Below are 115097 nucleotides of genomic sequence, written 5' to 3' on the forward strand. Positions count from 1 at the left end.
CGACGGCATCGTCCTGCACCAGATTCTGCAATGGCATCATCTTCTCTCGGGCCTCGCCGACCCGGCGGGTTCCGACCTGCGCTTCCAGATCATGGCCGACGGCCTCTTCCACTTGTTCATGTACGTGTTCGCCGTTGCCGGCACGGTGCTGCTGGTGGCGGCGAGGGCAGCAGGCAGGCGGGCCGTAACGACGACCGAGATCCTTCGGCTGGCCTTCATCGGGTTCGGCGTCTGGCATCTGGTGGACGCCATTGTGTTCCATTGGCTGCTCGGCCTGCATCGGATCAAGATGAACAGCGACATGCCGCTCGCCTGGGATATTTGGTGGCTGGTCATCTTCGGAATCGTGCCGCTGCTGTTGGTGCTGGTGCTGCCCAACCGCGGTGGACCGGCAGGTGCCTCGGCGGCTCTGACCAGCATCGTCCTGCTTGCAGGACTGGCTGCGGGTGCTGGCCCGCTCTTCAACGGTGCCGCCACTTCCGTCATCGTCTTTCGAGCTGGGATGTCAGTCGTCCCATCCAGCAACGAGGCATTCCTTCAAGCTTATGACCTGCGGAACCGGACTGGGGAGTAGCAATCATGCAACGCGCCATCCAACGGAACATCGAGGGTAGCCACAGCAGAAGTATGATACCCCGCATCGTGGTGGTCGGCGGAGGGTTTGCCGGTCTGGAGGTAGCCAAGGCGCTCGGCGGGGCGGAGATCGGGGTCACGATCATCGACCGCCACAATCACCACCTGTTCCAGCCCCTGCTATATCAGGTTGCAACAGCCGCCTTGTCGGCGCCTGACATCGCCGAGCCAATCCGCAAGATACTGGGCCGCTATCCCTCTGTTCAGGTCCTCTTCGGCAATGTCGCCAAGATCGACACCGAGGCCAGGATACTGGTTCTGGCCGATGGGACCACGGTTCCCTATGACCTGCTGGTCTTGGCAACGGGCTCGCAGCCATTCTACTTCAGCCAGGAGAGCTGGGCTCGGGTTTGTCCGGGCTTGAAGAGCATCGAGGACGCCCGCACGATACGGTCACGGCTGCTGCTGTCGTTTGAGCATGCGGAACGGACAACCGATCCAGTCGAGCAATCACGGCTGATGACGATCGCCATCATCGGCGGCGGCCCGACCGGCGTGGAACTGGCGGGCTCCATCGCAGAACTCAGCCGGCACACGCTGGCACGCGACTTCCGCAACATCCGGCCAGAGAAGACAAAGATCATACTTGTCGAAGCCGGCAACCGTCTGCTCGCCGGCTTCGCTCCGGAGCTTTCCGAATATGCACGTCTGCGCCTCGAAAGCCTGGGCGTCGACGTCGCGCTCGACAGTCGCGTCGAGGCCATCGAAGCACAGAAGATCACCGTCGGCGGCAAGGTCATCCCGGTAGCCTTGACGCTCTGGGCCGCCGGAGTGGCGGCTTCGCCGCTGGCGGCCCAGCTTGGTGTCGGGCTAGACCGCGGCGGCCGGGTGAAGGTCGGATCCGACCTGCAGGTAATGGGCCGTTCCGACATCTTCGCGCTTGGCGATGTCGCGCTGTTCCTCGACGAGAACGGCCAGCCACTGCCGGGTCTTGCCCAGGTGGCCAAGCAGCAGGGCGAGCACCTCGGCAAGGCCCTGGCACGCCGGACAGATACTGGCGAGGATCTCCCGGCTTTTGTCTTCAGAAATCGAGGCAACACGGCGATCGTCGGCCGCCATGCTGCCGTGTTCGAGTCCGGCAGGCTGAAATTGAAAGGCTGGTTCGCCTGGTCCGCTTGGGCGATCATCCATGTTTACCTGCTCGTCGGTTTTCAACACCGAGTCCAGGTCTCGATCCAATGGCTGTGGCGCTATCTCACCTATGAACGCGGCGCCCGGCTGATCGCCGAGGAACGGGCCGAACCGGGTCCACCACCGTCGCCTGCAGCAGAACAGCCAGCCCCGAGAGAGGCCTTGCCACCGGACGCAGACGCCCTCCCCGGCATTGCCCGGGCGCGCTGAGATTGAGCGAGTCCATTCAGGGCTCACCAGACTGCGCTCAGGGGCTGGAAATCAGCCATCAGCGACGCCGGTGTAACAGGTCGGTGATTACCGCCTGGAGACCCAGCACTGCTCCGTTCGCAATTCCGATTCCACTCCCGCAGGACCATCATCTCGTTCATCAAGTTCAGAACTGGCGCTCATTCAGGGGCGCTAGTCGTGAACGCCGCCAGTTTCTGCCAATCGAAGACAACGCCCACGCCAGGTCCGTCGGGTGCAAGCGCCAAACCATTCTGAAGTCTAAGCGGCTCAGCGGTGTATTGGTCAATATCGAAACTATGCGCCTCTACCCAGCCGGCATTTGTCTGGCCTGCAACGAGGCTGACATGAAGTTCCTGCATTCCGTGACTGCAGACCGGAATGCCAGCCCTGCGTGAGAGCGCTGCCACGCGCAGCCAGCCTGTGACACCGCCGCAGTTGGAGGCGTCAGGTTGGATGTAGCCGAGCTTCGACCATGCAAAGGCATGCTCGAACTCCTCGATGACATGCAGGTTTTCTCCCATGGCCAGGGGCATCCCAGTTGCCTTGGCAATGCTGGCGTAACCTTCATAATCGTCGGGTATGATGGGCTCCTCGAACCACAGCAGATCGTAGGGCGCGAATGCTCTCGCTGCCTCGATCGCTCGCGGGACGGTCAGCGCATAGTTGGCGTCAACCATAAAGATGGTATCGGGCCCAATGCGCTCGCGGACTGCCTTCACCCGGGCCACATCCTCCGCAAGGTCGTCCTTGCCGACTTTGATCTTCACCGCCGTGAAGCCGGCCTTTATATAAGAATCGATGCTGGCCAGGAGCTGATCGAGGGTTAAGTTTAGGTCGATGCCGCCCCGATAGGCCTTGGCGGTCTTCCCTGCCGCACCAGCCATCTGCCACAGCGGCAGGCCACTGCGCCGACCCTTGATATCCCACAACGCAATGTCGACCGCCGATATCGCGAAGGATGCGACGCCACCTCGTCCGACATAGTGGATGTGCCAGAGCATGCCGTCATAGAGCGTCTCGATCCCGGTCGCGTCGCGTCCCCGCAGGAAGGGCGCCAGGTCGTGCTCGATCATTGCCTTGATAGCATAGCCGCCCTTGCCGCCGGTGTAGGTGTATCCGGTGCCCTCGCTGCCATCGGCAAGCCTCAACGTGACGGTCACCAGCTCGAAATGTGTGTGCGCGCCGTGCTTGGCATCGGTCATCACCTCACGCAGCGGGACCCGGAATAGCCGGGTCTCGACCTCCTTGATCTCGGTGCCGTTCATGCTGCTTCCATCGAGCTTTTCGTCGGACCATAATTGCACCAAGCTTGCCAACTGGCAACCACTCTGCTCATTTCATCCACATAAGCTGCGGCTTTCCAGAGAACTGGTGGACCATGGCCTCCGATTTGGTCCGACAAAACAGTCAACGCGCTTGTGCTTTGGTCCGATTTACTTTTTAATGGGTCACCGCTGGGAGGATGAAAGCTTGCTGGAATTGGGAGACCGTCCTGAGATGCCCGCGGCAATTCTCGCCGCCCGGGCGGCCGACGCGATGGTGGCTGGAATCGAGGCCGACATCACGTCCGGACGGATTGGCGACGGCAGCTACCTGCCGGCCGAGCGCGAACTTATGATCGCGTATGGCGTGGGCCGGGGCGTTGTGCGTGAGGCGATTGCGCGCCTGGCCAGCCGCGGCTTGGTGGAAGCCCGTCCACGCTTCAGGCCAGTTGCGCGCAGGCCGGGCCTGGATGCCGCGCTCGGCGCGCTTGAGGGCATTGTCGGCCATCTGCTGAGCGACCAGGCAGGCGTGAAGAACCTCTATGACGTGCGCGTCTTCCTCGAGGCGTCCCTGGCACGCAACGCGGCCATCCATGCCCGCAAGGAAGACATCGCAGCACTCGGGGCCGCCCTGGCCATGAACGAGGCGGCTATTCCGGACTCGCAGAATTTCTACGCAACCGACGTGGCTTTTCATGCCGCGCTTTACGATATCGCCCGAAACCCGGTGCTGCCTGTGGTGCACAAGGCATTCACCGCGTGGCTTTCGCCGCAGTGGATGCGCATGCCCCGATCGCCCGAACGGAACCGCGTGAATTTCCTCAGCCACCGGGAAATCTGCATGGCCATCATCGAGCGCGATCCCGATGGCGCCGAGCGGGCGCTGCTCAACCACCTTTCGGCGGCCTGGGAGTATGTGCGCGGTACATTCGAAAGCCGTGAGGCGCCTGAGGCATGACGCAGTCCTTTGACCATATCGTGGTGGGCGGCGGGGCAGCCGGATGCGTCGCGGCGGCAAGGCTGGTCAAAGCAGGGAGGCGAACCCTGTTGCTGGAGGCCGGCCATTCCCACCATCACCCCCTGCTCGACATGCCTCCCGGCATCTTCAAGATGATCAACGGCTCGAAATTCATGCGCTATCACCGCACAGAGCCGCAAGCCCACCTAGACGGCCGCGTCCATGAAATCTCGCAAGGCAACGTGCTGGGTGGCGGCACCTCGGTCAACGCCCAGGTCTATATGAGAGGCCGCTCGGCTGATTACGACGAGTGGGACGAGATGCTGCGCGGCAACAATGCCGGCGTACGCTGGAACTGGCAGGCGGTGCTGCCGCACTTCACCGGGATGGAGGGAAACAATCGGCTCGGCGGCGAACTGCATGGCAGCGAAGGTCCGCTGCTGGTCTCGGATCCCGGCCACATCGATGATGTTTCGCGATGGTTCGTCCAGGCGGTCCAAGGACTGGGACTCCCGTACAACCATGATTTCAACGGCCCGTCGCAGCGCGGCGTCGGCTTCTACCAGTTCATGAACCGGCGCGGAAAGCGAAGCAGCGCCGCCTACGCTTTCATCGAGCCTCTGACGAATGATCCTAAGCTGACGCTGAAACTCAATTGCACTGTCAGTCGGCTGCTGATCGAAAACGGGCGGGTCACGGGCGTCGTTTACTCCGACGCATCGGGCGCCGAGCGTACCAGTTATGCGGATGCCGACGTGATTGTCTCGTCCGGCGCCCTCATCTCGCCGAAACTGCTCATGCTGTCGGGCATCGGCCCTGCCGACGCGCTTGCCAGGTATGGCATTGCTTGCGCCGCCGACCTGCCAGGGGTCGGCGAAAATCTGGTCGACCATCCGGAGGTCCCGATCATCGCCACGGCAAACGGCCCTTACGGTTATTTCAGGCAAGGCCAAGGCTGGCGGATGATCAGGAATGGCCTCCATTTCAAGCTCTTCGGCACCGGCACGATCCTCTCGGCCGGAGTCGAGGCCGGCGCCTTCGTCAACCCGGCCGATCCGCACGGTGAACCAACGATCCAGGCCTTCTGCGTTCCGCACGTCTATCTGGATCGCGATATCCTCACCCTCGTCGAGAACACCTATGGGCTTACCGTCACGACGGTTGTGGTGAAGCCTAAGTCGCGTGGTTTTGTGAGGCTGCGGTCGGCGGACCCGAAGGACATGCCGGTCGTTTCGCCCAATCTGCTCAAGCATCCAGACGACATGCGGGAGATGATCTCGGGTCAGCGTTATTTCCTGCAGGCGTTCCAGACCAAGCCGCTCGGCGATCGGGTCAAGGCCATTGCCGTGCCAAGTCAGGATGATCTCAGCGATGAGGCGCTGGCAAAACATTGCAAACGCTTCGTCAAGACCAACTACCATCCGGCCGGCACGTGCCGAATGGGCTCGGACAGCGACCGGATGGCGGTGCTGGACGCGGCGATGCGCGTGCGCGGGGTGGACAATCTGCGGGTTGCCGACATGTCGGCCTGTCCGAACATCAATGCCGGCAACACGGCCGCGCCGGCGATGATGCTGGGCGATCGATGCGCCGATTTCATCCTGGAGGCGGCATAGCGCCCCATCCAATTGCAAACAGCGGCGTCGCCGCAGCCTTCAGGGCCGAATGATGAGGAAGTCCATGGTCGCAGAAAGCGACAATCAAGGAGGAAAGAGCATGATCATTACCCGTCGAAAACTACTGGTAGGCTCCGCCGCCGGCGCGGTCGCGCTGATGCTCGGCTCACGCGCCTTTGCGGCGCTGCCGCCACTCGCCAAGAAGGACAAGTACAAGGTCGGTTTCGCCCAGACGGAAAGCAACAATCCGTGGCGCCTTGCCGAGACCAAGAGCATGCGGGACGAAGCCGCCAAGCTCGGCCATCAACTGGTTTACACGGATGCCGCCGGATCGTCGGCCAAGCAGGCTTCCGATGTGAACTCGATGATCGCGCAGGGCGTCGACGCCATCTTCCTGCCGCCGCGCGAGGACAAGCCCCTGGTGCCGGTTATCCTGGCGGCGCGCGATGCCGGCATACCGGTGTTCCTGGTCGACCGCGACGTTGACCACACGATGGCCAAACCGGGCGAGGATTACGTCTGCTTCATCGGGTCGGATTTCATCGAGGAGGCGACCCGTATCGGCGAATGGCTGGTCAAGAACGCCAATGGCAAGTCGAAGATCATCGAACTGGAAGGCACGACCGGCGCCTCGGCGGCCACCGATCGCAAGAAGGGCTTCGACGATTTCATCGCCAAGCATTCGGAGTTCACTATCCTGGCGTCTCAGTCCGGCGACTTCGCCCGCGACAAGGGCCGGCAGGTTGCCGAGACGCTGCTTCAGGCGCACCCCGATGCGGATATCATCTACGCGCACAATGACGAGATGGCGCTGGGTGCAATCGCCGCTTTGGAAGCCGCCGGCAAGACCCCAGGCAAGGATGTGCTGATCTTGTCGATCGACGGCGAGAAGGAAGGCGTACAGGCGATCATCGACGGCAAGATCGGCGCCATCTGCGCCTGCAGCCCGCTGTTCGGGCCGAAGGCCTTCGCCACGATGGCCGATTATGCCGCCGGCAAAAAGATCCCGCCCTTTATTAAGAACGAGGATGCCTTCTTCGACCCGACGAATGCGAAGAAGGACTTCGATATTGCATTCTGATATCCACCCTGTTTCCAGCTGCCCTACCCGCTCCGGCGGGTAGGGTTTGGAGTTTGCCGATGATCACTCAGCCGGATCAAGCAGCGCTGCTCCTGGACATGCGTGACATCCAGAAGCGTTTTGCCGGTATCCCTGCCTTGGCCGGTGCCACACTCCAGGTCCTTCCGGGCGAGGTCCACGCACTCATCGGCCAGAATGGTGCGGGCAAGTCGACCCTTATCAAGGTGCTCACCGGTTACCACCGTCGGGATGGGGGTCAGGTGCTGTTCGAGCAGAGGCCGTTCGAGGTCGGGTCTCCGCATGAGGCGCAGGTCAGCGGCATCAGTACCATCTACCAGGAAATCAATCTCGTCCCGCTCCGCTCTGTAACCGAGAACATCTGCCTCGGACGCGAGAAACGCCGTCGGGGACTGCTCGACTGGAGCGCGATGCATGCTGAAGCCGAGCGCCTGCTCAGCCGGTTCTCGATCCGCATTGATGTGCGCCGCCCGCTCGGCGACTTCAATACCGCCACGCAGCAGATGGTGGCGATTGCCCGCGCCATCGGCTTTTCCGCCCGCCTCGTGATCATGGATGAGCCGACCTCCTCGCTGGACGAGCGTGAAGTCTCAGTTTTGTTCAGCGTCGTCCGGCAGCTCAAGGCCGAAGGCGTCTCGGTTCTATTCGTCAGCCACAAGCTCGACGAGCTCTACGAGGTATGCGACCGGGTCACGATCATGCGCGATGGCCACACGGTGCGCAGCGCTGCGATGAGCGACATCGGCAAACTGGAACTGGTCGCGGCCATGCTTGGCCGCGATGTCGCGGTGGTCGACGGCCACGCGACTGCGTTCGGCGCGCGCGATCGTTCGAGGATAGGCGATGTGCTGTTTACCGCGCAAGGGCTGTCGGCCGGCCAGTCGGTTCGCAATGTGACCTTCGATGTGCGCCGCGGGGAGATTGCCAGCTTTGCCGGCTTGCTCGGCGCCGGCCGCACCGAAACAGCTCGCCTTGTATTCGGCGCCGACCGCCTGAAGGCCGGCGAGATGACGATGGAAAGGGCATCCTACCATCCTGAGCGAGCCGCCGACGCAATCGCCGCCGGAATGGGGTTCTGCACAGAAGACCGCAAAGCCGAAGGCATCGTGCCGGAGATGACGGTGGCGGAAAACATAACGCTGGCACTGCTGCCGAAGATCAGTCGCAACGGCATCCTGAACGAAGACCGGCAGCGCGAGATCGTCGCGCGCTTCATTCGCGACCTCGGCATCAAATGCTCCGGTCCCAACCAGAAGGTCCGCGAACTCTCAGGCGGCAACCAGCAAAAGGTGCTGCTGGCCCGGTGGCTGGCGATGAACCCGAAGCTGCTCATCCTCGACGAGCCGACACGCGGCATCGATGTCGGGGCTAAAGGCGAGATCCAGCGCCTCATTCTGAAGCTTGCCGACGATGGGCTCGGCGTCCTGATGATCTCCTCGGAAATCGAGGAGGTAATGGAAGGGGCGGATCGCATATTCGTGCTGCGCGAAGGGGTGAGCGTGGCCGAACTGGAAGGCCAGGCGGCCAACGTGGAGGACGTACTCGCGGCGATGGCGCATGGCGGTTCGCCGGTGGAGGCGGCAGCTTGAGCGATCTGGCCACACCATCCCCTGCCAACGACGCCGGCGCCCGCGGTTTCAATCTGTTCGGCTTTCTGGCGCGCTACGGAACGGTGATCGCGCTGATGCTGCTGATCGCCTTCAATCTCGGCTATACTCGCAATTTTGCGACGCTGCAGACGCTCAACGTCAATCTGACCCAGGTCTGCACCATTGTGATCGTCGCGGTGGGAATGACGCTGGTGATCGCCACCGGCGGCATCGACCTGTCGGTTGGTTCGCTGATGGCTATCTCCGGCGCACTGGCGCCAATGATCTTCATGGGCAAGATCTTCCCGGTCGGGAACACCTACCTGGCGGTCGTCGTGGCGATGGTCGTCTCGATCTTCGTTGCCGGCCTGTTGGGACTGTTCAACGGGTGGCTCGTCTCCCGCTTCCGCATCCAGCCGATCGTCGCAACGCTTGTGCTGTTCATCGCGGGGCGCGGGATCGCGCAGGTCATGACCAACGGCAATCTGCAGACCTTCCGCGTGCCGCAATTCCAATGGATCGGCCTGGCCCGCCCACTCGGCATTCCGGCACAGGTCATCATCATGGCCGTGCTGGTTGCAGCGGCGGCGTGGGCTCTTCACCGCACGGTATTCGGGCGAAGCATCCTGGCCGTCGGGGGCAACGAAAAGGCCTCGGAACTCGCTGGCATCGCCGTAGCGAGGATCAAGCTCGCGGTCTATGCGATCAGCGGCCTTTGCGCGGGGCTGGCCGGTCTCGTCGTCATCGCGATCAACTCCTCCAGTGACGCAAATCTTGTCGGGCTGGGCATGGAACTGGACGCCATCGCGGCTGTCGCAGTGGGCGGTACGCTGCTCAGCGGCGGCAAGGCGACGATTATCGGCACCCTGCTCGGCGCGCTGACCATTCAGTTGGTCCGTTACACGCTGCTCGCCAATGGTGTGCCCGATGCCGCTGCGCTCGTGGTCAAGGCCGCTATCATCGCATTCGCCGTCTGGCTGCAGCAGCAACACAGAGTGTAGTTATGAACAGCGCCCGACTGATTGGCATAGTCGGCACCTACGGTGTCGTTGTCGCGCTTGCAGCCTTGGTGCTGTTCGGATTCTTGCGCTACGAACGTTTCCTGGGCTTCTTCAATGTGATGAGCGTTCTGCGCTACAACTCGATGTTCGCGCTCGTCGCGCTCGGCATGTGCTTCGTGATCATGACCGGGGGCATCGACCTGTCGGTCGGCTCCGTCGCCGCCTTGGGCAGCGTCGCTTCCGCGCTGGCGAGCCCCCACGGCATAGCAGCTGGTGTTGCAGCTGGCGTGGGCGCCGGCTTGGCAGCCGGGCTGATCAACGCGCTCTTGGTTACGCGCGCAAACCTGATGCCATTCATCGCCACGCTTGCCACCATGCTGGCCGCAAGCGGCTCGGCGTTGCTTCTGGCTGGCAACCAGTCCGTTTCGGTGTCCTATGATTCAGGTTTCACCGCCATCGGCCAAGGAAACTTCTGGATCTTCCCGATCCCGGCGGTCATCGCCCTGGTTGCGTATGTGGTCGGATCGGTCGTCCTGAATTACACCAGCACGGGACGGACGGTGCTGGCCATCGGGGGCGGCGAAGATGCATCGCGGCTGATGGGGCTGCGCACGGACCGCATCAAATTTCTCGTCTATGTCGCAAGCGGTTGCCTGGCCGGGCTCGCGGGCGTCGTTCTCGCTTCGCAGTTCGGCGCAGGCCAGCCAATCGAGGGCGTCGGCTGGGAGTTGTCTGCCATCGCTGCCGTGGTCGTGGGCGGGACGCTGCTTACCGGCGGCTCGGGCTCAGTCATGACCACGCTGGCCGGTGTGCTCCTGCTCGGCATCCTTTTCAACATCCTGAACTTTGAAAACGGGTTGGGTTGGATCTCCCTCTCGGCCTACTGGCAGTCCGTCATCCGGGGGCTCTTCCTGCTGGTCGTGGTGCTGCTCCAGGCGCGGCTGACCGGACGGCGCGGAAGCTGGCCCGCGACGACAAGTGGCCCATGAGCGCCGCTAAAGTGCAACGCTAATTGCCGTCGTTGCATCTGTCCGTTTGCCGAAGAAACCTCGCGGATAATCCCCAAAATGCAAGTCCCAGAGGCATGGTGAGGAGCCCACATGCGAGGGTCCGAAAATGCGCATTTATAGCCATTGCAGTCCGCGATACGCGCCACCCACTTAGCAGCCTTGTGCCTTCAGGGACCGGACCATGCGAACAACTCACTCAAAACCTGCCATTGAAAAGCTGACGAAGCGCGAAGCTTCCGGACCGAAGCATCTGTTGCTGGTCCTTGCGTCCCACTTCGCTCATTGGAAGCCGTTTTTGGACCGTCGGCTTCGAACTCGGCCGCCTTGTTCGGACCCGAAACCGTGTTGGCGAAATACCGCATCCGATCGGGCGCGCCCGATCTTCGTTGCTCAGTCCAGCGCCCTTGCGTGAGCGGCTTCTGTCAAACCGATTGGCCGAGCCTTTGTTCCGGTGGTGGACTGTCTGCGATCCGGGTGGCGAACGAGGATCAAGGAAGGAACAAGGGGGCCGTGCCCAAGTTCGGGGCGATGTTCCACCGCCGCCGATGAACTCGAGCGGCTGCGCAGCAACAACCGAGGCACGGGATCATGACCGTTCAGATTCGACTTTCCGAGATCGACCACGCCAGGCGCGAAGATCATGGCGACGGTGCCTGGAGCATCGCACCGGACCTGGGTTATTTGCGGCTGGCAATCGTCAATGTCGTGTTCTTCGGCGCACCGCGCAGCGGAGATCGGAACTGGGTGCTAATAGATACGGGGTTGCCGACGTCGAGAAGCAGTATTCTTGCGGTCGCGGAAAAGCGGTTTGGCACCAACGCACGGCCTGCCGCGGTTATCCTGACACACGGCCATTTTGACCATGTGGGAACGGTTCTGGACCTCGCGAATAGGTGGGAGGTGCCCGTCTTCGCGCATCGACTCGAGTGGCCCTATTTGGACGGAACTGAATCTTATCCGCCACCGGATCCCTGGGTCGGGGGCGGACTGATGGCGCTGCTTTCGCCGCTCTTTCCGCGCGGGCCGATCGATCTTGGCAACCGATTGGAACTCTTGCCCGCCGACGGATCGGTCCCCGGAATGCCCGGATGGCAATGGCTGCACACACCCGGGCACGCCCCTGGTCACATTTCGCTCTGGCGCGAGGAAGACCGCTCGCTGATCGTAGGGGACGCTTTCATCACCACCGGTCAGGAGTCCGTCTATGAGGTCGCCGTCCAGGATCTCGAGATGCACGGTCCGCCGCGCTACTTCACGCCGGACTGGGATGCGGCGGAAAGATCTGTGAAGCGTCTGGCTGCCCTGAACCCTCAGATGGTCATCACTGGACACGGTGCGGCTGCTGCTGGAGTGGGCATGCGTAAAGCTCTTGACAGTCTGGCTGAGCGCTTCACGGTGTTCGCCGTCCCGCCGAAATCAAAATTCGTACGCGAGCCAGCGACGGCTGCAAATAGCTGAGGTAACCGAGCCGCCGTCGTTGTGAATATGGTCACGTTGGACAACTCCATCTCTCGAGCAGGTAGAGTTCCCCCCCTCGGGTCGCGCCCATGTCGCCCAAACACTGACAAGCGGAACAATCCCGGGAGGCGCCAGTTAGGCGTCGCACGCTTGGGCGACTTGCGGCCAGCCCCGAAAAAATCCCGCGTCAGGAGCAGACGTCAGATGGAAAACGAGCACCCCGAAGGACGTGTCCTCTCCGCCGGCGCGGCGATCGGCAAGAAGTTCGGGCCCCCACCGGTCGTCACGAGCCATGACTGGCGTCGATTCGCTCATGGGCCAAAACCGTGGAGCGGTCCCGGCTCCACCAGCTTGATGGGGTGATCGACTTAGCTGTGCTCCATCGCCGTGCCGCCGAATTGGAGTTTGTGCACGAGCCAGCGAGGAGGAACAAACCTGGGAAGCGCCAGTTAGGTCCTTCGTCCGGCGGAGGGCGGCACCCCGGCCACGCGCCTTGAAGTTGGTTCAGAGGAAGGCTTCAGATGAGAAGTGCCAAGAGCGCGTGCCCCAAGAACGCGTCCTCTCCAGGATTGGTGGCCGAGCAAGTGTTGTTGCGATCCAGCTCCAAGCCGGGGCGGCGACTGCTCTGGATCCCGGCAATCGCATTCTTGCCCGGTTGCGCGGGGGGTGTGCTCGACCCGCAAGGACCCATTGGCTCGGGCAACCGCACGATCCTCTTGAACTCACTGGCGGTGATGCTGGTGATCGTTGTTCCGACGCTTGTTGCGCTCTTGGCCTTCGCATGGAAATTCCGCGCCTCGAACAGCGACGCGCGCTATGACCCGGAGTTCACCTATTCGGGGCGCATCGAGTTGATCGTCTGGTCGATCCCCACGCTCACCATCCTTTTCCTGGGCGGGCTGATCTATTACGGATCGCACCAGCTCGATCCGCGCAAACCGATCCCTTCCGCGCAGCCGCCGCTCGACATCCAGGTGGTGGCGCTCGACTGGAAATGGCTGTTCCTCTATCCCGAGCAGGGCGTGGGCGCTGTCAATCAATTGGTTATCCCCGCCGGCGTTCCAGTTCATTTCAAGCTGACCTCGGCCAGCGTGATGAACACGTTCTTCGTGCCCCAGCTTGGCAGCATGGTCTACGTCATGAACGGCATGCAGACCGAGTTGCAGCTGCAGGCCGACCGCGAGGGCAGCTTTTTCGGCCAGTCGGCGCACTTCAGCGGCGACGGCTTCTCGGACATGAACTTCAGCGTGAGCGCGGTTTCAGCCGATGCCTTCACCCGCTGGACGTCGTCGCTGCGTGGCGGCGGCGGCGTGCTCAACGCGAATGCCTACCGCGAGCTCGCCCGGCAAAGCACCAACGTGCCGCCGTCCACGTTCGGTCATGTTCAGCCCGGGCTGTTCGATGCCGTCGCTCAGCAGATATTGCCCCCGGGTCCGGGGCCGGCCGAAAGTGCCGCCGGCGGCGAGCCACAGGTGAGCCCAAAGGCATTGCCCGCGGCGGCGCCGCCGACGGGGCATCATCCACAGGCAGAAGGGGCGGAATGACGATGCTGGGCAAGCTCGACTCGTCGGCCATTCCCTTCGATCAACCCATCCCGCTCGTCGCGGCTCTCGGCGTCTTTCTGGCAGGGGTCGCCGTGCTTGGATGGATAACGGTGAAGGGCTACTGGCCCTATCTGTGGAACGAGTGGATAAGCTCAGTCGACCACAAGCGCATCGGCGTGATGTACATTGTGCTGGCGATGCTCATGCTTCTGCGTGGCTTCATCGATGCCATCATGATGCGCACGCAACAGGTGCTGGCGATCCACGGGCCGGGCTACCTGCCGCCGGAGCATTACGACCAGATCTTTTCCGCGCACGGCACGATTATGATCTTCTTCGCGGCGATGCCTTTCATGATCGGCCTGATGAATTTCGCCGTACCGCTGCAGCTTGGCATACGCGATGTAGCCTTTCCGACACTCAATTCCGTCAGCTTCTGGCTGACGGCTTCCGGAGCCCTGCTGGTCAACATCTCGCTTGTCATCGGTGAGTTCGCGCGCACCGGCTGGCTGCCCTATGCCCCCTTGTCGGAGACCACCTACTCGCCGGGCGTCGGTGTCGATTACTATCTGTGGTCGATCCAGATCTCCGGCGTCGGCACGCTGCTTACCGGCGTCAACCTGGTGACGACCATCCTAAAGATGCGTGCGCCTGGTATGGGCTACCTGCGAATGCCGATGTTCTGCTGGACCTCGCTCGCGTCCAACCTGCTCATCGTCGCAGCCTTCCCGATCCTCACCGCCACGCTGGCGATGCTGACGCTGGACCGCTATCTCGGCTTCCATTTCTTCACCAACGAAGCCGGCGGAAATCAGATGATGTTCGTCAACCTGATCTGGGCCTGGGGCCATCCCGAGGTCTACATTCTGGTGCTTCCCGCCTTCGGCATCTTCTCCGAGGTCTTCTCGACATTCTCGTCAAAGCCGCTGTTCGGATACCGTTCGATGGTCGCGGCCACGATGTTCATCTGCATCGTCTCGTTCATGGTCTGGCTGCATCATTTCTTCACCATGGGCGCCGGAGCAGACGTCAACGCCGCCTTCGGCATCGCCACGTCGGTCATCGCCGTCGGCACCGGGGTGAAGATCTACAACTGGCTCTTCACCATGTATGGCGGGCGCATCCGCTTCGACACGCCGATGCTTTGGGCGCTGGGCTTCGTGACCACCTTCACCGTCGGCGGCATGACCGGCGTTCTGCTTGCCGTTCCACCGGCCGACTTCGTGCTGCACAACTCCCTTTTCCTCGTCGCGCATTTCCACAACGTCATCATTTCGGGCGTGCTGTTCGGCGCGTTCGCCGGCTTCACCTACTGGTTTCCCAAGGCGTTCGGATTCCGCTTGCACGAAGGCTGGGGCAAGGCCGCATTCTGGGTCACCTTGGCCGGCTACATGCTGGTCTTCGTGCCGCTCTATATCGTCGGTCTGCTCGGCATGACGCGGCGCCTGCAGCATATCGACATGGATCTTTGGGCGCCATGGCTGGTGGTGGCCGTGTTCGGCGTGCTGGTGATGATCGCCGGCGCCGCACTGCAGATCATGCAACTCGCCGTTTCGATCCGACATCGCGACAAGCTTCGCGATGAGACAGGCGACCCATGGGACGGGCGTTCACTGGAATGGTCGACGTCTTCCCCTCCCCCCGTTTTCAACTACGCGCGGCTGCCTTACGTCGAGGATGAAGAGCCCTACTGGCGCATCAAGCAACGGGCAAGGGAGGAGAAGAGGCCCGGTGCGGAGGAAGGATACGAGCCTATCGAGATGCCGCGCAACAGCCCGACAGGCTTCGTCACCGCCTTCTTCAGCACGCTGATCGGGTTCGCGCTGATCTGGCACATATGGTGGCTGGCGATCGTCGGCTTCATCGGCGCCTACGCGACCTTCGTCGTCTTCGCCTGGCGCGATCATGGGGATTATGAGATTCCCGCCGAAGAGGTCGCGCGCATCGACGATGACCACAAGGCCGCACAGTCAGCCCGGCTGCGGCGCTGGGAGCGGCCGGCATGAGCGATCACGCGCTACCCGGCGACTTCAGCGCGGGCACCCAGGCCCGAGACCCCTATCGGCTTGGTCAGGGCGGCCGACACGGCGTGCGCTCCGCGACCGGCCACGGTGAAGGCGGCCCGGCCTCGAAATTCGTCACCGTGGCATATGGCTTCTGGATCTTTCTGCTGTCCGACATCATCATATTCTCGGCCTTCTTCGCGGCGTATGCCGTGCTTGCCAAGGCGACCGCCGGCGGACCGACCGGCAAGGATTTGTTCGAGCCCACCCGCGTTGCGGTGCAGACGGGCCTTCTGCTCACGTCGAGCTTCACCGGTGGCCTGGCGACACTCGCGACCCGTCGCAGATCGATGGCTGCCACGCAGGCCTGGCTGCTCGTCACCGGATTGCTCGGGGCAGCCTTCCTGTTTCTGGAGGTACAGGAATTCGCGGCGATGATCGGCGAGCAGGCGGGGCCTTCGCGCAGCGCATTTCTATCAGCCTTCTTTGCGCTCGTTGGCTGCCACGGCACCCATGTCGGGCTGGGGCTGCTCTGGCTGGGCACAATGATGGCGCAGCTATGGGTCAAGGGTTTTCGGTCGGATATTTTGCGGCGGGTCCACTGCTTCGGGCTTTTCTGGCACGCACTCGACATCATCTGGGTCGCCATCTTCACCCTGGTCTATCTGTTGGGAGCATCGCCATGACTGACACCGAGAGCAGGCCCGGCGAGATGCAGGACCGCCGCGATTCCGCACCGGGCGAGGAACGTATAACCGAGCACGAAGTGGCTGGAGGGCTGTTGGGCTATGTGATCGGCTACGGCCTGGCCATCCTGCTCACGATCGCGTCATTCCTGGCGGCTCAAACCGATCTGATTTACCAGCCGGCGGTGATTTCGGCCCTGGTGGTGCTCGCTGTTGCGCAGATGGGTGTGCATCTAGTCTTTTTTCTGCACCTGACCACCGGGCCGGACAACACCAACAACATCCTGGCCTTGGCCTTCGGCGTGCTGATCGTTGCGCTGGTGGTCCTGGGCTCGGTTTGGATCATGGCCCACCTGAACGAGAACATGGCCGCCATGACGGCCCATCAAGCCGGAACGATGCCTTAAACCTCGCCCTGCTAGTCTTGGCTGAGGTGATATGAAGCTGGTACATTGTACCGCCGGGGTGGAGATAAAAGGCTCGTCAGACCTCGTGCTTTGGCTGAACTGCACGTATGGCATCTAGCGCCAAGCGAACGGCATCGATGCCTGAGACGCGGGGCTCGATCCGCCTGAAAATCACGCGGCCGTTTCGGTACTCCAGGCCCAACACCTTCCTGTCCCGCCAGCGTGACGCCAGAGGCTTGTTGCGCAAGGTGATCGCGACGGCTTCGGGCCCAACATCAACTTTGCCGACACCCAGTTCCGACGCTGCTATCCGCAACCTGGTAAGTTCCAGCAGAACGGTCACTTCGCCAGGCATGTCACCAAAGCGGTCCTCGAGCTCCTCGCTGAATGCATCAAGGTCCAAGTCAGAACGAATACGAGAGAGCCGCGCATAGAGGCCAACACGGACAGTAGGCTCGTTTACATAGCTTTCGGGAAAAGCCCCTTTTGCAGGCACGTTGATGTTGGCAAGTTGCCTGTTGGGGTCGGCCCCTTCTCCAGCCGCCGAGACCGCCCGCTCCAGCAAGTGCTCGTAGAGGCCCACTCCGATCAGTTTCATATGCCCAGCCTGATCTTCGCCGAAGAGATCGCCGGCGCCGCGCAGGTCGAGGTCCCTTTGACTGATTGCCAGGCCGGAGCCAAGCCGATCGAGCGCAAGCATTGTCGAAAGCCGGGCCCTGGTGCCGTCGGCCAGCTCAACACCAGGTTCCGTCAGAAGAAACGCAGCCGCTTGCATCGCTCCTCTACCGACCCGACCCCGTAGCTGGTGCAACTGCGCCAGACCGAACCGGTCCGGGCGCCAGACAATGATGGTGTTGGCTCGAGGCACATCGAGCCCACTCTCGATGATGTCGGTGCTCAACAAAATGTCGCCATCACCGTCAGCGAATCCGACCATGACTTCGTCCAGCTGCCTCCCTTTCATTTCACCGTGCGCCGTCATGACGCCGAGTTCCGGCACCAGCCTGTTCAGCTGGTCAGAGACCGGGCCAATGTCCTCGATGCGAGGAACCACGAAGAAACTCTGTCCACCCCTGTGAAATTCACGCAAGAGGGCCGCGCGCACCGATGCTGGATCGAACGCTGCCAGGATCGTGCGGACGGGACGTCTTTTGGCGGGCGGAGAGTTTAGAACGCTGACATCCTGGATGCCCGACAGCGCCGATTGCAGCGTCCGCGGTATCGGGGTGGCGCTCATGCTCAGCGTGTGAAGGCAGGGCGCCATGTTCCGCAGGGCCAGCTTCAACTTGACGCCGAACCGGTGCTCCTCGTCAATCACCAGCAGTCCAAGATTGGCGAAAGTGACGCTCCTGGACGCCAAGGCCTGAGTACCCACGACGATCGTAACCTGGCCGCTCCGCAGGCCCTCCTTTGCCGCTTTTGCCTTTGCTGCCCCGACCATCCTTGACAGGTGGGCGACCTGCAGGCCCGTTCCTGCGAAACGGCGGCTGAACGTCTCATAGTGCTGTCGTGCCAACACGGTTGTCGGCGCTATGACCGCAACCTGTTTCCCGCAGAGGGCGGCGGCGGCGCAAGCACGCAAAGCCACCTCTGTCTTGCCGAAGCCAACATCACCGCAGACGAGCCGGTTCATTGTTCTCCCCGAGGAAAGGTCGTCGAGCACAGCGCGGATGGCGGCGGCCTGGTCAGGAGTCTCGGTATAGGGAAATTTCGCCGCAAAACGGGCCAAGTCCGCGCGGGAGGGCTTGATGATCTCGGCGGGCTGGCTGGACCTCATCTCGGCAAGGCCCACCAGGCGCTTGGCCAGCCTGTCGATCTCGCGCAACGCAGCCTCGCGTCGCTTGGGCCAGCCCTCGCCGTTGAGGCGATCGAGCGACACTGCCTCCGGTTCCGAGCCGTAGCGCCATATTTTCCCAAAGTCGTCGACCGGAACCAGCAAGGAAGCCCCGCCATGATATTCCAGCCTGACAACATCCTGGTGCTGACCAGCCAAGTCGACCTGTTCGACCGCCGCGAGCACGCCCAGGCCATGGTCTTCATGGACGACGACGTCGCCGATGCGCAACTCGGGTTCGAGTATGCTTGCGGCCATGCCGGCATCCGCCTTCAACGCAGGGCCAAACAGGTCGGCTGCGGCGACCATCGCGATACCGGATTGCGCGTCGACAAACCCTTCATCGAGGACGAAGCCAGCCTTGAGAAGAGAGCCTCTCGCGGCGGAAAGTATTTGCGGTAAGTCGACCGCTTCCTCAGCCCGCCGGCCTAGCTTTCTATTGAGCAGGCGATCTGCTCGCTGCAGTTCAGAGGCATCGCCGGTCAACACCACCCTGGCCCCGGCGCTTGTCTGCCTTGTCACGAATTCAGCGATTTCGTACCCGGGCCGGGCCTGGCGAAAGAATTTGGGAACTCGCTCGGCAGAAACGGCAAGTCTCGTGGAGCGGTTGCGCACGGAAGCATCCCACTCTTCACGCGACAGGTAAAATTGTTCCGGCAAAGGTTTCTCGCGCCCGGCAGCCTCCTGCCTGGCACGGCGTGCATCCTCGATCAGGTCCAGAATTTTGTCGAGCGGCTGCCCGTCGATCCCTTCAAGGAAGGAGATCGAGGCGCTCGACGCACTGTCGAAGACAGATGGCATCGCGCCAAATAATGCGACCAGGCGCTCTTCCATCGACGTCGCGCGCATCGCTGTCAGCTCAGGATGATCACCAGCTTTAAACATCAGCTCGGATGCCGGTCCGACAGCAATCGAGTCTCGAACCTGGTCGCTGAGCTGACTGATCGGATCGTAGGTTTTGAGCTCTCGAATGCAGCTGTCTGGGCCAAGGACGACGCGAACGGGGTCCTCCGCGCCAGCGGGGAAGATGTCCATGAGATCGCCCCGAAAAGCTATTTCACCCGGTTCGTCGACCCTCTCGTCGACGACATAGCCAAAAGCTTCGGACCTTGTTCTGAAATCATCCCGGTCGAACTTTTGTCCCACCTCCAGAATTGCGAAACCGCCAGCAATGACCTGGGCGGGCGGCACCCGCTGCAGACTGGCTTCGATCGACATTACAGCGATGCGCGCACGATCGGGCTTCGTTGCCATGTGACACAACGCACGAAGCCTCCGCCCCATATTGGCGCGTGTGGGCCACACCCTGTCGTAAGGCAGGCAATCCCAGGACGGCAGCAAGATGATCTCCGCGTGCGGCAGGAACTGACGCAAAGCCCCGACGATCTCGTCGGCGCTGCGTTCCGAGGCAGTTATATGGATAATGTGCTTGTGCCGGCTGGCCTCCAGCCCACCGGCCAGCGCTGCCGCGATAGCTGAAGATGGCGGGACGCCGTGCTCTATCGTAAACCCGCTGTCATCCGTGTGATCGATTTGTTCGACATCCGTCCGCGAAATATGCCTGTTCACTGAAATCTCACCTTGTCCCCAGAAGAACGTCAGCACAGCGACCCCGTTCCTGGCGGCGCGCATTAAAGTGTTCCAGGACGGGGCAGCCGGTGCGGCGTTGATGCATTGCTTCCTAGCTGCCCTAAGAACTGGCGGCTGTGAATCACGCTCGACGCCGGCAGAACGCTCTGTGCGTCGGGCCATGCCGCGCGGTGGCCCGTCCGCCGGAGTTAGTATGTGCACATGCTGAATTGCCGAAATGTCGATAACCACGCGAGGGATTGTCGAGAAAGCTGTTCGAGTTCGTCCTCGTCCGTTATCCCAGCTTGGTAGTAAGCCAGGATGCGCGATGCACTCCGTTCTCTCTTGGTTTCGGTCTCGTTTTTTGGGGTTGCTGCGCGCCAAAACGCGGCTCAGTACGGCCAGCTCTGATGGGGTGAAGGCGTCTCTATGCTTGCATCAACTCCGCGCCGCCCGCCTCGGGTGGGGAGCCGAGGCGGGCTGAAGCTGTGGGGATCCAGCTTCCGATGCCGGGCAACAGGCGATTGTGCAAGAGGGATTGTCCGGCGCGGCCCAACGCAGGATGGACAGAATGTTCCGGGAGTTTTGGTGAGGCGAAAATAATTGGCCAAGAGCCAGAAGCACGGCGCAGGATACGGCATGTAAGACTTGCCGGCGTGCGATCCAGTCAGCAGCTCGGGCCAAGATCCGAATCCTGGATGTGAGTTTCTGGACCTTGCTGAGCATTTAAGAGTTGAGGTACGGCCGTTATGATCTGCGGCAGAAAGAAGGGCTTGGTGATCATATTATGCTGTTGGGAACACCTTCGGCTCCCCAGTGTACCTCGCTATCGCCGCTGATACGCTGCCGCGATCGATTGACGTCCTGAGGTCGCCTTGGACAACGCCAAGACGGGCTTGGTGCTTCGACAGCCAAGTGCCAGACGATGAGGACGATTGCAGGCCTACAGCAGCCGCGCGAATGGTTTCTCGCTGTAAGCTCGTGTTGGGTTGGTACGCTGCGGCGGCTTGCCGGCGCGGTCGCTTTGATCAAGCTTCCTGCTGATCTTCAGAAGCCTGCTGGATTTGGGTCATCACCTTTCGGGGATCGACATTCTCTGCCAGTTGCCGCAGCTCTTTGTCGGCCGGGGTGGAGACATTCAGACGCACCGCCAAGGCAGCCACCATCTCGATCAGCCGCGTGGTTTCATGTTCGTTAAGGAGGCTGATCTGCAAATCCAGTTCCGCTCGGCGCTCGCTGTGTTCGGCCATTCTGTTCTGATTGATCAGCACGAAGGTAGACAGGAAGATTGCCTCGACGGAAGCGACCATGGCCAGGATCACGAAAGTTGGGTCCCAAGCTGGGATGGCTGGCATCGCGCCTAGGTTTGCAAGGATCCAGGCCACGAGGATTGCGAGATGCAGATAGACGAAAGTCATGCTCCCCGCGAAGCGCGAAATAGCGCCGGCAATCCGCACCTGAACGCTTTGGTGCTCCTCCTGTTGTCGCCTGTGCTCGACCAGTGCCTCTATGTTCTGGTGGAGCACCGAATGCATGTTGGCTGGACGTTGGTCGCTCATTTGGAAAGCTCGTTTGAACGACGATCTGGTGCAAGCGGCGTCACTTGTCGCCCGCCTGGAACATTTGCGGAGCCGGACCTGGCTTGAACTCGTCGGCACGCAGCTTACGTCGCTGCCGACGGTTCGATTGGGAAAGGGCGTGCCGTGCTGAAATCGTGTGCACCATACCGACTACTGCCTGCGGGGCGCTCTGATGAACCATATGGCCAGCGCCCGGAATCACCTCGAGGAGAGACCCACCAACTTCGCCATGCAGGCGCCGTGCATTCCGTTCCGCATCGAACAACCGGTCTCCAGATCCCGCCAGGATGCCGGTCGGTACGGAAATGTCCTTATAGCTGGCCTTCTCCGACCGGGCCGCGGCCAGCATAGATGCTGACTCCGAACAAACCGCCCCCAGTTGGGAAGGGCGGCTGGCGGCATCCTTGGCGGATGCGGCGAAGTCGCTGGCGATCATAGCGGGTCGAAATATCTTTTCCATTGCCCAAGGCCAGGCAAGCCTCACAAGCAGCGGCAACAAGGTGTGGCGAAACCCCGTTCCGATCACCGGCAATGCCGGGAGTGCGGCCAGTGCAAGATCCAGCCGCGGTGGCGGATAGTAATAGCCTGAGACAAGCACAATGCCAGCGACCGATGAAGGATGCCTGCGCGCCAACTCGAGGGCGATCCAGGCTCCCCAGGAATGTCCAAGCACGAGATATTTCTTAATACCCAATCTGCCGGCGGCGGCATGTATGAGGTCGGCTTGGTCGCAAGCGGACCAGCGCCGGGTGCGCGAACGTGAGCTTCGCCCAAAGCCGGGACGGTCAAATGCGAGCACCCGGTAGGTCTTTGCCGCCTCATCGAAGACGCCGCTCGACTTGAAATCCTCCGCCATGGATCCATGCAGGAGAAGCAGCGGCATGCCGGTTCCGGCTTCGATAAAATGCAGGCGCAGACCATCAATTGCCATCATACGTCCGCATGTCAGGCTGGCGATCGCACGTTTGGCGCGGATGGCGTTGTATCCCGCTAGTGCCGCTAATGCAGCGACGGACAATCCGGCCGCTAGTTTCGCCCCGTCTCTGTCCAACGCCATGCGCGTGCCTCAGAAGCTGTCTGCGTGACCCAACCTTCGAGGTCACAGCTTGTTCCGCCAGACCCTGTGCCTGGCGCGGAAGGCTTTTCAACGTCTGGCGATCGCCATGGCCGCGATCTTGCAATGATCCATGCTTGCGTCCGGAGGAGATGCTCTCCGGGATAAACGATCGTTCCATCATCGCGCACACAGCGCCTGGCGTCAGGCTGGCCTCCTCAGCATGACCGGCCCCAAGAGTATGCATGACGCGTTCGCCTTCTCCAGCAGGTAGTCGGAAATAATGCGGCGGTGGCACCGCCACCAGACGGCTTCCGCGCACATGATTGGGCAGCGATGCCGGCTGCTAAGCTCTCGCAGTTCCGCCAAGCCTTTGGCGAACGGCTCCGCCGGTGAGTGCTGTCTGCTAACGTGGCTCTCTTTGGAAAAGTAAGCCCGCTGCCTGGGCGGGGGGCTTGGGGTTAGGCAGCGGGCTTCGTAGGCGATTAGGGGTTCAGAACCCACGCAAACGATGCTCTCAGAGTGTTAACGAGACCTTAACGAAGCTCGGAGCGTTTTACCAATCTTGGCGACCTGTGGATAACCCTCGCAGTTACGCGTTCAATGACAGAGTTGAGGTCGACGGCTTCGCGGTCATGCTGTTCTTCGACAGGTTCCGCCTGCATGTTCGGATCACCATCCATCTCATCCAGAAGGGCTATCATGTGCTCGATCGTCGCCTCGACCCGGCACCGGAAGAAGGCGCTCATTGCTCGCTCCATTCGATGTGGACTGTACCGCCGAGTTCTCGTATTCCGCGCACAATGGCATTGTAGTCGACAAAGCCTCGGGCGCCCCTCCAGTTTTTGTGACGGAAGTAGCGCTTTGACCTCGCAAATTCGTCAAGTTCGGCCATGGTTACGTTTCGTCGCGAACATTCCGATCGAAGTTCGTCGAGTAAAGCAAACCAGTAGGCTTGTAGCGAACTTTAGGGCGGGAAAGACCCAGGGCGCTGCCTCGGCAGCATAATTTCTTGAGGCTGTGGTCAGGAAACGCGGCGCAAAGCTCTGACGCACTTGCTGTCCGATCGAGTCTCCGAAACAATGCATCACTTCTTGCCGTCCAGATACGGCGCCTCTTAGCTATGTCTAGTGTCTGGCATCGTGTCGCCAGGGCGGCTTGGGTGCGATGTGGCAACGCCTTGCGCATGGCCTTGTAGTCTGGATAGAGCGAGCGGCATATTTCTGTCTCCGCCTCGGTCCACAGTGGCCAGCCGCCGTTGCCGATGCCGGTTCTCTGCATACGCTGTGAATGACGCTGTCCCTGGACCGCATACTTGGTAAGCTCAGCAAGGTGCATCTCATGTCCTTTCATCCATTGATGCCCGCCCAGGTGAACCGTGATCCCTGCTGCCAATCCAACCAGGATAATTTTGCCGCGTTCCCCGATACCCCCGTTGTTCAATTGAATTGCTGTGTATTATTCCGCTGTTGTCTTTAGGATGAGAGCCATGCCCCTATCATCCTTCGCCAAAGAACTGGAGAACGCCGCCGATAGCATCGCCGACATGTCGCGAGGGGATCTTCAGATCATGCTTCGGCGCGCTGCGTTGATGCTCCGGAACGTCGCCGGCCTCCCGCTAGAGCCAGCAACACAGGACGCACTGAACTCCATTGCCGCTGAAATGAAAATCGGCCGGTCGGAGCTCATTCAGATCGTCTTGCGTGAGTGGCTGGAAACGAATGCTTATCTACCAGTCCGGATGATTGACGAGGAAAGCGAGACCGACGGGAGCGCTTAGCAACATGGCTCGCAAGGGAATGGCCCGCAGAAAAAGGCCCGTCCCTAAGGACGGGCCAAATACGTTTCGGGAACAATGCCTAGAGCGGTTATTCTCAGCCGCCCATCTTCTTGGCCATGGCACAGAAATCAGCGTGCGACTTGTTGAGCGTGGTGTCGCCGCAGTCTTTCAGCACCGCCTTTTGTTCATCCGGTTTCATGGACATCCATGCGGTCTTGAAATCCGCTTCCGACCTCAAGGTTTTCATGCCGGCATCCGTGAAGAAAGGTGACATCTTTGCAGGATCATCGAGCGCGGAAGTGGTGCTGCTGCCAGCCAGCGCTGAGCCCGTCATCACTGCGAGCGCCATCGCGCCCATCGTAAGCATTTTGATGCTCATTTTTACCTCCGTTAGTTCTACACGCGCAAAATCGCGTGACCTGGGGAAAAAACGTCGGCGTCTGAACTCTGTTCCCGCATCTCGCCGATTCCGCATCGGCAGCCGTCTGACCGCGCTGATGTCGTGGCCGGTGCAGTGAGCAGTCCATCGTGCGGCGACGGACCACTGCGGCCAGCCTAAAGTGCGATCGGCGAACGCGGGCCCATTAACCACCTTCCTGGATAGATCGGACCCCAATGGGGATGCGGGGAGTTTACCTTGCATGGAAAATCACAAGCACAGATTCTATTGTCATATTGAGCGCGACGGATTGTGGGGAGTTTGGGATTGCGTCGCCAACAGGCCGGCAAGGTTGGGCGGTGGCGACGTTCGCGGTTGCACTGCCCAACGGGCTGAAGCTGCGGAACACGTCCTCACGAGAATTTACGACGGCGGACTTGATGCCGTCGCTATCCGCATCGCTGGCATTGTCAGTTCTGCGGGTTCGGCCTGATCGATCCCCGGCAGCCAGGCGCTTACCCAGCCTTAGGGGGGCAGCACCGGTCCAGTGGTGTTCCACCGGATGAACTCGACCTCTTTCCCGGTGACGTCCCGCACGGCCTTCAATAGCACCTCGTGCAGGACGCGCGTCTGCCTGTAGTGGTCGCAATGTGGTGATATGAACGGCTTGATGATGCTTAGGTGCAGCGCTTCCGCTGCCACCAGGAAGCGCTCGATTTCAGCCTGTGATAACTGCTTTGAGGGTTTTGACCTAGCCATTGCGACACCTTTTGAGAGTCGCCCCACCTGAGGACAATATTCCTACCGCGACCGTTCAGTGTAAAGGCTCAAACGTCGAAAAGGTCGTTTGGTCCCACGCCAATTTCGTCAATGATGTCCGGCGTGTTGTTTCGCGGGCTTCCGACCTTCCTGTCGATCGGCCACATCTTCATCAGCTCCGAAGGATATGGCTTCATGAGGTCGCGTGGATCCAGTTCCGGTCCGAGCCAGCGCATGTAATCGGCAGGCGCCAGAATAACCGGCATCCGATCATGGATCGTCGCCATCAACGTATTGGGCTCGCAGGTGACGACAGCGAAGGTCCGGATCAACTCGCCGGTCGCCTTGTCGGCATATTCTTCCCATACTCCAGCCATGGCAAAAGGCTCGTCCTCCGTCATCGCGATAGCGTAAGGCTGCTTTTTCGTGCCCGAACCATCGAGCTTTTGCCATTCGAAATAGCCGTCGACGGGCACCAGGCAACGGCGCGCGGCGTATGCTTTTCGGAACATGCCGTTGCTGGCAATCGTCTCGCACCGCGCATTGACAGGCGGTGGCCGCCCGCCGCCATCGCGCGCCCAGCCGGGAACCAGCCCCCACTTCGCAGAAAGGAAACCGGCCATGCTCGTGGAAAGCTCTTCACGTACAATGATTGGATAGGTCAGGCTGGGCGCGCCATTCCAGACCGGGAACCCGTTGCCCGCTCAACGTCGCCAGGGTGCGCGAACTCGAAGCGCCGCACCATGTCCGGGATGGTCGATTTGACAAAAACGCGTCCACACATTCAGGTCGTCTCATTGACAAGGATCGAGGCCCGCCCAAGATGGGAACGGAGTGAGAACGTATCAAGGTTGTGGTGATGCCGAAGAAGCCAAAGGACGTAATGCTGCCAGCGGTCTCGGGCGTCACAATCGAAATCGATGACCGCGATAATCCCGAGGTCTGCCTTGTCGGGCTATTGACTGCCGAGGGGAAGCGATCCTTCACCCTGAGCGAAAACGGCGCTCGGATGATGGTGAAGGCGTTGCACTCATTTCTCGATCTCCTCGACGGATCTACGTCCGAGACAAAGCCCAAAGGCCCCGCCAACTGAGAACGCAGATATGGTCAATCCGCCCAAGCGACAGGACGATTATCAGGACCGAGCCATCGACTGCCAGGAGGCCATGGAGCCAGGCTTTCAGGTGATTGTCGATTGCATGCTGGAGGCGGGATGGACGCGAGGCGAGACATTGCGGGCGCTGAAACGGCTCATAGCGGCCGACAATATGGCTCAGAAAGAGAACGCTAGGCTGGAAACGCAACTCGCAATTGCGCGGGCCATGTTGCGCGCTGGAAAGCCGATTTAAGGTCTGTTGACCTGTTGGGCGTCCCTTGGCCAATGCGTCGATTGCCACCGGGTGCATAAACTCTTGCACCGACCTGGGAGGAACATGCGTCCGCAGTCGAAGTTCGGAATGCGCTTGGTAAGGAAATCTCCTTGAAACAGCCAAGCAAGGCCCGCCGCTGGCTTCGAGACCCGGTGGCGGGCCACCCGCGATGAATCTTTTTCGTAGGGCTGGAACCTGTTTCTGAGATCGAAGTTGGAAATGTGCTTGGTTGAGATTCCCCTCCTCAAATCCAAGCTCTGGTGCAAGTGCAAGGCCCGCCGCTGTAATTGTGTCCTCAGCGGCGGGCTTACTTCGTCAGGCGCTCCACGGTCTCAATGATCGCCTTGGCCAATGCCTCGCCTTCATAGATCGGGCTCTGGGCCATAGTAGCCCGTCACCCATTCCTCGCTAGGCAGCACGCCGGCACGGCATACCTGCTCGATGGCCATTCGGACGAGCTTCAAGGCTGCACGCTGATCGACTGCCACAGGGGAGTTGGGTTCGACGTTCACATGGTGGAGCGGCCGGGGCGTCATGCCTTAGCCTCGCGGATCGCCCGCAAAGTCGCATGGCGTAGCTTGTCCTCGCGCTTAAGGGTCTTCACTCGTCCGACAAGGCCAGGTTTGATCCATTCAGCGTCGGGCTTGTCCGCGCCTTTCGGGGGCGTGCCTTTCCCCTCCTGCACCTTGGCCCACAGGCGTTCTCGCATGGCTTTGGTCAGCGCGATGTGAGCCGATCCGACGTAGCGGCGTTCCGCATCGCGGGTTGCCATCAAAGCGAGTGGTGCCGATCCCGGTTTTAGCTGCACGCCTGCCACTTCAAAGTCGACTTCCTCGTAGCATTTGGTTTTCAGCCACGCTTCGGTGTCGCCTGACCGATAAACGCTATCAGGCCGCTTCGACACCATGCCCTCCAGGCCCATGCGATCAACCGCAGCGTAGAAGTCGGCCCCGCCGCCATGCACATGGTGACTGTACTGGATCACGCCTTTGGCAGGCCCGACGAGTTCGAGCAGCTTTTCCCGACGTTCCAGCAGAGGTGCTGGGCGCAGGTTGACCCCGTCCAGGTGCAGTAGATCGAAGGCGACGAAGATAATCCGATCCGGCGCCCATCGCATCGCGGACCGCAGCGAATGGAAATCCGACACGCCCTTCCCGTTGAGGACGATTGCCTCGCCGTCGATGATTGCCGACTTGGGGGAAAGGGTTGCCGCCGCCTCGACAATCATCTTGTACGTCGATGACCAGTCATAGCCTCTTCGCGTGATCGCTCGGGCCGTGCCGTCCTCGATTATGATTTGCGTCCGGTAGCCATCGTACTTGATTTCGTGAATCCAGTTGTCCCCTGTCGGCGGCACCTCGACAAGCGTGGGGAACATTGGCCGGATGAACTTCAACATACGCGAACTCGGACTGACCGAGGTTAAATTAGATTAAGCTAAAATGGTTGCAAAGGGATGACACGCGCAGAACCCGACGCGTTGGCCAAGCACGACGGGTCGCAATTAGGGCGGCTACATCCTGAGAATCGACCGCCACTGTGCCAATAAGAATAGTTCCGGCTGTTCGAAGATCGTACTGCGCGAACTAGTCCATGAGGTTTAATTGCTGCGCTGTCGTTTTGCGAGTAGCGTAAACTTTGGGCACTAGGCCCACCCTCGTGCCCAGATTGGTCGGCACGGTTCTGTCACCGTCGCTTGGTATCTGACCGTGTCGACCACCATCCTGTGGCGTGCCAACCCCGCCCGCCAGGCCGGCGTCCATCTCCGAAGCACCCCGCCAAAGGGCGCCGGCCACTGAGATATCGTTGATCGCCGCTCCCGCTCTTGCTATGTTCACGCCATGGGATGGACGTTTGGTTCATTGATCGAAAGCGGCATGCGGGTGACGGCGCATTGCGCCCGCTGCAATCATTCCCGCACGCTCGACCTGGAGGCGCTGCGCGAGCGGTGCGGCGCTGATGCGCCAGCGATGGCCGCTGATCTCGCGCCTAAGATGCGCTGCTCGAATTGCGAACAGCGAAGCGTCGGTTTCAGCTACACGCTCGACCCGACGAAGCATTCCGGCATGGGCGTTTCGAATCCTTACGCCATGGCTAAGGACGGGCGCTGACCAAGCCACCTGCTTCCAGTGCCCTAAGCACAGGCGTATGCTTCTGCTCGTTTATTAGCTGTGGCTAAAGTGAAGTTGCGCCTGCAACAGGGGCTGTGCTAAGTGGGGAATGGACGAAATCCCGGTTCTGGTCGTTGAAGACGAGCCACTAATCCTGCTGGACCTTGAGACGGCTTTGGAAGAGGCTGGTTTCCGGGTTGTCGGGGTGACAACAGCCGAAGCGGCTATAAAGGCGTTTGACGAAGCGCCGGTTAGCAGCTTGATTACGGATATTCGACTTGGTCCTGGTAAAAACGGGTGGCAGTTGGCCAGAGATCTTCGGGGAGTGAACCCCGCCATCCCCGTGATTTACATCAGCGGCGATGGCGCGCCCTATTGGAGTGCTGAAGGCGTTCCGGAAAGCATAATGATCAGCAAGCCGTTTGCGATACCTCAGATCATCACGGCCTTGTCTATCCTGCTAAATCGACAGCATCCGACCCGACCGGGGGACGAGGTGGCTTAGAAGCATTCGGGCATGGGGCAGGCGAATGCTTATGCCAAGGCCAAAGACGGGCGGTAGGCCAATCCGGCTTGTCAGTACCGGCAAACCTGAACGCGTTCCAGCACCCGGTGGTGATGGTGCCAGTGCCTAACCCACTTCACGCGGCAATGGTGACGATGCCGGAAATAGTAGCGATGCGGGTAGCGGGCCACGTAGCCAGGATAGCGGGGGCCGTAGTAGCGGCCGCCATAGTCGTAAAACGGACCTCTGCCGTAGAAGGGGCCACCGCCGTAAAACGGGCCGCCGCCGAACGGGCTGAAGCCGCCGAACGGACCAAAAAAGCCGATGCCAGAACCGAAGTGTGCATCCGCAGGCGCGACCGCGGCTGCGGCGCAGGCGATGGCAATCACGGAAGCAAGGAACAGTTTTCTCATAGCAACCTCCCTGAGGTGCCTTCACCCGAGAAACTTCCGCAGGAACCGAATGTTCCCGATTGCTAATATTCTCTGCGCGCCGTCACCTAGCCAGACGTTTTTGCCGATTCCGCAGCCTCAGTTGCCGTCATACCTTCGACTTTCGCCAGCCAGCCCACCAAGCATCCCATTGAGAGCAAAACCAGCGCTCCCCCTTGGCCGGGTTAACGACCGTTTCGTCATAATAGCGCTGACCTGGCATGTGATAGATACGGTCGCCTGTTACGCTGATATTGCCCTTAATGTTGCATCCACTTGGCGAGCTAGGGCTACCCAGACGGTGCACTGTGGGAAGGGGATGCTGTTTGGCTTGCGGCGGCATGAGATAGCTTGCCCCGGCAACACCGCAAAGCAAAACTGGGATCAGCGCCCGCTGCTCTAACAGCGAACGCCTACGCCGCATTATAGGCTTCTGTTTGTGGACGCCCATAACCCTCTCCCCATGGGAAGAATGCGACTCTTGCTTGTTGGAGTCCAGATGGCGCTACCCAGCTGTGGGGGAATGGCAGGGCCATTGGCAATTGGTCAGTAACCAGCTAAGTATTTATTTCGTGAACACGCGGTAGGAGGGGAAATCGCGTGACTTGACATTACCGGTCAAATCACCCACCTACAAGGTCGACACGGCCGGCGCCCCTGCAATGCAAGCGTCGGCCTTTTTATTTTTCATGCCATATCAAGCCATATTTGACGATCCCTCAGCGGCGTACGCTGCTGGAATCGAGGGATATGGCCGTACCTGATGTGCCGAAAGCTGAGGAATATTTACAGCAAATAGGGTACTACCGGCTCAGCGCATATTGGTATCCGTTTCGCAAACTGGTTCAGCAGCAAGACAACTCTTTCGCACTCGGCAATGCGTTTAAAGCGGGTACCCAGTTCAAGCACTCGACGGACTTGTACGCCTTCGACAAGGGACTTCGGCTTTTGGTACTCGATGCAATCGAACGCATCGAAATCTCCGTTCGAACAGAGGTGGCGCTTTCAATTGGCCGGCACGATCCTCGTGCCCAATGCGAACCAGCTCTGCTTGATAAGAGATTCACGACTGCAAAAAACCCCGCCTTTGTGGACTCGATGCATACGGGATGGCTTAGAAAGCTAGATGAACGAGCGGCGACTTCCAAAGAGGAATTTGCCGTCCATTTCAGAACCAAGAATCCGGGCGAAACGATGCCCGTTTGGATCGCAGTCGAGTTGTTGGATTTCGGCCCACTATCCCCCTTCTTGTCGGGGATGCGGTACTCAGACGTACAAGCAATTTCTGCGAGCTATGGTGGCCTGCGCCCACTCCTTATCAAGTCATGGACGCGGTCACTCAGCGGTATACGGAACGTTTGCGCGCATCATTCTCGGCATTGGAATAAGCCGCTCGTGGATCAACCGGCTTTGCCGAACCATGGGGAAATCCCTGATCTCGACCACCTATCGCAGATGGCTGGGGCTAACCGCAGGCTCTACGCGGCTTTGGCCATAATGAGGCTGCTACTGAAACAAATTAATCCGCGAACCAATTGGGCCGATCGGTTGAAGACTCATATGGCGCAATTTCCTACAGCACCAAACATCAAGATCGGTCACGCGGGGTTTCCGGCGAATTGGGCCGCTTTGCCACTTTGGAACTAGCGACCTTTTCGCCCTTCGGCGGCCGCGACTTCACCACCTTTTTCGACACGCGGTCAAAGGCTTCCTCTGCCTCATCGGTTTCAAGTTCCCGTGCTACTCTCTGAAACTTTTCGTGTTGAGTCTCTTTTGAGTCTTTGGTCATTTATCTGTTTTTCCTGACGCGCCAGACTACGAATACGTAGCCTATATTGATGAAGCCGGTGACCCTGGTATCCAACGAGTGCGCCCTATTATCATCCGCACGACGGCATTCCAGCCGTAGGATTTGCTGCAACGCCGGTAACAGTGACCTCCAGGCCGAGCGTACCGAGCGCGACCGAGCAATCCAGGGATGCCGCGTCAGTCGCATTTTCGCCTATGACCGTCTTCGTGATCGCCCCTTCGGTTGCCAGCGTTCCAGAAGTGTGCGCACCACGCCGGTCCAGGAACTTCTCCTTCGCTTTGTACATTTCGAACGTTGAAGCGCTTTGGGTGCTATGATTTGTTGGTGCCTTCGTCGTGTGTGGGAGTGCGGGCCGTGGACGATGACCAAAGGGCTGGTGTTCGTATCGAACACATCGACGGCCAGTGGGCGGTACAACTCGTCGAGAATGGTGAAACCACCCAGCATCTTTTCGAGACCGAGGAATTCGCGAGGAACTTCGCCGCCGGTCAGTGGCTAAGGCTAAACCCGAAGCCTATTCCCCCAATGCGCCGGCGACGCCGTTAGAGCGCTAAGCTTAAAAATGCTCTTTCGCGGATGCTGCACCGGGGCCGGAACTTTGATGCAATAGCGAAGTTCGAGGAAGGAGATGCTTTCGCAACAGGCGCCACTTCACGAGAGGCCGGAGCAATGGTGGACAATCTATCTCGCAGGGAAGAACAACGCGGCACGCGAAGACTCATGGCGTGGGGCGTGGCGGTTATTGCCGTCATTTTCCTAGGCCTAATGGCATTCTTTGTACTCACGCCTTTATCGAACGGCTCTTGGCAGACGGCACCGTTCAAGCGTGCTCCTGTGCAAAACCAGGGCGGTAATGCGCCAGTGGATACGTCACCCAGCCCGGGCGTGAAAAAAGACCCTCAGGAAAATACTGAAATGCCGGAGCAGCAGTAGTAGGTTCCGACCCGCTGGCAAACTTTTTCCGGGGCCGGGCGGCGATCTTGTCGAACACGTCCTCTTCCTCTGCGTCACGAATGGCCTTGGTGTCGCCTCCAAGGATCGGGACCGGCCTTCCCTCGATTGATGAGCTTACAAAATCGCCCAATTCGGAGGCCTGATGCTACACGTGTGTCGGCACAAGCGAATCTGCACAGCAGCTATGCACGATCCACGATTGCAGAAATCGCTGGGCAGCGGGTAGATTTTGATTGTCGGCCATCTACTCCTCCCAGATGCGATGCCGGCGCTGAATGAGGCGCACCTCCTCCCGCGCCACATTCGAAAATCGAGCCCGCTGCCACCTCCTCCCGGCAGCGGGCTTTTTTTGTCTTCGCCAGCAGACACAGTGGCAAGCATCCGCGATGGCCTGCGAAACCATCCGTAAACCATGCCAACACGGTAAATATTTTATGTCGAACCGATCGGGTTGCAGGAGGTTGTGGGCGGGTCTGCAACAAAGAGGCCCAGCCGATCCATGCACCGCTTACCCATCTTGCCCGCCCTGTTGATCTCCTTCGGGATTGCCTACGGAATTTGCGTCTGGGCGACGTCGGATAAGCCGGTCAGCTTTTTCGAAGCCCAAGCGGCGTCGCAAATGCGTGGACCTGTCGATCGCTCTGAAAAGCTGTAACGACACGGAAGGTGGGGCCGTCGGTCCTATTATTCACATGGTCACCTTCGTGCACGAGCGCGCGGGCAAGCGCCTCACGGCAATGGCGTAGCTCGAGTTGGGCTTAATAGGTTTCGGAGCGCCGTGGCTTTGCCATCGCCGTGCCACAGCTTCTCGCACGGTTGGCCCCAATGCCTCGGCCACGCGCCGAGCGGCGTCATCGGCGAATGATGTCCGCTACATAGGACGGGGCTAGATGAGCACAGTGCTTCTCCACCATTCGGGTGTCGCTGTGACCAAGGGCCTGCGCCACGATGATCAACGGAGCGCCATTTCGAACCATCGTGCTGGCATAGGTATGCCGCAGCTCATGCAGCGTCACATCCGCCAGGCCGGCCTGTTTCAAGAGCGCTTTCCAGGGCCGATGGTAAACAGCCCTGGCCCAAACGACGCCGCTGTCTTGGGTAAGCAGGGGCTCACTGCCTTATCGATGGTGGGCTCTTGGTTCAGCAGGGTCCAGACAAAGAGCTCCTCCGCCACAACAATTCAGCGCATCAACCCCGCCGCGCGCAGAGCATTTTCCATGACCTTGGAAATCCCACTTGCCGGACCGCGCGCACTGGCTCGCTCCGGCGTGGGATCGATACGGACTGCCCGCGGGTTTTCCGTTGGTGCAAAGGACTGCAATGCGCCTGAAGCGACCTCGGCTTTGGCTTTGCGTCGCACGTCCGGCTTCGTCAATTCCCAGAAGCGGGCGATGTGGCGTGTCGAGGAAATCCCAACATCCAGCATGAAAGGCCCTGCGTCGCCGAGACCATCGCCGCCGCCAGTTTGCAGTGGCGTTCCATGGCCCATGCCGGCAATGGTGAACGTCTCGACTACCTCGCGCCCGTTGCTGTCGCTCCAGACCTTCCGCGTCTGGCCGTCGACCTTCTCTATGCGTGTTGGCTTTTCGCCGAGATCGTGCACGCTTTGCCACTGCGCCAGGACTGCATCCGCATTGGCAGGCACAACAGTCGTGTCGGCCGAGCCCTGCCATACCGAAATACGCGGCCACGGACCCCTGTGCGGCGAGGCCGCCCGCAACAGCCGCTGGAGGTCGGCTTGGGACGGACCGCCATGGCCGCGCATGCGGTCGAAGGCTTCGGAGATCGTCGAGGCACTTCCATAGGCGAGCCCGGCAATGATCGCGCCGCCGGCAAACAGTTCGGGATAGTCCGCCAGCATCACCGCCGCCATAGCGCCGCCGGCGGATAGACCTGTGAGAAAGATCCTCTTGCGATCGAGGCTATGCGTAACCACTGCCGCCTCGATCATCTGGCGGATGGACAGTGCCTCGCCGCTGTCGCGCCTGATATCGCTTGGTACAAACCAGTTGAAGCAAAGATTGGGGTTGTTGGCGCGCTGCTGCTCTGGGAACAGCACCGCAAAACCATGCTCGGCGGCGAGCTCGCTCCAGCCGGAGCCATGATCATAGCTGGCCGCGTTCTGGGTGCAGCCATGCAGCACGACGACCAGCGCCGCCTGCCGGGCCAGGTTCTTCGGAAGATAAAGCCTCGCGCGCAAGGCTCCGGGATTGGACCCGAACCCTGTAATTTCGGACAAGTGAGCGTCGTTCCGTTCCCCGGATCCAGCTGCTGGCCGCGCGTGCATCGCGCTCAGGCGAGCGATCGTATCGGATATATTTCGCAAGTCGGTGTCCTTGTGCGCCGGAATGGCACGGTCGTGCACAACGCGCATGCAGCAATATCGTTGCTGCGATGCACAAGAACAAGCCGTCCCGTCCGTGAACCTATAGATTGAATTGCGCGCTCGGTGACGCGAACTCAGAGGCCCAGCGCTAGTCTAAGCCTAGTTTATGCGCTAAGGATTTCTCTCACTTTCGCCGCCAACTGCTGCATGGAAGCCGGCTACGTCGCCGGGCTCTACCAATTCACGACCCTCAAGCACATTTGCCTCAGCCATTGCCGTTCGCCGCTCGCTTTCGTTGCTCAGCACTGGCGCGACGGGCGTGTTGGGGCGCTCAAGATGGGGCTGCGCCACGGTCTCTATTGCTTTGGCTGCTGCTGGGCGCTGTTTGCCGTGCTGGTCGCGACCGGCATCATGAGCGTCGCTTGGATGCTGCTTTTGACGCTGCTCGTCTTCGTCGAGAAGCTGCTGCCCCGTAGCCGCCGCTTCGAAGGTGGTTTGGGCGTTGCTTTAGTGGCCCTCGGGATCGTTGTATCGCTCGGGGCGATCGATAAGGCTTGGATGGGTGGCTAGACGAGCAGGAGCATAAAGCATCGCTGCTGGGACGGCAGACGCTTTCGACGGCAATCCATTCGCATCGTGCTGGTTTTTTAGTAGGCTGTCGCGAGGAAAGGTTGAGGATCCGGCGTAACGATAGTCGACGATCGTCTTCTCGAAAGCAAGATGACCAAGGTGGAGCAAGATCGAGCTTGGAGCCCACGCATCATCTCGAAATTCGAGACGCTGATCAGGAGCGCCGACGACCACTCACTCTATCGCTCAATCCGCTGAGCTTTGCTCGCGACCGCGCAATCGCCGAGCCTGAAGCAATCGACCTCTTCCTTCACGCCGCCCGCTGTGGCTTGTTCGACATGAGCTGGGATGTGCTGTGTCCCCAGTCCGGGATGGTGCTCGATAGCTTCGGTGCCCTGCGCACGCTGAAGACCCACTACGTCTGCGGCCTGTGCGACGTATCGGGCGACACCGACCTCGACGACTTCATCGAGGTCACCTTCTCTTCCGGTCCGAGCGCGTCGACGAGAAGGAGGGGCATCCGGCAGCACGGACCTCAAGGGTTCGACCGCCATGTATGAGCGCCTGGGTGACTCTCAACGCCTATGCTTTGGTCCGCGAGCATTTCGCTCTGGTCAACGCGGCGGTCCCGGCGAGCTGCTCCGGCATCTCAGCGCAACCCTCGCAGCGCTCCAACACAGCCGGGCGGCTCACAATCGCCGGCAGGCGGCACAGGCTCGCAATGACATGCGCACGTGGCAGGTCGAGCGCCGGAAGCGCACCCGACATCTGATTGAGCTCGGCGGTCTCCTCGTCAAGTCAGGCATCGTGGAACTGACCAACGACGATCGCGCAATCATCTACGGCGCGATGCACTGGATCGCCGCGAAGCTCCAGAGCGATGAATGCGAGCAAGCACTATGGACTGCGGAGGGTAGGCAGGCGTTCGATGCGGAACGGCATGAAGCCCAGTCGCGCCACAAGATGGAGGGGCGTCCGCTCCTCGAAATCTCTGCCATTTGCCTGCGCTCCCCGTTGTAAAAGGAAGGCGACCATTTCCGGTTTGTCGTAGCTCGCTGCAATATGCAAAGGCTTGTAGCCGGCCGGGGGCTTTACAGCTTCGATATCGGCACCTTTGTCCAGCAGGAAGGCTGCCATTGAAATATCGCCCTGGAGAACGGCCGCGTGCAGCGGCGTTCCCTCGTCACCTTATTCGTTCACATCTGCGCCGTTCGTCACGAGGCTCTGGACAAGCACCAGATTGTCTTAGGCAGTCGGTCCTGCAAGGTTGAGAACATTCGCTCGGAGCGGCCCCTGGCTTCAGGCGAATAGGCTGGAATATGTTCGATGCCGAGCCGATCGAGCGCCCGGCCAACCTGGGTCAAGCGAATCTTGTCGACAGCACCGCCGGCCCGGCAGTCCCTTGGCGACGAATGTCTCCAGAAGTCCCTGAAAGCTCGACGACGTGCCTTCCTCCTCGATCAGGAAGGCCGAATAGATCGTGCTCGTCGCATCGTCCATCGTCACGATCAGATCCAGCATCGGCCCACCCGCCAGCCATTGATGACGGCTGCCATCCTGATGCAGCATCATCCCCTCGCTCGGCTTCCTTGCGCCGGTGAGCACCGCGCAGCTTGGCCCGTTCCACCAGCCCAGCCGCATGAAGCTGCGTCTTGATGAAGGTGTAGCCCCAGCTGAAGCCATGATCGCGCAGCAGGTGTTCGTGGATTGCTTCACGTTCCAGCCAAGGTAGCGGTGCGATAAAGTTCCAGCATCTCCTCGATGGCCTCCGGGGCACCCAGCGCGTCGAAAGCTTGCCCAAACGCCGGTCGAGCAACCCAGCCTCCCCAGCCTCTTCGTAACGGTCGCGGTCACGCCGGAATTTCCGCTCCGACATGCCCAGCAACTCGCCTGCCTCCATCATCGAAAGATCGCCGCCATTCCAGCGGCTCGCAATACATCCCGAAACTTCTGCATTCTCCGGTCCTCTAGCCACGCTGCCCGCTTCATCCCCAGCCTCCATTCGCTGGCGATAAAACCGGACAACTCGCGTGCTACCAAATCCGGACAACTTATGTGCTTACGACAGCAGTTGCTGAAATACATTGCCGCGATTAAGCATTCGGACTAAAGTCATCCGTTCTCGCAGCGTGCCGCGTCCTCCGGTTTGACACAGGGGTGCCGAATGCGCATGTCCTTGCTTTTCATTTCACTGCTGATTGCACACATCCCGATTGTATCGCATGCCGCCATTCACGACGCCGCCGTGAAGGGAGATGTCGCGGCAATTACGGCAGCGCTCGACGCCGGTGCCGGCGTCGACGAGAGCGATGGAAAAGCAACGCCGCTCTATCTTGCGGTTAGGGGCGGGCATCTTGCGGCGGCAAAACTGCTCATGGAACGAGGTGCCGACGCCAACATTGCCCCGACGCCGCTTTTGGGACCTCCCCTCATGCCGGCTTTGGCAAAACGCAGGGTCGACTTGATCAATCTGTTGCTGCAGGGGGGCGCAAATCCAAATGCGCAGCGCGGCGGTGAATCCGCCCTTCACATCGCCGTCAGATCCGGCTGTCTCGATTGCGTGAAGGCACTGGTCGAGGCCGGCGCCGATGTGAATGCGAAGACAAAGGACGGCAAGACACCGCTCCACATGGCAAAATTCAAGGGGCAACATGAAGTTGCCGCCTATCTCTTGTCGCACGGCGTCGTCTTGCCAACGCCAGCCCCTATCTCGATGAAATTGTCAAATGCGGATGTCGAGAAAGGCCGAACCTACTTCACCCATGTGTGTCACGGTTGCCACAATGCCGAGCCACAGGGAGAGACCAAGACGGGGCCCAACTTGTGGGGCGTCGTCGGCCGCGACAAGGCATCCATGGCAAGTATGCGTTACTCCGACACATTGCTGGGCTGGGAGGGTGTATGGACGTATGAGGACCTGAACACATATCTCTTCGGGCCCATGCTCACAACGCCGGGCGTCAAGATGGAGACGCCCGGCGTCCCGGACGAGACCGAACGGGTCAACGTGATCGCGTACTTGCGCACACTCAGCGACAAGCCGATTCCGCTGCCCTGAACCCTACCCTGGTCCCTCCCCAGTATCGCCCCTTTGTAAAAGCGCACTGGGGAAGCCCTGCCAATGCCAGCGCGCAAAAGAAGCCTTTAACGCTTATTCAATTTATCTATTTTAGAATGTGCTAATGCGCTTCTCAATCCTGCTTTTTGGCTGGGCAGCATTTTGCGGTTGGGATTTCGCCGCCAATGATGGCCAAACCATTATTGGCCTTGGCGTGCGAGTTGCCAGGCTATTCCACCTCTCCGGGCTAATTTGAAGTTAGGACGACGTCAGCGCTTCTTCACCTTCGGCGTGATCTCCTCGACCCGCACCTTGTCGCCGATCTCCCTTAGCGAGCGGGTATGTCCGAGGCAGGCTCGTCGAGAAAGGCCCCTGCCCCTTTTTACTAGCTCTCGACGAGCCGTGCGCCGCTTACCCCCGGACGGCAAACGCTGTCGCAGTCTGCCTTGATCGTCAAGCGACTGTTCTGTTCGCGTGTTCGTTAGCTCAATGAGGTTGCACTATTGTCACATTCGGTGGACGCGTATGTGTGCGCGCAACTGCAAGCCCTCCCTGAGGTCCTTTCACCCGAGAAACTCCGGCAGGAGCCGTACGTTCCCGATTGCTAAAATTCTCTGCGCGCCGTCACCCAACCAGACGTTTTTGCCGATTCCGCCGTATAAGGCCGCATCATACCTTCGACTTCCGCCATCCTGCCCACCATGCTTGCCATTGAGAGCAGAACCAGCGCTCGCCTTTGGCCGAGTTGACGACCGTTTCGTTGTAATGTCGCTGCCCGGGCATGTGGTAGATGCGCTCGCCTGCCACGCTGATGTTGCCCTTGATGGCGCAGCCGCTCAGCGCGCTAATGCCGCCGCCCTGACGATGCACTGTGGGGAGAGGATGCTGTACGGACTGCGGTAAAAGGTAGCTTGCCCCGGCAACGCCGCAAAGCAAGACAGGGATTAGCGCCCGCTGCTCTAACAGCGGACGCCTACGTCGCCTTATAGGCTTGGAAGCCTTCTGCCCCTGTATGCCCACGCCCCTTCTCCCCGGTGGGAGAATGCGACTCCTAAGGCTTGGAGTCCGGATGGGGCGGGCTCACCGGTCCTGTGGTGTTCCGCCGGATGAACGGGACTTCCTTCCCGGTCACTTCCCGCACGGCTTTAGACAGCGCCTCATGAGGACGCGCGTCTGCTGGTAGTGCTCGCAATATCGGAAGTGCTGGCACCCGTCTTGCACCGAAGGCGGTTGCCGGCTGATCCCCGGCAGCTCCTCGGGCTTGAGGCAGTAGTTGGGGGCCTCGCCCGGCGAGTTCACCAATACGGTTTGTCAATGTTGAAGGGTCGCCCGCAACCATCGCTGGGCCTTGCGGGGGCGAAGCTTGCGCACGATCCCCTGCGCTCATTCGTCGTCTTCCCAACTGTGAGTTTTTTCCACGGAGTTCATGGATGGCGCACAATGCAATGGAAATCTACATACCCCGGTGCATATCATTATTTTAGTGATCACTAAAATCCTCAATGATTTGAACGCCAGAGTTTAACGCAGCCCGTGCGATTTCAGGGCGACGTTTCTTCTGCGTGGGGTTGGATATGCGTGCCCGGATGTTAGTTAGGAACTCGAAGGCTACAGAAGCCTTCGAGTTAAGCGTGAAAATCGCGTCCTTGGAAGAGGAGCAGAGGCGAAGAGTGGCGAGCTCGGCCGGTATGTTAAAGCTGGCGCAAGTCGGCCAAGAATTAAAGTGGCTCCGGTTTCGCCTGGCCATCCTGGAAGACTGTGTGGCGGCGCTTTCAACCAAACACTAATTTATGTGCCCGTACTGGATTAGCCGGGACCATCATCGGCCGCCTTCAGATGAGACACCACCCTCCCGACGGGTAGGCTCGGCAGTGTTTGGTTTTTCTTCGGTTCTCTTCGTCCCAAACTGGTAAAAAAGCGCGAATGACAATATGAGATATCCCACCTGGAAAACGATCAAGATCAGCAATGTCCATGCAAGCGACTTCCAGAACGAGCCTGTTGCTAGATAAATCCAGATCGCCGCCACGGTCGAAGTGGCGAACATCCCAATCAGGAATCGCGGAAAAAACATTTATGCTCAATGCCGCCCCATAACTGGACCGACCGGGTCTCTCGCGTCTACTCCCTAGAAGCATTTAACGTTTCACTAAATTAGTAATTACGCAAGTCATGCTGAGAGGTGACGCCGGCGAGCCCGCTTGTCACCCACTTCAGAATATAGGATTTTATCCTCGTTGCAGCGATCCCCTCAAAACGGAGTTCGCCAAATGGCTAGGTCAAAAGGTTCGCAGAAGCCATCGCAGGCTGAAATTGAGCGCTTTGTGGCGGCAGCGGAAGCGCCGCACTTGAGCATCATCAAGCCCTTCATATCCCCGTATTGCGAGCACTACGCGCGCTGGTGAGGTCCATGACCCCCTCTTGAAATCGATCGAGAAGATCACCGGCAAGAAGGCACCGTTCATCCAGCCGAATATGGGGACCAGTGCAGCAAGCCGTCAATGCGTTGCCAGCGCGGCAAGTTACAGGGGACATTACCCGAGCAACGATAGCTAGCGTAGCCAGATCGCCTGCCGGTTTAGCGGTCGCCTAATACGGCTTATGTCTTGCCTGGTCGGTGCCTTGGGTTCAGCCAAGGATCAGTTGAGCTAGTACCATAGTGAGAGCCATCGATACCGGAACGGCTATAAGGCAACACGTCTCAATGATCCTGTTTTCTCGCTTATCCATCTTCGTCACCTCCCGTTTTTCGTTCTCATTTTGACGTCTACAGCCAGCCGTGAGAAGCGGTTCCAGGCGGTGGCCGTCAGAGATGCCGCCGGTGCTGCATATTAGCAACACCTTGTCGAACCCTCGGCTGCCGAGCATTAGTCCTCCTCGCAGCGGCGAAGCGTGGCGCCCCGCAACCCTGCATGATGTCTTCGAAGATCGGGCCGATCTCTTCATCGATCTCCTGGCCCGGAATGCCCTGGCTCGCGCTGCCCGTTTTGCGTCCACAGCCATGTCGATCACCATCAACACAGGGTCGTTGATCGGATCGTCCTCCAAATGATCCGATATCCAATGGGAGAGAAAACCGCTTCCCCGCTTGCTCATTCTTCCCGAAAGTCCTGCAGCGATGCATGGCAAGAGTCTGCCTCGCCACGCACATGCTTCACGCTTCATGCCTTTTGGCGCCGATCTGGCGTGGCTTTGATGCCATCCCCTCCAGACCGGCTTCATCGATCAGGTGATGGATTGGCCTCGCCGGGCAGCGCCTGGCTGAATTGGATGCGGATTTTGGCGGGGATCACGCTTTCAAGGATCTCACGCCGTTCCTCCAGTGCCATGTCGCGCAGGTCATGACCGTTGAGGTGCGGCAGGTCGAAGGCGACAAAGTAGAGGTCGTGCTGCCGTCGTGTGATCGCCTTGCGCAGCTCGACGAAGTCAGACAGGCCGGCATCGTTCAACACAGCCGCACTTTCGCGACGCCAAGTGACTCCACTTGGCTGCAAATGCGCGCTGGTCGCCGAAGGTGCGTAAGCGCACCCCTTGATAGGGGATCGAAACTCCGCATGTCAGGGTCTGCTGCAATCGGAGACCGCACGGCTCAACCATTCGCCGGAAAGGACTGTTTCTCGCCGATACGAGCTCGTAAACATGGCTCCCTCCGAGTTCACGTCGGACAAGCGGAAGCTCTCGGCGCTGAAGTTGCAGGCTGCCGCGGCGATAGCGGCGTTTCTGACAAAGATTCGCCATATCAGAATCGAGTTCACCTTCCGTCATCCACTCTTTGGATGATATGGAAAAAGTGCTCGGGAGACGAGAAGGTCGGTTAAGGAGGCGAACTGACATTCGCCGAAGATCGGAGGATGCATGTCGAAGACCGATGCAGTCAACGCATGCGGTGAAGTCGCCAAATGATAGGCGGTTGTTTCAGGCCGGGGATGGGCGGTTGGCTTGGCATTGCGCTCCTGGCCCTCTTGCCTTCCGGTCCGGCCTTCGCTTTTGAAAGCCCGGATGAAGTTAGCGCAGCGAATCCCCTGAAATGCGGAGCACCTGACGATTATTCCGGGTCGAGCGAATGGGTCAGCAACTTCAGCATCAGCGACAAGCGTCAACCCGTCGGTCCGGTCTTTCAGCAAACACGAAGCAACGTTCTTGATCGTAGGGTTGCGCTTCTACAGAGCGTACTCACGGACAAATCTGTTTACGCCTCAGCGATTGATGGAGTGTTTGGTTCGCAGACAGCAAGCGCTGTGAAGTCCTTCCAGAGCACATATGGAATGCCCGTTGACGGCACAGTGGGGATGCAGACCGGTAGTGCACTCGGGCTGCCGTTTTGGCAAGCGAACAAGGCGCGCAGTCTAGCCCCGCCATTTCGCGACGATGCGAAATATCCTGAAGCTACTGAATTCAACTTCAGAAGTCTGGTCGGGATCGGCAATTTCTTTAGCAGCCTGCCGGACGCTGACTATAGTTCCTCAAATGCGCTTACTCGGAGGGCCCTTCGAACAAACAATCCCGGCGCCATAAACATCTCGAAATGGCAGCGAGACAGCATGAGAGGATATGTGGGTTGCACTCTGCCAGACCGGTACGGCAACCAAACTGCCATTTATGAAACCCCAGAGTATGGGGTTGCTGCTTGGGGTTTTCTCCTCCGCAAGATCTATTTCCACGGAAACAAGTCTAAGGTCACCGTCGGCGACATTGTGGATAAGTATAGAGGCGACAATTCCCGCGATCCTTACATTGATGGATATAAGAAATATTCGGATGGCAAATTGGTCGAAGATTATGAAGTCGACCTGTATAGCAATCGTGAACTCGCGATGCTGGCCATTGCCGCCTACTCGCACGAACTCGGCTCCTGGTATCCTCTCACGGACAAACAGCTTCTGGCAGGCTTTTCAATTACCGATGATTATATTGACTCGGGCGTCAATGACGAAGTCATCGTGTCTTCTGAAGAGATGAATCCGGATCTCTATGTAAAACATCCTGATAGCGAAGGCCCGGCACGCTCGACCGGCTTAACCGCGGCTCAGTTGAGAACGGCCGATGCAAAGGTCCAGGCCGGCCTACAGGAGCTCCTCGATGCAGAGGATGGACCTCCCGGGGCGATCGCCACGCTCTACCGCGACGGTCGCATGACCGTACTCACAGCGGGGCGCGCCGATGTCATATCGGGTGAGGCGCTGGGGGTCGACCAATACATGCGCATCGCCAGCATCTCAAAAGCATTCAACGGCGCCATTGCCCTGCACCTCGTCCAGAAGGGCCGGCTCGGCCTCGACGACACCATCGGCCAGCACCTGCCTGATCTGCCGGCGGCATGGTCGGCCGTCACGGTCCGCCAGATGCTGAACCACACCAGCGGCCTGCCCGACTACTTGCAGTCCAAGGGCTTGGCCGAGCAGGTCGCGACAAATCCTCAAGGTTACGTGCAGCCCATTGAGATCATCGGCTGGGTCCGCAACGACCCGCTCGAGTTTACGCCCGGCACCCAGTATACCTACTCCAACACGGACAACGTCGTCGTCGGGCTGATCGCCGAGGCGGTCACAGGAATGCCCTACGGGACGCTGCTGAAGAACATCGCGTTTGGTCCTGCCGCCCTCGCCCGGACGAGTTTCCCCACGCGCGACATCGCGCTGCCTGGGCCCGCCATCCACGGCTATGTCGTCGCGCCCGGATCCGAGCCGAAAGACGTCACGACCTTCGTCAGCCCGAGCGGTGCGTGGGCGTCGGGCGCGATCGTGTCGACGCCTGATGATTTGTCGATGTTCATACGGGCAGATCTCGGACTGAAGTTCTTCGGCGCTGCCGAGCAGATTGAACAGATGAAGTTCGTGGCCGGCAATTCCAGTCCGCCCGGACCCGGGACGAACGAGGCCGGTCTCGGACTGTTCCGCTACACCACGCCGTGCGGTGTCGTTTATGGCCACACCGGCAGTTTCCCGGGCTACACGCAGTGGGCGGCATCAACCGCCGACGGGACGCGCTCGGTCACCACCACGCTGAACATCGCTGAGCCGGCTGGCGCGTTGCTCGACCGCTTGCGGGAGGTTCAGGCTCAGGCGGTCTGCGCTTTGTTGGGGCACTGACGGGTGTGCATCGCGGGATGACGGACCCCGACATATTTGCTAATTTGCTAAACCAAGTTTCGAATAACCGTTGATTTTCCCTGCCACGACATGTCAGCGAGTTTGATTGATGCCTCTTCGCAAGGCGCTGTCCCACTGGTTCGACGCAGTACGTCGCGTGTCCATCAGTCTTGCAACCAGTGCCTTCATGGTCGGACCGAGCCTTAGCCAGACGATCCCCGAGCGGATCGATTCGGTGGTTTCGGATCAGAACGAGATCATCCGACGCTATTCCGCTCCGAGGAAGCCCGGCACGATTGACCTGTCAGTTCCGGATGCACGCAAGGCAACGAGCTCGGAACAAGCCGAAAAAACAATGTTTACCTTGAGGTCGATAACCGTTCGAGGCGCGGTGACGGTGCCCAGCGCTACGCTGGAGCAAGCGTGGGCCGCGCAGCGGAACAAAAAGATAAGCGCCGCCGACCTTTACGCCATCGCCGAGCGGATCGACGAGATCTACCAGAAGGCCGGATATTTCTCGTGGGCCGTCGTTCCCGAGCAGGACTTTTCATCCGGCAACGTCGTAATCGTTCTCTACGAATCCTATGTGCGCCGGGTCACCATCAACAGCGCCATCCCTGATATTGACCGGCGTTTGAAACCTTACATCGATCGCATCGTCGCCATGCGGCCAATCCGGATCAAGGAGGCCGAGCGCGTGCTGTTGCTGATGAGCGATCTTGGCGGCCTGACCATCGAAGGCACTTTCATTCGGCCCGAAACGCCCTCCGCCGGCGGTGATCTGAAACTCGACATTGGCTTCAAGCGGGCCGGCGCAAACACAATAGTCGACAATCTCGGCAGCAAAGCCGTCGGCCCATTTCAGCTGACCGGCACCGGCACCTTCAACGATGCGCTTAGGCTGTTCGATGTGGCGAACATCGCCCTGGTGACCATTCCGGACAGTCCCGAGGAGTTGAAGTTCGTGCTGGCTTCGCACGATGTCCCGATCGGGTATGACGGACTGCATGTAGGATACAGCATCGGTTATGTCTCTTCCCAGCCGGGCGCCGACCTCAAGCCTCTCGATCTCGACATAGCCTCTAGGTTCGGCAGCGCGTATGTCAACTACCCACTGCTGCGGACAATTGACCACAGCCTGTTTAGCCGCCTTGAATTGAACTTCAAGGACAACTCGCTGGCGTTGGGCGGCGAAACGCAGACGGATGAGGACCTCCGATGGCTGGCGGCCTCCCTTAAGTATACCGGTGAGTTGGAAAACGGCGCCATCACGCTGACAGGTACTTTCGGCCAAGGCCTCGACGGCTTTGGCGCGAGCAGCAGCACCGATCCGCTTGCACCGCGTCCAGGCGTTCCTGATGACTACAGGTATTTTCGGGGCGACCTCGACCTTACCAAGGAGATCGCTTCGCTGGCCGTCGCCCACCTCAGAGTGGCTGCGCAATATGCGCCGACGGCGGTGCCATCGTCGGTCCAGTTGGTGCTCGGCGGCGATCCCTATGGCCTGGCTTTCGATGGCTCGGCCGCTTCAGGCGATAGCGGGATAGCGGCCTCGCTGGAATTGGGACGCAACATCGAACTCCCGGAGGCTTTGCCGATCCCAAATCTGAACGTGTTTGCTTATGTCGATTACGGTGCGGTCTGGAACCACGATACGGGCGTGGATTACATCGAGGCGGAACTCGGCTCGGCCGGAATAGGTGCAAAGGCTGCATTTGGGCAACACCTCAATGCAAGGGCGCTTGTTGCGGTACCGTTCAGAGATAACCGAGGTCTGACTGATACCGGCACGCGTTTTTTGTTCCAGCTAATCAGCTCGTATTAGGTGGCGTAGCTCCCGCCTGAACTGCCCTTATCTTGGCGCAAGTTGCGCGACGAGATCATTCGTTGCTGCGACCATCGCCTTGAACCCGCCGACACTGAACTGATTGATCGAGGCGAAGACACCGACACCGCGCGTTGGCGCCAACACCACATAACTGAACTGCCCCTGCAATCCGCCGGTCTTGTTGAGCATCATGGGCTTGTCCTTGTCGGCCAGAACTCCGACCCAGCCAAGCGTCATCATTCCCATCGGCCCCGCATCGTCGATGCCGATTACCGGCGAGAGACCGTCGCGCCAGAGCCAGCCCGCATGGTCGACGGTACGCTCCGCATCGCCGGCCGCATCCTTGCGAAGGTGCCAGGCCATGAACTTCATCATGTCGGCGGCGGAGGTGTAGAGCCCGCCCGCGCATCCGATCGTTTCCGGCGAAGGAACGAGGGGCAACGGTGTGCCGTCGAAGAAATGGCCCTGCATGGTCCGCGCCGCATCGCCTTCCGCCAGGTTGAGCTTGGTGTCGGTCAGTTGGCGGGGCGTGAGCACCCGCTCGGCCAGCAGATCGCCATAGGACTTGCCACCGGCATTGGCCAGCGCGAGCCCGAGCAGATCGTAACCCCAGTTCGAGTAAAAGGCACCCGTGCCGGGAGGGAAAAGATAGGGTTCTGGCTTCGCAAGCTCAGCGCGGCTGAGGTCGAAGGTATTGCCGGCGAACGGGTCGTCCGGCGTGCCGCCTGTCTGGTTCGGTACCTCGCGCGGCAGGCCGGATGCCTGCGTCACCAGATCGATGAGCCTCGGCGTTCGTCCTTCGAGCCCAGGCACGGTCCAGTCCTTCCCGAGGTGTTTGGCAAGGGGATCGGTCGCGCCGATGACGCCATCCACAATCATCGAGCCCATCAGATCGCCGCAGAAGGTCTTGGAGATCGAGGCTATCCGCATCAGCGTATGTTCGTCGGGCACCTGCCCCGAGCCCTTGCGGATTTCGCCGAAGCCAGCGAAGGCCGTCTCGCCGTTGCGAACCGCGGCGATCACGAGGCCAGGAGCGCCCGAGCCCAGGAAGGCGATGCCGCCGGCAAATCCCACGGCTTCCTCAAGCAGACGATCTTTGGCGGCGGCGACGTGAGGAGCCGCAAGGACGCAGGCTGCCGTGAAGCAGAGGATGAGCAAGCGCCTGTGGCCTGAACCGGTCATTGGAATGTCCTCGACGAGAAATCTGATTGTGAGACGAGAGCGCAGTCAGCGGGGCGCGAGTTGATAGATCAGTTCGTTTACTGCGTGCACCATTGCTTCAAAGCCCCCGGCGTTGAACTGGTTGATCGCCGCGAAGACGCCGACGCCGCGCGTCGGCGCGATGGCAACATATGTAAACATGCCTTGTCGCCCTCCGGATTTGTGAAGCACCAGCGGACGGTTGCCGTCAGCCTCTACCACAACCCAACCGAGTGCCATCGCATCCATCGGCGCGCCACCGTCGTCGAGGCCCAGCGCCGGAGAGAGCCCATCCCTCCTGACTAGGCTGGCGTGGTCGATAATGCGGCGTGCATCGTCCTCGGAGCCGCCTTGAGCCAAGTGCCAGGCGATCCACTTCAGCATATCGTTGGGCGTCGTATAAAGCCCCGAGGCGCATTCCATCGTCATCGGTGTCGGCACGAAGGGAAGCGGCGTGCCGTCGAAATTGTGGCCCTGCATCAGCCGGCCCTCGTCACCAGGTCGCGGATTGAAGACCGTGTCCACCATGCCGCGTGGCCGCAACACGCGCTCCTCCAAGACGGTAGCGTACGGCTTGCCAGCCGCTCCGCTGATCGCCAGTCCCAGGAGGTCGAAGCCCAGGTTCGAATAGAGCGCGCCAGTTCCGGGAGGAAACAGAAACGGCTCCCCGTGCATGGCTGCGATCATCGCTTCCTTTGTGTGGCCGGCGTAGGGATCGTTGGGTGTTCCACCTGCCTGGGCCATCTCGCGCGGCAGGCCGGATGTCTGTGTCGCGAGGTCGATGATCCTTAGGGTCCGCCCATCCTTCTCCGGCACCACGAAACCGTCAGGCAGGTGCGTCTGAACAGGGTCAGTCAGACCGATCTCTCCTTTTACCAACAAACTGGCGAGAGCGTCTCCGCAAAATGCCTTCGAAATGGATGCCACTCGCATCATTGTGTCGGCATTCGGCTCTATGCCGGATCCGCGGACCGTTTCGCCGAAACCGGCAAACGCCGTCTCGCCGTTGCGAACGCCGGCGATCACCAGGCCCGGCACGCCTGAACTCACAAAAGCGAATGTACCGGTGAATTCGACCGCTTCGTCCAGCAGCCGATCGGCGTTTGCAGGACTTGCGCAGGTAAGGACGGCAGCGGCAAGGAAAAGACGTAAGGGTATTGTGCGGGTGGCGGTCATCGGCTTCGAGCTCACCATTTCGGAAATCAGGGCGGACTGCCCACTGCCTTTTACAAGGCGATCACTGTGGCCAGTCAACAACAGAGAGGTCAAGCGGCAGCACGTCTTCCAGTTTCTGGGGCGGGACGCGCGGCGTAAGCGTCATCGGCGATCCGGTCGCTTCCGCCATGTCAAAATCCTCGGTGGCCTCGCCGACGGCGGTGATGGTAAAGCTGTCGAACACGTAGGGGAGGCCGTCCGAGGCCAACGGAGAAGCGCTGTCCATGACATGCAGGTGCAAATGCGGCGCTTGACTGTTCCCGGTATTGCCGACTTCGCCAATCTGATCGCCGCGCTGCACCTTGTCTCCGAGCTTCACCTTAATGCTCCCCGGCCGCATGTGGGCGTAGTTGACGAACAAGCCCGAGCCGATGTCGAGCACGACGAAGTTTCCGTCGGCCTCGTCAATCGGCAAGTTGGCGGGCAGCGCACCGGGCACTTGGTCCTGCAAGTCGTCGCGCGTCCCGACCACGGTGCCGTCGGCAACGGCAAGGATAGGCTTGCCATAGATGTGGTAGTTCGCAGGAACCTTAAGGTCGCCCACGACCAGCGTGTTGTTGTCGTCGATTTGCTCCCAGTCGATAGCGAAACGTTGGGCAAGGTAGAACTTGCCGTCGAGCGACAGCAGGGCGCGGACATGGCGGATGGAATCGCAGCAGCCGTCAGCCGCGACATAACCCTTGCCGCGCAAAGGCGGCCCAAGAGCCACCGGTGCCTTCGCAACGACGGCACCCTCGCCAATCGTCACCGTCATGTCGGCGCCGATGACCGCGAAAAACGCCGTGATCTCGTGGGTAATGCGAGCCGGAACCGCCGCGCCGTCCGCAAGCACGACATGCAGAAAGATGACGGCGAACTGATAGGCGGCCAACTCGCGGTTTTCGTTGCCGCGGCTTGCGCCCGGCGTGACGCGCGTGCGCAATTCATCCGGGCCGAGTTCTGCAAGCGGTGCTCCGCTGTCGGCATCGACGACCTTGAGCTTCTCGAAACGGACATCGCCGCCAGTGATATTCGTCACTGCCAGTTCGTAGACGATGTGACGCCTGCCGTCCGAGCCTGGAATCACATGGGGGGGAGCGATGATCTCCGCAACGAGTGGCGTGAGCTTCGGATTGTCGCTGGCAGCGTGCACCCCGGATGGAAATGTTGCCAACAACAGCACAAAGGTCGAAAGGAGCCAAATTGGAACCCGCATTCGAACGCGCCTCCTCTGCACACGCTGACTTTGCGACGCGAGGGTACGACAATGAAGGCCGGGAGCCAAGGTGGCGTGCGGCACATGGAAGATTCGCCGAACCTGGCGCAACCGCGGCCTCAAGTGTTATCGTTTGCATGTCTGGTTTACGGGAACTTTGCGGGCCTCTGATGACAGTTCAAATCAGCCGGCCACCACAGCCAGGGGACAGGATGTGATTCTGTCGTCCCTGCTTGCGAGTACATTCAACAGACGAACTCGGTAGCAGCGGTGAATTGGCGGTAGCCCTCTACCGACTCGAACCCCCATAAATGCTTGGATCAAGGTTGCACCACAGCGGATCCAAAACACCCCGACCTCCTCCAGAGGGCCCGCATCTCGACGGGAGCCGCAAGACAGAAAAATTCGAAAAGCTTCTAGGAAACCCAAGCAGACTGAACGGCGCTGCGGACAATGAGGTTTACGAATACACCGGCGAACATTCGCATTGGGGCGGTCAATATCGTCGGCAGAAGAGCGTCCGAAAGGGCTACCGGCGGCTCCCTCGTAGGAACGAAAAAAGAAGAGAAGCAGAACTTTCTTGTGCGTTTTTTGCACACAATGTTCCGTAACCTGATTATATTCAGGTATGCAAGACGCCAATGTCATCCTCGACCAGATGTAGGTTGACGCTGCTCAGCTCCGAGGTCGCGCGTGCGCCCTGGTCCTTGAGCAAATGCGCGAGGTGAGCGACGATGCGGTCGCGGCGTCTCACGACGTCCAGCTGTTCGCGGCGATCCTCCACCTGCATAAACGCCTCGGCCGATCGCAGCAAGAGCGGCCACCGCACGCGCTCGGGGTAGAGGTGCCGCATGCATAACGCGCAGGCCAGGGACACTGGTCGGCGGGTGTTAAGGGACTGCAGACCAGCAGGCGTGCGATGGCAACCGAACAGCTTTCCAGCCAGAGGCGTCTGACCCTCTCGCTAAGCCGTAAGCAACTTTGTTTGGCAGATAAGGGGCCTGAAGCGGACTGACAGCTTCTAAGCACGCATTTTCACAAGCGGACTTTCTTTCCGCGACGGAATCGCTTTGACATGCGCAATCCCGGCCATCAGGCCGGGAACAGGAACGCCGAAGCGGGATCGAAAAAGATGCGCTGACCTGATGTGGCGGTGCCATCGCCCACCTCTGCGTCAGAGGTTGGCCTGACGTCGATCTCATCTCCGCCGGCCGTGCGTGCCACGACCCGCCGTCGGTCGCCGAAGAAGGCGGTATCGACGATCTCGACGGCGAGTGCCACGCTTGTCGGCGTAGGCGTCAAGCGGAAGGCTTCCGGGCGCACCATCAGCCGGACGTTCTGGCCTTGGCCGAACGACGTTGTCGCCTTGACGCCGGTCACGATCGAGCCGCCGGCCAGGCGGATCGTCGATGCGCCATCTGCGGTTTGCAAATGCTCAGCCGGCAGGAAATTCGAGTTGCCGATGAAGCCGGCGACGAACTCGCTCGCCGGCCGGAGGTAAAGATCCTCGCCAGTACCGATCTGTTCGATGCGGCCTTCCCTGAACAGAGCGATGCGATCCGAAAGATGCAGCGCCTCCTCCTGGTCGTGCGTGACATAGAGGATGGTGACGCCGGTCTCGCGGTGGATGCGGCGGATCTCGGCCTGGATCTCCTGGCGCAGCTTCTTGTCGAGCGCCGACAGCGGCTCGTCCATCAGCAGGATCGGCGGGTCGTAGGCGAGCGCGCGGGCAAGCGCCACGCGCTGCTGCTGGCCGCCCGACAGCGCGCCCGGATGGCGGTCGGCGAAGTTTTCGAGGCGCACCAGCGCCAGCATGTCGGCGACCTTGCGCTTGATCTCGCCATCCGGTCGGCGGCGCACGCGCAGCGGAAAGGCGACATTCTCGGCGACACTCAGATGCGGAAATAGCGTGTAGCGCTGGAAGACCATGCCGATGTTGCGCTTGTGCGACGGCACCGAAAGCAGCGACCTGTCCTCCAGGAGCACATCGCCCGAGCTCGGATCCTGGAAACCGGCGATGGCGTAGAGTGTCGTCGACTTACCGGAACCCGACGGGCCAAGGAACGTCAGGAACTCCCCCTTGGGCACATCGATGGTGACGTCATGGACGGCGACGAAGGCGCCGAACGTCTTTCTCACCGCGCGTATGGACAGGAATGGCCGGGTCATGTTGACAATTTCCTGCGAAGGAGTGCGGTCACGATCATCAGGCACAAGGTCAGGCCGACAAGCAGGCTGGAGGCGGCGGCGACGACCGGGCTGAGGTCGGCGCGCAGGCTGCCCCAGATCTTGACCGGCAAGGTCTGCAAGGTCGGGCTTGCCATGAAGATCGCCACCACGACCTCGTCCCATGAGGCCAGGAAAGAGAAGATCGCCGCGGAGAAGATGCCGATCCTGATCGACGGCAAGGTGATCCTCAACCGTGCCTGCAGCGGGCTGGCGCCGCAGACTATGGCCGCGTCCTCGATGGATTTGTCGAAACCCTCTAGCGCCGCAGTGATCGGGATAATGGCGAAAGGCAGCGCCAGGATGGTGTGGGCGATGACGAAGCCGACCGTGGTGCCGGCAAGGCCGATGCGCAGGAAGAAGGCGTAGATGGCGATGGCGAACACGACGACCGGCAGCACCATCGGCATCAACAGCAAGCCGCGCAGGACCTGGCGTCCGCGAAACTCACCCCTGACCAGGCTGAAGGAGGCGAACAGGCCGATGACGACGGCGAGGATGGCGGCCATGGCGGCAATCCGGGCACTGGTCAGCGCGGCATCGATCCAGGTCGGATCAGCCAGCAACTGCTGGTACCATTTCAGCGTCCAGCCGGGCGGCGGGAAGGCGAGCCAGCGCGACGAGCCGAACGACAGGAGCACGATGAAGACCACCGGCAGCAACAGGAAAGCCGCGACTGCCGCCGTGAAGCCGACAAGTGCCACGCGCAGCCATCCGAGCCGGTCATAGTCGAGCAGCATGTCAGAGCCCTCCGCCGGCGCGCCTGGCGCCGACCAGGTGAAGCTGGATCGCGTAGAGCGCCATGGTGACGACAAGCAGGACGAAGGCGGCCGCACTTCCAAGCCCCCAGTTGAGCAGCGACTGCACCGTCTGGGCGATCATCTCGGCCAGCATCATGTTCGATGTGCCGCCAAGCAGGGCAGGCGTGACGAAGTAGCCAAGCGACATGACGAAGACCATCAGCCCTCCGGCGGCGATGCCGGGAAGCGACAGCGGCAAAAGGATGCGGCGGAAGGCCTCGAACGGGCTTGCGCCGCAAAGGGCGGCCGCGCGCAGCGTCATAGGGTCGATGGCGCGTAAAGTGCCGACCAGCGGCAGGATCATGAAGGGCAGCATGATGTACACCATGCCGATGGTGACCCCGGCGAGGTTGTTGATGAGCGGCAGCGGCTCATGGATGATGCCCAAACCCATCAGCGCCCTGTTGATGACGCCGGTGCGTTGCAGCAGCACCATCCACGCATAGGTGCGGGTGAGAAGGTTCGTCCACATCGACAGAATGATGATGCCGAAGACGATCGAGCCCGGGGCCGGCGGCATGATCGCCAGCATCCAGGCAACAGGGAAAGCCACCAGGATGGTGACGGCTGTGACGACCGTTGCGACCAGGAAGGTGTTGAGGAACACCCGCACATAGGTGTCGCTGCCGAACAGCGCCGCGTAGTTCTGCAAGCCGGGTTCGGGATCGGTGACGCTGCGCAGCAGCAGGGCAACCACCGGCACGATGAAGAACAGGCCAACCAGAAGCAGGGCCGGCAAGGCGCTGCCGCTGCCGGCTGGCAGGCCGGCAACCGAGCTGCGTCTGAAAGAACTTCCCTGCATCGAGCGGTCCTGTCTCAAAACGGGGCGCGCAAGCCGCGCCCCGTCGGTCTGCAACGGTGTTACTTGGTCTGCCAGGCATACCAGCGCGTGGCGATCTCGTCGCGATGCTCGGCCCAGTAGTTCATGTCGAGGTTGATCTGGCCGTCGACATGGGCATCAGGCAGGGCCTTGACGGCATCGGCGGGCATCTCCGCCTTGGCCTTGGTGTTGATGGGCGCATAGCCGCTTGCCTCGGCGAATTTCGCCTGGCCGGTCGGGCTGGTGGCGGCGGCGAGGAACTTCATCGCGCTGTCCTTGTTCTTGGCGCCCTTCGGCACGACGAGCACGTCGGCGGCGGTGAGGTTCTGCTTCCAGGCGACGCCGACATCGGAGCCATCCTGCTGGAGGGCGAAGACACGCCCGTTCCACAACTGACCGAAGGCAGCCTCGCCGGAGGCAATCAGCTGCTGTGATTCAGCGCCGCCGCCCCACCAGACGATATCGGATTTGATGGTGTCGAGTTTCTTGAAGGCACGATCGAGATCAAGCGGATAAAGCTTGTCCGCCGGCACGCCGTCGGCCAGCAAAGCGATCTCGATGACGCCCGGCGCCGACCATTTGTAGAAGGTCCGCTTTCCGGGAAACTTCTTGGTGTCGAACATGTCGGCCCAGCCGGTCGGTTCGCCCGAGACGGCGCCCTTGTTCCAGGCGAGCACGAAGGAGTAGTAGAAGCTGCCGACGGCATGCTCATTGCTGAAACGCGGGTCAAGATCGGCCTTGGGCACGACCGCATAGTCGATCGGCTCCAGCAGCCCGTCCTTGGCGGCCTTTATGGCGAAATCCATTTCCACGTCGACGACATCCCAGGTGACATTGCCGGCGTCGACCATGGCCTTGAGCTTGCCATAGTCGGTCGGTCCGTCCTGCAGCACCTTGATGCCGGAGCTGGCTTCGAAGGGGGCTGCCCAGGATTTGGTCTGCGCTTCCTGCGTGGTGCCGCCCCAGCTGGTGAACGCCATCTCATCGGCCTTGGCGGCGGTTGCCGTGAGTAGCCCGGCCAGCAGGCCGGTCAAAATCAGTTTCATGTCATTCTCCTCTGTTGGTCTGTTCTTGTTTTTCTCAGTGCACCTGCGTCCCGCGGTTCTCAGCGCATGACGAAGGGATCGGGGATCGGCTCGTCCGAGGTGTTGATCCAGACGGATTTAGAGCGTGTGTAATCTCTGATGGTGTCGAGCCCACCCTCCCGGCCGAGCCCCGACAGGCCGTAGCCGCCGAAGGGAACGAGCGGCGATACGACGCGATAGGTGTTGACCCAGACGACGCCGGCACGGATGTCGCGCGCCATGCGGTGCGCCCTAGCGAGATTGCTGGTGAACACGCCTGAAGCGAGGCCGAAGGGCGTGTCGTTGGCGAGCGCCAGCGCCTGCGCTTCGGTGTCGAAGGCAAGCACGCTGAGCACTGGCCCGAACAGTTCCTCGCGCACGCAAGGCAGGTCGCTGGCGCCGGCATCGATGATGGTCGGCGCATAGTAGAAGCCGCTGCCGGCTGGCCTTGTGCCGCCGGTGACCAGCGTGCCGCCCCCGGCGACGCTTTCCGCGACAACTTTCTCGATCCAGTCGCGCTGACGCAGCGTGGCGAGCGGACCCATTTCGGTCGCCGGATCCTGCGGATCGCCGATGCGGATCGCCTCGGCCTTGCGCTTCAGGCGGGCGAGGAATTCATCCTTGACCGAACGCTCGACCAGCAGCCGCGAGCCGGCGACGCAGCTCTGGCCGGTCGCGGCAAAAATGCCGGCGACCACCGCATTGGCGGCGCTGTCGAGATCAGCGTCGGCAAAGACGACGACCGGGCTTTTGCCGCCGAGTTCCAGAGTGGTGTACGCAAGGTTCTCCGCCGTGTTCCTGACGATGGCGCGCGCCGTCGAGGGACCGCCGGTGAAGGCGACTCGCGAAACCAGCGGATGGCTGGTCAGGCGCCGGCCGCAATCATGGCCCAAACCGGTGAGGATGTTGACGACGCCTGGGGGAAAGCCAGCCTCATGAACCAGTTCGGCAAAAGCGAGCAGCGGCCCCGGGCCATCCTCGGAGGCCTTGAGCACGATGGTGCAGCCGGCGGCGAGCGCCGGACCGAGCTTGACGGCCGAGAGGAAGAGCTGCGAATTCCACGGAACCACCGCGGCAACGACACCGATCGGTTCGCGGCGGATGGTGACGTCGAGATCCGGCTTGTCGATCGGCACATGCGCGCCCTCGTGCTTGTCGGCAAGCCCGCCATAATAGCGGTAGTAGTCGCCGACATAGGCGATCTGGGCGCGGGTCTCGCGGATGATCTTGCCTGTATCGCGGGTCTCGAGCTCGGCAAGTCGCCCAGCATTGGCGGCGACGAGGTCGCCCAGCTTGACCAGCAGCTTTCCACGCGCCGTCGCGGTCATCCTACGCCATGGGCCGGAACGCAGGGCGCGGTGCGCCGCCTCGACGGCGCGGTCGACATCGGCTTCGCTCGCCGCCGGCATCCTGGCCCAGGCCGCCCCGGTCGACGGGTCGACGCTGTCGAAAGTAGCGGACGGTTCGTCGAAGCGGCCGTCGATGAAGTTCCTGAAGGGGGCGTCGGTCATGGGCTCGCGATCAAAGGAAGGCCGGCATCACCCGGTCGATGAACAGTTGCAGCGATTTTTTCTTGTGCTCGTGCGAAAGCCCGCTGTCGATCCAGATCGAATACTGGTCGTAGCCGAGTGCCTCATAGGTCTTCAGCCGGGCGATGACCTCATCGGCCTCGCCGATCACCAGGTTCTGCCTGATCTTGTCGGGCGCGTATTGCGGCATGGCCGCGATCTCGTCCGGCGTCAGCGGCTCCAATAGGCCTTGATGCACTGGTTTCTTGTTCTGGAACCAGGCGCCGAACTGGCAATAGAAAGTCGACAGGTCCTGCGTCAGGCGATCGGCGTCAGCCGCGTCGTCGGCAACGAAGGTGTGCATCAAAAGCATGATTTCCGGTCGTTCGATCTCGGGATGCGCGGCGCAGGCGGCGTTGAAGCGCTGCATCAGGCTCGTCACCTCGTCATCGCCGGAAGCCAGCGGCGTTACCTGGACCTTGCATCCGTTGGCGACGGCGAAATCGTGCGAGTTCGGGTCGCGGGCCGCCACCCAGATCGGCGGGTAGGGTTTCTGCAGCGGCTTGGGCGAGGAGGTGGTGGCGGGGAATTGCCAGAACTCGCCGGAGAGTTCGAAGTCGCCGTCCCATAGGCCGCGGATCGCCGGTATGATCTCGCGCATGCGCTGGCCGGCGCCCCAGGCGTCAAGACCTGGGAAGATGCGCTGATATTCATAGCTGTAGGCGCCGCGCGCGATGCCGATGTCCAGCCGGCCACCGCTGATGACGTCAGCCATCGCCGCTTCGCCGGCAAGCTTGATCGGGTGCCAGAAGGGCGCAATCACGGTTCCGGTGCCGAGGCGGATACGGCTGGTCTTGGCGGCGAGATAGGCGATGTTGATGAAGGGATTGGGCGAGATGGTGAATTCCATGCCGTGATGCTCGCCGATCCAGGCGGTCTCGAAGCATGCCTGTTCGGCCATCAGGACCAGTTCTTCGAGCTCGGTCACAAGCTCGGAATGCGGCTTGGCCAGATCCGACCGTTCCATATGCACGAAGAGCGAGAATTTCATCCGTGGGCACCTGTATTGACGGTGGAAGCGCTGGGTCTGGCGAGCGGCCGGACCTCGCCTTCGACATCGTTGCCGACATAGACGCCGAATGCATCCACCGAGCATTCCCTGATATAGCGCGTGAGCATCGAGCGGATCGCCGGATCGGCGATCTTCAATCCTTCGATCGCGTCGATCTCGATGAGCCGAATGCCGCGATCGCTGGAAGCGGGCACGTCGAACGTGCCGCGATAGTAGACATGCGTGCGCGAAACAGGTACGGCGTCGTCCCAGACGGCGAACAGGAAACCGAGCTGGGCCTCGATGGCCTTTGCCGCAAGCAGTCCACGCAGACTATTGCCATCGCCTGCCGAACCCAACCCTCGGCCGCGCGGCAGTTCAAAACCGTCCGTCGTTTCCACGAACAGGATCCGGCCACCATTTTCGAGGATGGCGCCGACATCGGTGCCGGGCTGGGTGGCGGCCAGCGCGTCCTGGCTGAGGCCGGGTGCAACATAGGCGCCGCGGCAATAGCCGAGCGGCTGCGCGGAATTGTGCTCGAAATCGCGGACGCGGCCGATGAGGATCGAATGATCACCGGCCTCGACCAGCCGCTCCATGTCGCAGTCAAAGGACGCGACGGAGCCGTCCAAAACGGGACTGCCGGTCCTTCCCGGCCGCCATGCTACGGCGGCGAACTTGTCGGCGGCTTTCGAGGCGAAGATGCCGGACGCTGCCTTCTGGCCCTCGTTGAGGATGTTGATGGCGAAGCTTTTCGATGTCGCGAAGACAGGATGGCCTAAGGCCTTGTAGGCGATGCAGACCAGCACCAGGGGCGGATCGAGCGACACTGAGGTGAACGAGTTGGCGGTGAAGCCGCGCGGCTCGCCTTCTGGCCCGATGGTGGTGACGATGGTGACGCCGGTGAGGAAGGATCCCAGCGCACGGCGGAACTCGCCGCTGTCGAACCCGGTATTCGCCTCAGCAGTGCCGCTTCGCTCGATCGCTTCGTCCTCCGCGAGGAAGTCAACGATATGGCGCGTGGTGAGGTCTGGCGCCGCGACCGCCATCATGTGCTTCTCGCCCGGCAGCACCGTGCAGCGGCCATGCGGCGCCAGCCGTGCCATCGCGGCCGACATTGCCGGCGAAGAGTTCCTGTCCTCGGAGCCGGTCATGAACAGGGCCGGTACGGCCAGCGTCGGCAGGCGGTCGGCATGATCGCCGTCGGCACGAGCGAACAGGCGATAGGTGCGGGCATAGCCTTCCGGGTCGACCGCGCTCAGTGCGGATGCCGTGTTCCGCGCTGCCGCCTCCAGCTCGGTCGGCACCGGATCGCCGAACCAGCGCGCAATGGTCTGTGCCGTGCCGGCCGTATCGCTGCGCCCGTTGAGCGCCACCGCGCGCTGGCGAACGGCTTCGGCCAGTTCAGCTGGCCGCCGGAACACGGCATTCAGGGAAACGATGCGGCGGACGCGCTCCGGTGCGCGCAGGGCCAACTCCTGGGCAACGAGCGCACCCATCGAATGGCCGACGACGGACACCCGGTCGAGGCCAAGATGGTCGAGCAGGCGAATGGCCTGGTCGGCGTAGTCGGCCAGTTCCGGGTGCTGCGGCGGCAGTGGCGACTGGCCGTGGCCGAGCATGTCGATCGCGATGACGTCGAAGCTGTCGGCCATGCGTTCGAACTGCGGCTGCCAGATCGCGGCGTTCATGCCGACGCCGTGGATGAACAGCACCGGCGTGCCAGCGCCGGCACGGATGAAGCAGGTGCCATCGAACGTTGTGCCCTGTCGCGCCCAGGTGGATGCGTCAGCCATGCACGTCCCCAAGCTCCTTGAGGTCCTGATAGCGATCGCCGATACGATGATGCGGGCGACCGCCGATCGACGCACCAAGCGCCACCACCAGTTCGTCCGGCGCCGGCGCATCGCCGATCTGGAAATGCACGGTCAGGTAATGCGAGCGCCGTCCTTCGTCATTCTTGTCCATCAGTGGGATCATGATCGGCGTGTTCGGCCCGCCGCGCAGGTTGGTGAAGGCAAGATAGGTCCTGGCGCCGACGGCGCGGCGATAATGATTGCCAAAATGCAGCGTGTGGATCAGCGCCGAGGCATGCTCGATCTCGCCAGACGTGCCGCAAATGGCTGCCTTGCCATAACCCTCGATCGCGTCGCCGGAACCGGCGATGGCAATGATCTCGCGGGATAGGGTCTCTCCGAGCACAGGCGCACAGTCGCGGATCTCGGGCGACAGATCGTCGGTGAAGCCGCGTCCCGCCCAAGGGTTCGTCAGCACCGCGGCGACGCCGATCAGGCGCAGCGGCCGCGGTGCAGCCTTGCCGCCTTCGATCAGGGTGTTCTCGGTATAAGTCACGATCTTGCGGATGGCAGGCTGCATGGAATCCTCGGGTCGGCGATGCCAGGGACCGTCCGATCCCTGTATCATCTTATGGTATACCATGCTATGAAGTGCCAAGTACCTTGTCAACCGGGCATGGAATCTGTTTTCGTGGCGGTGCAGGAGCCAAGACATGCCAGACGACACCCTTCGCATCGACCGCAGCGCCAAGACCTTGAGAACGCTGGCGCTGGAGCGCATGCGCGAAGCCATCATGGATTTCCACTTCCAGCCTGGCGAAAGGCTGGTCGAGCGGCCGCTTTGCGACCAGCTTGGCGTCAGCCGTTCCGTCGTGCGCGAGGTGTTGCGGCAACTGGAGGCCGAGGGGCTCGTGCAGATGATCCCTGGGCACGGGCCGGCCGTAGCCAGGCCGGATCTCGGCCGCACCGACGAGATCTATGAGTTGAGGGCACTGCTTGAAGGCATTGCGGCACGCGCCTGCGCCCTTTCGGCCACCGGCGAGCAACTGGCAACGCTCGAACGCGCGCTGGCGGACCTGTTCGAGGCATGGGCGTCGGGGACGCCGCCGGCAGTGATGCGGGCGACGACGAAATTCTACGAGGCGCTGTTCGAGGCCGCCGACAAGCGTGTCGCCTGGGAAATCGTCAGCGGGCTGAATGTCCGAATCAATCAGCTTCGTTCGATGACCATTCTTTCGGAGAACCGCCGCGAGCCTGCGATCAGCGAGATGAACGAGATCATGGACGCGATAAGGTCGCGCAAGCCCGATGAGGCGGAAGCGGCGGCACGGCGACATGTCGAATCGGCTTGGCAGATCGCTCGAGATAAACTTCGCCTGGTCTAGATCCCGGGTCCAGCCTATCCAACCCGTCGAAGGGCCTTGAAGAAAGTGTCTGCTTCCGGGCAATTGAAAAATGCAACTGCACGACTGAGATGGGGCGCAAAGCTGCCGTCCGCCTTCGAGCCTGGAACTGGATGCCCACTCGATCGCTTAAATAGCATATATCCCATTGAAATTTCTCATGAGGAGGAGCGCATCGAGCGAGCGCTCGACCGCGTTGCGGAGATCATCGTCGCGCCTAGTGACCAAGGCGAGGGAATGGCTTCCTTTATACGACCACCTAGAACGAGCGATGCAGGATCTTCAGGCGAAGGAAAAAAGTCTCGTCGCAGTACGTGGGCGCGCCAAACGAGCGCAGGGCCGAGCGAAAGCACGTTCCCGAACACCGCAAGAAACGAAATCCATATGGCCCAGTCTCTCTCGTCCGTCAGGCGCTTCTTTGGCGCGATGAGCGCCAGCAATGCTCAGTGACGACGAGGTATTGTGCTCCACGATACACCACCTCTAAGGCTCCACGTTTGACGTTGGGGGCAGCACCACAGCCGGGTGGCGCCCTTCGCGCAGCATCAGCCCGAGAGTGTAATCAACCGCCAGCTTCACGGCACCAAGCGCGGTCCCGTCGTCCCCCAGGGAACTGACGGCGATCCGTGTCGGCCACGCAAGCTCTGCCGCGACGCGCTCGACGTTTTCCGTCATCAGCGGGTTTCTGCCGACACCGCCGCCAAGCACGATCAGGCCGGGGTCGAGTATGCCGATGCAGCCAGCGGCCAGCCTGCCGATATCGGCGGCATGGCGCGCGACAGCCGCCACCGCCGGTGCTGAGCCCTCCAGAGCACGCGCGAACAGATCCTTGGCCGAGTCGGGCGGCGCGCCTTCCCCAGCGGGCCAGTCGACACGGCAGCGCTCTATTAGCGCCCGAGAGCCGAGATAATGTTCGAGCCCTTCACGATAGGGCGTCTCGCTGGCCGACCATGGAAACGGCATGCGGCCGATTTCGCCGGCCGCACCACCGGCGCCGCGAAACAAACGCCCCTCGGTGATGAGGCCGAGGCCAACCCGCACGCCGACCTGCAGAAAGGCGAAGGTCTGGTGGCCTTGCGCGGCACCAAAATGCATCTCGCCAATGGCCGCGCAGTTGACGTTGTTTTCCAGGACGATCGGCACCTCGATGCTGCGCCGCAGCAGGCCAAGCACGGCGGACGGCCCCCCGGGCCGGTCGAAACGATCATTGGAGACGATGCGCGGCACCGCCACCGCAATGGCGCGCAACGCGCGAAAACTCTTGGCCACCTTGGCCATTGTGGCACGCGCGACCGACAGCACGACGGCGCCGACCGCGTCGGCATCGCCGGCTATCGTTTCCGGGATCGGTTCTTCCGCCGACGCCAGCTTCTGCGCATCCATCGAATAGGCGACGGCGCGCACCTGGGCGGCGCCGACATCGATGCCGATCGCGTAGCCGGCACCTGGACCGATGCCGTAGATCGTCGCCGTGCGGCCAATGGCGCCGCGCTCAATCCCACGCGAGGCGACGAGGCCGAGCGCGCTCAGCTCCGACACCGCCGCCGACATGGTAGGCTTCGACAGGTCGAGCATGGCGCCGAGCTTTGGCCGCGTCACCGGCCCGTGCGAGGCAAGCAGGCGCAGCACCGCCCGGGCGCTGTCGGTCAGATTGGGGATTTCCGCAGCCGCCATCTCAGCCGTTCGACCTTTGCCTGAAATCCTGTCTCCGGTCGGCGAAAGCGCATTCGCTGCCCCGACTCGAAAGCCATATCCTGTCCTCAATGCCTCATTGCTGACCGGTTTGGCAATTTCCGCGATGTCCGGACAAGGACGTCAGACTTCGGTCGGCGACCACGGCTTCAGCTTGGTATCGGTCTGGCGGTAGCGGAACACGATGTCGGTGAGGCCGGCCGCGTCCTGCATGTCGCCGACAATGAGCTGGATGGCGATGATCTCCAGTATGGCATCAGCGATGGCGTTGCCGAGCGCGGGAATCGAGATCACCACCAGCCTGTCGGCTGGAGCGACATCGCTGCGCCGCGTCACCAGCACCGAGGGGCAGCCCAGCGCCGCAAGATCCTGCGCGATCTTCACCTCGCGACCGTCGCCGATGGCGATCAGTCCGGTCGCCGCATCCTGCGATTCCATCGGCCCGTGCAGATAGTTCAGCGTGTCCCATCCCGATGCCGGCACCCGCACCGCCTCGCGTATCAGCATCGCCGCCTCGCCGGCATTGGCGAAGCCGACACCGGCGCCGACGATGTCGATGGATGTTCTGCCCTGCAGCAGCCGGGCCGCCTGCCCGGCAGCGCTTTGCGCACCGGAAAGGACGGTGGCGGCTGCAGGTGACAAAGTCGTCCAGTCGAATCTGTTGCCGGCGAGCCTGTCGATCAGCATGCCGAGCGCCAGCAAGGTCCCGGTATAGCCGGTGGAGCTTGCGCCATTGTCGGCGCCAGAATCCGTGGCAAGCACAGCACCAGTCAGATCAGCCAGCGGATTGCCGCTGCCACGGCAGACCGCCAGGCGCGGCGCGCCCGACGCCTCGCGCATGACGTCGTAGATTTCGCGGCTCTGCCCGGAGGCCGACAGCGCGATGAACGCATCGGCGGCTGCATCCGTCCGGCCATAGAGATCGGTCGGCGTATAGGCAAAAGCCTTGATACCGGAGGCGCGCAGATAAAGCGCACCGGCCAGCGCCGCCTGATAGCTGGCGCCGATGCCGGCAAGCCCGATCGTCTTGCCGGCAAAAGCGCCGAGATCGAGGTCGTCAAGCGACGAGGCCACCGAACGCCGGCCGATTTCGAGACTTTCCGTCTGGCGCGCCACCGCCGGGCGATAGCCGATACGCTTCATCATTCAAACCGCTCCAATTCCCGAAGATTAGCCCTGGCCGATCAGCAGTCGTCTCGCCAAGGCGACCGCACCCAGCACCGGCGGCTCGCGCAGCAGCAGCACCTGGCTCGACGGCGAGACCTTTGCCATGGCCTCGACGAATGCCGTCATCAACATCGGCTGCTCCGAGATGACCCCGCCGCCAGCCACGACAAGGGCGGGATTGGCGCCGCGTTCGATCAAGAGTTCGACCAATGCGGCCAACCCTGTCCCGCCTTCGCTGATAACACGGATAGCCAGAGCCGAGCCGGCGATCGCCGCGTCGAATACGGCATTGGCATAGCGGCCCCAGACCGCGGCACCACGCGTTTCGTTGAGCAGGATGCCAAGCTTGGTCTGGTCGTCTGTACCCAGTTCGCGCATCAGCCCGGCAATCAGCGGGTCACCATCCTGGCCCCGGTCGAGGCTGTGCCGGATTGCTTTCGCCGCCTCGCGCACCAATGCCGGCGCGCTGCCTTCGTCGCCAAGGATCCAGCCCCAGCCACCGGCTGCCAGCATCTTGCCATCGGCCGTGCGTGCCACCGCGATCGAGCCTGTGCCGGAGACGACGCCGATGCCGTCGATGTAGCCAGCGGCAGGAACCATCAGCTCGGCATCGTTGACCACCTGCACCGCACCACCGGTCCTGCTTGCCAGCAGAGCCTGGAAGCGAAGGCATTGTTCACCCGTGTCGCAGCCATGCGCGCCAACGGCCAGCACAGCGGGCGCGACCCCGCCGCACAATCCCGCGACGATCCCAGCCAGTGTCTCGGCATCAGTCTCCATCTGGCGAATGCGCCAGCTCTCCGTCACCAGCACCTCGTCGGCGATGCGCTCGCCCTGGCACGCCATGATGCGCGTCTTGGTGCCGCCTATATCCACGCCTGCAATGATTTTCTGGGTCACCATATCCACCGCGCAAGCCGGGCTGCCGCGTCCAATCCATTTAGTTAGGAAACTTTACAAACTATCTTTCCAGACGGCAAGAACTATGATTTGATAATCGTCGTAAAAAGCGCATCAAGCGCGATTGGGAGATTGCAACATGAGCAGGAGAAGGATTGGGCTGGCCCTCGCGGCCGCGTCTTTCGCATGGGGATTGGCAGCCAGCGTGGCGCATGCCACCGACATCTCGTTCTGGACCTGGCGCCAGGAAGACAAGGCCGCCTACAACGAACTTTCGCCGATTTCACCAAGGCCAACCCGGACATCCATGTGAAGTTCGAGTCCTTCCCGGACGAGAACTATCCGACCATCGTCTCGACGGCCCTGGCCGCCGGCAAGGGTGGCGACGTCATCCACACCCACGCCTATGGCTGGCTCGAGCAGTTCGTGAAGGCCGGCTATTTTGAACCACAGGATCTGACCACGGTGCCTTCGCTCGCCAACCAGCCCGCCGATGCGCTGGTGGCCGGCACCTATCGCGCCGACAAGAAGGTCTATTCGCTGCCCTTCGCTTCGCAGACGCTCGGCCTGTTCATCAACAAGGACGTCTTCGCCAAGACCGGGTTGACCCCGCCGACCACATGGGATGAGTTCATAACCGTCAGCAAGGCGCTGAAGGACAAGGGTATTTATCCCCTCGCCAACGGCATGGGCACAAGCTGGTTCAACGAGATGTTCGTCGCCATCTTCACCAACCCGTTCCTCGGCCAGGATTTCGTCAGCGACCTGACGTTGGGCAAGACCACCTTCAAGGACCCGCGCTATGTCGCCGCACTCGGCAAGCTGCTCGAATTGCGCGACTACATGCCGCCCGGCTTCGAAGGTATCGACTATGACACCGCCGGCCAGCTGTTCATCAGCGGCAAAGCGGCGATGCTTGCCGGCGGCAGCTTCGACATCGCCAGCTATCGCACCCAGAACCCGGCCATCAACATGGACTTCGTCGCCCCGCCAGTGGTCAAGGCCGGCGATACGCCGCAGGTGACCAAGTTCTTCGACGGCGGCTATGCGGTCAACGCCAAGTCGGCCAACAAGGAGGCCGCGCTCAAGCTGGTCAACTGGATGGGCACAAAGGAGTTCGGCGACAAGTTCTCCGCTCTGCTCGGCAACATCTCGCCGATCAAGGGCGTCGTCATCAAGGACGAGCTTCTCGCCCATGTCGCCAAGTTGAACGAAACCGCCATGCCGCATATCAATGTCGTCTACTTCCGTTTCGAGAAACCGACGGGATCGGAGCTGCTGCAGGGCGACATCACCAAGATGATGTCGGGTTCGATCACCCCGGACCAGCTGGCCGCCGACCTGACCAACGGCCTCGCCAAATGGTACAAGCCTTTCCAGGGCAAGTGACATGAACAGCGGCCGGCGCCACACCACAAAAGCCTTTCCGTGGCGCCGGTCACTCTGGATCGCGTCCCTGCTGACACCGGCCCTGGTGGTCATGGTGCTGTTCGTGCTCTGGCCGCTGCTCTCAGCCTTCCGCCTTGCCTTCTATGAGTTCAACGGCTTGCAGCCGACCGGATTCATCGGCTTCGAAAACTTCCGCAAGGTGCTGTTTGAACAGCCTTACAGCGACTGGACCTGGAATGCGCTGAAGCACAACATCATCGCCTTCGTGGCGCTGATGGTGTTCGAGAACGGCACCGCCTTCCTGCTCGCCTATGCCTTGCTGAAGGCGCTGCCCGGCCACCGTATCCACCAGGTCATCGTCTTTCTTCCGGTCGTGCTGTCGGCGGTCATCGTCGGCTTCCTGTGGAAACTGTTCCTGCATCCGCTGTTCGGCCTGGTGAACCAGACGCTGGCGCTGGTCGGCATCGGCGCCATCCCGTGGCTCGGCAATGAACACACAGCACTCGGCAGCGTCCTGTTCGCCAATGTCTGGCACTGGCTGGGCTTCCCGACCCTGGTGCTTTTGGCCGGCATGCAGCGCGTCAGCAAGGAAGTGATCGAGGCAGCCCGTCTCGACGGCGCCGGCGACTATGTGCTGATGACCAGGATTATCTGGCCGCTGATTGCGCCGAGCGTCACCATCGTCACCATCCTGACCTTCATCGGCAGCTTCAACTGGTTCGAAATCCCCTACGTCATGGCCGGCCTCACCGGTTCGCCCGGCGGCGCCACCGACGTGCTCGGCCTCTATTTCTACCGCACCGCCTTCGGTTCGACGACGACCGGGATCCAGGATTTCGGCCAGGGCAGCGCGCTGGCCGTGATGATGTTCATCATCGTTGCAGGCGTCACTGCAATCGCGCTTCGCTACCTGCGCCGTCGCGAGATCGAGCTGTGAGCGCGACAGCCCGCACCGGGCAACCCGCCGAGTTGCTGAAGAATGGCGCCATCCAGCTGATGCTGGCGATCAACGCCGTCATCATGATCTATCCGCTGTTCGTCATGGTGATGTCGTCCTTCAAGACCAACGCCGAGATCTTCTCCTCGCCCTTCGCCCTGCCGGCGCACTTTTCGCTGGCCAATGCCGAGCGGGTGTGGAGCGAAACCAACTTCGTGCGCTACCTCGCCAACTCCGTCGGCATCACCATGGCCGCGGTCGCCCTGATCCTTCTGTTCAGCACCATGGCCGCCTATGCGGTTGCCCGCTACCAGTTCAGGCTGAGCGCGCTGCTGCTGATGTTTTTCCTCAGCGGCATGACGGTGCCGCTCAAACTGGCGATCATTCCGCTGTTCATCCAGCTGGATTCGCTTGGGCTGGTCGACAGCTATGCCGGCCTGGTGCTGGTCTATGTCGCCATGGGCATTCCCTCAGCGGTGTTCATCATGACCGGCTTCCTCCGGACCTTGCCGCGCGAACTGGAAGAGTCCGCACGCATGGACGGCGCCAGCGAATTTCGCATCATGCGCTCGATCATGTTGCCGTTGGCGCGCCCGGCCCTGGTCATCGTCGCCATCCAGAACGCCGTGCCGATCTGGAACGACTTCTTCTTCCCGCTGGTGCTGATCACCTCGGACGAGCTCAAAACCTTGCCGCAGGGCCTCACCGTCTTCGTCGGTGAATTCACCACCGACTGGGGCGTGCTGTTCACCGGGCTCACTCTGGCGGCGCTGCCGATAACGCTGCTCTACATCGTGCTGTCGAAGCAGTTCATCTCCGGCATCACCCAAGGCGCGGTGAAATAGACTGCGGTCAAATAGACGAGGAAATCTTCAAGTGGCGAACCAGAACAAGATCATCATCACCTGCGCGGTTACCGGCTCGATCCACACGCCGTCCATGTCGCCGCATCTGCCGGTGAGCGCCCAAGAGATTGCCGATGCCGCGATCGGCGCGGCCGAGGCCGGCGCTGCCATCGTCCATCTGCATGCGCGCAACCCCGCCGACGGCCGGCCCGACCAGTCGACCGAGGCGTTTGCGCCCTTCCTGAAGGTGATCAAGCAACGCTCGGACTGCGTCATCAACATCACCACAGGCGGCGCCGCGACAATGAGCGTCGAGGAGCGCGTCAAGCCGGCGGCGACCTTTGCGCCGGAAGTTGCATCGCTCAACATGGGCTCGATGAATTTCGGCCTCTACCCAATGCTGGAGCGCTTCAAGACCTTCGAGCATGACTGGGAACGCCCCTATCTCGAAGGCTCGCGCGACCGCATCTTCCGCAACACCTTTGGCGACATCGAGCACATCCTGCGCACCTGCGCGCAAACCGGCACGCGTTTCGAGATCGAGTGCTACGACATCGGCCACCTCTACACGCTCGCCCATTTCGTTGAGCGCGGCCTGGTCAAGGCGCCGTTCTTCGTCCAGAGCGTGTTCGGCATATTGGGCGGCATCGGCACCCATCCGGAAGATGTCGCGCATATGAGGCGCACCGCCGACCGGCTGTTTGGACAGGACTACCACTGGTCGGTGCTGGGCGCCGGCCGCAGCCAGCTGCCGATCGCCACCCAGGCCATTGCGCTCGGCGGCAATGTGCGCGTCGGGCTGGAGGACTCGCTCTGGATCGGCAAGGGCCAACTGGCGAAATCCAATGCCGAGCAGGTGCGCAAGGTACGCCAGATCATCGAAGGGCTTGGTGCTTCGGTCGCCACCCCTGACGAGGCACGGCAGATCTTGCAGCTCAAGGGCGGCGACAAGGTCTCTTTCTAAGGAAAATACCAATGAGTGCGCTCACCATATCAGGTGTCGATAAGGCCTATAGCAAGGCGAAGGTCATCCACGGCGTGTCCGTCGACATCGCGTCGGGCGAATTCGTCATCCTGGTTGGCCCGTCCGGTTGCGGCAAGTCGACCTTGCTCAGGATGATCGCCGGCCTGGAAGACATCAGCGCCGGCGAGATCGCGCTCGAAGGCAAGATCATCAACGATGTCGCGCCAAAATCGCGCGATATCGCCATGGTCTTCCAGAATTATGCGCTCTACCCGCACATGACGGTGCGCGAGAACATGGCCTTCGCACTGACGCTGAAGAAGACCGACAAAAGCGAGATCGACGCCAAGATTGCGCGCGCCGCGACGATCCTCGGACTGCAGGACTTGCTGGAGCGCTATCCGCGCCAGTTGTCCGGCGGCCAGCGCCAGCGTGTCGCCATGGGCCGCGCCATCGTGCGCGACCCGAAGATCTTCCTGTTCGACGAGCCACTCTCCAACCTCGACGCCAAGCTGCGCGTGCAGATGCGCGCCGAAATCAAGGCGCTGCACCAGCGCCTGGGAACCACCATCGTCTACGTCACCCACGACCAGGTCGAAGCCATGACTATGGCCGACAAGATCGTCGTCATGAATGGCGGCATCGTCGAACAGGTCGGCGCCCCGCTCGATCTCTATGACCGGCCGGCCAATCTGTTCGTTGCCCAGTTCATCGGCTCGCCAGCAATGAATGTCTTGGTCGGCAAGAGTGAGCCGGGAGGCTTCGTCGCAACCGACGGCATTATGCTCCCATTGCCCGCGCATGCTGGCGCCAGCATAGCAGCCGCCGCCTATGGCATCCGGCCAGAGCACCTGAGAATTTCAGACCAGGGCCTGACTGCAGTGGTCGAGGCGGTCGAACCGACTGGCTCGGAAACGTTGGTTGTCGCCAAAGCAGCGAAAACAAGGCTCGGTGCGCTGCTACGCGAGCGAGTATCGGTCGTCGCCGGCCAAACTATATTCCTGTCCCCAGACCTCGAGAAGGTCCATCTATTTGATAGCCAGGGTAAGAGCATATGGCGCTGAACAGGGCGAAACATCACGCGGCTTCCACTCGCGTGGGTATGGGCCTCGTGGTATTTCCACGTATCAACTTTGGCCGAACCTTCCATCGCCGTGGCAGCCATCAGCACCGAGAAGAATTCCTTGTCGGACTGTCGAGTTCTGCTCTAGATGCTCGATCAGGCGCGGGAAGACATGCCGTCTATGAGTATCAATGCCAAAAAAGAGAGTGTTGCTAGGACGCGAAAAGCGGAGGCAATTGCCTGGACGCGAATGTCCCCCGCGGGCAAAGGCGGTCGCCGAGTTGCTCGACCATGTGCCCCCTCGTCAGAGCTGTAGCATGCGTCACCGGCAGCCAGGCGATGATATCCAGCGGCTGAGGCGCTGGATTGCATCGGCCGCTCGATCCATGGCCTGAGCGGCGCCCCCGTCGGCTCATATGACCGTTATGCAACACCATCATGCGAGGCGGCAAGCATTTTTGCCGGCGGACAGCCAGGGCCGTGCGCGGCAAGAATGCCCCCCGCTACGCCGCCGCGATCCGTTGAACAAAATCCAGAAAAGCCCGCACTTTTGCCGGCGGCATGTGGCGTGACGGATGGTAGGCGTAAAGCGGAAACTGTTCGTCTGACCATTCCGCCAGGATCGTCGTGAGCGCCCCGCTCTCAAGCCACTCGTCGAGGCCGATGGCAAGGCTCTGGAATATGCCTTGCCCCGCTAGACCGGCCGCGACGGCAGCGGAGGGATCGTCCATGACCAACCGCCCCGACGCCTTGATCTCGATGGCCCCGTTATCCCCTCGGAATTCCCAGGTGAACGGCCGCCCGGTCTGTGGGTCGCGAAAGAGGATGCAATCGTGGTGCATCAGGTCGTGGGGCGTGGCTGGAATGCCGTGACGCTCGAGATAGCTTGGGGCGGCACAGGTCAGGACTGGTACGTCCAGCAGTTTGCGCGCGATCAGCGAGGATTCGTCCGGCGGACCGAAGCGCACGGCGACATCCGCGCCGCTCATCATCTCTTCGCGATAGTTGCTGGTGGTCAGATCGAGCGACAGTGCGGGGTAGTGTGCCAGGAATTCACCGATCCTCGGCGCCAGCACCATTCGCGCGAACCAGGGATCGATCGATACCCTGAGCCGCCCGCCCACGAATGCCGCCGAACCGGCGGCTTCGGAGGCCGCCTCCTCCAGTCCGGCCAGCAGCGGCATTATCCGGGCATGGAAGCGCGTGCCCTCCTCCGTCAGCGTGACCTCGCGCGGATTGCGGTCGAACAACCTGACACCGACGCGTTGTTCGAGCCTCGCCACCGCACGGCTGACGCCCGATGGCGTGAGACCGAGAACATCCGCGGCCCGCACGAAATTGCCCGCTTCCATCACCGCCCCGAAAACGCCGACCCCGGTCAACAACCGCGTGTCGAAACTCATGCCCTCTCTCCTTTGCAAGGCCGGTGATCTCAACCGTCCCATCATGATGATTTTGAGTCATCTTATCTTTGATATTATTGCGCGTGAATCATCGCATTGCTTCCCATAGATGATTTTTGAGCGCCCGGACGGCGCAGCGGCACACCGGACCGCGGAAGTCTCCGGCCTTGCGAGAAGGAATTCATCCATGAATGCGATCTCACGCAGAAGCCTGTTGGCGCGTGGCGGCCTTTTGCTGGCGGCGGGCGCCGCCGCGGTGAACACGCCGGTCCACGCACTGGCGGCCAACCCGCAAGCGCGGTCCGGCAACTTCAAGTCCATCGACATGGCAATGGAACAAGCGGTGCGGGACGGTACCGTCGCCGGCGTCGTTGCCACCGCGGCAGGACCAGACAGCGTGATCTACGAAGGAACTTTCGGAAAGGCCAATACCGTCACCGGAGCAACGATGCGCCCCGATACGGTATTTTGGCTGTTGTCCATGACGAAGGCCTTCACCGCTACGGCCTGCATGCAGCTAGTCGAGCAGGGCAGGATCGACCCCGAGGACGATGCGGCGAAATATCTACCACAACTCGCCAATCCGATGGTGTTGGAGGGTTTCGACGGCGACGGCCAGCCGCGCCTGCGTCCGGCCAAGCGGGCCATCAAGGTGCGTCACCTGCTCACACACACCTCCGGCTATACCTATTCGATCTGGAGCGATGCACTAACCCGCTACGAGAACGTCACCGGCATGCCGGACATCGCCACGTGCAAGAACGGCGCCTTCCTGGCCCCGCTCGAATTCGACCCCGGCGAACGCTGGCAATACGGCATCAGCATGGACTGGGTCGGAAAGCTGGTGGAAGCGGTCAGCGACCAGTCACTGGAAGTCTATTTCCGCGAGAACATCTTCGCCCCGCTCGGCATGACCGATTCAGGCTTCCTGATCGGAAGCAAGCAGAAGGCCAGGGTCGCCACCTTCCATAACCGTCGCGAAGACGGCGGCCTGACGCCCGCGCCCTTCGAAATGCCCCAGCGGCCGGAATTCTTCATGGGCGGCGGCGGCGGCTTCAGTACGCCGCGCGACTACATGGCCTTCCTGCGGATGCTGCTGAACGGAGGCACTCATAAAGGCGTACGGGTGCTGAAGCCGGAAACGGTCGCGTCGATGATGCGCAACCAGATCGGCGACCTCGACGTCCAGGCCATGCGGACCGCCCAGCCTGCCTATTCGCAGAGCTTCGACCAGTTTCCCGGCGAGCCCCACAAGTGGGGATATTCGTTCGACATCAACACGCTGCCCGGTCCGAACGGTCGGGCGGCAGGCAGCATTTCCTGGGCCGGCCTGCTCAACTGCTATTTCTGGCTCGACCCGGTCAGGAAGGTGACCGGCGCCATCTTCACCCAGCTTCTGCCCTTCTACGACCAGAAGGTCGTGAAGCTCTACGGCACATTCGAGCGCGGCCTCTACGACAGCCTCGCCTGATCAATTCCCGACCTCAACACCAGGAGACATATCATGTATGCGATTACAGGAATTACTGGCAAGGTCGGCGGCGCGCTGGCGAAAGCCCTGATCGATGCCGGAGAACCGGTCCGTGCGGTGCTGCGCGACCCCGCCAAGGCGGAAATCTGGCGCAAGCGAGGTTGCGAAATCGCCTTTGCCGAGATGGACGCCGCCGCGCAGCTTGCTGCCGCCTTCAAGGGAGCCACTGGCGTGTTCATCCTGCCGCCGTCGGAATTCGACCCGGCGCCCGGCTATCCGGAAGCGGCGAAGCAGAATGAGGTGCTGACGACCGCTCTCCTTGCTGCCCGCCCGGAAAGGGTCGTCTGCCTCTCAACCATCGGCGCCGACGGGGAAGTGGACAATCTGTTGAGCCAGCGGACGATGCTGGAACGAGCCCTCGGCGAGCTCGATCTTCCCGTTACCTTCCTGCGGCCCGGCTGGTTCATGGAAAATGCGGCCTGGGACGTCGCGCCGGCCCGCGATGAAGGCGTGCTGCATAGCTTCCTCCAGCCCGCCGACAAGACTTTCGCCATGGTGGCGACGCAGGATATCGGCCGGCTTGCCGCAGATCTGATCCGCGAGCAATGGATCGGCAAGCGGGTCGTAGAAATGGAAGGCCCCGCACGGGTCTCGCCCAACGATCTCGCCAATGCCTTCGCGTCGGCACTCGGGCATCCGGTGCGGGTGGAGATCGTCCCGCGGGAAAGCTGGGAGGGCCTGTTCCGTGCCCAGGGTACGCGTAACCCACAGCCGCGCATGCGCATGCTCGACGGCTTCAACGAAGGCTGGATCGACTTCAAAGATAACGGACAGAACAGCGTCAAAGGCAAGACACCTCTTGTGGAGGTGATCGCGGCGCTTGTCCGGCAAGCCGCCGCGACCGAGGCCGTTTGATTCCACCCTGAAAACACAGCAGACGGCACGGACATCCGCCGCCGCCCCCCTCGCAACCTGAAGGGAACTATGATGGAACGGCTGTGTAACGAGAATGCGGACACACGACCAACTGGTGCCCCCGAAATTGGCCGAAGCGACCCTTATCGGGGCTATGCTGGAAACAAAGGCTGCCGGCCTAGCTCCTGCGGCTCGGATCGCTATCGGCGCCGAAACCGGCCGGCCCGCTATGTAGCCTTCGGGCAGAGCGAGTTCGCCGCATCGCTCGACATGCCGATTTGGCCTCTCGGATTGAGAGCTAGGACCATCCTCCCTTTCCACCCTCTGCAATCTATGATCCGCTCCCGCCCACAGGAGGATCGCATGGCATTACCTGTTATCGGGGCTGGGTTCGGCCGCACCGGCACGCACACTCTGAACTTGGCGCTTGAAATGCTCGGTTCACATGGAGGACGTCAACTCTAACCCCGAGCACCGCGACCTGATCCGCGCCGCCGGGCGCCGCGAGCCGGTGGATTGGGACGTCGTCTATGTCGGCTACAAGTCGGCAGTCGACTGGCCGACGGCCTATTTCTGGCGCGAACTCGCCGAGTATTTCCCCGACGCCAAGCTCATCCTCACCGTTCGCAACCCCGAGGACTGGTATAGGAGCGCACGCGCCACGATCTTCAACGCCATGGGCGAGACCGACCCGCAAAGTTTTGGCCGGGCCGTCATAGAGACGAAAATTTTCGGCGGTCGCGCCTGCTGCTGTATCCAATGGCCGAAGGCTGGCCGAACCTGCGCGCCTTTCTCAGCGTGCCGATCCGGACCGAACCCTTCCCCCACAGCAGCACCACGACCGAATTCCGAAGCCGCTTCGCCAAATAAGCCCCGCACCGAGTTCGAAGCCGCAGCCCGGGTAACGCGCGTAGCAGCCTGTCCACGCCCGCTCCGATGCTTGTAACCAGTAGAAGGGGGTGTACCAGCAAGGGGAGGGTGGCCGCTGTTGGGCGCGAAGGTGCCATTGCGGCTAGCCGCTTGGATGTCCGCTTCTGGACGGCGGCCATTATAAGTTCGATGGCCGACTTCAGGCGCGTTGCGGACGACAGTTCTGGGGCCGGTTTACGGACAGCCAGCCTTTGGACGATCAGCGCGCGAAAGCTGCCTTCATCGGCTGGTTCCCAGCTTTGGACATCGGGTAGTACGTGGCCTAGTCAGTCAGAGAGCGGCCGTCCTGCACCGACGCTGGGGCGGCCGTCTTCCGTAACGGACGTTCAGCCCGCAGGCCGCGAGTGGGCCGGTCACGGCGCTGTCCAGACGGGGCGCGCCTATCGACGCAGGCGCTTCCTTGCACGTTCAAGGATTTCCTCCGATAGTGGCGTCCCCGACGCGATTCGGGCCAAGGTCATTGCGCCGATCATGGTGGCGTAGTCCACCATGGCTTCGCCGCGGGCCTCCCCAGAAAATCGATCTTCGGCCAGCGCGTCGATCATCTCTTCGACGACAGCCACCGCCGCCGCCCGCGTCTTACCTGAGGACCGGGCAGCTTCGCTCCCCAACGCCGCCATTGGACAGGTAGGCGTAGCCGCATCGCGATGCTCAGGGGACAGGTAGCGGTCCAACGCAGCGTTCCGCCCCTTTTCTGCCCGGACCTTGCCGAGCATGTCCGCAGATGCGTTGCCCGCAGCGACGAGCGCCTCGGCTATTAGCTGCTCCCTGTTGCGAAAATGCTTGTAGAAGCCGCCGTGGGTGAGGCCGGCAGCAGCCATAACGTCCGAAAGACTAGCCTCGGCGATGCCCGTGCGCCGGATGTAGTCAGCGGCCGCCGCAACGATGGCGCGCCGGGTTTCAGCGGCTTCCTTGTTTGACTTCCTCAACGACGCTTCCTCGCTACCACTCACGAACGAGCCTTGACAGGTTAGATGTTATATGACATCCAAATAGATGTTATGCAACATCTAACTGATCTCTAATGAGAGGAGAGGCCTCATGCTGAACCAGCAGACCAGAGGCATCGATGCCAATGTGCCAGAAGCGGTAGAACTCACACGGCTGGGCGTGTCGGGCGCGGCGGAAGCCATTCGCCGGGGCGAGATCAGCGCCGAAAACTATGTTTCTGCCCTTCTCGCCAAGGCGCGGCGGAAAGAGGGCCTGAGAGCTTTCATCACCCTGGACGAGCCTGGCGCCCTCTCCGCAGCCCGCGAAGCCGACAAGGCCCGCGCCAAGGGCGTGAACGCGCCGCTGCTCGGTGTTCCCCTCGGCATCAAGGACAGCTATCTCACGGCCGGCTTGCGCACGACGCTGGGAGTCGGTTCGCTCAGAGACTTCCAGCCAACTGAGGACGCGGACGCCATTGCGACGCTCAAGGCGGCGGGCGCGATCGTGCTTGGGAAGACCAACCTGGTCGAACTTTCCTATGGTTTGACAGGCGACAACGGCCCTTATGGCCAGGTCGGAAACCCGCATGCGCCCGACCATGTAACCGGCGGTTCGTCGAGCGGTTCGGCGGCGGCGGTCGCCGCCGGCCTCGCTCCGGCGACGCTGGGCGGGGACACGATCGGGTCAATCCGCGTCCCCGCCTCCCTATGCGGCGTCGTGGGGTTCAAGCCGACAACCCGGCGCTGGCCGCGCGCAGGGGTCGCGCCGATCTCTCACACACTCGATACGACGGGTGTCTTCGCCCGGAGCGTCGAGGATTGCGTCCTGATTGATCAGGTCGTCACCGGTGCGCCGGCGGCGGAGCTGGACTCCCGCGCCGATCTCAAGGGAATCCGTTTCGCCTTTGCACCGCGCCAATACCTGAACCCGGTGGACCCCGAGGTCGAGGCGCAGTTCCGCAACACGCTCCTGCGCCTCGCCGAGGCGGGGGCCGAAATCGTCGAGATCGATCTCGGTGGGGACTTCCAGGCGCTGGCCCTGCGGACCACGTGGAGCCTCTTCTTCCGCGAGACCAAGGCCTCGCTCAGCGAGTTCCTGGAGCGACACGCGATCCCCGTCGCCTTCGAGGATCTGCACGTGGGTCTGCGCGCAGGCGTCAAGGACGCCTGGGACCACTTCGTCATACCTGGCGCGCCGGGCTACCTGAGTGAGCAGGCTTATCACGCCCTGACTGCCGACCGCCTGGCGGTGAAGGAACGCATGAGCGAGATTTTCACACGGCATGGTGCCCACGCGCTGATCTTCCCGACAACGCCCTGCACGGCGCCGAGGGTTGAGCGCCAGATGCAATTCACCGTGGGCGGCCAGGAGGTTGATTTCCGGGTATTGGCGAACAACACCATTCCCGCCAGCGCTGCTGGACTACCCGGGGTCAGTCTGCCGATCGGCCTTGACAGTCATGACCTCCCGATCGGCCTCGAACTCGACGGGCCAGAAAGCGAGGATCGCGCGCTCCTTGGTCTCGCGGCGCGGGTGGAGAAGGTCCTCAGGGCTAGTCAATAACCTTCTAATCGCTCTCGAAATCCCGCCCCTCATCATTTGGAGACAGCCAATGGCCACCCCCACGGTCGAGACACGCCCGTTCACAAACGAGCACATCACCATCCGATCCGCCAATCCCTTCACCGAGACGAAGGCCAGGCTTGAGAGCCTCGTCCCGCGGATCGACGATGGGATATTCACACTACTGCGATACGGCGAGGCCGAGCGCGCTTTGCGCGAGCTCGAAGCTTCGGCGAACCTGTCGATTTTCGGCTTCCGGGACCATGGCGCGCTGTTGGCGATCGCAGGCCAGAAGCGGCGCTCCATCCAGTATGACATTGGCAACCCGCTTACGGCCTCGAAGATGACCCGCCACCAGCTTTCCGCCGGGATTTACGCACCCATCCGCGTCCTGTTGCGAGAGGACGGAGAAGGCTCGGCGTTCGAGTACGACCGGCCCGCCGCCGTTTTCCGCCAGTTCGGCGACCCGCTGGTTGACGTCGTCGCGCAGCGTCTCGACCAGGAACTGCAAGCCGTGCTGCAAGCTGCGGCGGCCTCAGGTTCTGAAGACGCACAGCCGCAAGTGGAAGGAAGGGCTTCGTGATGCCGAAACAACAGCGCCGCGTGATTCTGATCAACACCTTCCGGTTGAAGGCAGAAGATCCGGCGGAATTGATAGCTCTGCTAACCAAAGTCACAGAAGAGTCGGTCGCGACGGCCCTTGGCTTCGAAGGCGCGACACTGCATCTGAGCCTGGATGGCGAGCGGGTTGTGATGTATGCGCGCTGGCGAAGCCTCGCGGAATATCAGGCGATGCGCGCAGGCAGCAGCTCGATGAGCGCGCTTCGAGAGATCATGGTAACTGTGATTTTCGAGCCCGGCGTGTTCGAGGTCGTACGTGAGTTTCGGCCGCCGGACGTCTGACTTCACGGCCGGGCTTGTTCGTTTAATCTCAACTGAAAACTCCTCCGGATGCGTCGGAACGCTACGTTCTCGCCCTACAACGACTGTCTCCGACCGAGTTCATAGGTGACGCGACATTGCGGGGGCGAACGTCGGTGTAGCCGACATCTGGCGGAAAGCCGTCGCCGGTAATGGAACGCGTTCCCATGCTCATCCGCCAACGGCGTTCTCAGCTCCAATCTATGAGGCTGCTTATGACCCACCGTTCCCACAAAGCGGACTGACTGGATTATCCGAAGCCAGGCATTCCTAAGCGACCGCTTGCCCGGAGGAACGAACGGCCGCTTTTGGGGGGATCGATGCCGGTGAGGCCGAACGGCCGATATTGGGCGCAAAGCTGCCATTCGGTATGAGTTAAATTCGGGCAGCAAAATAGCTGGATCAGCTTCCTGAACCAAAATGGACGAACCGCTTCGTAAACCACTGACGAATAACGACTGTTTTAGCCTCTGCGGGTCAACTTTGCATATACAATCAATACGTAGAGGATGGTTAGCCAACCGGTTTCCTTCATATTCTCTCGTATGGTCCGGCGAACCTAAGACCAAGAAGACAACTAGTTTTTTGGGAGGGGTGCCTCAGTGCAATCCACAGAGAAGATCAATCACTGCATTTTGACCATAACGCTAAATTGGCTTGGCCCTCGCGCGTAACTCGGCTGTGTCGTTGCGATCGAGATGTCCTGGGACAGCGCAGGCCAGGATCGGCGACAGCGCGCATGAGCGTGCCCGGCGTTTTCGCGGTCGGGCAGCGAAGCTCGAGGATGGGCGTTGTCATAAGGTTTGATTCGCCATTGCCATCCGGAGCTCGACAACATCCTGGTCGTGCCTCACACTCCGAGGTGATCGAGAAGACTTTGTTGATCTTCGGCCATCTGATGGTTCGTCATTTCTCTGACGATTTTTCCATTTTCGATTACGTAGTACCGGTCGGCGACCTCGGCGGCGAATTGAAGATTCTGCTCGACTAAGAGAATGGTCAGTCCCGTGGACTTGATATCTTTGATCAGTGCACCGATCGCATCGACCACGACAGGTGCCAGCCCCTCTGTCGGCTCGTCGAGCATCAGAAACGAAGCGCCCATGTAAAGGGGCCGCGCTATCGCTAGCATCTGCTTTTCCCCACCCGACAACGACGCGGCCTTTTGCGAGCGCCGGGTTTTGAGGATCGGGAAATACTCATAGATCCGGTCGAGCGGCCAGGCGGTGTCTCCGTTCGCACGGCCGATCGTCAGATTCTCGTATACGTTCAGCGTCGAGAAAATTCCGCGGTCTTCCGGCACAAAACCGACCCGCATCTTGCAAATCCGCTCAGGCGAGAGATCGATGATTTCGGTTCCGATGAAGCGGATGCTCCCGGTTCGTCGGGGAATATCGCCGATGATCGACTTCAGCAGCGTGGTCTTGCCGGCACCGTTTCGCCCCACCAACGTTACCACTTCGCCAGTCTGGACAGACAAGTTGACGCCCTGCAAAATATGGCTTTCGCCATAATAGGCGTCGAGATCCGTTATCTCCAGCATGCTCAATGGCGCTTTCCCAAATAGGCTTCTATCACCCGGGGATCCTGTCGGACGTCGGCGTAGCGACCGCGCGTTAGAAGCGCCCCCTGCTGCAATACAATGATCTCATCGGCGACATTTGCGATGACACCGAGGTTGTGCTCCACGACGATGATCATGCGGTCGACGGACAGTTGCGCAATAAGGTCCGTCGTACGCGATACATCTGCCGTCGTCATCCCAGCGGTTGGTTCGTCGAGAAGGAGAATCGTTGGGTGTGCTCCCAGGGAAATCGCGAGCTCCAATGCGCGTTTGCGGCCATATGGCAGGTCCCCTGCGGGTCGACCGCGCAAAGAGGACGGAATTCCGACCTGATCCAGCAGTGCCGACGCTTCCGGCCGGTGATCCTCATGCCAGTCGATCTTTGCGAAGGCCTTCGTACCCCCGTCTGCTCGGCGCTGCACCGACAGCACGACATTGTCCATGACCGAGAGATTGGGGAAGATGCTCGTGATCTGAAAGCTGCGCACGATACCTCGGCGAGCAAACTGCTCGGCACGTAAACGAGTCATGTCCTGGCCGTTGAACAGCAGCCGACCACGCTTCGGCCGATAAAACCCGCTCAAGACGTTGAACAAAGTCGTCTTGCCGGCCCCATTAGGGCCGATGATGCCGTAAACCGGCTTTCTCTCGAATTTCAGGCTTAAGTCATTGATCGCCTTGAAGCCGCCGAAACTCATCGTGACGGACTGCAGTTCCAGTAGCGGCATCACGGTTCCGCCAGCGCTCTCGCCAATGTTCTGGCCACAATCAGGCATCGGCTGCATCTCCCGTAGCGACAGCCCGATCGGGCTTCGATGCATATCGCCTGCCCGAGCCAGACATTTCGGCGGGTGGAACGCGGTCAACGGAATAATGCACGATTTCGCCGAGTATGCCGCGGCGGAACAGAAGCACAATGGTGACGAACAAAATGCCAAGGAACAGGCTGCCGCTGTCCGTTATCGACGAAAGCGTGCTGCGCATCATCAGGACGACGCCGCTGCCAACGAATGGCCCGAAAATGGTGCCTGCTCCGCCCAGAAGCGTCATCATGACCGGCTCTCCGGACGCCCGCCAGCTGACCATCTCGAGCGTAACGAACTGATGGTTCAGCGCATAAAAAGCGCCTCCGGTCGAACATACCAAAGCCGAAAACACGTAAGCCTTCACTCGCAGACTGTATACATTGTACCCAATGCTCATTAAGCGCTGCTCGTTCTCGCGAGCGCCGAGAAGCGCGAGCCCATAAGGCGATTTGAGAAGCCGTAGGATGGCGTAGACCACCAGTGCCACAGCGCCCAGAGATACATAGTAGAAGACCCTATCATCGCCCAGATCCAGCCCCAGGAGTGTCGGCCGAACCAGCCCATGCAGGCCATCCTCGCCCCCCGTAAAGTCGGGAAACTGGTTGATGATGAAATATACGATCGATGCGAACGCGAAAGTGATCATCGAGAAATAGATCCCCTTCTTTCGCGCGACGACCAAGCCGAAGAGGAGGCTGACAGCCGTACTGGCGGCGACACCCGTGAGCACGGAAAGTAGCATCGGGACCCCGAGCTTAACCATCAGAATGCCGGTGACATAAGCGGAAGTGCCCCAATAGGCCGCCTGTCCGAAAGATAGCAGGCCACCGAATGCGAACAGAAGATCGAAACCGAGGGCGAACAATCCCCATAGGATGATATCGGTCGCCAGGACCGGATAGATCACCCAAGGAAGCAGAAGGGCGGCAGCAAGCGCGACCAAGGCGGCAGGCCTGCTCAGGAATACCTGTCGCGCGCGCTCCGTCATCGGTGTGTAGTGAAGCGCGAAATGAGAGATGTCGATGCCCTGGAAGATACCGCCGGGCCGCACCAGCAGCACAACAAGCATAAGGATGTAAATGACTGCGGTGGACGCCGGGGCATAGAAGATCGCTGCGATGGCCGAGACGAGACCGGATGCAAAGCCCATGACCACCGAGCCGGCAATCGACCCCATCCCGCCGGCAACGACCACAGCAAAGACGAAATTGATCATCTCTTCGCCCATGAAGGGTGACACGTTGCGCAACGGCGCCGAGAGCGCCCCAGCCAGCCCGGCCAGAGCCGAGGCAAAGAAGAATGTCCCGGAAATGAGGAGGGGTACGTTCCCACCGAAGCATTTGAGGAGATCGGGCCGCTCCGAGGCCGCCCGGATAAGGGCGCCCAAACGGGTACGCTCCAGCGCGAACCATGTACCGAAACACAAGCCGATCGATACTATGACGACAAAGAGACGATATTTCGGATAGGAGACGAACCCAAGGTTGACGGCACCTTTGAGAAGGTCGGGCACAAGATAGGGCGCGGACGTCACACCGTAGAATATCCGGACGACGTCTTGCATGATCAGCGAGAGGCCGAACGTTAGGATCAGAACATACGCAAGGTCGAGGCCGTAGAGGCGCCGTATAAGCAGCCGTTCCAGCACGATGCCAGTCGTGCCAACAAAGACGGCTGAAACGAGGAAGCCGACCCACAACGAGAGGCCGAATTGAGACCCCAGAACCAACGCGGTGACGGCGCCAAGCATGAACATGGAGCCATGCATAAAATTGACCACGCGCATCATGCCGAAAATGATGCTCATTCCGAGGCTCATCAGCGCCAGGACCCCGCCGGTCACCAGCCCATTGAAGAGCAATATCGCATAATATGACATTAGGTAGAACTCCGGATCCCTGCAGGCCAGATGCGTCCCGGCGACGTCGATAAACCGATGCCGGGAACTATGTCGTCCTACTCCCAGTCGTGCTTGCAGGTGCTGTCCGTCTCCGGATAATACGCCTCGTCACCTGGAACCGAGCCGGTGATATCAAAAAAGTCACTATCGTTCTTCACGCCCGACGCGGGCTTGACCTGACCGACGAAGGTGCGCTTGACCACAAGATGGTCGCTCTTGCGCATGAGCGCGTCCTTCGCGAACATGTCGCTGAAACGTCGGCCTTCAAGGACTTTCGTCACCTTGTCGGGATCGTCGGTGCCGAGTTCCTGGACCGCTTTCAGCACCTGATAGACGGCGGAATAGTTCCCGGCGTGTATGTCGCCGGGATAGAAATTCAGTTTCTCATGGAAGCGCTTGGCGAATTTCCGGGTCTCGTCGTCCAGATCCCAATACCAGATCAGCGCGGCGTTAACGCCAGCCCAAGTGTCTGGGCCAAGAGCTTTGACGTCCGACAGATTCAACTGGCCGGGAACAATCTTTATACCGGCGTCCATCAATCCGAACTCTCGTGCCTGCTTGACCGCGTTGCGCAGGTCCTGACCTGATTCAAGAATGCCAATGGCCTGCGCGCCCGCCGCCTGCGCTTTCAGGAGATAGTTTGAGAAATCATCATTGGGGAACGGCACCATGTCCACCCCGACGATTTCGCCGCCATTCTGCTTGACAGCCTTTGAGAAAGAATCGAGCAGAGATTTACCGAAGGCAAAGTCAGCCGCGATAAAGTACCACTTCTTAGTGCCCTCCTTGGTCATTTGTTTGACTGGAACCGACATGGCTGAAGTATCGTAACCGTAGTGCCAAGTGTATTTACCGCAGGCCTCGTTGGAAAGTGCCATGGTTCCTGGGCTGACGAAAGTCGTCAGAATGTGTCGTTCGTTGGCAAGCTTGGCAACAGCGATCGCGGCCGCCGAGCTCGACACGTCCGTTATCAGATTCACGCCCTGGGAATCGATGATCTCGCGTGCCTTGTTGACGGACAGCGCCGGATCAAGCTTGTTGTCGACGACGATGACTTTTATCGGAACCCCGTTGACCTTGCCACCGAAATCTTCGACCGCCATCTTTGCGAATTCCACATCACCTGGACCTGAGGTTTCTGAATAGACCGAGGAAAGATCAGTCAGCATCAGAATGTTGAACGTGCTGCTCTTCATCTGGGCTGATGTCGGGACAGTACCGGTCAGAGCGATAGCTATTGTCAGGCCGACAGCAGCAAGTGTCTTCATTGGCATTTATTAATTCCTCCTCATTAATATTTGTCGTTTAAGGCGGTTTGGATTGTCGTGAACCAAGGGTTCGGGCGCATAATCGCCGCCAACCAGACTGTCTGGCGATGGCGCAAATGGTAGGGTTGCGGCAACGCTCCTCCCCCACGACAAATATCCGCCTACACCGTGGGCTCAGCCCAATTCTGTGGCTCGGGTTCTTTTCCAGGGTTTTTACCGCAACTGCCGGCGTGAGGGAGTCTCATATGGAAAACATGTCATCGCGTTTGGAGATGCACGCTGACGGGCTGGCTGCAGCAGGGTACTAGGGTTCGCCGCGTATCGCGGAATCATTTGCGAACTGTTCGCCCTCTCCACGGAGCAATTCCCTTGCACCCTACTGACAAAGGCGAATTTCTGTGTCCAGACAGAAGCGCTCTGCGTCGAGGATAAGGTCGTCACGGACACGCCCGTAGCGCAGAAGCTTCAGCCCAGTGCCGCCCGGTAGGAATGCGAACGGCACGATCGGATCGGCATGCCGGCCCAGAGCGCCGAAACTTCCCCTGCGGCAAGTGTCCCCGGGGCAAACTTCGTTCAGATCGGCTGATTAAAAGCCTGCAATCACGACCTCCCGTAAAGCGCGAGAGTTTGCCCGTTGACGAAACTTTGGTTCGCTTCGAGATCACGCACAACCAGGCGTCCGAAACTCCTGACGCTTAAAATTTCGTCGCCCACTCTTCGATGTTCGACTTATCGAATACCAACAGGTCCTTGAGATAAGCGCTGCCGTCCGCCTCCACGGTCATGTCGCCGAGACGACCGATCTTGGTGGTGCTGTTGGCTGCACCGTCGGTTTGCCCACGCGCGAGCATGCCGGCATACATGACGGCCGCGTAGCCGAGATCAGCAGGACTCCAAAGCTGGAACGTATCGGTCACACCGGAAAGCACGTTTGGCTTCATCTCCGAAGGCAGGCCGTGGCCCGTAACAAATATCTTGCCCAACTGACCTGCATCGGTAACCGCCCGGCAGGCGGAGACAATGCCGACGGCGGTCGGCGAGATAATGGCCCTCAAATTTGGGTACGCTTTTATGAGTCCCTGCGCCTCGCGATAGCTCTTGTCCGCCGCGTCGTCGCCATAGACCACGCCGACCAGCTTTAGCTTGGCATATTTCTCCTTCTGCCACTCCTCCTTCATCTTCTCGATCCAGAGGTTCTGGTTGGTTGCCTGCGAGGTTGCCGACAGAATTGCGACCTCGCCTTCGCCACCGAGCGTCTTGCTGATCATGCGCACGTCATTGGCGCCGATTAAGTCATCGTGCGGGGCGTTCACATGCATTATGCGGCCTTCCGGCGCGATCGCAGAATCGAAGGAGATGACCTTTATGCCACGCTGCATCGCCTTCTTGCCTGTAGGGACGAGGGCTGTGGCGTCGTTGGCCGAGATGACAAGAGCGTCGATTTTCTGGGCGACGAGCGCGTCCATGACCGCAATCTGCTGTTCGACGGTCGCTGCGGTCGGACCCGTGTAAACGAGTTCGACATTGCCTAGTTCATCGGCCGCTTGCTGACCACCATCGCGGGTCACGTCGAAATAGCTGATGCCCATGACCTTGACAACCAATCCGATGCGCAGCTTCTGCTGCGCGAAGGCGGGCCGCAAAGGTGCCGTTGACGTAACGCCAGCGAGCGCAGCACCGGACACGAGTTTCAAAAGCCGACGGCGATCCGGATTCATTGCTTCCTCCCATCTAGTTTCAAGAGATCGATATTGGGGCGCTCCAACAGAGGACGCCAAATCGTCAGACAACCGCGCGCCAGACCTCCGGAACGAAGGCATAGCCACCGCCTCGTCGCTCGACATGACCGAAGGCAGGAAAGTCCAGGTGAATGCCGGCTACGCGAAGCCTGTCTGCAGCCGCCATATCCAAGGCACGCCGCCTGGTAGCCACAGCCAGATCGCGGTCTATGTCAAGAATCGTTGCTGCCTGGGGCGCCGTAAATTGTAGATGCGGCATATGAACAATGTCGCCCCAGATCATTACAGAGTCACCGCCGGATTCAATGAGCCAGCCGGTGTGGCCGGGCGTATGGCCGGCCTGTGTGACAGCAATGACCCCTGGCATGACGGGTCCGTCACGAACCGTCCGGATGCGCTCTCCATACGGCCGGGTAGCCCGCCGGAACCCTTCAAAAAATTCCTGCGGTTCGCCATCGGGTGAGCGTGAGGGCGACATGGGATCTCGAAAGAACTGGAGCTCGGCCTCGTTGACGACAAGTTCTGCGTTCGCAAACACAGCCTCACCGGCTTCATCGATTAACCCATTGATGTGGTCGGGATGCATGTGCGTGATCAGGATGGTGTCGATGTCGGCGGGAACAATGCCGATTGCCGCCAAGTTCCGGCAGACCATGCCCAACGTCGGTCCCGAACGCGTTCCACAGCCCGTGTCGACAAGCGCCACATGATCGCCGGTCCGGAGCAGAAAGGCATTCATCGTCATTTTGGGCGGAACCGGACGGAACGCCGCTGTTTCGATGCGGATGCAATCCTCCTGATCGATACCCGCGATCATATCGAAAGTGGCCTGAAAGGTACCGTCATTGACCGCAGTCACCGTCATGTCGCCGATGGCGATGTGATAGGCACCCGACGGCTGGCAGTGTGGTTTGGCTGCTGTCACGTCACATTCCCAAGGTTCTTCGGGAGGGTGCAAGCGGAGCGGAGAAGCGCCCAATCTTCAGCGGGCCGTCAACGCAAGCGCTCGGCGAAGCCTGGAAGCACGACCGCCATCCTCCAAAACGGCCGAGATGGCGAACCGGACGACCGCCATTAGGTCTCTTAGGACATGGTCCGAAGGAACGGAAATCGTAAATTGCCAAGCAACCATCGCGTTCGGCGATGAGAGATGGGGGCGATCGTCGCTACGAAGGTTTGCTCGGTCCTAAGTAGAGACCGCGCTCGAAGCCTTCATAGAGTTTCAGAGTGATCGGATCCCCGAAAGGCAGTATCTGCGTCATGATCACGCCGCCTATGCTTCTGTAGCGATCCACCCAGAAATAGGTATTGGCAAGGCCAGCCCAGGTCATGCTGCCGGCGCTACGCCCATTGGGCGAATCACTCGTATTGAGCAGAAAACTCAATCCCCATTTCTGCGGCATGCCAGGGAAAAAATCAGTATCGTTGGCGAGATCCTTCAACACCGAGGTGAGCACGCCTGCCTTGATGTCGCCGATGCTATTCTGGCCCATGAGTTCGACGGTATCCGGCTTGAGCACGACAGTGCCATCCTTGGCTCGCCCGTCATTCAAGAGCATCTGGATATAGGACGCGTAGTCGCCAGCGGTTCCGTAGATGCCGCCGCCGCCCATGAAGAATTCGGGCTGCTGGGAGATCTCATGCTCGATCGGAACAAGCGAGCCGTCTGCTTGGCGGCGATGCACGTCCGCCAGGCGCTCGCGCCACGCCGGTTTTATCAGAAACGCCGTGTCGTGCATCCCAAGGGGCGCGAACAGGTGCTCGCGCAGATAGTCCTCGAGCGATAGGCCGCTGACAGCTTCGACGACCTGCCCGGCCCAGTCGATGCTGATGCCATATTCCCATTTCTCGCCCGGATCGGCCACCAGAGGCTGAGCGAGCGAACTCAACTTGCAGTCGACTAGCAGCGGTATGTGGTTCTCGCGCATATAGCGCTCGACCGCCTTATTCCAAATGTCGTAGCCATAGCCGGATGTGTGCGTCAGCAGATGCCGGAGTGTGATCGGCCGCTTGGCCGGCCGCACCATTGGCGTGCCGTTCGCGTCGAAACCATCGAGAACCTCTGGTGAGGCAAGCGACGGCAGGACGCTTCCGATCGGCTCGTCCAGAGCGACCCGCCCCTGCTCCACCAATTGCATCGCCGCCGTCGCCACCAGGGCCTTGGTCATCGATGCGTACCAGAAGACTGTGTCCAGCGTCATCGGTGCGCGCCTGGTAAGGTTACGCAGGCCGAAGGCGCCCTCATACAGCCGGGTCGTTTTGTCGACCGCGATGGCAACGACGCCGGGCACGTCACCGCGCTGCGCCGCCCTGCGAAGCAAGGCGTCGATCGAATGCACATCGCGTGTGGTCACTATTGCGTCTCTCCCAGGGGCGTTGTCGTAACTGTCGGCGCCAGAACGGCGAGCTCGCCCGCTATGTCCTCCATCTGCTCGCCTCCTGCCATCAGCGACAGCAGTTCCGTGCTGCTCTTTTCACCGCGCTTGAAACTGGCCGCAACACGACCCTGGATCAGGACGGTGAACAGGTCGCCCACGAGCGTGGCATGATGTGCATTGTGCGTTATGAAGACAATGCCGACACCCTCGGCACGCGCCGCCTGTATGAAGCGCAGCACGGTAGCGGCCTCCTTGACACCAAGTGCCGATGTCGGCTCGTCCAGAATCAGGACGCGGGCGCCAAAATACATAGCTCGCCCGATTGCAAGCACCTGTCGCTCACCCCCCGATAGCGATCCCACCAATTGGTTGCCGTCGCGCACACGCGTGATCCCGAAGCGCCTTATCTGCTCCACGGAGACGCGGTTCGCCTTCTCGATGTCTAGCCGCTGGAACGGCCAGACACCTTTCTTGGGCTCGGCGCCAAGAAAAAAGTTCCTGCCCACGCTCATCAGCGGAATGGTGCCGATATCCTGATGCACTGTGGCGATACCGCGCGCTCGGGCATCGCGCGGATCGGTGAATTGCGTTTCCACGCCATCAAGTAGGATCTTGCCTTCACTAGGACCGTGAAAGCCCGACAGGATCTTAATTAATGTCGACTTGCCGGCACCGTTGTCACCTAGAAGGCAGACCACCTGCCCGGCTGGAACGCTAAGAGACACGTCAGTAAGCGCCTGGACGCCGGCAAAGCGCTTGGAGACGCCTTGCAGTTCGATGAGGGGGCGGTTTTCAGAAGCCATGCAGAACCTCGCGCTGTCGGCTAGCCAGCGCTCATGGCGAGGCGCCGGAAGTAGTGATTGGTGATCACGGCCGCCATCAGCAGAACGCCGAGAAAGAGCTGGACCCAGTCGGTGCTCCATCCGGTGTAGAAGATGCCGATATTGATGACGCCGAAAATGACGGTGCCGAGAAACACCCCGAACGCGGAGCCGTAGCCGCCGCCGAGCAGGACGCCGCCGATTACGGCGACGATCGGTGCCTGAAAGACATAGCCGAGGCCGGCAGTCGCGTTGCCGGAATGATATCCGATCGCCTGGATGACACCGACAAGGCTCGCGCCAAGACCGGTCATCATGAACAGCACGATCTTGACAAAACCTGTCGGTACTCCGGCGCCGCGCGCCGCGACAGGGTTTCCACCGGTCGCGAATATCCAGTTGCCGAACGCGGTCCTCGCCAGTACCCAACCGCCAAAGATCGTGATGGCGAACCACCACAGGATCGAGATGTTTGCCTGGCCCCAGTTCGATGCGAAGACAGCATCTGAAAGCGGTGTCGACTTCACCGAGACCGAGGTGGTGTTGCTGAGCAGCCGCGCCAGGCCAAGTGACAGGCCGCCTATGCTGAAACTGCTGGCAAGCGTCACGATGAAGGACGGCAACCCGGTGCGCACGACAAGGAGACCGTTCAGGACGCCGACAGCCAGGCCAAGTGCAAGGGCGGCTGAGATCATGAGCCACACGGAAAAGCCAAACAATGTCGTGCCGATCGCAACCGTGATCGACGCCGCGCCTACCACCGCGCCGACCGACAGGTCGAACTCGCCCGCAACCATGAGAATGCCGACCGGTATGGCGATGATGCCGAGCTCGGCTGCGGTGTTGAGCCATCCGGCGGTGCCGTCGAAGGTTACGAAGCCGTACCGATAGGCCGTCGCCGCGAAGAAAGCATAGACGAAAACGGTGGCTACGAAGGCACCGAACTCGGGTCTGCGCACTAGACTGGACGGAGACCAGCTCCGCATTGGCCGGGAGGTGGCGGCCGATGCGTCACGCAGCGCCTGGGTTTCCAATGTCATGAGCGTCATCCGGCAAGTGCTGGGATTGGTTGAGAAGATCCGAGGGACAGTGAAGGCAGGATCTCGGGCGCGCCACGATCGCAGGGAGCTGGCGCGTAATCAGGACGCCCCTCTGACGCCGGGATAGGTCCCGTTGACTTTCAGCACCTCGTCAACATTGTCCTTGGTGATCATCAGCGGACCGGTTGATATCTGACCCATTGGCAGCATCTTGTATTGCACATACTGGTATGCCGCGAGCAAGGCGTAGTAGCCGTCGAGATATGGCTGCAGGTCTGCGATGAAGAGCAGGTCGCCGTTCTTCAAGGCTTCGAGCGAGCCGAGCGACAGGCCGAGCGAAGCATTGACGATCTTTCTTCCGCTCTGCTTGACGGCCTCCACGGAAGCAACGCCCTGCACGGCGCCAATGGTCCAGATCGCATCGATCCTCTGATCGCTTTGCAGCGCACCACGGATGGCGCTGCTGACAAAAGTGGGGTTGCTGGCATCGGAGAACTGGATGGTCAGGACCTTGGAGTCGCCTCCGGCCGCCTTGAAGGCATCGTTATAGCCGAGGCAATCCAGGTCCAGCGTGGTGTTGCCGGGAACGTGATTGACGCAAAGGCCGAATTTTGCACCGGCCTTGATCTCCCTCTCACCAACCGCGCGACCGAGGTCACGGGCGCTGAAGCCTACGTATGAAATCGCGCCGATATCCCGCCAGGAAGCGCCACCATCATGCTGAATGATGACCGGGATGCCGCTGGCCGTGATCTCCTTGATGATGGGGTCGAGCGTGTCCGGGAAGTAGTTGCCTATGACCATGGCGGCCGGCTTCTGGCTCGCGGCCTGCTTCACCAGCTTGGCGTAGTCGGCGACGAAATTGTTGGGATCGGTGCCGGTGATCCACTGGTAGTCGACATTGAGGTCACGAGCAGCGTCGTCGCCGCCCTTCTTCATCGCGCCGAAAAAGGGATCCCATAGCGGGCCGCCCAGCATGACGATGCGCGGCTTGTCCTGGGCGCTGGCGGCACCGGCCGCGCTTAGCGAAGCCAAGACGCAGACACCCAAAAACGCAACTGCGGCCACGCCGCGCCGTGCCAGCGAAGCTGGTAGCATGTTCATGATCTCCTCCCAAAAGAACCGGCCGATAAGACCGACATGAATTGGTCTAGGTCAAACGGCTTTGGGCGCTAAGTCGTGGTTGAGCATCCAACCATCGCGATGCGCGAAGCTTGCCGCGACGACTTGCTTGGCCGCGGAGGCAACGCGGCTCAGCCGAGCTGCTTTGTCATACGGCCGCGCCGCGCACGCTCGCCGGCTGCGTTCAAGGTCAGCGCAACCAGAAGGATCAGGCCGTACATGATCTGGATGTAGAAGATCGAAACCTGCGCCAGCGTGAACAGGGTCTGGATCAGGAAGAGCAGCGTGCCGGCCGCGGCTGCACCCAGCATGCCCCCTCGCCCGCCGGTCAAGGCGATGCCGCCCAGCGCGACGGCAGCGATGGAGGTCAACGTGTACGGAACGCCGACGCGTGGATCACCCGAACCGAGGGCAGCGGTAAACACCAGCCCAGCGATCGCCGCCAGCACGCCGCCAATGACGTAGGCGATGATGCGCACCCCCGCCACATTGACGCCCGATGCGTAGGCAGCGCGCGCATCCCCTCCAACGGCGAGCAGGTTGCGGCGGTAGCCTGTCCGCTCGAACGCCAGCCAGACAAGGCCAAGCACGATGAGCAGGACGAGCATCCCCGAAAGTCCGCCATAGCTGCCTGCAAGACCGAGCAGCCATTGCGGCGCCAGACCGCCGGCCATGGGCAGCATCTCTAGCGTAATGCCCTGGAAGGCGAGGAACGTGCCCAAGGTTGCGATTATCGGCTGGACGCGCACGACTGCGATGAGGAAGCCGTTCAACAGGCCGGACAAGATGCCGACGCCCAGCGAAGCGCCGATGATTGTCACCGGATCGGCCCACCCATTCGGCACGAGGATCGACGTCACCATGGCATTGACGAGCCCCGCAAGCGGCCCGACCGAAAGGTCGATCCCGCCCTCTCCTGAAAGCACGGGCGCGGTCTGGGCCATGGCGGTGATGATGAACGGCGCCACGCCGATGAGCATGCCGTTCCAGTTCGTCACATCGGTAAAAGCGGGGCTAGCGAAGGCGTTGAGAGCAGTGAAAATGACCACCGCAATGAGCACGGGCCATGCGTAGCTGCGGTCGCCGAGCCACTTCATGTCGAGGTCTCCAGTCGGCGTTGCGAGAACATCGCATCGATCAATGCGCGTTCACTAAGGTCGCCGCGCTCGACGATCGCGCTGACGGCGTGATCGTGAAACACAACCACCCGGTGGCAAAGCAGGCACAGTTCCACCAGTTCGGTCGACAGCATCAGGATGGAAACGCCGCTCAAAGCGAGATTATTGAGCACCTCGTAGAGGTCGCGCTTGGCACCCAGATCCACACCACGCATCGGATCGTTCAACACCAACACACGCGGTTGGGTGGCGATCAGACGCCCGAGTAGCGCCTTCTGCTGGTTGCCGCCACTCAGCGCCGATATCGGCGTGTCGAGCCCAGCCATCTTGACCCTGGTCCGCCGAGTGACCTCGCCGGCGACCTCTATCCGCTTCCTTGTGCCCAGCACACCCCAACGGGCGAATGAGCCGAGCGCCGATACGGTCACGTTGTCGAGCACCGACAGCGGGGCGAAGATACCCTCGGATTTGCGGTCGCGCGGCAGGAACGCGATCTTCGCGCGCGCCGCGTCGCGTTGCGACCGTATGGTCATGGTCCCGACGTGCACTGTCCCCGTGGGCGCGCGACGCAGACCAGCGATGCACTCCAGCAGGGCGACCTGGCCGTGCCCCTCCAGCCCCCCCACGCCAATGATCTCGCCGCGACGAAGGTCGAGATCCAGTGTCGGCTTGCCTTCGAGAACCGACAGGCCTCGCACGCCGACGATCACCTCGGCATTGGCGGGAATAGTCTCGCCGCAGCCTTCGCCTTCCGCCGCCCGCGCACCTTCGCGCGTCGACATCAGGTCGAGCAGGATTTCGCTCGATACTGCGCCGCGCTCCAGCGATGCGACGCTCCGGCCAGATCGAAGTACCGTCGTGCAATCGGCAAGGGCGTGAATCTCGTCCATGCGATGCGAGACAAATAGGATCGATCGCCCTTCGCCACGGAAACTTCGTAGCACTTCGAAGAGACGATCGCGGTCTTCGATATCGATCGCGGAGGTCGATTCATCGAGGATAAGCAGGCGCCAGGGCCGCATAAGAGACCGTGCGACGCCGATCATCTGGCGGTTGGCGAGCGATACCGTGCCGGCCAGCCGCTCGATATCAAGATTGCCGATACCGACAGCCGCCAGTGCTTTCCGCACGGCTTCGCGCTCGCGCAAGGGGGTCATATTGCGACGGATCATGCCGTCCAGGCCCAACATGACATTGTCACGAATTGACATGTCTGGAAGGACCAGCGTCTCCTGGAACACCGTAGCAATGCCGGCGTCCTGCGCGGCACGCGGATTCGCGAAACTGGCTTGCCGGCCGAGCCAATCCAGTGTGCCCGCTTCTGCGCGGACGATGCCGCTGAGTATCTTGATCAGCGTGCTCTTGCCCGAACCATTCTCTCCGACAACGGCATGGATTTCGCCCTCGCGGATCGACAGCGAGCAGGAATCAAGCGCGATCGTTTCGCCAAATGTCCGGCGAAGCCCATCCGCGGACAGAAGCAGCGGCATGCCCTTGCGGTCGGCGGGCGGTTCTATCGCGCGCTGATGGACCGCGCTGTTCATATGCGCATACTCAGATGCGGTTCGCGGCCATAGAGCGCCACGAGCCCGATGATCAGGAAACCGAGGAATATCTGCTGTGCCGCCTGGTCGAGCCCGAGACCGACAAGGAGGGTGCTAAGTTCTGTTACGACAAGACAGCCGGCAATTGTGCGCCCATAGCCGCCGCGCCCGCCGGTCAGCGGCGTGCCGCCGACGACGACTGCTGCGACAGTGGTGAAGAGGTAGGCTGCGCCGACGGTCGGATCGGCCGCTCCGCTGAAGCCTGCAAGTAGAATGCCCGTCGTCGCTGCCAGGAAGGCACTGAGCGCGTAGACACTCATCCAGACGAGCAGCATCGGCACGCCGGCCAATTCGGCGGCGCGAGGATTTGCCCCTGCGGCGAACATCCAGCGGCCGAGCTTGGTCTTGCGCTCGAGGAATAGGATGCCGCCGGCGATGAGCAGCCAGATCACCACGGAGCCGGGCAGCGGGATGGGACCGGTCTTGCCGATAACCGAAACCATGTTGACGAGCCAATCAGGCACAAAGCCCGAGACCTCGCCATGCGTCCCTGCCCAGATGGCGCCAAGGATGATCGAGCCACTCGCCAGCGTCACCACGAGCGGGTTGAGCTGCAGGTATCGGGATGCAAAGCCGTTTGCCAGACCGATCAGCGTCGCCAGCGCTAGAATGAACACGGCCGCAGCAAAAGCGGAATAGCCGGCGCCGTAAAGCAGCGCGAACAGCACGTTAGACAAGCCGATCACAGCCGGGATCGAAAGGTCGAAGCCGCCGATGACGATCGTCAGGGTCTGGCCGACCGAGGCGATGCCAAGCAGACTGGAAAGCAGCAGAAGCGACAGCAGGCTTATGACGCTGGCATAGCCGGGAATGAAGACGTTTATGACAAAGAAAAGGATGAAGGCGAGGAGAAACGGGGCCAAAGGCCCGGCCACTCGTTGGATGGTCTTGAGGGACAAGTCGGTCAAAGTGCGACTACCATTCATACCCGACGGGTGTGATCCTTTGAAAAGCAATGCCGCGCACGATGCGCAACTCCCTTATGGGTGCCCGCGCTGAACGCGAGCACCCATCGTGGTGCATTTCACTGCGGCTGGGCGTTGGTCGAGACGATCTCAACCTTGGCTCTCGGCTCGCCGCCGGTGAAGAACTGCTCGAAATACGAGTCCGGCACGAGGTGCAGGTCCTTGCCGTTGGCGAAGCAGGTGCTTTGCACGGTCATGGAAGCGTCGTAGTAGTCATTGAAGTTCTCCGCCGTGATGCTGGGCAGCGGCATGAAGATGGTGTTCACCTTCGGTTTTTGCCCGGCCATCATGTGCAGTGCAGGAATGAAGGCGGAATAGGCCATCGGACCGCCATCCTGGACAAAGGTGTTGGCGGTGAGGTTCTTTTCCTTCCAGTAAGCAAGCAGGCTGCAAAGGTTGGTGACTTCGGTGATGATCGGAAGCGCACGGCCCGATTGCTCGAACGCTTGGCCCACGCCAACGCCCATATTGCCTGTCGAGAACACAGCGTGCACAGGCTCAGGATGCGTCGCCAGGAACTTCAGCACCTCGGTTTTGGCCACCGACCCGGTCCACATGCCAAACAGGCTGCCGGCGACCTTAATGTCGGGAAACGCCTCGACGGCCTTCCGGAAACCTGTCTCCTGAGCGACCGTGTTCGCGGTCCCGGGCTGTCCGTTCATGATGAGGGCGGTACCTTTGCCGCCCAATTGCTTGGCGATCCACTCACCTTCGTACTGACCGCGATAGTAGGGATTGGTCGCTACGTTCAGCGCTTCCGGGCAGGTGACCGTCGAGTCGATGGTTACGAAAAGGATGCCCTTGTCGAAAGCCTCCTTGATGCCCGCGCAAAGGCCGGTCGCAGACCCCGGATAGCTCATGATCAGGTCACAGCCCTGCGCGATCTGCGCCTTCAGCTGCGTGAGCTCGAGGTTGATGTCGCCGTTAGAGTTCGTGACGTTGAGTTCGGGTTCAGCGAGGCCTTGATCGGCCAATTGCTTGGTCAGCGCCTTCAGCTCCGCCACAAGGTTGGCGCGCCACGAATTCCCAAGATAGGAATCATTGTGGCAAATCTTCCATGGCGGCGCATGGGGCTTCCAGTTAGCGAACGGATCGGCGACTATATTGGTCGCATACCAGTAGCCGCCGTAGTATTTCTGCGCCTCCTTCGGCACGGCGGCCAGCGCGGCTGCCTGCTCCTCGGCCGTCGGATCGGCCGCGTGACTAGCCGCCAGCCCGACCAACGAAAATGCTGCCGTGCAGGCCGCCACGGTGATCACGCGGGCGAACCGTACGGCTCTGTTCTTCCAGGTAAGCATGCTCTCCTCCCCTTTTTATCATGAGGTTCGCAAACCGCCGGAAGGACGAATCTAACCCTCGCCATGAGGGGTCGCTCATAGCAAACGTTAAAGACCCTCCCTGCTGGCCTGTTTGGAACAGAACCCCTGCGATGGTTATAGGAGACACTGACAATTCAGCCGAAGTCGTCGTTGGCTATGCGGCCATCGCCCCAGACGATGTCCATGGGCGCGCTCCGCAGTTGGGACTGTCACTAGGTGAGGCGACTTCCTCAGGGCAAGACGGGCATCTTGTAGTTTGCCAGGAACTCCGACCAGCCTGTATTGATGTGCACTTCCATCGCACCCGTAGCGCCCTCAACATCGCCCCGCTCCAGAGCGGCCAGAAGCGTCACGTGTTCATCGAAAACGCGCGACTGCCTGCCCGGCATCTGGCTCAGCAAGTCGAGCGGATATTTGGCCCAGAGTATGCGCACGAAATCGAGCGTCTGCGCCTGGCCTGCCAGTTCGTATAGCCGGAAGTGGAAGCGAAAATTCTTCTCCTGGCAGGCGGCGCGGTCGCCAGCCCTGGCGGCCATGAGAAGATCGTGGTTGATGGCTTTGAGAACGTACAGATCGTTCGGCGACATGCGCCGCGCAGCTTCCGCGGTCAGGCGCGTTTCAAGCAACTGTCGTAACTGGTAGAGTTCCTCGGCACCTTCGATCAGGAAGGGTGCGACGATCGCGCCGCGATGGGCACTCACCGCCACATAGCCCTGGGCTTCCAGCAGCCGCAGCGCCTCGCGCACCGGCGTGATCGAGACGCCGAGCATCTTGGCGATCTCGGCCTGCTTCAGCTTCTGTCCACGCGCGAGGACACCGACGATGATCTTTTCGCGCAGCACTTCAGCAATCTGATACTCAGCCGTCGTCCGTGATTTCAAAGACCAGTCGCCGCTGTCGTCGGCGAGACTGCGCTTGCTGATCTGTTGCTGCAATGCGTCGAGCGGCTGGTGGTCGGTCATTCCTCATTTCCGAAGCCGACACTCGAAACTGCTGGTCGACCTACATCAGGATTTCCATGTTCGTCCCGTTCCCGCAACCACAATCGAGCGGTTCAGCGTTCGACGGGCATCAGAATATTGATTTCTTCAGCCGGACTCTTGAGATCGGTTGATTTCGGCCTCTTGGCGAGTTGGGATCACGGTGGATTTTTTCCCATCGCGCACCCTAACGGAAGCATGGAGGAGTATCGTCAGTGAGCTACAAGGACCAGTTGGTCATTCCCGTCAAAGCCGTCCGCGATGGCGTCAATAAGGACCCGGAGTTTGCGATTGCCGCCCGCTTCTGGAACGCCCGCATCCGCTTCTACAGCAACGAGGCGGACGAGTATTTCATGGAGATCCGGGATGGCCGCGTCGTGGACTTCCAGCAAGGAAGCGACGGCTACAAGTCGTCGACCATCTATGTCGGCGGGCCGCGGGAAACCTGGCGCGACATCCTGAAGCCGGCGCCGGCGCGCTTCTGCAACGACTTCTTCCCGGCGGCGATCCATCGCGGCATGCGGCTCGGCGGCGATCTGTCGTCGCTCTATGCATATTACAGCGCCTTGCAGCGAATCCTCGCCGTGATGCGCCAGGAGATCAACGGCGTGAAGGCTTGAGGGACGGATGATGGCAAAGTTTGCAAAGATGGAATGCGGCTATCTGTATCTGACCCTGGATGACACCGAGTACCGTATATACCTCGAACAGGCTGGCACCGGCATCCCGGTGCTGCTGCAGCACACGGCAGGCACCGATGCGCGCCAATGGCGGCACCTTCTCGAGGATGAGGAACTCACCCGGTATTTCCGTTTCATCGCGTGGGACTTGCCCTACCATGGCAAGTCGCTGCCTCCCCTCACCCACCGCTATTGGGAGACTGGCTACAAGCTCAAGATGGACTGGTTCCTGCGCTACGTGCTCGAGTTGTCAAAGGCGCTCGAGCTCGACAGACCCGTCTTCATGGGCTGCTCGATGGGTGGGCTGCTGGCGACCGATCTGGCGCTTTACCATCCCGAGCATTTTCGCGCCGCGATCGCGCTTGAGCCTCTTATCAAGAGCCCCGAGCCTGGCACGCTGACAGACTGGTACTGGCACCCAACGACATCCAACGACACACGCGCCGCCTTGCAACACACACAGTGTTCGCCGAGCAGCCCGGAGGTCTACCGCCGCGAGACGATCTGGATGTACAGCCAGGGGGCGCCGTCGGTCTTCCCGGGCGACCTGCACTATTATGTCGAGGAGCATGATCTCACGGATACGGCCAAGGATATCGACACGGCGAAGATCGACCTCTATTTGCTGAATGCCGATTACGACTGGTCGGCGACGGTCGAGGAAGGGCGTCAGCTTGCGTCGATGATACCCGGCTCGAAATGGGTGCATATGCGCGACATGGGCCACTTCCCCATGGCCGAGAACCCGGCGAAGTTCCGGGAGTATATCGTGCCAATCCTCGATGAGATCAGGGCGAAGTCAGCAAAGCGCACCGGCTGATACCGCCCCGGGAGCCCAGCGAAAAACGCAGGAAGCAAAGTCGTCGACGCTTTTTCCAACCTGGGTCCTGGTTTACTTGACGCTGCCCGCCGTCAGCCCGCCGATCAGCCACCGCTGCGCGAACAGCCCGATCAGATAGACCGGTATAATGCCGGTGAGAGACGCTACCGCCATCTGGCCGAAATTTATCAATCGCTCGCCCTGGAAAAGAGCTATCGCCACCGGCAGCGTTCGGCTGCCTTCGTCATTGCTGAAGGCGGAGGCGAGCAGGAACTCATCATAGGCGAGGATGCCACAAATCAAACCCGTTGCCACGAGGCCTGGCGCCATGACTGGGCCGACGAGGCGAAAGATGATCGTGAAATACCCAGCACCGTCGATCTTTGCCGCTTCGTCGATTTCCACGGGCACCCGTCGCAGGAAGCCTGACAACAGCCAAAAGGCCACCGGCAGGTTGGCTATCCCGTTGACCAGGATAAGGCCAGACAGGCTGTTGAGCAGACCAAGCCGACGCAGAAGCAGAAAAAGCGGAATGAGCGCGACCACCGGCGGCGCCACGTAGGTCGCCAACGTGAAAGCCGGAAGGAAGCGCCCGCCGACCTTCAACCGCACCATGGCGTACGTGGCTGGAAAGGCGACGGCGAGCGTCAGCAGGCTGCTACAAACCGCGACCAGCAGCGAGTTCGCCAGCAGGCGAAACAGTGGGATGATCTGGAAGGTGTTGATCCAGTTCGCCAGTGTCGGTGCCTGCGGCAGGAAATACCCGGTAAGCACCTGGTCTGGCGTCTTGAAGGAAACCGAGACGAGATACGCAATCGGCAACACAAAGAAGCCGACCATGACCGCGGCACACCCTGTTGCGACCCGGCCCCGGGACTTCCCCCCAGCTTGACTGGAATGGCTCATCCCGACCTCGTTTCGCTGCGTTTGTGAAGCCAGGTGATAGGCAGGGTGACAATACTGACGAGGATGGCGAACACCAGCGTTTGGGCTGCGGCCAGACCGACATCGAACTCCTGCATGGCAGTGCGCCATATGCGGAAGGTGGTGACGGTGGTGCTGAATCCCGGCCCGCCGAATGTCAGACCATAGACGAGGTCGAAGAGCTTGAACGCGATCACGACGCGCAACAGCAAGATGGCAAGCAGCGTCGGCATCAGCATCGGAAGCGTGATCTGCCAGAAGATCGTTCGCGGCGACGCGCCGTCGACACTTGCCGCCTCGAACACCTCGTCTGGCAAGGTCTGGAGCGCCGCATAAGCGAGGATCGCCACGAACGGCGTCCACTGCCAGGTATCGGCGACAGCGACCGAAAGGAAGGCTGCGGGCATGGTGCCGAGGAATGAGACCGGCTGGTCTATGATGCCGGTGCGCAACAGCACGCCGTTGAGCAGGCCGCCGGCGGGCGCAAGGATCAATTTCCAGGCCACGGCCACCATCATGGGCGGCGTCATCAGCGGCAACAGGATAAGGCTGCGCACCCACCTCGCCTGCTTCAGACTTGAATGCAGCATCATCGCGATCGCCAAGCCCAGTGCGAGCTGGATCAATGCGACGGGAATTGCGAAAATCGTCGTCCTCAACAGGGCCGCCTGAAAGTCGCCATCGCGCTGAATGGCGGCAAAGTTGGTCAGAACCGGCCAATGCTGGAACTGCCGCCCCAGCGAGCTCTTCGACAGCGACAACGCAAGCACGTCGAGAAACGGATAGATGGCAAAGGCGGAGAGGCCGAGCAGCAGCGGCGCGACCAGAAGGAACCCTGCCAATCGCGAGCCGCTTACCGTCGCTCCGGCCGATGTGGAAACCGGGTTGCCTCTATCCATTCAGCATTGCAACCCAAGCCGCCTGGGCATCTTTCATAGCCTGCTCGGGGGTCTTGGTCTGAGCGAGAACCAATGCAAGTTCGTCAGCCAGGCCTTGCAGCATCTTGGACGCCAGTGCCCCGGTAGGCCAGGCAAGCGCGCCATTTAGTGCCTGGGCGCCAGCAGCCTGAACCTTCGGCGCCGCCGCCTTGTACTGGCTGCTGTCGAGAACCGACGTGAAGATCGGATCGATGCCACTGCCGGGAGTCAGTGTCAGCTTGAGGTTCATTTCCTTGCTGCAGGCAAACTTGACCAGTTCCCAAGCGGCGTCCGGCTGCTTCGAGCCGGCCGAGATCGCCAGGCCGAAACCGGCGTCGAGCGAGCCGCGATGCTGTTTGTTGGCGCCGCCAATCGGCATCTGCACCACGGTCCACTTGTCAACAATCTGCGACATTGCCGGATCCTGTGCGTTGACCCCGAGATCGGTCCAGAACTCGATCATGGCCGCCTTACCGGAGAGGAAGGCCGGCAATCCTTGCTCGAACCCGGTTTCCAGCGGCGTCGGCAGAGCATACGGAGCAACGTTAAGCATGGCCTGGACGGCCGCGATGCTGACTTCCGAATCGAGCAACGGCTTGCCGCTGGCATCGAAGAAATCGCCACCCAGACCAGCCAGCCGGTTGGTGTAGCTGCAGCCTATCATGAAAGGGTTTTTCACACCGAGCAGCGCGGTGCCGAAGATGCCGTTCGCTGTTTCGGCCTCCGTGATGACCTTCGCCGTCGCCAGATATTCGTCCCAAGTCGTGGGCGGCTTCTGGCCGCTCCGTTCCAGGATCTCGGTGTTGACGAACAGCACGTGCGAATCGCCGTCATATGGCACCCCCCAGCGCTTTCCCTTGTACAGTGTGTAGGGATCGTAGATCGACGGCAGGAAGTCCGCAGCGGCATAATCCTTGGCAATGCGGTCGGTAACGTCGACGACCGTGCCGTCTTCGGCGAGCGCGCCGAGCAGACAGTACCAGTAGTCGATGACGTCGTAGACGTTGGATCCGGACTGGACGTCGAGGGTCGCCTTTTGCTGGATCTGGTCGTTGGGAACCGGCAGTACGTTGACCTTCGCGCCGGTCGCCTTGCCGAACTCGTCTGCAACTATGCGTCCACCGGTGACGTGCGGCTGGATCACCATAAGATTGAGTTCGATACCCTTGAGATCGGGCGCGCTCCATGCCTGCCGCGGCATCAGAGCGGCTGCCCCCAGCATTGCTGACGTGCCGAGCAATTGCCGTCGTGTCAGCGACATTTGCTGCATGAGTTCCATCAAGTTACTGCTCTTCATTGCGCATTCCTCCACCAGCCTGCTTCTTAGTCGTTTTAGAAAGAGCCGCCTGGTAGCTCCTATTCCGCCCCGGCGTACGCATGTGGCGGTCAAGCACTTCGCCCTCACGCACCCCAGGCTTCTGCAGCGAAGTCACGAAGCAGCGCGGCGAACCTCGACCGACCGTCCGCGTGCCCGGAAACGGCAACGCCAATGCCGATCGCAGCAGGCGCTCCAAATCGCGCGGGCAACTGGATTGCGATGACGAGGTCGTCCTGGGCACTCAGATCGCGACAAACCGCGAAGCGATCGACGCGGTGCATTCGCAGCTCGTTGACAAGATCCTCCACATTGACCGCATGTGCAGCATCGCCGACGGCGTTCCCGTGCCGGAGAATGCCACGTACGTCATTCTCGTTCTCTGCTAGAAGCAGCATCCTGCCCAGGGCGTCCCTGCCAATCGGCAACTTCATGCCGGGACTCAGGCGATTCGTCCTTGGCTCGGCCGACGGCCAGGAGACATGCACATATTGAACGTGCACCCCATTGCGGACGCCAAGCCGGACATTTGCATTGGCCTCGATGCTCAACGCATCCAACGCCTGCAGCAGGCCGCTGCCCTGGAGAAACGTGTCGTGGACCCAGTTGCTCAACAGCACGGAGCGGACGCTCGGTAGGTATTTCCGCGTCTTGCGATCGCGCGCTATGAAACCTGCACCGCTCATGGCCTGTAGCAGCACGGACGAACTTGACTGGGGGATTTCGAGCGCGCAGGCGATTTCCGAGACCGACAGCGGGCGGCGGAGAGCAGCAAAGAGTTCAATGATTTCGAGCGGGCGCGTCGCCGATCTCAGGATGCTGCGGTTTGGCCGGGCTGGCAGGCGGCCGGCGTGATGACGATCGCATCCGGCCGCGCTCACTTCGGCGTCAGCTGCTTCGTTCAGCATCCCGGTTCGTCCAGAGAAAATTTCGGTAATGCGATGCCATCGGCGATGCGGTCGAACACCACATGGACGCGCGCACCAATCCTGAGGTTCGCCTGCCCGCCGACCAAATTGCTGACGACCAGCGGGCCTTCGTCAAGCCGCACCAGACATGTACGGTAGGGCAAGTCTGCCTCAAAGCCGTCCCAATAGGCGCGATGGAAATCCGCCCAGGACTGCAGCGTGCCTTTTCCGCTCGCCGGTTTCCAGGTCTGGCGGTCATTCAGGCACCGAGGGCATACCGGCGCTTCGGGAACATGAGCGTCGCCGCACGCATCGCAGGTCTGGAGCGCGTAAATTGACTTGAGCGCATAGTCCCAGAACGGCCTGTTCAAGGGCGTAATCTTGGGCAACGGCTTTGCCTCTACGGATTTCTCGGAAGCGGAAGCGCCATACGCCATGTCAGCCGTCACGCCCGCGTATAAACGATCGTGCGCGTGCATGGTGTTGCTTGCACGTACGTCACGACTTCACAGTCCTCAACCTGCCGATCGCCGCATTCGCCACGCAGTTGGCGCACCGCCTCGACGTTGAGGGCCCAGCCCTGCATATACGAATTGGACAGATGGCCGCCGTCCGTGTTGGTCGGCAGCCGGCCGCCAAGTTTCAACGCTCCGCCCTCGACGAACCGGCCGCCTTCGCCGCGCGGGCAGAAGCCAAGGCCTTCGAGGCTGAACAGCACGGTCGGACTGAAATTGTCGTAACACATCAATGCATCGACATCGGCGGGCTCGACGCCGGCCATGGCGAACGCCTCATCGCCCGATGCCGAGACCTGATCGTGCCAGAAGTCGATGTGAAAATTCTCTATGGACGAGTTTCGATAGGCCTCGCGCCCCGAAAATCCGCTGATCCGAACCGGCGGCTTGGCGAGATCAGCGGCCCGCTCGCTTGTCGTGAGGATCAGGCAGACGGCGCCATCGTTGATCAGGCAATAATCGAATAGGCGCAGCGGGGCGACGATCGGACGGGAACTCTCATGGTCGTCGATAGTCATTGCCTCCTTCATCACCGCGCCGGGATTGAGTTGCGCATGGCTGCGGAAGGCCACGGAAACTTCAGCGAGTTGCCGCGTCGTCGTACCGTAAAGCTCCATGTGGCGACGGAACATCATGGCGTGGGCGCCGCCGGGCGAGGTGAACCCCCAAGGGTCCCAATGGCCCGGCATTTCACCTCCGCCGTAGAAGACGCGGCGAGATCGGCCGATGTTGGCGTAAAGCAGCGCGACATATTTCGCCTGGCCGCTCGTCAAGGCGATCGTTGCCTCGATGAGGCCGATGCCCGACATGCGACCATGCCCCGGTAGGGTGATCGTCCAACGCGGATCAAGTCCCAGGACTTCGCCCATCCGGTAGTAGCTCGGAATACGACATGTAAGCAGGCCGTCGACCGCGCCCTTGTCCAGTCCGCAATCTGCAACCGCGTTGCGAAACGCCTCAGCCGCCAGGCCATACTCGTCCATGTCGGGAAAGTTGCCGTACGCCGTCGTGCCGACGCCCACCACCGATACTTTATCTCGAAGCCCAGAAAAGCCTTGCATCGTCCCTCCGTAAGGGATGATGCATTTTATTTTATTTTGGTCAAGAGGTTCGGAACCATTTCAGAGGCCGCGTGTCCCGACATAAATCGAGTAAAGACACGAGGCAGCGGCTATGAACAGGCGATTGCGCTTGGGCCGCCAAACGTCAGGTTTGTGACGGGTTTCCGGGACCGCAATCTTACCGATTAATTCCCCCTCGGGGCTGATGCAGTGAACACCATCAGCCGCCCTTGTCCAGATATTGCCATCGAGGTCCACGCGGAACCCGTCAGGCACCCCGGCATCGATCACGGCGAATGTCCGGCGGTTGCCAAGCCCACCATCGGCCGCTACGTCAAAAGCTAGGATCTCATGTGCGCCACCCAGGCGTGTGCGTCGCGCCTGAGTCGGCAACGAAAGGATTTTCTCGGTGGGCGAGAAGGCCAGACCATTGGGCTTGTCCAGTTGTCCGTGGCGATCGCCAGCTTGCCATCGAGGGAATCAAGGCGGAAAACGCAGCGGCGCCCGAGCTCGCTGGAGGCGCGGTTTCCTGTGTAATCGCTGAGAATTCCATAATCCGGGTCGGTAAACCAGATCGAATCATCCGAGCGTACGACGATGTCGTTTGGCGAGTTGAGCTGCTTTCCATCGTAGCTATCGGCGAGAACGGTCTGCCTCCCGTCAAGTTCGGTGCGGACGACGCGACGATTGCCGCTCTCGCAGGTGAGCAGACGCCCTTGGCGGTCCCGGGTGTTGCCATTGGCGTTGCCGGACGGATGGCGAAAGACGACCGGTGGCTGCCCTTTGGCGACAGTAATATTTGCTCTGCCGGAACGTCGCTAAGAAGGAGAATCTCGAGATCCGCAAAACAGACCGGACCCTCCGCCCACATCATACCGGTGTGAAGACGCTCCAATGGCGCATTGGCCACGACATAGCGCCGGAAGCCTTAAAAATTCAGGATCGAAATTTCTTCTGCACTTTTTCCACCACCCGAGGTGAATTGGTTTGATCCCCGCAATTTCTAATTGACAGGCGCCGCTTCTCAATGCCTAATTTTATATAATGCATTATCTCGCCGAGCAAACTCCATAAATGTGGTTGCTCAACATCAACGCTGAGACGGTCCAAACACCCTTCATGACAGCTGCAAGAGTTGAACCCCGGTCGACCGCTCTGGCGTCCGACACCGCCCCCGGAATGCTGTCTGGCCTTCGAGTGATCGAGGTGGCGGACGAGACGGCGGAGTATTGCGGCCTGCTGCTTGCAGGACTCGGCGCCGAGGTGATCAAGATCGAACCAGCAGGCGGCAGCCCGACGAGGCGCATCGCCCCGTTCTGTTCTGAGGAGCCCGACCCCGAAAAGTCGCTCTATTTCTGGGCATACAACCGCGGCAAGAAATCCGCCGTCGCCGATCTGGATACCGCAGGCGGTCGCGAGATGTTGGTCCAGCTCCTGGGTACTGCCGACATCCTGCTGGATGCTAGCTGCGGCATGTTGAATGAACAGCTTGGGCTGACCCGCGAAGCCTTGGCGGCGCGGTACCCCTCGCTCGTCATCGCCCGCATGACGCCTTTCGGCGATGACGGCCCTTGGAGTACCTTCAAGGGGTCGGACCTGGTTCATCTGGCGCTCGGCGGCGTTATGATGAATTGCGGCTACGATCCGGATCCATCGGAACAGTACGACCTACCGCCTATCGCACCGCAAATCTGGCATGCCTACCATATTGCCGGTGAGCAACTCATGATTGGCATTCTTGCCGCTCTGATCGAGCGGACCACCTCGGGTCTCGGTCAGGATATCTCCTGTGCCATCCATGAGGCGGTGGCCAAGAGCACCGAGATCGATCTGATGTCATGGGTGATGCGCCGAGCGCCGCTCCATCGTCTGACATGCCGTCATGCCCTGGAGGCAGTGTCGCGTGTCCCCAACATCAGTCACACCAAAGATGGTCGCTGGTACATGACCTGGGGTGTTGGCGCCCGTGACAAGGCCAATCTCGTGCCGTTCCTCGAGCGTTTCGACATGGCTGCGGACCTCGAGGCGCCCACAGCCGATGCGGACTTTAACGCACGCAGCGTCCCGGGCTCGTCGAAGATGGACGACGCCACCTCGCACACGCTGGAAGTGGTTCAGCGTTTCGTCCGCGCCCACACATATGACGCGACGCCCTGGCAAGAAGCTCAGGCAGCGGGATTGCTCTGGGCACCGGTGCGCAAGCCGCATGAGAATGCACAAGACGAGCATTGGCTGAAGCGCGGCGCCATCACCAAGGTCGATCACCCTGAACTTGGGCGCAGCTTCCATTATGCCACAAGCAAATGGCTGAGTTCGGAAACACGATGGCAGGCCGGCAAGCGCGCGCCGCTGCGCGGTGAGCATACGGGCGAAGTGAGCAACACCTCAAGGCAGGCATCGCCAAAGGTAGCGGCAGAGGCGACCCTGAAACCGGCGCTCTCAGCACGCAATCGTCCCTTTCCTTTGCAGAACGTCCGCATCTTTGACTTCTCATGGTTTCTTGCTTCGGCGGGCGGAACGCGCTTTGCTGCTGCGCTTGGCGCCGAGTGCATCAAGGTCGAATGGAAGGAAAACCCAGACACACGCCTCGCCGCAATGGCACCCGTTGGCGGCCGCACGGCGCGCGAGGCCGCGACCGGCCCACTGCCGGGCGTCAGCGATCCCGACATGGGCGGCCAGTTCAACAATAAGAACACGGGCAAGCGCGGGCTCTCGCTCAATATCCGCCACCCGAAAGGTATCGATATCGCCAAGCGGCTGATCGCAATCTCCGACGTCGTCGCCGAAGGCTTCTCTCCGGGCGTCCTCGATCGGTTAGGCCTGGGGTATGACGTCCTGCGCAGCATCCGTCCCGATATCATCTACGTCCAGCAGTCCGGCATGGGCAGTTACGGCACCTATGGCCGACTGCGCACCGTTGGGCCTATCGCTGCCTCGTTTGCTGGGATGAACGAAATGTCCGGTCTTGCCGAACCGGCGATGCCTGCCGGGTGGGGCTATTCCTATCTCGACTGGATGGGGGCCTATGGCTTCGCCCAATCGCTCCTCGGTGCGCTGTACTACCGCTCGGTCACGGGCAAGGGTCAGCATATCGATGCGTCCCAATGCGAAGCGGGCATCTTCCTTGCCAGCCAGGCCATCCTTGATTGGTCGGCAAACGGGCGAGTGTGGCAGCGTACCGGCAACCGCTCCCCTTATGGCAATGCCGCGCCGCATGGCGCCTATCGTTGCCAGGGGGCGGATCGCTGGATCGCGATCTCGTGCTGCGACCAGCGGTCATGGGCGGCGCTCGCCCATGCCGCGGGCCATCCTGAATGGCTAACCGATCCACGCTTCGCCAATATTGCGGCTCGTCTTGTCAACCAGGATGCACTGGACAAGGTGGTTGGAACGTGGACCGAGGGCGTTGAGGCCTATGACTGCATGAGCCGCTTGCAAGCAGCTGGCGTGGCCGCTGGCGTATGCCAGACGGCGGAGGATCGCTGCGATCACGATCCGCAGTTGCGGAGGTTGGAGTGGCTGACCGAAGTGCCTGGGACAAGGATCGGGACGTGGCCCGTGGCCGAAGTGCCGTTCAAACTTGGCCGCACACCCGCGCATGCAGGCGGATTGATCAACCGCGGAGCGCCTTGTTACGGCGAAGACAACGAATATGTCCTCGGTGAACTCCTCGGCCACTCAACAGCACAGATCCGCTCGTTCAAGCACGAGGGCGTTATTTGACCTCGGCAAGAATCCCAGGCGGATCAAGCCAAACAACCAGACTGGATAACAATCAGATGACCAGCAAGCAGCGAAACAGCGTCGCCGACGGTACAGCGGCACGTGAACGCGTCGGTACGCGCTACCGTGATCCCGCTCTCGCCGAAGAATTGTCCCACGTCACTTGGAACAGCACGCTGGATGTGATGCTGTCGCACCGGTCGGTGCGCTACTACCTCGACCAGCCCCTTCCCGCAAATACCCTTGAGCTCGTCGTGGCGGCCGCACAGTCGGCGGCTTCAACTTCCAACCTCCAAGCTTGGAGCGTCATTGCGGTCGAGGACAAGGATCGCAAGGCGCGGCTGGCCGGCTACGCCGCGGACCAGAAGCACATCCATGACGCGCCGCTGCTGCTCGTTTTCGTCGCCGATCTGGCTCGCCTGCGTGCGATCAGCGATGAGCGGGGACATGCCGGTGTCGCACTCGATTACATCGAGGCATTCATCTTTGCCATCGCGGACGCCGCGTTCGCAGCGCAGAATGCCGCTGTTGCAATCGAGTCGCTCGGCCTCGGCTGCTGCTACATAGGCGCGATGCGTAACGACCCTCAGGCCGTCGCCAACGAACTGGGACTGCCCGACGAATCGATGGTCGTGTTCGGCATGACAGTCGGCCGCCCCGATCCGGCGGTGGCAACAGACGTCAAGCCGCGCCTGCCGCAAGGCATAATCCTCCACCGCGAGCGGTATACCCAAATCGACCCGGAGCTTATGGCGGCCTACGAGGCACGCATGCGGGAATTCCAGGCCGAACAGAACATGCGCAACATCGACTGGACTGAACAGACCGCGGCGCGGATAAAGGACGTTGCTGCACTGACCGGCAGGCACGTGCTCACGGACTTCCTGAAGGCGCGGGGATTTGGGCTCAAATAGCTGCGGTTGCGCGCGCCAATGTTGACTGAGAGACAGGGGCTGCGACTTCGTCAGGCTTGCGAACCGCCGGCCCTGTCACGTCGCCGAGATTCTCGGCAACTCAAACGCGTCTGTCGTGCGGACATAGGTGTTTCCTTGTGCCCTGGCGACAAGGCGCAATTTTTGTGTATCGACATGGAAGCGAACCGGGTCGATCAGCATGTCGTCGCGTATATGCATCATCTGGACCGTTCCCAGGATGAGCGAGCGCGATACCCCGAGAGGAACAATGCTGTGCAGCACGCACTCCATGGAGACGGGGCTCTCGGCAATTCGCGGCGCGGCGATCGTCACTGAAGCTTCCTCTGCAAGCCCGGACCGCGAAAACTCATCGATTTCCGGCGCAAACTCGGCGGCGGTTATGTTCATCTGGTCCAGCCGATCCTCGTCGACCAGATTGACGACGAATTGGCCCGACATCCGGATATTGCGTCCTGTGTCCTTGTTGTCGCCTGCAGACCGGTCGACGATGCTGAAACCGACGACAGGGGGATCCTCGCTGAAGACATTGAAGAACGAGAATGGCGCTGCATTGCGCACCCCGTCCGACGCGACGGTCGTGACCCATGCGATCGGCCGTGGCGTGATCGTCGAGGATAGAAGTTTGTGCCGGTCAAGCGGCTTCAGCTCGGAGAAGTCGAACTGCATTGTCGTGGGGACCTCCGATGATTTGGCGGGGCAGACCAGTTTGGCTGGCGCCACGCCTTTCTAGCACCGGCAAAATCGATTGTTTGCTCTATATCGGAACGCGCGCATCGCGCTTAGCGAGGCTGGTGCGTCAACGCATTGAAAGCATCTTCACCGCGGCTGCCGCTGCGCCAAAGCCATTGTCGATGTTGACCACCACAACTCCCGGCGAGCAACTCGCGAGCGCTGCGTTGAGCGCCACATATCCGCCGGCGGCCACGCCGTAGCCGACAGATGTCGGTACAGCGATCAACGGCGCCGCGATCAGCCCGGCGAGCACGCTGAAGAGCGCGCCTTCCATGCCGGCGACAGCGATAACAACCCGAAACATCCGGATTTCGTCGAGCCTTTCAGTAAGCCGCCACAATCCGGCGACACCGACATCGGCGACGATAGGCGCGTCATGGCCGTTGAAGCAGAGCGCTCGGGCGGCTTCCCGTGCGACCGACATATCCGACGTGCCCGCCGCCACGATGCCCACACCTGTGCTTGCAACGGGCATGGACCCGCCCAGCACCGCAGTGCGCGACAGTGGATCATAATCAAGTGCACTGCGAATGGCGAAATCGAGCGCCAGAAAATGGCTTTCGTCGAGACGCGTGAACAACAGCCGCTCTCCTTTCTCGGAAGCAGCGACGATGATGGCGGCCACCTGGGTCGGGCTCTTATGCTCACATAGCACCGCCTCCGGCACTCCGGTGCGCCTGCTGCGTTGCCAGTCGAGTTGAAAGTCGTTCATGGGCGCATGAACATCGCGCCGCGGCTGTAGGGCCGGGCGCCCACGAAGACGCGTCCTGCCTCGGCGCAAAGCCGCTGCGTGATCTCGACCAGCAGATGCTTCTGCGCGGACACGCCGTCGCCGAGTTCCAGAACCACGCCTGACCGCGTAATCCGGCAGCGCAACGTAACGCCACTGGCGGCAATGTCAGCCAGATGCCGCTCGGCCTTCTCGATGAATGCGAGGTCGCGGGCATCGATCGCTATTCCCGTCTCGACGCGGCTTGCCAGGCATGGCTGGGCGGGCAATTCGGCGACAGAGCCCAGGCCAAGCTCGCGAGAAAGCGCGCGAATGTCGGCCTTGGCCATTTCCGCTTCGATGAGGGGATGTACCACCTGGCGCTCGGCGGCAGCCAGCAACCCGGGACGATAGTCGCCGAGATCATCGAGATTGGCACCCGACGCGATCACATGCGGCGTCAGTGTGCGTATCCGATCGTAGAGATTGGTCTTGCAGAAATAACAGCGGTTCGAGGGATTGTCCCGATAGCGTGAATCCTCGAACTCGCCAGTTCCGATGACGAGGGTCGTCCAGCCTTCGGTATCTGACAGACCCCGCACGCGTGCCGTCGCCTCTTCCGGAACGGCTGGTGAGGCGGCATGGATTACCGTCACCGCAAGGCCCGGCTTGCGATGTGCGAAGGCTGCCAGCGTCACTGAATCCACGCCGCCGCTGACAGCAATGGCGAGCTGTTCGAAACGGTCAAGAACGCGGTCAAGACGCTGTGCCGGCGCAATGTCATTCATCGTCGGTCGTCTCGGCCTGCCACTTCATGGCGCGGCGCTCGGCAAGGCTTCCGCCTCGAAGGGCATCGCTTTCCACCTTGCGTGTGATGCCCGATGGCCGGAGGACCGCCTTGACGGCAAGTCCGGCAGCCTTGACGTTTTCCCGGAAGAGGACCAGCCGGCGTTCCTCCCGCAGGCGCAAGCCAATTGTCGATGTCTCGGCAAAACACCGGGCCGTCACCTGATCGGCCAGTTCCGGTCTCGCCAGAAGCCGGAACGACGAGGCGGGACGCCCCTTCTTGCCGAGGCGCTGCCCCACGGAGAGATCCAACACGCCGTCCGTTGCCCTGAGGCGATCGCAGGCGACGCCCATCTCTTCGCCGGTCATGTCGTCGATTTCGAATTCGATGACACTGATGGTGTCGCTCGGAGTTGAGACTTCGTTCTCTAGGACGAGAACGCGAAGAATGTTCGGCATCCCGGGCAGGTGCCGCGTCCCCGCGCCTGTTCCGGACGACACAAGCCGGCCAGACGTGCCGCCAGCACCAGGCGCTGTGAGATGTTTAAGGATCGCCGCGCCGGTCGGCGTCACGCGCTCGCCTGATATCCCGTCGTCGCGCCATTCGAAACCGGTCAGGATCGCGGCCGTGGCAGGCGCGGGAACGGGCAGCAGTCCGTGGGCGGTGTGCACAAGGCCACCGCCTCGCGGCAGAGCCGAGACACTCCACACCGTCTTGTCGAGCGCCGCTGCGATGCTGCCGGCGCAGACGACGTCAACCAGGGAGTCCCAGTCGGCGATCTCGTGAAAATGTACCCTTTCGACCGGCACGCGATGGATGGCCGCCTCCGCCTCGGCAATGATCGTCAGTATCGCAATGGCCCTGGCAGCCGTTCCATCGTGGAGATCCGCGGCCTTGATGCGTGCCACCATGTCAGCAAAACTACCTGCATGCGCTTCATCAGGAATCTGGTTGCGATCGTGATGGTGATGGTGGCCATCATCATCACCATATGCGTTCGCATGGGCGTGTGGCGCTGCAGCCGACATCGCGCGCTTCGCGACCAGACCGAAGCGCCGCACGCGCATCGACAGGCTCTCGCCTTCCTCGAAGGCAATGCCACCGGCCTCAACCGGAAGCACTGCAGCGCCGTCGGCAAGTACGCGCTCTCGCAGGTCAGGCAGCGCGTCGAGCATTGCCGCGACGAACATGTCGCCGGCGATGCCGCCGACTGCATCGAGGTGGACGCGTCTCACAGTCCTGCCCGCCGATAGATCGGAATGACGTATGGTCCCTCCGGGATGATGGCAACGGCGGGGTCGCCATGGCGTTCAAGACTGGCCGCGATTGCGTCGTTTACCGAGGGGACCAGTTCAACTCCGGTGATGCGGCGTTCCTCGCGATCTAGCCCGGTCGTGTAGAGCTGGATCTTGCCCACCCGCATCGGCTTCAGCTGCATCTCCGTCTGCCATTCATCGATGTCGGCAAGCGTCTTCGCCGTAAGCGTGGCAAGGAATGGCTCGGGTCCCATCTCCACCAAGCGCGCTTGCGCCTGGCGGAATTCGTGGCTGCCCAAGCCCTCCGAACATTCCGAGGCGATGATCAGCGTCCCGCCCGGGTCGAGAATGTCGATCGGCGTCACCATACCCTTGATCGTCTGGTAGTAGGTCTTGTCGAGGGGATAGCCTGCAGACGACGTCACCACGGTCTTGAACCGGCGCGGCACGTCGATCATCGTCGTGTCAGCGATGAAATCGACCGCAGCCAGATGGCTGGCTATGATCTCGCCAAAGGTCACGCAAACCAGATCGCGATCTTCATCGAGCACGGTGTTCAACGCATAGATTTCGCCAACCTTGCGTACGATCTGCAACTGTTCCTCATGGAGCGGGTTGCCGACCAGATTGCACTGGACTGACAGCGGGTCTTCCATGAAACGCGCCGAGTGGAAGGTGCGGATGGTTTCGTGGCCGGCAACGCCGGGGGCGACAACCTTTCGACCACCGGACCAGCCTGCCATGAAATGGGGCTCGACCAGGCCTGTAGCGATACGGAGGTCCGCATCCGCGAAAAGCCGATTGATCCGGATCGGTGTCCCACGCGTCTGCGTATGTCCCAGATCGACGTGGTCGTGTTCGTTGCGTGCGAAATGATTGGTGACGCGGACGGTCTTCAGAACCCAAGGATCGCCGACCAGTTCCTCCAGTTCCACACCCTCGTTCGGACGATGAAGGCCGGTGGCAACGAGCACATCGATCCTGTCCGCGGGAATGCCGCCTTTGATCATTGTCTCGATCATGACGCGTAGGAATAGCCGGTTCGGCACCGGGCGCGTGATGTCGCAGATAAGGATGCAGGCGCTCCGACGCCCGACCACCAGACGGGCTAAAGGCTCGGAGCCAATCGGATTCGCGAAGGCGGATGCAATTGCTGAAGAGGCGTCGAAGAGTTTTGGCAACAACGCCTTCCGGATTACTGTCGGCTCCGCGCCTTGCGGCAATGCCAGCTTCAGCAATCCACGACCGAAGGCAAGTTCGAAAGGACCGCCATGTTTCATCTGCCGTCCCTCGGCTCTCACGATCCGCCGTCCGTCGCTACGGCCCGGCACCTATGATGTTCGGCGGCTGATCCAGCCCTCTTCGGCCACGTGACGTCGCTCGAACATGTCTGGCTTGCCTTCGAGTACCGCTGGTCAGTCAACCGAAGTAAGTCTCGGTTTGGAGACCTGTCGTCGCAATCGGCGATGCGGACGCGACCGACATGCCGCGAGAGCAGCAGGTCATAGCGGCCGGTCAGGCAAATTCCGCCTCCCCGCCAACCTTCTGCTTGCGGATCGCCTCGACAACTGCTTCACCCATGGCCCTCGTGCCGATCTTCCTGCAGCCGGGTTGATAGATGTCTGCGGTCCGATACCCCTCGCGCAGCACTGACCGTACGGCCTGCTCGATACGCGAAGCGTGCTGGTCGCGGCCAAACGACTGCCGGAGCATCATGGCAACCGAAAGGATTGCGGCCAGTGGGTTCGCCAAGTCCTTGCCAGCGATGTCCGGCGCGGTGCCATGGACCGGTTCGTATAGGCCCTTGTTGTGATCGCCGAGGGAGGCCGACGGCAGCATTCCGATTGAGCCGGCCAACATGGCCGCCGCATCGGAGAGGATATCGCCGAAGACATTGCCCGTCACGACAACATCGAATTGCTTGGGATTTCGGATCAAGGCCATGGACGCCGCGTCAATGTAGAGATGCGTCAATTCCACATCGGGATACTGCTTGCTGACTTCGATAACGACCTCGCGCCACAGCGCCATCGTTTCAAGGACGTTTGCCTTGTCAACCGAACACAGTTTCTTACGTCGTTTCGCGGCGGCCTGGAAGCCCGCATGCGCTATGCGCTCGATCTCGGCATCGGTATAACGCATCGTGTTGATGCCGACACGCGCGCCAGTCTCGTCACGAGAGACACCACGCGGCTGGCCGAAATAGAGATCGCCGGTCAGTTCACGCAAGATGATCAGGTCGACCCCCGTGACAACTTCGGGCTTGAGTGTGGAGGCGTCCACAAGCTCGGGATAAAGCACGACCGGGCGGAAGTTAGCATAGAGACCGAGGGCCTTGCGCAGCTTGAGCAGGCCGTAACCGGCCCCCTCGCTCGGCGCTCGCCTCTCATCCTCAGGAACGCCGGTTCCGCCAAGCAGAATGGCATCAGCTTTGCGTGAGATGTCGAGGGTATCAGGCGGCAGGGCATCGCCGAAGCGCTCCAGCCCCTCACCTCCGATTACGGCTTCTGTGAGTTCGAGCGGGAGTTCACTACCGATGACCGCGTGCAGCGCCCTTACTGCCTCCGCGGTCACTTCCTTACCGATCCCGTCTCCTGGGAGCACTACTATCTTCAAGGCCTTGCCTTTCGAAATTGAGTTGAAGAGGCGGGCGCATTCGCTCGGCCCTCTCTGCGGCAGGACTTATATGGGCCGACCCGGACCCTTCGAAGTCGTCCTTTGGAAAGCTCGCATCGTCGGACGCGACGCACCGGTTAGCCGGCGGACCAGCCTCTCAACTGTTGGTAAGGTGCTTCAACAGCAGCTTCACGGGTGGTGGCAAGCCCTGACTGTCCTGAACGCAGATGTTCCACTGCCTGACTGCCCAAGGCTCGTCGAGCGCGATTGCCGCAAGCATGCCACCCGTTACATAACGGGCGGCACATCCCGCCGGCACGAGGCCGACGCCCATCTGCGCCTCTACCATTGTCGACACCGTCTCGAACCCGTTGACCCGGATTGGCATTTTCAACGGTTTGCTCAGCTCAGCCGCAGCGCGAATGACGAGCATATCCAGAAAACTTCCCCTGCTTGGCCCGATCAGGTCATAATCCGGGAGGTCGGCGAACTTGACGGAAGTTTGCGAGCTTAGCGGGTGGTCCCTGTGAGCCAGCACCACGAGGCGGTCGCTGCGATAGGGGATGTATTTC

The 115097-nt window shown here is 61.1% G+C and carries 104 protein-coding genes and 4 pseudogenes (1 of these 108 running past the window's edge); 44 read left to right on the forward strand and 64 right to left on the reverse strand.

What is annotated here, in order from left to right:
• On the forward strand, window positions 1-574 hold a 574-nt coding region (locus P3C39_RS28530), incomplete at its 5' end, for a DUF2243 domain-containing protein (protein WP_275954854.1).
• 5 nt (window positions 575-579) lie between these two features.
• On the forward strand, window positions 580-1974 hold the full coding sequence (locus P3C39_RS28535) for an NAD(P)/FAD-dependent oxidoreductase (protein WP_013525265.1): 1395 nt from the start codon (window positions 580-582) through the stop codon (window positions 1972-1974).
• Between the two features lie 179 nt (window positions 1975-2153).
• Here the strand turns inward: P3C39_RS28535 and P3C39_RS28540 are convergent, their stop codons facing one another.
• The gene (locus P3C39_RS28540) at window positions 2154-3260 is read right to left on the reverse strand and encodes a mandelate racemase/muconate lactonizing enzyme family protein (protein ID WP_275954853.1); all 1107 of its coding nucleotides are present in this window, start codon (window positions 3258-3260) and stop codon (window positions 2154-2156) included.
• Between P3C39_RS28540 and P3C39_RS28545 the strand changes: the two genes are divergently transcribed.
• From P3C39_RS28545 to cyoD, 11 genes are all read left to right on the forward strand, one after another.
• Window positions 3259-4215 carry an FCD domain-containing protein gene (locus tag P3C39_RS28545; protein WP_245265409.1) on the forward strand — a complete coding sequence of 319 codons (957 nt, stop codon included), beginning with the start codon at window positions 3259-3261 and terminating at the stop codon, window positions 4213-4215. The genes P3C39_RS28540 and P3C39_RS28545 overlap by 2 nt on opposite strands.
• The gene (locus tag P3C39_RS28550; RefSeq protein WP_013525262.1) at window positions 4212-5831 is read left to right on the forward strand and encodes a GMC family oxidoreductase; all 1620 of its coding nucleotides are present in this window, start codon (window positions 4212-4214) and stop codon (window positions 5829-5831) included. Before P3C39_RS28545 ends, P3C39_RS28550 begins: the two co-directional genes overlap by 4 nt.
• 100 nt (window positions 5832-5931) lie before the next feature.
• Complete coding sequence (locus tag P3C39_RS28555; RefSeq protein WP_013525261.1) at window positions 5932-6912, forward strand: ABC transporter substrate-binding protein; 981 nt, start codon at window positions 5932-5934, stop codon at window positions 6910-6912.
• A gap of 59 nt (window positions 6913-6971) precedes the next feature.
• Complete coding sequence (locus tag P3C39_RS28560) at window positions 6972-8519, forward strand: sugar ABC transporter ATP-binding protein (RefSeq protein ID WP_275954852.1); 1548 nt, start codon at window positions 6972-6974, stop codon at window positions 8517-8519.
• Window positions 8516-9520 (forward strand): ABC transporter permease, encoded by a 1005-nt coding sequence (locus P3C39_RS28565; protein WP_013525259.1) that lies wholly within the window; start codon window positions 8516-8518, stop codon window positions 9518-9520. Before P3C39_RS28560 ends, P3C39_RS28565 begins: the two co-directional genes overlap by 4 nt.
• A gap of 2 nt (window positions 9521-9522) precedes the next feature.
• Window positions 9523-10509, forward strand: a complete 987-nt coding sequence (locus P3C39_RS28570; RefSeq protein WP_013525258.1) for an ABC transporter permease — start codon at window positions 9523-9525, stop codon at window positions 10507-10509.
• 609 nt (window positions 10510-11118) lie between these two features.
• The gene (locus P3C39_RS28575) at window positions 11119-11988 is read left to right on the forward strand and encodes an MBL fold metallo-hydrolase (RefSeq protein WP_013525257.1); all 870 of its coding nucleotides are present in this window, start codon (window positions 11119-11121) and stop codon (window positions 11986-11988) included.
• A gap of 521 nt (window positions 11989-12509) precedes the next feature.
• Window positions 12510-13532, forward strand: a complete 1023-nt coding sequence (cyoA, locus tag P3C39_RS28580; RefSeq protein WP_275954851.1) for a ubiquinol oxidase subunit II — start codon at window positions 12510-12512, stop codon at window positions 13530-13532.
• 2 nt (window positions 13533-13534) lie between these two features.
• A complete protein-coding gene (gene cyoB / locus P3C39_RS28585; protein WP_164920119.1) occupies window positions 13535-15538 on the forward strand; it encodes a cytochrome o ubiquinol oxidase subunit I in 2004 nt (667 codons plus the stop codon).
• Entirely contained in the window at window positions 15535-16221 is a 687-nt protein-coding gene (locus P3C39_RS28590; protein WP_024505439.1) for a cytochrome (ubi)quinol oxidase subunit III, read from the forward strand. Before cyoB ends, P3C39_RS28590 begins: the two co-directional genes overlap by 4 nt.
• The gene (gene cyoD, locus P3C39_RS28595) at window positions 16218-16628 is read left to right on the forward strand and encodes a cytochrome o ubiquinol oxidase subunit IV (RefSeq protein ID WP_013525252.1); all 411 of its coding nucleotides are present in this window, start codon (window positions 16218-16220) and stop codon (window positions 16626-16628) included. Before P3C39_RS28590 ends, cyoD begins: the two co-directional genes overlap by 4 nt.
• 76 nt (window positions 16629-16704) lie before the next feature.
• Here cyoD and P3C39_RS28600 read toward each other — a convergent pair whose 3' ends face one another.
• The 5 genes from P3C39_RS28600 to P3C39_RS28620 all read right to left on the reverse strand — a co-directional run bounded on the left by P3C39_RS28600 (window position 16705) and on the right by P3C39_RS28620 (window position 23414).
• A complete protein-coding gene (locus P3C39_RS28600; protein WP_275954850.1) occupies window positions 16705-20094 on the reverse strand; it encodes a DEAD/DEAH box helicase in 3390 nt (1129 codons plus the stop codon).
• Window positions 20095-21059: 965 nt separating this feature from the next.
• Entirely contained in the window at window positions 21060-21590 is a 531-nt protein-coding gene (locus P3C39_RS28605) for a DUF1003 domain-containing protein (RefSeq protein ID WP_013525250.1), read from the reverse strand.
• Between the two features lie 40 nt (window positions 21591-21630).
• On the reverse strand, window positions 21631-22668 hold the full coding sequence (locus tag P3C39_RS28610; protein WP_275954849.1) for an alpha/beta hydrolase: 1038 nt from the start codon (window positions 22666-22668) through the stop codon (window positions 21631-21633).
• Window positions 22669-22869: 201 nt separating this feature from the next.
• Window positions 22870-23169 carry a DUF488 domain-containing protein gene (locus P3C39_RS28615; RefSeq protein ID WP_275954848.1) on the reverse strand — a complete coding sequence of 100 codons (300 nt, stop codon included), beginning with the start codon at window positions 23167-23169 and terminating at the stop codon, window positions 22870-22872.
• A 32-nt stretch (window positions 23170-23201) separates the two neighbouring features.
• Window positions 23202-23414, reverse strand: a complete 213-nt coding sequence (locus P3C39_RS28620; protein WP_013525248.1) for a hypothetical protein — start codon at window positions 23412-23414, stop codon at window positions 23202-23204.
• A 740-nt stretch (window positions 23415-24154) separates the two neighbouring features.
• On the opposite strand from P3C39_RS28620, the gene P3C39_RS28625 reads away from it, so the two are divergent.
• On the forward strand, window positions 24155-24445 hold the full coding sequence (locus tag P3C39_RS28625; protein WP_013525247.1) for a hypothetical protein: 291 nt from the start codon (window positions 24155-24157) through the stop codon (window positions 24443-24445).
• 94 nt (window positions 24446-24539) lie between these two features.
• Here P3C39_RS28625 and P3C39_RS28630 read toward each other — a convergent pair whose 3' ends face one another.
• From P3C39_RS28630 to P3C39_RS28640, 3 genes and pseudogenes are all read right to left on the reverse strand, one after another.
• The gene (locus P3C39_RS28630) at window positions 24540-24824 is read right to left on the reverse strand and encodes a hypothetical protein (protein WP_013525246.1); all 285 of its coding nucleotides are present in this window, start codon (window positions 24822-24824) and stop codon (window positions 24540-24542) included.
• Window positions 24825-25349: 525 nt separating this feature from the next.
• Complete coding sequence (locus tag P3C39_RS28635) at window positions 25350-25583, reverse strand: hypothetical protein (protein WP_013525245.1); 234 nt, start codon at window positions 25581-25583, stop codon at window positions 25350-25352.
• A 68-nt stretch (window positions 25584-25651) separates the two neighbouring features.
• Window positions 25652-26367: pseudogene (locus tag P3C39_RS28640) on the reverse strand (SOS response-associated peptidase).
• Between the two features lie 75 nt (window positions 26368-26442).
• Between P3C39_RS28640 and P3C39_RS28645 the strand changes: the two are divergent.
• Window positions 26443-26676 (forward strand): hypothetical protein, encoded by a 234-nt coding sequence (locus P3C39_RS28645; RefSeq protein WP_013525244.1) that lies wholly within the window; start codon window positions 26443-26445, stop codon window positions 26674-26676.
• Window positions 26677-26686: 10 nt separating this feature from the next.
• Complete coding sequence (locus P3C39_RS28650) at window positions 26687-26932, forward strand: hypothetical protein (RefSeq protein WP_013525243.1); 246 nt, start codon at window positions 26687-26689, stop codon at window positions 26930-26932.
• Between the two features lie 553 nt (window positions 26933-27485).
• Here P3C39_RS28650 and P3C39_RS28655 read toward each other — a convergent pair.
• Complete coding sequence (locus P3C39_RS28655; RefSeq protein ID WP_086081394.1) at window positions 27486-28352, reverse strand: RNA ligase family protein; 867 nt, start codon at window positions 28350-28352, stop codon at window positions 27486-27488.
• Between the two features lie 463 nt (window positions 28353-28815).
• On the opposite strand from P3C39_RS28655, the gene P3C39_RS28660 reads away from it, so the two are divergent.
• A complete protein-coding gene (locus P3C39_RS28660; RefSeq protein ID WP_245265376.1) occupies window positions 28816-29064 on the forward strand; it encodes a hypothetical protein in 249 nt (82 codons plus the stop codon).
• A gap of 109 nt (window positions 29065-29173) precedes the next feature.
• Window positions 29174-29569: a response regulator gene (locus P3C39_RS28665; RefSeq protein ID WP_013525240.1), complete on the forward strand. Its 396-nt coding sequence runs from the start codon at window positions 29174-29176 to the stop codon at window positions 29567-29569.
• Between the two features lie 71 nt (window positions 29570-29640).
• Here the strand turns inward: P3C39_RS28665 and P3C39_RS28670 are convergent, their stop codons facing one another.
• Together P3C39_RS28670 and P3C39_RS28675 are read right to left on the reverse strand one after the other, a co-directional pair.
• Window positions 29641-29982, reverse strand: coding sequence for a hypothetical protein (locus P3C39_RS28670; protein WP_013525239.1), 342 nt, complete (start codon window positions 29980-29982; stop codon window positions 29641-29643).
• A gap of 127 nt (window positions 29983-30109) precedes the next feature.
• A complete protein-coding gene (locus tag P3C39_RS28675) occupies window positions 30110-30451 on the reverse strand; it encodes a hypothetical protein (protein WP_013525238.1) in 342 nt (113 codons plus the stop codon).
• Window positions 30452-30750: 299 nt separating this feature from the next.
• Here P3C39_RS28675 and P3C39_RS28680 point away from each other — a divergent pair, with 299 nt between their 5' ends.
• The 3 genes from P3C39_RS28680 to P3C39_RS28690 all read left to right on the forward strand — a co-directional run bounded on the left by P3C39_RS28680 (window position 30751) and on the right by P3C39_RS28690 (window position 32743).
• Window positions 30751-31647, forward strand: a complete 897-nt coding sequence (locus P3C39_RS28680; protein WP_245475839.1) for an Abi family protein — start codon at window positions 30751-30753, stop codon at window positions 31645-31647.
• Window positions 31648-32164: 517 nt separating this feature from the next.
• Window positions 32165-32356, forward strand: a complete 192-nt coding sequence (locus tag P3C39_RS28685; protein WP_082827649.1) for a hypothetical protein — start codon at window positions 32165-32167, stop codon at window positions 32354-32356.
• A gap of 123 nt (window positions 32357-32479) precedes the next feature.
• Entirely contained in the window at window positions 32480-32743 is a 264-nt protein-coding gene (locus tag P3C39_RS28690; RefSeq protein ID WP_013525235.1) for a hypothetical protein, read from the forward strand.
• 872 nt (window positions 32744-33615) lie between these two features.
• On the opposite strand, the gene P3C39_RS28695 is transcribed toward P3C39_RS28690, so the two are convergent.
• Together P3C39_RS28695 and P3C39_RS28700 are read right to left on the reverse strand one after the other, a co-directional pair.
• On the reverse strand, window positions 33616-33870 hold the full coding sequence (locus tag P3C39_RS28695; protein ID WP_084016218.1) for a tyrosine-type recombinase/integrase: 255 nt from the start codon (window positions 33868-33870) through the stop codon (window positions 33616-33618).
• 74 nt (window positions 33871-33944) lie between these two features.
• On the reverse strand, window positions 33945-35090 hold the full coding sequence (locus P3C39_RS28700) for a PHB depolymerase family esterase (RefSeq protein WP_064995301.1): 1146 nt from the start codon (window positions 35088-35090) through the stop codon (window positions 33945-33947).
• 207 nt (window positions 35091-35297) lie between these two features.
• Between P3C39_RS28700 and P3C39_RS28705 the strand changes: the two genes are divergently transcribed.
• From P3C39_RS28705 to P3C39_RS28715, 3 genes and pseudogenes are all read left to right on the forward strand, one after another.
• Window positions 35298-35660, forward strand: coding sequence for a DUF2182 domain-containing protein (locus P3C39_RS28705; RefSeq protein WP_245268656.1), 363 nt, complete (start codon window positions 35298-35300; stop codon window positions 35658-35660).
• 150 nt (window positions 35661-35810) lie between these two features.
• Window positions 35811-36145: pseudogene (locus tag P3C39_RS28710) on the forward strand (DUF5939 domain-containing protein); the annotation flags it as partial.
• A gap of 241 nt (window positions 36146-36386) precedes the next feature.
• Window positions 36387-36680, forward strand: coding sequence for a conjugal transfer protein TraD (locus P3C39_RS28715; RefSeq protein ID WP_013525231.1), 294 nt, complete (start codon window positions 36387-36389; stop codon window positions 36678-36680).
• On the opposite strand, the pseudogene P3C39_RS28720 reads toward P3C39_RS28715, so the two are convergent.
• Together P3C39_RS28720 and P3C39_RS28725 are read right to left on the reverse strand one after the other, a co-directional pair.
• Window positions 36666-36830, reverse strand: a pseudogene (locus P3C39_RS28720) (ankyrin repeat domain-containing protein); the annotation flags it as partial. The gene P3C39_RS28715 and the pseudogene P3C39_RS28720 overlap by 15 nt on opposite strands.
• Window positions 36831-37020: 190 nt before the next feature.
• On the reverse strand, window positions 37021-37563 hold the full coding sequence (locus tag P3C39_RS28725) for a hypothetical protein (RefSeq protein ID WP_157678603.1): 543 nt from the start codon (window positions 37561-37563) through the stop codon (window positions 37021-37023).
• Window positions 37564-37824: 261 nt separating this feature from the next.
• Here P3C39_RS28725 and P3C39_RS28730 point away from each other — a divergent pair, with 261 nt between their 5' ends.
• On the forward strand, window positions 37825-38718 hold the full coding sequence (locus P3C39_RS28730; protein ID WP_086081396.1) for an ankyrin repeat domain-containing protein: 894 nt from the start codon (window positions 37825-37827) through the stop codon (window positions 38716-38718).
• 669 nt (window positions 38719-39387) lie between these two features.
• Here P3C39_RS28730 and P3C39_RS28735 read toward each other — a convergent pair.
• Window positions 39388-39738: a hypothetical protein gene (locus P3C39_RS28735; protein WP_086081397.1), complete on the reverse strand. Its 351-nt coding sequence runs from the start codon at window positions 39736-39738 to the stop codon at window positions 39388-39390.
• A 2198-nt stretch (window positions 39739-41936) separates the two neighbouring features.
• Window positions 41937-42167: a hypothetical protein gene (locus P3C39_RS28740; RefSeq protein WP_245268655.1), complete on the reverse strand. Its 231-nt coding sequence runs from the start codon at window positions 42165-42167 to the stop codon at window positions 41937-41939.
• A gap of 477 nt (window positions 42168-42644) precedes the next feature.
• On the opposite strand from P3C39_RS28740, the gene P3C39_RS28745 reads away from it, so the two are divergent.
• Together P3C39_RS28745 and P3C39_RS28750 are read left to right on the forward strand one after the other, a co-directional pair.
• On the forward strand, window positions 42645-44807 hold the full coding sequence (locus P3C39_RS28745) for a serine hydrolase (RefSeq protein ID WP_084015880.1): 2163 nt from the start codon (window positions 42645-42647) through the stop codon (window positions 44805-44807).
• Window positions 44808-44916: 109 nt separating this feature from the next.
• On the forward strand, window positions 44917-46632 hold the full coding sequence (locus P3C39_RS28750; protein WP_013525224.1) for a ShlB/FhaC/HecB family hemolysin secretion/activation protein: 1716 nt from the start codon (window positions 44917-44919) through the stop codon (window positions 46630-46632).
• 27 nt (window positions 46633-46659) lie between these two features.
• Here the strand turns inward: P3C39_RS28750 and ampH (P3C39_RS28755) are convergent, their stop codons facing one another.
• The 12 genes from ampH (P3C39_RS28755) to P3C39_RS28810 form a co-directional block, all read right to left on the reverse strand.
• Window positions 46660-47817, reverse strand: coding sequence for a D-alanyl-D-alanine-carboxypeptidase/endopeptidase AmpH (gene ampH / locus P3C39_RS28755; protein WP_127370226.1), 1158 nt, complete (start codon window positions 47815-47817; stop codon window positions 46660-46662).
• Window positions 47818-47862: 45 nt separating this feature from the next.
• On the reverse strand, window positions 47863-49104 hold the full coding sequence (ampH, locus tag P3C39_RS28760) for a D-alanyl-D-alanine-carboxypeptidase/endopeptidase AmpH (RefSeq protein ID WP_275954847.1): 1242 nt from the start codon (window positions 49102-49104) through the stop codon (window positions 47863-47865).
• Window positions 49073-50212 (reverse strand): M23 family metallopeptidase, encoded by a 1140-nt coding sequence (locus tag P3C39_RS28765; protein ID WP_164753732.1) that lies wholly within the window; start codon window positions 50210-50212, stop codon window positions 49073-49075. Before P3C39_RS28765 ends, ampH (P3C39_RS28760) begins: the two co-directional genes overlap by 32 nt.
• Window positions 50213-50867: 655 nt before the next feature.
• Window positions 50868-51098: a hypothetical protein gene (locus P3C39_RS28770; protein WP_164920099.1), complete on the reverse strand. Its 231-nt coding sequence runs from the start codon at window positions 51096-51098 to the stop codon at window positions 50868-50870.
• 239 nt (window positions 51099-51337) lie between these two features.
• Window positions 51338-52414 carry an ABC transporter ATP-binding protein gene (locus tag P3C39_RS28775; RefSeq protein WP_013525219.1) on the reverse strand — a complete coding sequence of 359 codons (1077 nt, stop codon included), beginning with the start codon at window positions 52412-52414 and terminating at the stop codon, window positions 51338-51340.
• Complete coding sequence (locus P3C39_RS28780; RefSeq protein WP_027035488.1) at window positions 52411-53211, reverse strand: ABC transporter permease; 801 nt, start codon at window positions 53209-53211, stop codon at window positions 52411-52413. The genes P3C39_RS28775 and P3C39_RS28780 overlap by 4 nt, the downstream gene beginning before the upstream one ends.
• Window position 53212: 1 nt before the next feature.
• Entirely contained in the window at window positions 53213-54073 is an 861-nt protein-coding gene (locus P3C39_RS28785) for an ABC transporter permease (protein ID WP_013525217.1), read from the reverse strand.
• Window positions 54074-54132: 59 nt separating this feature from the next.
• Window positions 54133-55137: an ABC transporter substrate-binding protein gene (locus P3C39_RS28790; protein ID WP_275954846.1), complete on the reverse strand. Its 1005-nt coding sequence runs from the start codon at window positions 55135-55137 to the stop codon at window positions 54133-54135.
• 59 nt (window positions 55138-55196) lie between these two features.
• Window positions 55197-56666 (reverse strand): aldehyde dehydrogenase, encoded by a 1470-nt coding sequence (locus tag P3C39_RS28795; protein WP_064994961.1) that lies wholly within the window; start codon window positions 56664-56666, stop codon window positions 55197-55199.
• A 10-nt stretch (window positions 56667-56676) separates the two neighbouring features.
• Window positions 56677-57714, reverse strand: a complete 1038-nt coding sequence (locus P3C39_RS28800) for an LLM class flavin-dependent oxidoreductase (RefSeq protein ID WP_275954845.1) — start codon at window positions 57712-57714, stop codon at window positions 56677-56679.
• Window positions 57711-59510, reverse strand: coding sequence for an alpha/beta fold hydrolase (locus tag P3C39_RS28805; RefSeq protein ID WP_275954844.1), 1800 nt, complete (start codon window positions 59508-59510; stop codon window positions 57711-57713). Before P3C39_RS28805 ends, P3C39_RS28800 begins: the two co-directional genes overlap by 4 nt.
• A complete protein-coding gene (locus tag P3C39_RS28810; protein ID WP_275954843.1) occupies window positions 59503-60090 on the reverse strand; it encodes an amino acid synthesis family protein in 588 nt (195 codons plus the stop codon). The genes P3C39_RS28805 and P3C39_RS28810 overlap by 8 nt, the downstream gene beginning before the upstream one ends.
• 133 nt (window positions 60091-60223) lie before the next feature.
• On the opposite strand from P3C39_RS28810, the gene P3C39_RS28815 reads away from it, so the two are divergent.
• The gene (locus tag P3C39_RS28815) at window positions 60224-60895 is read left to right on the forward strand and encodes a GntR family transcriptional regulator (RefSeq protein WP_275954842.1); all 672 of its coding nucleotides are present in this window, start codon (window positions 60224-60226) and stop codon (window positions 60893-60895) included.
• A gap of 501 nt (window positions 60896-61396) precedes the next feature.
• Here P3C39_RS28815 and P3C39_RS28820 read toward each other — a convergent pair.
• The 3 genes from P3C39_RS28820 to P3C39_RS28830 form a co-directional block, all read right to left on the reverse strand.
• Window positions 61397-62587 carry an ROK family transcriptional regulator gene (locus tag P3C39_RS28820; protein WP_013525210.1) on the reverse strand — a complete coding sequence of 397 codons (1191 nt, stop codon included), beginning with the start codon at window positions 62585-62587 and terminating at the stop codon, window positions 61397-61399.
• A gap of 141 nt (window positions 62588-62728) precedes the next feature.
• Window positions 62729-63751: an SIS domain-containing protein gene (locus P3C39_RS28825; RefSeq protein ID WP_275954841.1), complete on the reverse strand. Its 1023-nt coding sequence runs from the start codon at window positions 63749-63751 to the stop codon at window positions 62729-62731.
• A gap of 24 nt (window positions 63752-63775) precedes the next feature.
• Window positions 63776-64675: a BadF/BadG/BcrA/BcrD ATPase family protein gene (locus tag P3C39_RS28830; protein ID WP_245460978.1), complete on the reverse strand. Its 900-nt coding sequence runs from the start codon at window positions 64673-64675 to the stop codon at window positions 63776-63778.
• A gap of 136 nt (window positions 64676-64811) precedes the next feature.
• Here P3C39_RS28830 and P3C39_RS28835 point away from each other — a divergent pair, with 136 nt between their 5' ends.
• Genes P3C39_RS28835 through ugpC form a run of 6 tightly spaced genes read left to right on the forward strand, consistent with a single transcriptional unit; the run spans window position 64812 to window position 69871 of the window.
• Window positions 64812-64985 carry a hypothetical protein gene (locus tag P3C39_RS28835; RefSeq protein ID WP_275954840.1) on the forward strand — a complete coding sequence of 58 codons (174 nt, stop codon included), beginning with the start codon at window positions 64812-64814 and terminating at the stop codon, window positions 64983-64985.
• Entirely contained in the window at window positions 64982-66061 is a 1080-nt protein-coding gene (locus P3C39_RS28840; protein WP_275954839.1) for an extracellular solute-binding protein, read from the forward strand. The genes P3C39_RS28835 and P3C39_RS28840 overlap by 4 nt, the downstream gene beginning before the upstream one ends.
• A gap of 1 nt (window position 66062) precedes the next feature.
• Window positions 66063-66998: a sugar ABC transporter permease gene (locus P3C39_RS28845; RefSeq protein WP_027161988.1), complete on the forward strand. Its 936-nt coding sequence runs from the start codon at window positions 66063-66065 to the stop codon at window positions 66996-66998.
• Window positions 66995-67843, forward strand: coding sequence for a carbohydrate ABC transporter permease (locus tag P3C39_RS28850; RefSeq protein ID WP_275954838.1), 849 nt, complete (start codon window positions 66995-66997; stop codon window positions 67841-67843). Before P3C39_RS28845 ends, P3C39_RS28850 begins: the two co-directional genes overlap by 4 nt.
• Before the next feature lie 31 nt (window positions 67844-67874).
• Entirely contained in the window at window positions 67875-68807 is a 933-nt protein-coding gene (locus P3C39_RS28855) for a 3-keto-5-aminohexanoate cleavage protein (protein ID WP_275954837.1), read from the forward strand.
• Window positions 68808-68818: 11 nt separating this feature from the next.
• The gene (ugpC, locus tag P3C39_RS28860; protein WP_275954836.1) at window positions 68819-69871 is read left to right on the forward strand and encodes a sn-glycerol-3-phosphate ABC transporter ATP-binding protein UgpC; all 1053 of its coding nucleotides are present in this window, start codon (window positions 68819-68821) and stop codon (window positions 69869-69871) included.
• Window positions 69872-70373: 502 nt separating this feature from the next.
• Here the strand turns inward: ugpC and P3C39_RS28865 are convergent.
• Window positions 70374-71273, reverse strand: coding sequence for a LysR family transcriptional regulator (locus tag P3C39_RS28865; RefSeq protein ID WP_275954835.1), 900 nt, complete (start codon window positions 71271-71273; stop codon window positions 70374-70376).
• Window positions 71274-71460: 187 nt separating this feature from the next.
• Between P3C39_RS28865 and P3C39_RS28870 the strand changes: the two genes are divergently transcribed.
• From P3C39_RS28870 to P3C39_RS28880, 3 genes are all read left to right on the forward strand, one after another.
• The gene (locus P3C39_RS28870; RefSeq protein ID WP_275954834.1) at window positions 71461-72744 is read left to right on the forward strand and encodes a serine hydrolase domain-containing protein; all 1284 of its coding nucleotides are present in this window, start codon (window positions 71461-71463) and stop codon (window positions 72742-72744) included.
• A gap of 33 nt (window positions 72745-72777) precedes the next feature.
• Window positions 72778-73659 (forward strand): NmrA family NAD(P)-binding protein, encoded by an 882-nt coding sequence (locus tag P3C39_RS28875; RefSeq protein ID WP_275954833.1) that lies wholly within the window; start codon window positions 72778-72780, stop codon window positions 73657-73659.
• A 445-nt stretch (window positions 73660-74104) separates the two neighbouring features.
• On the forward strand, window positions 74105-74605 hold the full coding sequence (locus P3C39_RS28880; protein ID WP_275954832.1) for a sulfotransferase: 501 nt from the start codon (window positions 74105-74107) through the stop codon (window positions 74603-74605).
• Between the two features lie 364 nt (window positions 74606-74969).
• Here the strand turns inward: P3C39_RS28880 and P3C39_RS28885 are convergent, their stop codons facing one another.
• Window positions 74970-75518: a TetR family transcriptional regulator gene (locus tag P3C39_RS28885; protein ID WP_275954831.1), complete on the reverse strand. Its 549-nt coding sequence runs from the start codon at window positions 75516-75518 to the stop codon at window positions 74970-74972.
• Between the two features lie 112 nt (window positions 75519-75630).
• Between P3C39_RS28885 and P3C39_RS28890 the strand changes: the two genes are divergently transcribed.
• Genes P3C39_RS28890 through P3C39_RS28900 form a run of 3 tightly spaced genes read left to right on the forward strand, consistent with a single transcriptional unit; the run spans window position 75631 to window position 77985 of the window.
• Complete coding sequence (locus P3C39_RS28890) at window positions 75631-77082, forward strand: amidase family protein (protein ID WP_275954830.1); 1452 nt, start codon at window positions 75631-75633, stop codon at window positions 77080-77082.
• A 49-nt stretch (window positions 77083-77131) separates the two neighbouring features.
• Window positions 77132-77665 carry a DUF302 domain-containing protein gene (locus tag P3C39_RS28895; RefSeq protein WP_024504925.1) on the forward strand — a complete coding sequence of 178 codons (534 nt, stop codon included), beginning with the start codon at window positions 77132-77134 and terminating at the stop codon, window positions 77663-77665.
• Window positions 77665-77985 (forward strand): antibiotic biosynthesis monooxygenase, encoded by a 321-nt coding sequence (locus P3C39_RS28900; protein WP_032899530.1) that lies wholly within the window; start codon window positions 77665-77667, stop codon window positions 77983-77985. Before P3C39_RS28895 ends, P3C39_RS28900 begins: the two co-directional genes overlap by 1 nt.
• Window positions 77986-78853: 868 nt before the next feature.
• Here the strand turns inward: P3C39_RS28900 and P3C39_RS28905 are convergent.
• The 15 genes from P3C39_RS28905 to P3C39_RS28975 all read right to left on the reverse strand — a co-directional run bounded on the left by P3C39_RS28905 (window position 78854) and on the right by P3C39_RS28975 (window position 96609).
• Complete coding sequence (locus tag P3C39_RS28905) at window positions 78854-79546, reverse strand: ABC transporter ATP-binding protein (RefSeq protein WP_128307782.1); 693 nt, start codon at window positions 79544-79546, stop codon at window positions 78854-78856.
• A 2-nt stretch (window positions 79547-79548) separates the two neighbouring features.
• Window positions 79549-80343 carry an ABC transporter ATP-binding protein gene (locus P3C39_RS28910; protein WP_275954829.1) on the reverse strand — a complete coding sequence of 265 codons (795 nt, stop codon included), beginning with the start codon at window positions 80341-80343 and terminating at the stop codon, window positions 79549-79551.
• The gene (locus P3C39_RS28915) at window positions 80336-82252 is read right to left on the reverse strand and encodes an ABC transporter permease (protein WP_275954828.1); all 1917 of its coding nucleotides are present in this window, start codon (window positions 82250-82252) and stop codon (window positions 80336-80338) included. The genes P3C39_RS28910 and P3C39_RS28915 overlap by 8 nt, the downstream gene beginning before the upstream one ends.
• A gap of 77 nt (window positions 82253-82329) precedes the next feature.
• Window positions 82330-83547, reverse strand: a complete 1218-nt coding sequence (locus P3C39_RS28920) for an ABC transporter substrate-binding protein (RefSeq protein WP_081714392.1) — start codon at window positions 83545-83547, stop codon at window positions 82330-82332.
• A 689-nt stretch (window positions 83548-84236) separates the two neighbouring features.
• Window positions 84237-85259: a rhamnose ABC transporter substrate-binding protein gene (rhaS, locus tag P3C39_RS28925; protein WP_275954827.1), complete on the reverse strand. Its 1023-nt coding sequence runs from the start codon at window positions 85257-85259 to the stop codon at window positions 84237-84239.
• 64 nt (window positions 85260-85323) lie between these two features.
• Window positions 85324-86205, reverse strand: coding sequence for an MBL fold metallo-hydrolase (locus P3C39_RS28930; protein ID WP_024504918.1), 882 nt, complete (start codon window positions 86203-86205; stop codon window positions 85324-85326).
• A 241-nt stretch (window positions 86206-86446) separates the two neighbouring features.
• Entirely contained in the window at window positions 86447-87619 is a 1173-nt protein-coding gene (locus P3C39_RS28935) for a serine hydrolase domain-containing protein (RefSeq protein WP_081714397.1), read from the reverse strand.
• 14 nt (window positions 87620-87633) lie between these two features.
• Window positions 87634-88461: an ATP-binding cassette domain-containing protein gene (locus tag P3C39_RS28940; protein ID WP_024504916.1), complete on the reverse strand. Its 828-nt coding sequence runs from the start codon at window positions 88459-88461 to the stop codon at window positions 87634-87636.
• Between the two features lie 20 nt (window positions 88462-88481).
• A complete protein-coding gene (locus P3C39_RS28945; protein ID WP_245265391.1) occupies window positions 88482-89519 on the reverse strand; it encodes an ABC transporter permease in 1038 nt (345 codons plus the stop codon).
• Between the two features lie 99 nt (window positions 89520-89618).
• Window positions 89619-90623, reverse strand: a complete 1005-nt coding sequence (locus tag P3C39_RS28950; RefSeq protein ID WP_024504914.1) for a substrate-binding domain-containing protein — start codon at window positions 90621-90623, stop codon at window positions 89619-89621.
• Between the two features lie 149 nt (window positions 90624-90772).
• Window positions 90773-91738 (reverse strand): ABC transporter permease, encoded by a 966-nt coding sequence (locus P3C39_RS28955; RefSeq protein ID WP_024504913.1) that lies wholly within the window; start codon window positions 91736-91738, stop codon window positions 90773-90775.
• A complete protein-coding gene (locus P3C39_RS28960; protein WP_024504912.1) occupies window positions 91735-93303 on the reverse strand; it encodes a sugar ABC transporter ATP-binding protein in 1569 nt (522 codons plus the stop codon). The genes P3C39_RS28955 and P3C39_RS28960 overlap by 4 nt, the downstream gene beginning before the upstream one ends.
• Entirely contained in the window at window positions 93300-94226 is a 927-nt protein-coding gene (locus P3C39_RS28965; RefSeq protein WP_275954826.1) for an ABC transporter permease, read from the reverse strand. The genes P3C39_RS28960 and P3C39_RS28965 overlap by 4 nt, the downstream gene beginning before the upstream one ends.
• A gap of 161 nt (window positions 94227-94387) precedes the next feature.
• Entirely contained in the window at window positions 94388-95587 is a 1200-nt protein-coding gene (locus P3C39_RS28970) for a substrate-binding domain-containing protein (RefSeq protein ID WP_164752878.1), read from the reverse strand.
• A gap of 290 nt (window positions 95588-95877) precedes the next feature.
• A complete protein-coding gene (locus P3C39_RS28975; RefSeq protein WP_050580511.1) occupies window positions 95878-96609 on the reverse strand; it encodes a GntR family transcriptional regulator in 732 nt (243 codons plus the stop codon).
• A 233-nt stretch (window positions 96610-96842) separates the two neighbouring features.
• Between P3C39_RS28975 and P3C39_RS28980 the strand changes: the two genes are divergently transcribed.
• The gene (locus P3C39_RS28980) at window positions 96843-97247 is read left to right on the forward strand and encodes a hypothetical protein (RefSeq protein ID WP_275954825.1); all 405 of its coding nucleotides are present in this window, start codon (window positions 96843-96845) and stop codon (window positions 97245-97247) included.
• Window positions 97248-97257: 10 nt separating this feature from the next.
• Window positions 97258-98127: an alpha/beta hydrolase gene (locus P3C39_RS28985; protein ID WP_024504907.1), complete on the forward strand. Its 870-nt coding sequence runs from the start codon at window positions 97258-97260 to the stop codon at window positions 98125-98127.
• A 72-nt stretch (window positions 98128-98199) separates the two neighbouring features.
• On the opposite strand, the gene P3C39_RS28990 is transcribed toward P3C39_RS28985, so the two are convergent.
• The 7 genes and pseudogenes from P3C39_RS28990 to P3C39_RS29020 all read right to left on the reverse strand — a co-directional run bounded on the left by P3C39_RS28990 (window position 98200) and on the right by P3C39_RS29020 (window position 104677).
• Entirely contained in the window at window positions 98200-98967 is a 768-nt protein-coding gene (locus P3C39_RS28990) for a carbohydrate ABC transporter permease (protein ID WP_236382678.1), read from the reverse strand.
• A 62-nt stretch (window positions 98968-99029) separates the two neighbouring features.
• A complete protein-coding gene (locus tag P3C39_RS28995; RefSeq protein WP_024504905.1) occupies window positions 99030-99950 on the reverse strand; it encodes a sugar ABC transporter permease in 921 nt (306 codons plus the stop codon).
• A complete protein-coding gene (locus P3C39_RS29000) occupies window positions 99943-101358 on the reverse strand; it encodes a sugar ABC transporter substrate-binding protein (RefSeq protein WP_245469696.1) in 1416 nt (471 codons plus the stop codon). Before P3C39_RS29000 ends, P3C39_RS28995 begins: the two co-directional genes overlap by 8 nt.
• Window positions 101359-101369: 11 nt before the next feature.
• Window positions 101370-102191, reverse strand: a complete 822-nt coding sequence (locus P3C39_RS29005; RefSeq protein WP_024504903.1) for a helix-turn-helix domain-containing protein — start codon at window positions 102189-102191, stop codon at window positions 101370-101372.
• Window positions 102185-102670 carry an OB-fold domain-containing protein gene (locus P3C39_RS29010; RefSeq protein WP_206517131.1) on the reverse strand — a complete coding sequence of 162 codons (486 nt, stop codon included), beginning with the start codon at window positions 102668-102670 and terminating at the stop codon, window positions 102185-102187. The genes P3C39_RS29005 and P3C39_RS29010 overlap by 7 nt, the downstream gene beginning before the upstream one ends.
• On the reverse strand, window positions 102637-103767 hold the full coding sequence (locus P3C39_RS29015) for a thiolase family protein (protein ID WP_032899524.1): 1131 nt from the start codon (window positions 103765-103767) through the stop codon (window positions 102637-102639). Before P3C39_RS29015 ends, P3C39_RS29010 begins: the two co-directional genes overlap by 34 nt.
• Before the next feature lie 60 nt (window positions 103768-103827).
• Window positions 103828-104677 (reverse strand): annotated as a pseudogene (locus tag P3C39_RS29020) (SMP-30/gluconolactonase/LRE family protein).
• Between the two features lie 164 nt (window positions 104678-104841).
• Between P3C39_RS29020 and P3C39_RS29025 the strand changes: the two are divergent.
• Both P3C39_RS29025 and P3C39_RS29030 read left to right on the forward strand, forming a co-directional pair.
• The gene (locus P3C39_RS29025) at window positions 104842-107490 is read left to right on the forward strand and encodes a CoA transferase (protein ID WP_206631201.1); all 2649 of its coding nucleotides are present in this window, start codon (window positions 104842-104844) and stop codon (window positions 107488-107490) included.
• Window positions 107491-107546: 56 nt separating this feature from the next.
• Complete coding sequence (locus tag P3C39_RS29030) at window positions 107547-108404, forward strand: nitroreductase family protein (RefSeq protein ID WP_024504898.1); 858 nt, start codon at window positions 107547-107549, stop codon at window positions 108402-108404.
• A 75-nt stretch (window positions 108405-108479) separates the two neighbouring features.
• Here the strand turns inward: P3C39_RS29030 and P3C39_RS29035 are convergent, their stop codons facing one another.
• The 7 genes from P3C39_RS29035 to P3C39_RS29065 all read right to left on the reverse strand — a co-directional run.
• On the reverse strand, window positions 108480-109091 hold the full coding sequence (locus P3C39_RS29035) for a flavin reductase family protein (protein WP_024504897.1): 612 nt from the start codon (window positions 109089-109091) through the stop codon (window positions 108480-108482).
• Window positions 109092-109221: 130 nt separating this feature from the next.
• Window positions 109222-109869 (reverse strand): nickel pincer cofactor biosynthesis protein LarB, encoded by a 648-nt coding sequence (larB, locus tag P3C39_RS29040; RefSeq protein WP_127269186.1) that lies wholly within the window; start codon window positions 109867-109869, stop codon window positions 109222-109224.
• The gene (locus P3C39_RS29045) at window positions 109866-110654 is read right to left on the reverse strand and encodes a potassium ABC transporter ATPase (RefSeq protein WP_024504896.1); all 789 of its coding nucleotides are present in this window, start codon (window positions 110652-110654) and stop codon (window positions 109866-109868) included. The genes larB and P3C39_RS29045 overlap by 4 nt, the downstream gene beginning before the upstream one ends.
• On the reverse strand, window positions 110647-111888 hold the full coding sequence (locus P3C39_RS29050; RefSeq protein WP_275954824.1) for a LarC family nickel insertion protein: 1242 nt from the start codon (window positions 111886-111888) through the stop codon (window positions 110647-110649). Before P3C39_RS29050 ends, P3C39_RS29045 begins: the two co-directional genes overlap by 8 nt.
• Window positions 111885-113147 carry a nickel-dependent lactate racemase gene (larA, locus tag P3C39_RS29055; protein WP_246675078.1) on the reverse strand — a complete coding sequence of 421 codons (1263 nt, stop codon included), beginning with the start codon at window positions 113145-113147 and terminating at the stop codon, window positions 111885-111887. Before larA ends, P3C39_RS29050 begins: the two co-directional genes overlap by 4 nt.
• Window positions 113148-113424: 277 nt before the next feature.
• Complete coding sequence (leuB, locus tag P3C39_RS29060) at window positions 113425-114543, reverse strand: 3-isopropylmalate dehydrogenase (RefSeq protein ID WP_346016457.1); 1119 nt, start codon at window positions 114541-114543, stop codon at window positions 113425-113427.
• 139 nt (window positions 114544-114682) lie between these two features.
• Window positions 114683-115097, reverse strand: partial view of a LysR family transcriptional regulator gene (locus tag P3C39_RS29065; RefSeq protein ID WP_032899521.1) — the 3' end only. 470 nt of this gene lie beyond the right edge of the window; 415 of the gene's 885 nt are visible here — the last part of the coding sequence; the start codon falls outside the window, past its right edge; the stop codon is at window positions 114683-114685.

This window comes from Mesorhizobium sp. XAP4, from assembly GCF_029269325.1.
GTDB lineage: Bacteria > Pseudomonadota > Alphaproteobacteria > Rhizobiales > Rhizobiaceae > Mesorhizobium > Mesorhizobium ciceri.

What these genes read in the sequence shown, in the direction of transcription:
- P3C39_RS28535 (WP_013525265.1), top strand. Translation starts at nt 580, where the DNA reads ATGCAACGCGCCATCCAACGGAACATCGAGGGTAGCCACAGCAGAAGT.
- P3C39_RS28545 (WP_245265409.1), top strand. Translation starts at nt 3,259, where the DNA reads ATGCTGCTTCCATCGAGCTTTTCGTCGGACCATAATTGCACCAAGCTT.
- P3C39_RS28540 (WP_275954853.1), bottom strand. Translation starts at nt 3,260, where the DNA reads ATGAACGGCACCGAGATCAAGGAGGTCGAGACCCGGCTATTCCGGGTC.
- P3C39_RS28550 (WP_013525262.1), top strand. Translation starts at nt 4,212, where the DNA reads ATGACGCAGTCCTTTGACCATATCGTGGTGGGCGGCGGGGCAGCCGGA.
- P3C39_RS28555 (WP_013525261.1), top strand. Translation starts at nt 5,932, where the DNA reads ATGATCATTACCCGTCGAAAACTACTGGTAGGCTCCGCCGCCGGCGCG.
- P3C39_RS28560 (WP_275954852.1), top strand. Translation starts at nt 6,972, where the DNA reads ATGATCACTCAGCCGGATCAAGCAGCGCTGCTCCTGGACATGCGTGAC.
- P3C39_RS28570 (WP_013525258.1), top strand. Translation starts at nt 9,523, where the DNA reads ATGAACAGCGCCCGACTGATTGGCATAGTCGGCACCTACGGTGTCGTT.
- P3C39_RS28575 (WP_013525257.1), top strand. Translation starts at nt 11,119, where the DNA reads ATGACCGTTCAGATTCGACTTTCCGAGATCGACCACGCCAGGCGCGAA.
- cyoA (WP_275954851.1), top strand. Translation starts at nt 12,510, where the DNA reads ATGAGAAGTGCCAAGAGCGCGTGCCCCAAGAACGCGTCCTCTCCAGGA.
- cyoB (WP_164920119.1), top strand. Translation starts at nt 13,535, where the DNA reads ATGCTGGGCAAGCTCGACTCGTCGGCCATTCCCTTCGATCAACCCATC.
- P3C39_RS28590 (WP_024505439.1), top strand. Translation starts at nt 15,535, where the DNA reads ATGAGCGATCACGCGCTACCCGGCGACTTCAGCGCGGGCACCCAGGCC.
- cyoD (WP_013525252.1), top strand. Translation starts at nt 16,218, where the DNA reads ATGACTGACACCGAGAGCAGGCCCGGCGAGATGCAGGACCGCCGCGAT.
- P3C39_RS28600 (WP_275954850.1), bottom strand. Translation starts at nt 20,094, where the DNA reads ATGCGCGCCGCCAGGAACGGGGTCGCTGTGCTGACGTTCTTCTGGGGA.
- P3C39_RS28605 (WP_013525250.1), bottom strand. Translation starts at nt 21,590, where the DNA reads ATGAGCGACCAACGTCCAGCCAACATGCATTCGGTGCTCCACCAGAAC.
- P3C39_RS28610 (WP_275954849.1), bottom strand. Translation starts at nt 22,668, where the DNA reads ATGGCGTTGGACAGAGACGGGGCGAAACTAGCGGCCGGATTGTCCGTC.
- P3C39_RS28620 (WP_013525248.1), bottom strand. Translation starts at nt 23,414, where the DNA reads ATGAGCGCCTTCTTCCGGTGCCGGGTCGAGGCGACGATCGAGCACATG.
- P3C39_RS28625 (WP_013525247.1), top strand. Translation starts at nt 24,155, where the DNA reads ATGCCCCTATCATCCTTCGCCAAAGAACTGGAGAACGCCGCCGATAGC.
- P3C39_RS28630 (WP_013525246.1), bottom strand. Translation starts at nt 24,824, where the DNA reads ATGAGCATCAAAATGCTTACGATGGGCGCGATGGCGCTCGCAGTGATG.
- P3C39_RS28635 (WP_013525245.1), bottom strand. Translation starts at nt 25,583, where the DNA reads ATGGCTAGGTCAAAACCCTCAAAGCAGTTATCACAGGCTGAAATCGAG.
- P3C39_RS28645 (WP_013525244.1), top strand. Translation starts at nt 26,443, where the DNA reads ATGCCGAAGAAGCCAAAGGACGTAATGCTGCCAGCGGTCTCGGGCGTC.
- P3C39_RS28650 (WP_013525243.1), top strand. Translation starts at nt 26,687, where the DNA reads ATGGTCAATCCGCCCAAGCGACAGGACGATTATCAGGACCGAGCCATC.
- P3C39_RS28655 (WP_086081394.1), bottom strand. Translation starts at nt 28,352, where the DNA reads ATGTTGAAGTTCATCCGGCCAATGTTCCCCACGCTTGTCGAGGTGCCG.
- P3C39_RS28665 (WP_013525240.1), top strand. Translation starts at nt 29,174, where the DNA reads ATGGACGAAATCCCGGTTCTGGTCGTTGAAGACGAGCCACTAATCCTG.
- P3C39_RS28670 (WP_013525239.1), bottom strand. Translation starts at nt 29,982, where the DNA reads ATGAGAAAACTGTTCCTTGCTTCCGTGATTGCCATCGCCTGCGCCGCA.
- P3C39_RS28675 (WP_013525238.1), bottom strand. Translation starts at nt 30,451, where the DNA reads ATGGGCGTCCACAAACAGAAGCCTATAATGCGGCGTAGGCGTTCGCTG.
- P3C39_RS28680 (WP_245475839.1), top strand. Translation starts at nt 30,751, where the DNA reads ATGGCCGTACCTGATGTGCCGAAAGCTGAGGAATATTTACAGCAAATA.
- P3C39_RS28690 (WP_013525235.1), top strand. Translation starts at nt 32,480, where the DNA reads ATGGTGGACAATCTATCTCGCAGGGAAGAACAACGCGGCACGCGAAGA.
- P3C39_RS28705 (WP_245268656.1), top strand. Translation starts at nt 35,298, where the DNA reads ATGGAAGCCGGCTACGTCGCCGGGCTCTACCAATTCACGACCCTCAAG.
- P3C39_RS28715 (WP_013525231.1), top strand. Translation starts at nt 36,387, where the DNA reads ATGCGCACGTGGCAGGTCGAGCGCCGGAAGCGCACCCGACATCTGATT.
- P3C39_RS28725 (WP_157678603.1), bottom strand. Translation starts at nt 37,563, where the DNA reads ATGATGGAGGCAGGCGAGTTGCTGGGCATGTCGGAGCGGAAATTCCGG.
- P3C39_RS28730 (WP_086081396.1), top strand. Translation starts at nt 37,825, where the DNA reads ATGCGCATGTCCTTGCTTTTCATTTCACTGCTGATTGCACACATCCCG.
- P3C39_RS28745 (WP_084015880.1), top strand. Translation starts at nt 42,645, where the DNA reads ATGGGCGGTTGGCTTGGCATTGCGCTCCTGGCCCTCTTGCCTTCCGGT.
- P3C39_RS28750 (WP_013525224.1), top strand. Translation starts at nt 44,917, where the DNA reads ATGCCTCTTCGCAAGGCGCTGTCCCACTGGTTCGACGCAGTACGTCGC.
- ampH (WP_127370226.1), bottom strand. Translation starts at nt 47,817, where the DNA reads ATGACCGGTTCAGGCCACAGGCGCTTGCTCATCCTCTGCTTCACGGCA.
- P3C39_RS28770 (WP_164920099.1), bottom strand. Translation starts at nt 51,098, where the DNA reads ATGCGGCACCTCTACCCCGAGCGCGTGCGGTGGCCGCTCTTGCTGCGA.
- P3C39_RS28775 (WP_013525219.1), bottom strand. Translation starts at nt 52,414, where the DNA reads ATGACCCGGCCATTCCTGTCCATACGCGCGGTGAGAAAGACGTTCGGC.
- P3C39_RS28780 (WP_027035488.1), bottom strand. Translation starts at nt 53,211, where the DNA reads ATGCTGCTCGACTATGACCGGCTCGGATGGCTGCGCGTGGCACTTGTC.
- P3C39_RS28785 (WP_013525217.1), bottom strand. Translation starts at nt 54,073, where the DNA reads ATGCAGGGAAGTTCTTTCAGACGCAGCTCGGTTGCCGGCCTGCCAGCC.
- P3C39_RS28790 (WP_275954846.1), bottom strand. Translation starts at nt 55,137, where the DNA reads ATGAAACTGATTTTGACCGGCCTGCTGGCCGGGCTACTCACGGCAACC.
- P3C39_RS28795 (WP_064994961.1), bottom strand. Translation starts at nt 56,666, where the DNA reads ATGACCGACGCCCCCTTCAGGAACTTCATCGACGGCCGCTTCGACGAA.
- P3C39_RS28800 (WP_275954845.1), bottom strand. Translation starts at nt 57,714, where the DNA reads ATGAAATTCTCGCTCTTCGTGCATATGGAACGGTCGGATCTGGCCAAG.
- P3C39_RS28805 (WP_275954844.1), bottom strand. Translation starts at nt 59,510, where the DNA reads ATGGCTGACGCATCCACCTGGGCGCGACAGGGCACAACGTTCGATGGC.
- P3C39_RS28810 (WP_275954843.1), bottom strand. Translation starts at nt 60,090, where the DNA reads ATGCAGCCTGCCATCCGCAAGATCGTGACTTATACCGAGAACACCCTG.
- P3C39_RS28815 (WP_275954842.1), top strand. Translation starts at nt 60,224, where the DNA reads ATGCCAGACGACACCCTTCGCATCGACCGCAGCGCCAAGACCTTGAGA.
- P3C39_RS28820 (WP_013525210.1), bottom strand. Translation starts at nt 62,587, where the DNA reads ATGGCGGCTGCGGAAATCCCCAATCTGACCGACAGCGCCCGGGCGGTG.
- P3C39_RS28825 (WP_275954841.1), bottom strand. Translation starts at nt 63,751, where the DNA reads ATGATGAAGCGTATCGGCTATCGCCCGGCGGTGGCGCGCCAGACGGAA.
- P3C39_RS28830 (WP_245460978.1), bottom strand. Translation starts at nt 64,675, where the DNA reads ATGGTGACCCAGAAAATCATTGCAGGCGTGGATATAGGCGGCACCAAG.
- P3C39_RS28835 (WP_275954840.1), top strand. Translation starts at nt 64,812, where the DNA reads ATGAGCAGGAGAAGGATTGGGCTGGCCCTCGCGGCCGCGTCTTTCGCA.
- P3C39_RS28845 (WP_027161988.1), top strand. Translation starts at nt 66,063, where the DNA reads ATGAACAGCGGCCGGCGCCACACCACAAAAGCCTTTCCGTGGCGCCGG.
- ugpC (WP_275954836.1), top strand. Translation starts at nt 68,819, where the DNA reads ATGAGTGCGCTCACCATATCAGGTGTCGATAAGGCCTATAGCAAGGCG.
- P3C39_RS28865 (WP_275954835.1), bottom strand. Translation starts at nt 71,273, where the DNA reads ATGAGTTTCGACACGCGGTTGTTGACCGGGGTCGGCGTTTTCGGGGCG.
- P3C39_RS28870 (WP_275954834.1), top strand. Translation starts at nt 71,461, where the DNA reads ATGAATGCGATCTCACGCAGAAGCCTGTTGGCGCGTGGCGGCCTTTTG.
- P3C39_RS28875 (WP_275954833.1), top strand. Translation starts at nt 72,778, where the DNA reads ATGTATGCGATTACAGGAATTACTGGCAAGGTCGGCGGCGCGCTGGCG.
- P3C39_RS28880 (WP_275954832.1), top strand. Translation starts at nt 74,105, where the DNA reads ATGGAGGACGTCAACTCTAACCCCGAGCACCGCGACCTGATCCGCGCC.
- P3C39_RS28890 (WP_275954830.1), top strand. Translation starts at nt 75,631, where the DNA reads ATGCTGAACCAGCAGACCAGAGGCATCGATGCCAATGTGCCAGAAGCG.
- P3C39_RS28895 (WP_024504925.1), top strand. Translation starts at nt 77,132, where the DNA reads ATGGCCACCCCCACGGTCGAGACACGCCCGTTCACAAACGAGCACATC.
- P3C39_RS28900 (WP_032899530.1), top strand. Translation starts at nt 77,665, where the DNA reads ATGCCGAAACAACAGCGCCGCGTGATTCTGATCAACACCTTCCGGTTG.
- P3C39_RS28905 (WP_128307782.1), bottom strand. Translation starts at nt 79,546, where the DNA reads ATGCTGGAGATAACGGATCTCGACGCCTATTATGGCGAAAGCCATATT.
- P3C39_RS28910 (WP_275954829.1), bottom strand. Translation starts at nt 80,343, where the DNA reads ATGCCTGATTGTGGCCAGAACATTGGCGAGAGCGCTGGCGGAACCGTG.
- P3C39_RS28915 (WP_275954828.1), bottom strand. Translation starts at nt 82,252, where the DNA reads ATGTCATATTATGCGATATTGCTCTTCAATGGGCTGGTGACCGGCGGG.
- P3C39_RS28920 (WP_081714392.1), bottom strand. Translation starts at nt 83,547, where the DNA reads ATGCCAATGAAGACACTTGCTGCTGTCGGCCTGACAATAGCTATCGCT.
- rhaS (WP_275954827.1), bottom strand. Translation starts at nt 85,259, where the DNA reads ATGAATCCGGATCGCCGTCGGCTTTTGAAACTCGTGTCCGGTGCTGCG.
- P3C39_RS28940 (WP_024504916.1), bottom strand. Translation starts at nt 88,461, where the DNA reads ATGGCTTCTGAAAACCGCCCCCTCATCGAACTGCAAGGCGTCTCCAAG.
- P3C39_RS28945 (WP_245265391.1), bottom strand. Translation starts at nt 89,519, where the DNA reads ATGACATTGGAAACCCAGGCGCTGCGTGACGCATCGGCCGCCACCTCC.
- P3C39_RS28950 (WP_024504914.1), bottom strand. Translation starts at nt 90,623, where the DNA reads ATGAACATGCTACCAGCTTCGCTGGCACGGCGCGGCGTGGCCGCAGTT.
- P3C39_RS28955 (WP_024504913.1), bottom strand. Translation starts at nt 91,738, where the DNA reads ATGAAGTGGCTCGGCGACCGCAGCTACGCATGGCCCGTGCTCATTGCG.
- P3C39_RS28960 (WP_024504912.1), bottom strand. Translation starts at nt 93,303, where the DNA reads ATGAACAGCGCGGTCCATCAGCGCGCGATAGAACCGCCCGCCGACCGC.
- P3C39_RS28975 (WP_050580511.1), bottom strand. Translation starts at nt 96,609, where the DNA reads ATGACCGACCACCAGCCGCTCGACGCATTGCAGCAACAGATCAGCAAG.
- P3C39_RS28985 (WP_024504907.1), top strand. Translation starts at nt 97,258, where the DNA reads ATGGCAAAGTTTGCAAAGATGGAATGCGGCTATCTGTATCTGACCCTG.
- P3C39_RS28990 (WP_236382678.1), bottom strand. Translation starts at nt 98,967, where the DNA reads ATGGTCGGCTTCTTTGTGTTGCCGATTGCGTATCTCGTCTCGGTTTCC.
- P3C39_RS28995 (WP_024504905.1), bottom strand. Translation starts at nt 99,950, where the DNA reads ATGGATAGAGGCAACCCGGTTTCCACATCGGCCGGAGCGACGGTAAGC.
- P3C39_RS29005 (WP_024504903.1), bottom strand. Translation starts at nt 102,191, where the DNA reads ATGCTGAACGAAGCAGCTGACGCCGAAGTGAGCGCGGCCGGATGCGAT.
- P3C39_RS29010 (WP_206517131.1), bottom strand. Translation starts at nt 102,670, where the DNA reads ATGCACGCGCACGATCGTTTATACGCGGGCGTGACGGCTGACATGGCG.
- P3C39_RS29015 (WP_032899524.1), bottom strand. Translation starts at nt 103,767, where the DNA reads ATGCAAGGCTTTTCTGGGCTTCGAGATAAAGTATCGGTGGTGGGCGTC.
- P3C39_RS29025 (WP_206631201.1), top strand. Translation starts at nt 104,842, where the DNA reads ATGTGGTTGCTCAACATCAACGCTGAGACGGTCCAAACACCCTTCATG.
- P3C39_RS29030 (WP_024504898.1), top strand. Translation starts at nt 107,547, where the DNA reads ATGACCAGCAAGCAGCGAAACAGCGTCGCCGACGGTACAGCGGCACGT.
- P3C39_RS29035 (WP_024504897.1), bottom strand. Translation starts at nt 109,091, where the DNA reads ATGCAGTTCGACTTCTCCGAGCTGAAGCCGCTTGACCGGCACAAACTT.
- larB (WP_127269186.1), bottom strand. Translation starts at nt 109,869, where the DNA reads ATGAACGACTTTCAACTCGACTGGCAACGCAGCAGGCGCACCGGAGTG.
- P3C39_RS29045 (WP_024504896.1), bottom strand. Translation starts at nt 110,654, where the DNA reads ATGAATGACATTGCGCCGGCACAGCGTCTTGACCGCGTTCTTGACCGT.